Here is a 109,380-nt window from a genome sequence, read left to right as displayed (position 1 = left end):
ACGCTCCCGCCGCAACGCTGTCGTCACGACCGCGGCCCGACTCGGCGCGTCACCGGCCTCAACGACGTCATCGACGAAGCGGACGAGGTCCTCGGGCAGTCGCACGGCGATCTGCTTGCTCATCCCACGATGGTACCGATATGGGAGCAGTCGCGGACCCACAGTTATGTACTGCGAACACGGTTTCGCGCCACCGCCGGCCGTCCCGCTCGGACCTTCGCTAGGTCTCGTCGTGGTCGAACGCGGCGGCAACCTCCAAGGCACCGCACCAGGGGCAACCCGCCGCTCTTCGCCTGAACGGTCCCTACGGGCGGCGTCGCTGACGAGCTCGCTGGCCAGAGCGTCGCCTGCGGGATGCCGACCACAGGCAAGACGCGCGGCACCCGTCGCTTGCTCTGAACAGGGTCGTGAACCCGGGCGTCGTGCTCAGCGCGGCGGAACCGAGCACCGCCGCGCTCAGCGCAGTGGGTCCCGCCAGCGCAGCCCGGCGAAGCGCGAGAAGTCGGCGTCGCAGGAGATCAACTCGGCGCCGTGCTCGATCGCCAGCGCGGCGAGGTGCGCGTCGGTCACGAGGTTGCCACCGGCGCCCAGGGGCGCGAGCAGCTCACGCAGCACGGCCGCGTGCCGCTCGGTCGGATGTACCACGACGACGTTCGGCCTGGCCAACCAGCCGTCGACGATGTCCAGTGCGTCGTCCACGCTCAACGGGGAGGTCATCAGCTGTGGCTTCGTCGTCAGGCGGACGAACGCCAGCGCCACGACCCAGGAGAGAGCGACCGTCTCCGTGCCGCCGAACATGTCCTGAACCCATGGGTGCGCCCGATCGAAGTGGGGTGAGGACTCGTCGATCGCATAGAGCAGGACGTTGACGTCCGGGAGCTTCACTTGCGCAGGTCGAGCTTGCGCGCGATCTCGTCGTCTTCGAGTTCGCCTGCCAGCGCAAGCGCCTTGCGGAGATCGAACCCGGGACGCACTCCCAAGCGTCGCGAGGGCAGCGCGTACGGCGCATCCGCCGCCCGGCGACGCGAGACGCCGTTGCGCAGCGCCTCGTTGATCACGACACGCAGCGGCACACCGCGCTCGCGCGCGATGGCCCGAAGCCGAGCGTCGACATCTGGGTCGAGATCCACGGTGGTGCGCACGTCCGCATCATACGCATCAACTTGCGGCGCATCAATATGCGCCACGGCGTCGCCGCTCGTGATGGCCCTCCTGGAAACCTCGCCGGTCGCCGGTCGCCGACCTGCTCGCGGGGCTGCGGGCCAACGAGGCGCGCTACTTCAAGAACACGTACGACCACATGTTCGTCGTGCAGGCCGCGAGCGACGGTGAAGCCGTTTCACCGCGCTCGTCGAGCCCGACTGACCTTCGGTCCGTCCAGCTCAACCGCGCGTCGCAACGAACCGCTGAACCACTCGCACGCCGTGCTTCGCGGCAGGTCGCACCACTTGCGTATCCGATCGCATCGGCGTGTGTGACGCGTCGGTGACGTTGGACCGCGTGCGACGGCAACTCTGGACTGGATTGCGACAGTCGCCTTGGACTGCAGATCCCTGTCCCGCCTGGCGCTGTACGTGTCATTGCGGGAGAGCCTGAGGCGGTCTTCGAGGCCGTCGGCCTACCCGATTGTTGGCGGTACGCGCCGAGGACCTGTCGTCAGCGGTTGGAGCGTCTGTCGGCGGCGTGCCATGCCGCAACCTCTAGATCGACCGAGTAGGTGCCGTCAGCATGCTCGACCAGCGGCGTGTTCTCTTCTGCGAAGCGCTGGCGGGCCGCTGGTTCGGCGCCAGGCGCGGGGCGGCCGCTGGCGTTCACCACACGCCACCACGGTGCGTCGTGGCCGTGCGTTCTGAGCGCGTGACCGACGCTGCGTGCGCTGGACCCGTCGACCTGATCGGCGATCGAGCCGTAGGTCGTCACGCGTCCGATCGGTACTGACTCAACGATCTCAAGGATCCGCTCTGGCGTTGTCGGATTCACGGCGATGCCTTTCGCTGTGCTCTCGCTCGTGGCCGCCGCGGTCGTGCTGCGGCCAAGGCGAGCGGGAGCGTCGGGTGGTGGTCAGGCGGGCTCGATGGATACGTGGGCGATTGCGTCGTCCTGCAGCGTGAAGTCGAAGGCGAACGTCTGGGGGCCGCCGGGGAACTCCCCGTTGATGGATGCGACGAGGCGATTCCCGTCATAGGAGGTCGGCGTGACGATGAGCTTGGGCTCGATCAGGTGCGGCCCGATCCACTCGCGGATCTGGGTCTCACCGGTCCAGGTCTTGCCGTCGTCGGCCACGGTGGCGTCGGGGGCGAAGACCGCCAACAGCGCTTTCGAGTCGTTGGCGTTGATTGCCGTGACGAGCTTCTCGACGGCCTGCGGAAGGCTGACAGCAGCCATGGTGATCCTCTTTCGGTCGGTCGCCATCTTGGCGTGCAGGTCGTCCACGAACGCCGGGCCGCCGGCGACCGCCGGGCGATCCCCGCTGCGATCTGCATTTCCAGCATTGTATCAATGTACTGTCCTAGAGGACAGTAAATGCCTTGGGGTAGCGGGCCAGGATCTAGGGTTATCGCCATGCCCGGAGACGACGCCTCTAATGGCACGCGCCCGCTCGCAGCGAGTGATTTCCCCTACCGATCAGCGCTCCTGGCCAATCTGAGCGCGCTGATCCTTCTGTGGGAGTCGCCGTCCATACAGAGCGAGATCCTCGCCAGGAGCGGAGAGACGCTGGACCAGCCGTCGCATCAGACCCTGAGGCATCTGCTGGCGTGGGGGGCGATGCGGCCTAGCGCTCTCGCCGAGGCACTGGGCACTGGCGCCTCGCACGTCAGCAAGATCGTGCGCCGCCTCGAGCAGGATGGCCTGGTGCAGCGGACGGCGGATCCGTCGGATGGACGCGCGACATTGATCTCCCTCACCGCGGCGGGGGAGGAGGCCGCGCGTGGTGTGTACGAGCTCGGAGACCGGATGATCGCCGAGGTGCTCGACGGCTGGTCCGCGTCAGACATTCGCCGGTTCACCGCGTTGGCGGAACGCTTCGTGGACGACGCGATCCGCTCCAGTCAGCGCATGCGTGAGCGAGGCCTCCGTCCCGAGAACTCGTAACCGACGCCGAGGCGGCCGCCGTCAACCATCCGCGACGGCCGCTTGTCGTCGCGATCTTGCGGGTCGGTCGTTCAGACGGCGGGCACCGTTCCGCCGTCGATCACGTACTCGGCGCCGACAATCGACAAGGCGCGGTCGGACACCACGAACCCGACCAGGTCGGCGATCTCCTCCGGGCGCGCGAAGCGGCCCAGCGGCACGCCGCCGAGAGAGTCGAAGATCAGCTGCTTGGCGGCGTCTCGACTCAGGCCGTTGCCTTCGGCGATCCGATCGACGAACTCCTCGTAGGCCTCGGTCTCGATCCCACCGGGGCTGATCGCGTTCACCCGCACGCCCCGTGGCGCCAGCTCGTTGGCAAGCGCCTTGCTGTAGGTCCGCAGCGCTGCCTTCGCCGAGGCGTAGGCCAGCGAAGCGTCGAACAGGGGCATCTGGTTCTGGATGGACGTGACGTGGACCACCGCGCCTGACCCCGCCCGAAGCAGGGACGGCACGAGCGCCCGATCCAGTCGCACGGCACCCAGGAAGTTGAGCTGCAGCTCGATCATCCACTGCTCATCGGTGATGACCGCGAACCCGCCGGTGGGCGTTGACGACCCGCCGACGACATGCACGAGGATGTCCACGCCACCGGCCTCGATCAGGCGGCGGGCAACGACGTCTGAACCCTCGGCCGTCGTCGTGTCCGCCTCGATGAAGCGATCCGGGAACGCGTACCCCTCGGGCATCGATCTCGCCGTCGCATACACGTCGGCGCCAAGCTCCCTCAGGCGTTCGACGACGGCCTTGCCCGTCCCCTTGGAGCCGCCCGTGACCAACGCCCGGCGGTTGTCCAGCCGGTCGCGTGTTGAATACGTCATGTTCCTCCTTCGGAACCCTTGCGTTCTGCTGGTGATGTCCCCCCGACGCAGCCGCCGCGGGGTGCCCATCAGATGGCGGCTACGGTGCCTCCGTCGATGGCGTACTCCGCGCCCACCACGCTGGAGGCACGGTCGGAGATGAGGAACGCCACGAGCTCGGCGACCTCCGCCGGCCGGGCAAAGCGGCCCAGCGGCACCCCGCCGAGCGAGTCCATGAGCTGGGACAGGGCGGCGTCGGGCGTGATGTCCTGCGCAGCAGCGATCTGCTCCGCCAACGCGGTCATGCCGTCGGTCTGGATCCCGCCGGGCGCGATGCTGTTGACACGGATGCCCCTGGGCGCGAGCTCGTTTGCGAGTCCCTTGCTGTAGGTGGTGAGCGCGGCCTTGGCGGCAGCGTAGGCCGGCCAGGACGGGAGAGGCATGCGCCGCTGGATCGACGACACGTGGACGATCGCGCCTCGACCCCGGTCGATCATGGCCGGCACGAGCCCGCGGTCCAGACGCACGGCGCCGAGGAAGTTGAGCTGCAGCTCGGCCTCCCAGTCGACATCGGTCAGGGCCGCGGAACCACCTGCCGGCGCGTTGGACCCTCCGACCATGTGGACGATGGCGTCCACTGCCGCGCCTCCCTGGAGTTGATCGATGACGGTCTGGGTCCCAGTGACCGTCGCGGTATCGGCGGCGATGAAGTTGGCGGGGTCGGGGTGATTCGCCGGGAGTGACCTCGCGGTCGTGACCACGGTCGCGCCCGCTGTCCGCAGCCGGGCGGCGGTCGCCGCGCCCGTGCCCTTCGTCCCACCGGTGACCAGGACTCGCCGGCCGTCGAAGTCGCGCTGAACGTTCATGTGCTCCTCGTGAGTTCTCTCGGAAATACCGCACTGACGATAGCGGAAGTACTGTCCTGTAGGACAGTACTTCCGCCGAGAGAGGCCGTGGCTCGACGACAATGCCCGCACCACCGAGAGGTGCGGCACGGTCGGGCGCGAGAAGGACCATCCTGTCGGGCGCGACTCACTAACGAACCGCAGAGGTCGTCGAGACGGCCGCGTTCGTCCGCGACGACTGTCGTGACGACCAACGTCGCGGCGACACGGCGCCTGCTCAACAGATGCCATCGTGCGCGCGCCAGTCCAACGTCACCTGCGCACTAGGCCGGCCGGGCCTGCGCGTCACACCAGGCGTGCTTCCCGACACGGCAACTGACTGCTGCATGTCGCTCTGCGTTGCAGGTTTACGTAACCCTGATTAGAGGGCATTCACGTGGAGCACCGGCCTGGCGCTGTACCTGTCAGGCGACACGCCCCAGGCAACGATCCGACACGGAGATGAAACGGCGTGCGACAGCCCCGTGAAACGGTCGCGCCGCCCGGCTACGCCTCTGGAGCCGGAAGCTCGCCCCAGAAGTACCCAGCGTCCCCGTAGAAGTTCTGAACGCGTCGGTCCGCCGGTCAGCGACACCTTGGCGTTGTACGTCAGCTCGATTGAGCCGATGTCGTTGATGTAGATCGCATCGAGCGCTGTGAGGTGCCAGATGCCGTCGAGTTCGTCAGGCGTTTGAAGCTCGGTCGCATCCAGCCTGCAGTCCTCCGCCGTCAGGATCCGGTACAGCACGACTGCGGCATTTGGCGGCAGGCCGTCGCTGATCGCCGCCCGCGATGCGACGCACCGCAGTGCCATGTTGACATCGCGGTCGCGGTAGCCGCGAAGCTCATAGATCCCGTCAGGGAGTTTGAGCAAACACTCCCCCAGCGGCTCGAGAGCACGGCGGAGTTCGGCGGCCGCCGCCTCCAGCCGGTCGAGATTCCACCGAAGGCCGAACAGGATCGACCGAGTGTCCGCGAAACCGCCAGCTCCGAGCAGCACCGCGTGGAGCTGCTTGAGATCGTCGCCAGGCTGCACGCCCTTCATAAAGTGGTCGATGTGGCTTGGCGGCTCGCCGCCGTGCAGGAAGCGGCTCGTCCGCGCACTGATGTGTCCGGCGGGATGTCGACGCCAGTCCAGTGGTTCGGCTAGGTCGTGCTGTGTCGCGCCCCGTCCTTGACCGGCCGCGGCCATGGGCGAATGCGTCGTTCTGGACTCGGCGGGTCGGTCGCGCAGGTCGCGTGCTTGCAACCACGTGCCTAACACTGATCCTCACTGCCGGGCCAGACGGCCCAGCGATCACGTGTCCACGAAAGCGGGGGAACTCCAGACGATCGTACGGAGTATCTCTGGCGGCGGCACCAGACCACCCCGACTGAGTCGGTTTGTACGTTGTAGTCCGTCCCGCGCCTACCCGTGCAGCTGAAAGGCGCCGCTGGGAAAGCGTCGCACGTGGCCCGCGAGTGCGGCAAGAGCGTCGAGCGTGTCCGCCACGCTGTTCCAGACCAGGTTTGCGGGACGACCTTCGCTGACGAGGCGACACTCGTACGCCCAAGCCCGGCCCTGTTCCTCGACGACGGCGAGCAGGTGCAGCAAGCGAAGGTCGACGGCGGCGGCGGCAACGCGCGGCGCCACCGAGGACGACAAGTACACCAGCGTTGGCTCCACCCGGGTGAATGCATCAACCGCCGGCGGCACGGCAATCAGCGTTTGAGTGGGCGCAGCCGGCTGGTAGGGGAGGCGCAGAACGAAGCGGAGCCACCCATTCGCCATGTGGACGACCTGTTCCCTGGTGCTTGGGCCATCCTTGGAAGTTGTGGACTTCGTGAACTCCAACCCGGCTGCGTGCCGGGCGGCCATTGCCATACGGGTGACCACTTTCGACAGCCCGCCGTCTGGTACCAACAACGGGTCTCGCGATCCTCGGCGGGCTTCCTGCGGGAGAGCAAACCAAACCTCGACGGAGATCTCATGACAGGCTGTGGCAATCGTGCCTAGCGTTTGGTCGCTGACGGCGTTCCACTCCTGGCGGCGTCTCTGGCTGTCCAGACGTGCCAGCACGCCGAGCGCGATCGGAATCCCCAGTCCGGCGACGATCGCTTCGGCCACGAGGTTCTCGCGGAGACCTTCAAGCCGGCCCCATCCAGCGATCGCCCCCGCGACAGCAAGTAGGGCGACGGCCCACACCACTGATGCGTCTCGAGCCGAGAGCCCGAGCACACGATCGCCCCGAGGGGATTTCCGTTCGCGATGCGGAGGGACTGTGACGTAATCAAGTCCGCGAAACACGCACGGCATGCCCGGACGTGCGCCGCACTTGGGGCAGGCGCGCCGCCACCAGTCTCGTGAATCGGCAGGCATGGGAAAGACCCTTCTAACTCAGGCTGAAGGGCGGGGCCGGGGCAGCAGGCGAACTACGGGAGCCCCGCCGAGCCAACTTGATCAATCGCCGGGACACCAGCACCGCGACGCGCGATCCACCGCGAAACACAGGCCAGGATCGGCGCACCGCATATCGCCGTCATCGCTGTGGCCACGAAGCGGGGGCGCACCTCGCACAGGACTTCGAGTGCATCTCCGAAACTCACGCATCTCCCGCGACTTCTCACGGTATCCACGAGAACATTGTTGCTCATTGGGCAGCGTGTAGCGGTGCTTCCGACCGAACCATAAGGTTCTCTAGACCCGTGCCGGAGTCCGACGAAGTTCCAGGAGAGCTCTCAGGCGACGAACTGCAATTCGTGCGCGATGCGCTGACGGGGCGTCCCGATTGGTTCTCTCTTAGCCAGCGATTCCCCGGACCAGCCGAGGACTCCGGGAGCGCGAGGCTCAAGTCGCTCGGGATGGCTTTCATCTATGACCTCGTCTTGATGCAGAGCCCGGATCGACGTGAGCGATCTGGCGGGCCGTATGCGGCGATGTGGGAGAGCGGCGACGACCGCTATCCGCCCCGGCCAGATGAGGTCTCTGACGATGTCCGCCAGGTCTGGCGATGGAGCCTAGATGCGGTCGTCGACCCGATAGTGCAGGCACGGCTCGCTGACCTCCTGTACGTCGCGGGTGGTCCGTCAGGGCACGATCTCGGCCGTCGCGCCGCGGCCGCACTTCTCGAGTTGACGGACGAAGAGGCTTGGGAGCCAATCTATCGAGCCGACTGCATCGGCCGAGCTCTCGAGATTCTCGCTGAGCTGAACGACCGTGAGGCGCTAGCGGCCGCCGGAGCGCGGGCCGTTTCACTGACCGAGCTCTTCCTGACCGAAGAGCACGCCGGCCCGCCGTTCGTCGCCTTGCGCTCGGTGATCGCGCTGAAGCCCAGGAACCGACCGGAGGGCCTCCCCCGGCTGCTGGAGGCGGTCATCGCACGCTTTGCAGGCACCACACACGAGGCATCTGCGCTCGGCCTTGCTGCCGAGGCTGCCACCGATCCTCAGGAGCGCGCCGCGTTCCATCGTCGGCAGCTCGAGGCGCGTGTCGCCGAGGCCCACCGAGCGGATGGCCTCGGCAAAGTGGCACTTCTACAGCGCGCTATCGATTTCGCGCGAACTCACGACCTGCACGCAGACGCGGCGACGCTCCTACACGATTTGCAGGAGCTGCCTCAATCTGAGCTCGGCTTCGAGACGTTCGAGGTCTCGACTGAGCTGCCGACCGAGGAGATCCGAGAGGAGGTCGACCGACTTTGCGGTAGCGGGGCATCGGATGCGTCCGACGCTCTGCTGCGGCTCGCCGTCGGCATGGAGCCCCCGGGTGGCTCCAATGCAGATCTCGATGCAGTGGTCGACAAACAACGACGCGATCACCCACTGCTGGGCCTCCTCGGCGAGACAGTGATTGGCGCAGAGACCGCAGCCCCGCAGTTCATCGCCGACACGGAGGAGAACAAGCGGCGCACCGCTCGTGCCCGGCAACGTCGTCTGCATGCGGAGTTCGTCGCATTCGTGTTTCTCGGTCCGATGCTCGATGAGATCCCCGCCTACCACGGCCGGCCGAGTCGCGAGCAACTCACCCAGTACTTCACGTCGCCTCTCATCGACGAGGTGCGCGCAGGTCGCATCGCTCACGCTGTGGAGCTGTTCTGGGATGGCGAGTACGACGCGTCAGCCCACGTTCTCGTTCCCCGTTTGGAAGCCGTGCTGCGCAACCTCGCACGCGCACGCGGGCTCACCATCGTCAAGCCGGCAGCCGAGGGCAGGTTCGGCGGCGCCATCTCGCTGAACACGGTGATGAGGAAGCTGCGCGAGCTGGACCCGGACGTGCCATGGCTCGACTACCTCGAAGCGCTGCTCTGCGAGCCGCTCGAGATCAACCTGCGCAACATCATCGCCCACGGACTTGCGCCTGAGATCGACGGAACCTCAGCGGCGTTGCTGCTGCACGCCGCGTGCTGGCTCGCGCGACTCGCGAGAGAGGACCAGGTCGCGGCGACGGCATAGCGGTCCAACTGAGCCGATTCCCACGCCGACCGTTTCACAAGGTTGTCGTCCGCGTTTCAGGTGAGTGGCGCTTCGCTTCCATCTCCGTGTCGTCTGACACGAATCCCACGTGACCCTGGAAGCGAACGAACTTGACTCCGGCAACGAAGCCACTTGATCCTGGCAACGAAGCCAAGTGACCCGCGAATTGCCGAGGCCGACTGCGACGCCGGGACGACCCAGCCAGGACGGCGATCTTCCAAGCCGACGCCCGGATATGCGCGTAAGTGCATCGACCAGAAACACGGCGGCTCGCTGCAGCGCACATTCCGGTGCGACGGAGGCGATGCACCCGACGCTGACGGCTGTGGCGTCGGCGGTACGCCTCAACGAGTTCTAGGCTGCTGCGAAGTCCCACGCCGGTGTCTCGGGGCTGGTCCGCGACATACTGAGCACTCGGGCGCTTGGGAATGGCCCAACGGCCGAGACCTGCTCCCAAGGTGCTGGATCCAGGTGTTGGGGGGCTCGCGAGAAACGCTCGCATGACGACATCCGAGCTGTGCCCCCGAGACAACCGACGGCACCGGCACCGCACCCCAACGAACCATCGAGACCACCGTGAGACCGATCCACCTCCTAGCGCTGGCTGGCGCAGCCGTCGCGCTTGCATTCCCCTCCGGGGCCGTCGGCGCGGTGCGTGAAGGCGCAATCGACGATCCGCCCGCACCACGGACTCCCGCCTTCGACAACGCCAACGCCGTCTACGAACCCGACATCGCGCGCGTCGCGGTCGCCTACGACGAGGCCGGGACCGTACGCGCATCGGTGTCCTTCTACGAGCCCCCAGGTACCAGCTCGACCTCGCCGCGCTTCAACATCGCGCTCCAGCTAGCAGACTGCACCACGCGCGATAGCGAGCCGCCGACGTTGCGTATCTCGATGGACCGCGGTATCTACACCGGCAACGTCCTCGAACGCGCATTTGCCAGCCGCAGCGACGCCAGCGGCAACCTGCAGGGCACGCCGACGGTCAGCCCTGACGGGCGCACCTTCACGATCGAGTTCACCCACACGCTCCTCGCCGGCCACAACTACACCTGCGTTCAGCCAACCGGCCTCGGGGGCTTCACGGCGTTCTACTTCGACGGCTTCCAGCCGCCACCGATGCCGACCGCGCCGACGACACCCGGACCCAATCCCCCGCCCGCGAAGATGACGGCGCTCACCGCGACCGCGGCTGCTGACGCCTACCTCACCACCAGGTACGCAGAAGGCTGGACGACCGCACCGCGCAAATGGCTCAAGTGCCCCAAGCAGGAGATCTTCCCCGACGGGCTCTACGACGACGCCACTCCCGCCGCGCTATGCGAGTTCGAGATGGCCTTCGGTCAAACGTTCCGCGGTGGCTCGTTCCTGGTGACCCTCGACGACAACGAGTTCTCCGTGCCCGAGGACACCGTACACGTGGACAGCTACTCCAAGGAGCGCCTCCCCTGCACGCGTCTGAGTTCTACTCGTCGTGGCTGGGTCAACGGCGTCCGGCTGACCGGCCGCAGGCTCATCGCCAGCGGCTTCCTCGGCTGCGGCTCGCTCCCCGGCGGGGCCGGCATGGTCGGCGACATCGACTCAAGCGCCGCCAACCAGTGGCCCCACCCCTTCCGATCCACCGTCACTCTCGGGCTACACGGCACCAACCGCGCCGGCTTCGAGGACCGGGCACGCTTCACATGTCGCGTCTCAGGGCGCGGCAGCCGATCCGCGCGACGATACGTCTTCGAATGCACCAACCAGCTCGGGGACGGCTTCCGCTACTCCTTCACCGTCCGCGCTCCGAGGCCATGACGCAGCCTCGTGCCGCTCGTGCCCGCTGAGTAGCGCCAACGCCCGTAGACGTTGAGGATGATCGTTTCAGCGATCCGTCGGACTCGTTTCATCGAGGTGTCGCCCGGCGTTTCGTTTCCGTGTCGTCTGACAGTACCCCCGCGGGAGAATCCGCAGAGCCGGCGCCCGCGGCACGTGGGCGGTCGTATCGGTTCCACGCCCCTCTCAGCACGTCTGGGCGCCGCCCAAGTAGGCACTCAGGGTTTCGTCGACAGCGATGTTCAGGACACGCGTCGGAAGGCTTGGTCCCACCTGATGCTTTGCACCAGTCGCGTCGAGATGCGACTGTTTCCGCAAGAGCTGCGACGGACTAGCGGTCAGCGGGAGCCTTCCGGACGTCCGTCCGGCCGCGTGCGACCGCAGCCATCAAGCTGCTCCTTCTGATGCACGGCGCCGCGAGTTCTCCGGCGGCTTCGCGCCGGGGGTCAAGATCAGGACGCGTAGCTCCGATAGGGCCCGTAGGTTCGCCACGCCCTATCGCCCCATACGAACGGAAACGCCTGAACATGCGCAAGCTGGTTGGGGCCGCCGCGTGCGGCCTGCTGCTCCTGATCGCCGCCGGCTGCGGCGGCTCTGGAGACGCCTCCACCGAGACGAGCCCTGGCGCCGTCGCCCCCGCGACGACGTCGAGTACCTCCGCGGCGACGACAGCCGCGCCGACACCGGCAGTAGACGAGGAAGCCGACCAGGCGATCGTCGACGCCGCCCTGCTGAAGCTCAACGACTTCCCGACCGGCTGGACCGGGCACCCCGACGACGAAGACGACGATGACGACTCCGACGCGTGGACGTGCCCCGGACTGCAAGACCTCCACGGAAAGACCACCGCCAAGGGCTCCTCGCCGGACTTCGAGAACGACGGCAACGAGCAGGTCAGCGAGTCGATCGCCGTGTTCCCCGACGAGACGCTGCCCCATCAGTTCGTGTCCGCGCTGGGCAACCAGGAGTTCCTGGACTGCATGGAGGACAAGATGCTCGACGAGATCAAGTCCAACGCCAGCGACAAGGACGTCACCCTCGGCGACGTCAAGCTCTCCCAACTACGCGTCAACGACCGCGGCGACGAAAGCGCCGCGATCCGGGTCGCGATCCCCATGGAGATCCAAGGCATCCACCTGGACGCCGCCGTCGACATCATGGCCGTGCGCGTCGGCCGGTCGGTGCTGATGATGACCACCCTCGGGGTGATGAGCCCCATGAGCGACGCCGACCGGGAGAGGTTCACCGCGATGGCGGCCGACAAGCTCGCCACGGCGATGAACTGACGCGGGCGACGACGGGCCTCCGTGACGTGGCGGCCCGGTGCCTGAATCTCGTAAGACTGGGTTGTTCGACAGAGGTGCTGTGGGTGTTCAGCCTTGCCCGCACGAGGCCCCGCCGTCGTAGGCGACGAAGGCGTCGACCGGGCTTGCAAGCTCAACGCATCGCCACGCAGCACCTGGGCTTTGTGAGGCAACGAGCGCGGCGGGGCCGTGCTGCGCCACCCACGGCAGATCGTCATCGCCCAGTCTGCGTCAGTCGCCTTCGCCGCGGTACTGCCAGTCGACGCTCTGGGTGGATCCCGACCGCTTGCAGGTGATGCGGCCGTGACCGGCCTGGTGTTGAGCGTTGTACTCGCCGGGACCTGTGCTCAGGGTCCGCACCGCCTCCATCGAACGATCGAACGGAGCTCCCGCGCCCGCTGCTCCCGCATCCGCGACAGCAAGGCTGTCTCGTCGATTCGTCGCCGGGTCTCAAGTTCGCTTCGTTGAGCGTCTCAAGTTGTGTTCGTCGCACCGTTGCGGTCAGCATGAAGTAGCTCGCGCCCGAGCGGCCGCTACCACGAGGCAGTCAGGCTTCTTGGGCCCCCGTTGCGTCGCATTCGATGCTTTGTATTCGTCGCAGCGCGGTGCTTCGCGGCTGTCGCACTCACGTGCTTCCCGACACTTCGCAATACGCTTGCGCGATGCGACGGATCGCGATCGTGGCGCTGATGGTGCTCCTCGCCCCGGCTGCCGTGACCACCAGCACGGACGCGGCCGCCAAGGCCAGGCCGGGCACGTGCAAGCACGGCAACAAGCACCGGTCGTGCCCGAAGACCGCGCTCCCAAAGATGCTCATGCTGCGCACCTTCTGGCACTTCGATGAGAACTACCCGTCGCTCGACGCGTTCCACGCCGCGGTGCTGGCCTACCAGAAGGACATTCTCGGCCACGACGGCTGGCCGGACGAGGGTGTTGTGCTGCCCATTCCGAACGTCACGATCTCCTACGAACATGCGAAGGCCGACGGCGACTTGGTCGAGCGCTCCGTCGGGTTCGTCGCCGACGACCCCGCCGGTTTCACGGCCGCTGAGTTGCTGTGGAAGCTGAACGAGGACGCCGTGCCGCGCATGGCTGATCAAGACGCTGTGTTCTTCGAAGGCCTTGAACGTGTCGGCTCGTCCCCACCCAGGTACTCAGTGCTGCTTGGCAGTTGACCGCGGTCACGCCGCGGCCAGAGTTCCCTCGACTCTCAGATTCGGCCGGGATCGTGAGGAACTGAGCGAGCCTGCTCGACCCCTGCCGGCGCAGATAGTCGATCGGCGGCGAGCTCCTGCAACTCACGCACGGCGCCGCGCCGCGATCGGCGCGGTCTACGCCGTCGTGTCGGCGAACGCGTCGCGCAGCGCGTCGCACACCGCTCGCGGTCCCGAGCGCGCCGCGGACGCGACGCGCATGGCCGCGAAGATCTCGCGGTGCGGCGCGCCGGGCAGGTCGACGAGCCGCACGCCCGCCGGGGCGTCGACCCACACGAGGTCGGGCAGCAGGCCGACGGCGTGGCCGGAGGCGATGAGCCGGATGTGGCCGGTCAGGTCGGCGGCCTCGAACTGCACGTCGGGCTCGAACCCCGCGGCGCGGCACTGCTGCACCGCCCACTGGCGCGACGCGGTACCGACCGGCTCCATCACCCAGGCGCGGTCGCGCAGCTCCACCAGCCCCGCGGCCCGCTCGCCGGCCGCCACCGCGATGCGGATCTGGTCGCGGGCGATGAGCTCGCGCTCCAGCCCCTCGCGGTACTGGCGCGTATGGCCCGGGTACTGCTCGGCGATCGCCAGGTCGAAGCCGCGGGCGGCCAGTTCGAACAGCCCCTCTTCCGGTGGCACCTCGGCGGTCTCCACGCGCAGCCCGGCGTGGCGCTCGCCCAGCAGCGTCAACGCCCGCGGCAGGATCGCGTGGGCGGCCGACTGGAAGACCGCGACCCGCACGGGCCCGCGCGTCGCCCGCGCGGTCTCCAGCTCGCCCCGGACGAGGTCCTCCAGCTCGAGCACGCGCTCGGCGTGCGCGGCCAGCGTCTCCCCCTGCGAGGTGAGCCGGACCCGCCGTCCCTCGGCCACGAGCAAGGGCGCGCCGGCCTGGCGGGACAGAAGGGCGAGCTGCTGGGACACCGTCGACGTGCTGTAGGACAGCGCGCTGGCCACGGCCGTGATCGTCCCGCGCTCGCGCAGCTCGAGCAGGAGGCGCAGCCGGCGGGTCTCGAACACATCGCCAACCATTCGTCAATTCCGAAACATATCACGCATAAATACCCGCTTTTCATGAAGGGTTCGGACGAGCAAACTGCTCGGTGATGCCCACGCTGAACCCCACCCCCGCGCTCGGCGAGAATCAGCCCGCCCTGGCCGACCGCACGATCGCGCTCGTCGAGCGTTGGCTGCTGGAGGCCCGCGACCAGCCCGTCGACGCCGACGCCCGGCGCCTGGCCGGGATGCTGCGCGACCGACACGGCCTGGCCTTCACCACGGGGTTCATCGACGGGGTCATCCGCCCCGAGGACACGCACGTCGCGGCCCGCAACCTGCGCGCGCTCGAGCCGCTGGTCCCGCACTTCCTCCCCCTGCCCCTGCGCGCGATCACCCGCCTGGGCGCGCGCCTGGCACCGCTCGCTCCGGGCATCGTCGTCCCGATCGCGCGCCTCGCGCTGCGGCGCATGGTCGGCCACCTGGTCATCGACGCCACCGGCCGCAAGCTGGGCCACGCGCTCAAGTCGATCCGCGCCCAGGGCGGCACGCGCGTGAACGTCAACCTGCTGGGCGAGGCGATCCTCGGCGAGGCGGAGGCCGCACGACGCCTGGAGGGCACGCGCCGCCTGCTGGCCCGACCCGACGTCGACTACGTGTCGATCAAGGTCTCCTCGACCGTCGCCCCGCACAGCCCGTGGGGCTTTGACGGCGCCGTCGCCGAGGCGATCGAGGCGCTGCTGCCGCTGTACCACCTGGCCGCGGCGGAGAGCACGTTCATCAACCTCGACATGGAGGAGTACCGCGACCTCGACCTGACGCTCGCGGTCTTCAAGGGCCTGCTCGAGCGCGAGGAGCTGCACGGGCTCAGCGCCGGCGTCGTGCTGCAGGCCTACCTCCCCGACGCGCTGGGCGCGATGCACGATCTCCAGGCGTGGGCGGCCGAACGCGTCGCCGCCGGCGGTGCGCCGGTGCACGTGCGCGTCGTCAAGGGCGCCAACCTGCCGATGGAGCGCGTCGACGCCGAGCTGCACGACTGGCCGCTGGCGACGTGGTCCACCAAGCGCGAGTCCGACGCCTCCTACAAGGCGATCCTCGACTACGCGCTGCGCCCCGAGCACGTGGGCAACGTGCGCATCGGCGTCGCCGGCCACAACCTCTTCGACATCGCGTTGGCCTGGCTGCTGGCCCAGGATCGCGGCGTGACCGACGGGGTCGGCTTCGAGATGCTGCTGGGCATGGCCACCGCGCAGGCCGCCGTCGTCCGGCGCGAGGTCGGCTCGATCCTGCTCTACACGCCGGTGGTCCATCCCGACGAGTTCGATATCGCGATCGCCTACCTGATCCGCCGCTTGGAGGAGGGCGCCTCGGAGCAGAACTTCATGTCGGCGATGTTCGACCTCGACACGCGTCGCGACCTGTTCGAGCGCGAGCGCCAGCGGTTTCTGGACGCCGTAGCCGTCATCCCGACGCAGGCCCCGCAGCCCAACCGCACGCAGGACCGCTCCCAGCCGCAGCCGCCGGCCCCAGCACACGGCTTCGCCAACACGCCCGACACCGATCCGAGCCTCGCCGCCAACCGCGACTGGGGCACGGCGATCCTGGCCCGGATGCGCGACAGCGCGCTGGGCGCTGAGACCGTCGCGCGCCACACCCTGTCCGATGCCGACGCGCTCGACGCGCTGGTGGCCCGCGGCGTCGCCGCGGCCGCCGACTGGCGCGCGCTGGGTGCCGACGGGCGGGCGGCGATCCTGCACCGCGCCGGCGAGGTGCTCCAGGAGCGCCGCGCGGACCTGCTGGAGGTCATGGGCTCCGAGGCGGGCAAGGTGCTCGAGCAGGGTGACCCGGAGGTGAGCGAGGCGATCGACTTCGCCCACTACTACGCCGAGTCGGCACGTCGGCTGGACGCCGTCGACGGCGCCGCGTTCGCCGCGGCCGGACTGACCGTGGTGACGCCGCCGTGGAACTTCCCGGTGGCGATTCCGGCCGGCTCGACGCTCGCCGCGCTCGCCGCCGGCTCGCCGGTGATCCTCAAGCCCGCCGGCCAGGCCCGGCGCTGCGGCGCGGTCCTGGCCGAGGCGCTATGGGCGGCCGGCGTGCCGCGCGACGTCCTGCAGTACGTCCAGGTCGACGAGCGCGACCTCGGCCGCCGGCTCGTCTCCCACCCCGACGTCGATCGCGTGATCCTCACCGGCGGCTACGAGACCGCCGAGCTGTTTCGCTCCTTCCGCCCCGACCTGCCGCTGCTGGCCGAGACGAGCGGCAAGAACGCGATCATCGTCACGCCGAGCGCCGACCTCGACCTCGCCGCGCTGGACGTCGCGACCTCCGCGTTCGGCCACGCCGGCCAGAAGTGCTCGGCCGCGTCGCTGGTGATCCTCGTCGGGTCCGTCGCCGACAGCGAGCGCTTCCGCCGCCAGCTCGTCGACGCGGTGGCCTCGTTCGCGGTCGGCCTGCCCTGGGAGGGCGCCAGCCGGATGGGCCCGCTGATCGGCCCGGCCGAGGGCAAGCTGCTGCGCGCGCTGACCACGCTCGGCGAGGGCGAGTCGTGGGTGCTCGAGCCCCGGCGGCTGGACGACGCGGGCGCGCGCTGGACGCCCGGCATCCGCGAGGGCGTGCGCCGCGGCTCGGAGTACCACCTGACCGAGTACTTCGGTCCGGTCCTCGGCATCATGCGCGCCGCCACGCTCGACGAGGCGATCGACCTGGTCAACGACATCGAGTACGGGCTGACGTCGGGCCTGCACTCCCTGGACCGCGAGGAGATCGCCCGCTGGCTGGACCGCGTCGAGGCCGGCAACGCCTACGTCAACCGTGGCACCACGGGCGCGATCGTGCAGCGCCAGCCGTTCGGCGGCTGGAAGAAGTCCGCCGTCGGGCCGGGCACGAAGGCCGGCGGCCCCAACTACCTGTTCGGCCTGGGCACGTGGACGGACCGGGCTCCGGGCGCCGCTGCCGCGCTGGACCGGCGTGCCGCGCAGGCCGTCGAGGCAGCGCGGGCGGCGGACCTCGACGCGGGCGACGTCGAGTGGCTGTCCGCCGCGCTGGCCACCGACGTCGAGGCGTGGGCCAGCGAGTTCGGCGTCGCCTCCGACGTCACCGGGCTCGAGCACGAGCAGAACGTCCTGCGCTACCAGGCCGTGCCGGTCACGGTGCGCTTCGCGGGCGGCCGACTCGTCGAGCTGGTCCGGGTCGTCGCCGCGGGCGTGCGCGCGGGATCGCCGGTCGTGGTCTCCGCGCCGGAGCTCCCGGCCCCGCTGGCCCGCTACCTGACCGCCACGGGCGTGACCCACCGCGAGGAGGACGACGCCGCGTGGGCGGCGCGCGCCGCGGCGCTGGCCACCACCGGCGGCCGCGTCCGGCTCATCGGCGCAAGCACGCAGGCGCTGGCCGAGGCGACGGACGGCTCACCCGCCGTCGCCGCCTACGCCGGCCGGGTCGTCTCCGCCGGCCGCGTCGAGCTGCTGACCTTCCTGCGCGAGCAGGCCGTGTCGATCTGCGCCCACCGCTTCGGGACGCCGCGCCGCTACGACGTCCCCGCGGCCGCCGGCGCCTGACGCAGCTTCGCCAGGCCGAGCGCGCGAACGCGCCATGCCCTCGCCCAGGGCGACGTGGAGGGACGGCTATCGCGCCGGCACCAGGATCTGCGCGAGCGCGCCGGACGCGAAGCGCTCCTCGTCGACGACCTTCAGCCTCAGGTGCTCGCCCAGGTCGGCGAACGGGCTGCGGCCGGCGCCGATCGCGATCGGCACCGTCATCAGCTGGTACTCGTCGACGAGGCCCAGACGGGTCAGCGACGTGGCGAAGCCGGGACCGCCGTGCACGAGGACCGTCCCCTCGTCGTCGCGACCCTTGAGGTCGACGATCCCTTCGGTCGGGTCGGCGAAGACCTCGACCGGTCCCCAGTCCGGGCTCTCCAGCGTGTTCGAGAAGACGGCCTTCGGCTTCTCGTTCATCGCCGTGGCGATCGGCCCCTCGGACGCGGTCCAGTGCGGGCCCATCACCTCGTAGCTGCGGCGACCCATCGCGTGGACGCCGGCCTCGTCGAGCGCGCGCAGGTTCCACTCGGCCGAGTCGTCGCCGAAGTACTCGAAGATCCACTCGTGCGTGCCGTCGGGGCTGGTGGCGAATCCGTCGAGGGACACGACCATCTTGAGAACCACTTTTCGATCGCTCATGGCGGATAGGACCTCCGCGCACGATGGGACTCATCGCCGATCCTGCCCCGGTGGATCGTCCACCCCTATCCAGTGTGGGCGACGGCGGCCGATAGCCCGGCGAGATCCCCGTTGTCCCAGGAGCCCCTCGCCATGCCCAGCATCAGCATCCGCCGTTCGTGTCTCGTCGCCGCACTCGGCCTGTCCGCCGCGATCGCCATCGCCCCGGCCGCCCAGGCCGACCCGCCCCTGGTCGGGCCGAACGTCCAGTACATCGGCGGCTGGGACGGCAGCGCCGGCGGCGGGGGCGCCTTCACCGATCCGTGGGGCGTGGCCACCGCGTCGGACGGCACCGTCTTCGTCGCCGACCGCAACGGCGGGCGGATCCAGGTCTTCACCGCCGACGGCACCTACGTGCGCAGCTGGGGCGCGCCGGTCGAGCTCGGGGCCTCCTGGGTCACCGCGCGCGGCATCGCCATCGGCCCGGACGGCAACGTCTACACGACGTCGACGGTCTACAACCCGATGACCGCGGCGAGCTCGAGCAAGGTGGTCGTCTTCACCCAGAGCGGCGCCTACGTGCGCAGCTGGGACGTGACCGGCAGCAACGTGAGCGTCACCGGGATCACGGTCGCCGCCGACGGCACCGTCTACGTCACCGACGTCGGCGGCAGCCCGTACCGTGCCGTGGCCTACACGAGCACCGGCACGTTCATCCGCCAGTACACCCGCACCAGCGGCGCCGGCCGGCTGCGCAACCCCTACGGCGTGGCGATCTCGCCCGACGGCACCAAGGTGCACGTGATCGACAACGGCACCAGCAACGACGTGGCCACCTTCGACCAGGCCTCGGGCGCCTACCTGAGCCAGTGGGCGACGGCGGGCGGCGGCGCGGCCGGCGGCGTGCTCAGCGCCACGGGCATCACCACCGGGCCTGACGGCTCGATGTACACCGCCGAGATCGGCTGGCAGCGCGTCCAGCTGTTCGACGCATCCCTGAGCTACGTCTACGACATCGCCGCGGCCGGCTCGGCCGCCGGGGAGCTGAGCGACCCGACCGGCGTGGCCGTCGGCCCGGACGGCTCCATCTACGTGAGCGAGAGCGCCGTCCTGGGCGGCGTCTCCCGCGTCCAGCGCTTCGCCGACCTCAACGCCTCGGTGACGCCCGCCTCGACCGACCTGGGGACGGTCGCCGCCGGCACCACCTCCCCCGTCTCGGTGACCGTCACCAACACCGGCCGCGCGAAGCTGCCGATCGCCTCGATCGACTTCGGTGGCGCCGACGGCAGCCGTTTCGCCGTCGGCAGCACCACGTGCCCGGTCGGCGGGTCCCTGGCCGCCGGGGCCTCGTGCGCGATCCAGACGTCGGTGACCGCCGGCAGCGCCGGCGCCCTGTCGGGCACGGTGCAGGTGCACGCGGCGCTCGGCCTGTGGTCGCACACCTACACCGCGGCCGTGACCGCGACGGCCACCGCGGGCGCCAGCGGCGGCGGCGGCACGCCCGCGGCCACCACGCCGCAGCCGCCGGCCAGTCCGACCGCCACCACCCCGGTCAGCACGCCGACCCCGACCTCCCCCACTTCCCCCACGCCGACCGCCGTCACGCCGGCGCCGACGACGTACAGCCCGAAGGTCTACGGCGTGCAGCTGAGCGCGCCGGGCGACGACGCCACGCCGGAGATCAAGGTCACGACCAGCGGCGGCGACAGCGCCACCAAGTCCGTCGCCAACCTGACGCTCAAGTGCCCGAAGACGGCCAACGGCTGCAACGCCGACGGCCTTCTGACGCTCGACGCGCGCGCCCTCGGTGGCGCCCAGGCCCGCAGCGCCGCGGTCGCGCAGACCACGCTGGCCCGATTCGCCGGCGTCGAGATCGTCGCCGGCGACTCCAAGCTCGTGAAGGTCCGCCTGTCGACGGCGATGGTGCGCCGCCTGCAGGCCCGCCACGTGTTCCGCGTCCACGCGACGCTGACCATCAACAACCACCTCGACGGCGGTCCCGTGGTGCGGACCCGCAAGCGCGTCCTGCTGCTGATCCCGCGTCCGGCCCGCCGGGCGGTGCCGGTCCAGACGCCGTCGTTCACCGGCTAGACGATCCGCTCCGGTCCGGTGCTCGACGCCTCGTGTCGAGAACCGGACCGCGGCTCCGACCACCGGGTGACCACCCGATCTGAGGAGCCGCATGCCGGTACCACCGATGAGTAGCTTGCCGCCGATGTCCGACACCACCTGCCACATGTCGATCTCGCTCGACGGGTTCGTCGCCGGACCCGACCAGAGTCGCGAGCACCCGCTCGGCCGGCGCGGGATCGAGCTCCACGGCTGGCACATCGGCGACGAGCGCGCCAACGCGGCCGACGCGACGGCGAACGGGTGGCTCATGCGCCCGCGCGGTGCGTACGTGATGGGCCGCAACATGTTCGGGCCGCTCCGGGGCGCGTGGGAGGACGACTGGCGCGGCTGGTGGGGTCCCGAGCCGCCCTACCACGCACCGGTGTTCGTGCTCACCCATCACCCCCACGAGCCGATCGAGATGGAGGGCGGGACGACCTTCCACTTCGTCACCGACGGCTTCGAGGCCGCCTACGCGCAGGCGCGGGAGACAGCCGATGACGGTGGCATCGACATCGCGGGCGGGGCCGCCACCGTGCGCCAGGCGCTGGCCGCCGGGGTCATCGACGAGCTCACCCTGGACATCGCCCCCGTCCTGCTGGGGTCCGGCGAGCGGATCTTCGACGGCGCCGAGTCCTTCGGGTTCGAGCCCGTCGAGGCGTTGCATTCACCGCTGGCCACGCACATCCGCTACCGCCGGGTGCGATCGGGCGCGTAGTCCCACCACGGGCGCGACGGGCCGCCGTCGACCTCGACGATGACGGCCTGCAGCGTGTACAGCAGGCAGGGGTCCTCGGCCTGGCCGGCCTGGTCGCACAGGCGGGCGAACAGCTCGTGCGGGTCGCGGCCGCGCAGCTGCTCGGGGGTCGAGATGCCGAGCTCGACCAGGCGGCGGGCGACGGCGGGCCCGACGTTGCGCAGGGCGGTCAGCTCGTGCAGACGTTGATCGGTGGGCATCATGCAACGGTACGCCGCCCGCGCCGGCCTGGCTTGGAGAAATCGGACGCCGGGTGATGAGCTTTTCGGCCGCCGGCCGTCACACACACCATGAGCTCCATCACCGACGATCTCCAGCCGCTCGACGAGCAGGCCTTCGGCGCGCGCGTCGAGCCGCACCGCCGCGAGCTGCACGTGCACTGCTATCGCCTGCTCGGCTCGTTCGAGGAGGCCGAGGACCTCGTCCAGGAGGCGTTCCTGCGCGCCTGGCGCCGGCGGACCACGTACGCGGGCCGGGCCTCGGTGCGCGCCTGGCTGTACCGGATCGCCACAAACGCCTGTCTGGACGCCCTGGACAAGCGCCCGCGGCAGCCGAGCGCCAGCGGCGAGATCGCGTGGCTGCAGCCGTACCCCGACACGCTGCTCGAGCAGCTGCCCGACCGGCGTGAGGGACCGGAGGACGTGGCGCTGGCCAAGGAGACCATCGAGCTGGCGTTCATCGCCGCGATCCAGCACCTGGCGCCGTTGCCGCGCGCGGTGCTCGTGCTGCGCGACGTCCTCGGCTGCTCGGCCAAGCAGACCGCGCAGCTGCTGGAGACGACGGAGGCGTCGGTCAACTCCGCGCTGCAACGGGCGCGAGCCGGGTTGCGCGAGCGTCTGCCCGCGGAGCGTGAGGCGTGGCAGTACGCCGCCGAGCCCAGCGCCGCCGAACGCGACCTGCTGGCCCGCTACGTCGAGTGCAGCGAGCGCGTCGACGCCCAGGGCCTGGCCGCGCTCCTGCACGAGGACGTCCGCTTCTCGATGCCGCCGACCCCTGGCTTGTGGACGGGCCGCGGCACGGTCGTGCAGGGCTGGATCGACGGCGGCTTCGCCGCGGAGACGTTCGGCAGCGTGCGCTGCATCGTGACCCACGCCAACGGTCAGCCCGCGGTCGCCAACTACGTGCGCCGGCCGGGCGACGCCGCCTACGCGCCGATGGCGATCGACGTCCTGCGGGTGCGCGACGGCGTCGTCACCGAGATCGTCACCTTCGGCGGCCGGGTGTTCGAGCGCTTCGGCCTGCCGGCCACGCTCAGCGCGGCGGTCGGCGCGCGATGAGCTCCCCCGCCCCGATCACGGTCACGCCGATCTTCGTGGCCGACCTGCTGGCCGAGAACGAGCGCATGGCGGTCTACGTGCACGTGATCGACCACCCCGACGCGCGCGTGCTGGTCGACACCGGCCTCACCGTGCTGCACCCGGCCGTGGCCGATCTCGATCCGCGCATCCGCCCGCTCAGCGAGCAGGACTTCGATCTGGCCAGCGTCGACATCGTCGTCAACACGCACCTGCACTTCGACCACTGCGGCGGCAACCACCTGTTCGCCGGCACGCCGTTCTACGTGCAGCGCCAGGAGCTCGACGACGCGCGCAGCCAGGTCGACTACACGATCCGCGAGTGGGTCGATGCGCCCGGCGTGGAGTACGTGCCGGTCGACGGCGAGCTCGAGCTGCTCCCCGGGCTCCGCCTCGTGCCGGCGCCCGGACACACCCGCGGCATGCAGATGGTGGTGATCGAGACGGGCGGGCGTCCGACCGTCGTCGGCGGCGACGTGGCCGTGTGGTTCGGCGAGCTCGACGAACCACACAGCGACGGTCAGCGGCGGCTCCTCGCGCTCGATCCGGAGCTGGTCTGGCTCGCGCACGAGCACGAGCCCTGGCGCCCTCCGGAACGGCGGATCAGTAGCCCGGCTTGAGGACCTCGAGCGTCGAGCGGCAGTAGCCGTCGTGCGCGCCGATGTTGTCGCCGTGGAACATGCTGGCGCTGTAGGTCCCCCGGTCCAGCTGGGACGTCTCGACGTGGAAGTTGCCCACGATCCAGTGCTTGGGCTGCTCGAAGCTCCACACGGTGCTGTGCGAGGAGTTGTCGATGTAGATCTTTCCGGACCGGTACCAGTCGTGATGCACCTTGAGGACCACCCGCTGGTCGTCGTGGCTGATCGTGAACGTGGCGTGCTGCTCGTCCTGACAGGACTTGTTGTGCCAGATCACGTGCGCCACCGGGCGGCTGTCGTTGGCAGAGGCCGCGGCGGGCACCGACAGCGCGGCCACGGCGCCGAGCAGGACCGCGGCACCGGCAAGACGAGTCAAGAGCATGAGACGGGACATCGGCCGCGGCGGGCACCGACTTGAGCCGACGCATCGTGCGCGGCCCCCGCGGCTCGTTCAGATTCTGACGACTGATATCATCGCCGCCATTCGCTATCAAACCGGGAGGTCAGCGTGGCCGCCATAACGATTCGCAACCTCTCCGACGAGACGCATCGCGCGCTGAAGGCCCGCGCCGCCGCGCACAACCGCAGCACCGAGGCCGAAGTGCGCGCGATCCTCGATGCCTCGGTCCAGGGAAGCGGCCGGATGAAGCTCGGCTCGCTGCTGGCGTCGATCGGGCGCGAGGCCGGTGGCGTCGACCTGGCGATCTCGCGCAACCAGACGCCTCGAGAGCCGCTGGATCTCACGTGATCGTCCTCGATACGAACGTTCTGTCAGAGCCGCTGCGACAGCGGCCGCATGCGGGCGTCGTGGCCTGGCTGGACGCGCAAGCGGTTGAGACCCTCTACCTCACGACCATCAGCCTGGCCGAGCTGCGATACGGGGTCGCGGTACTCCCCGACGGCAAACGTCGACAGATCCTGCACGACAGCATCGAGCGCGAGGTCCTGCCCGCTTTCGCCACGCGGACTCTGAGCTTCGACGAGGACGCAACCGCGGCGTACGCCATCCTCCGTGCCGAGGCACGCGCGGCGGGCCAGGCTATCGGCGACTTCGATGCGCTCATCGCCGCGATCGCCCGGGTGCGAGGCTTCGCCGTCGCGACCCGCGACACCGAAGCCTTCCGAGCGGCTGGTGTCGCGGTGATCGATCCGTTCCGCTAACCCCGGCCCGGCAGTCACGTACCCCGACGTCTAGCGGCGCGGACGCCGGCCACGCGGTGAACTGCGAGGGCCGACGGCACACGCGAACCCCTACCGTCCCTCTGGTACGCATGACCCTGGTCGACGCGCTCCCCAGCCAGCTCAGCGCCGACGCCCTGTTCGACGCGTTCACCGCCTGGACGGCGCAACAGGGCCTGAGCCTCTACCCCCATCAGGAGGAGGCGGCGATCGAGCTGCTGGACCACAACAACGTGATCCTGTCGACGCCGACCGGCTCGGGGAAGTCGATGGTCGCCGTGGCCGCGCACTTCGGCGCGCTGGCCGAGGGCCGCACCGCGTTCTACACCGCCCCGATCAAGGCGCTGGTGTCGGAGCGGTTCTTCGCGCTGTGCGCGATCTTCGGGGCCGAGAACGTCGGCATGCTGACTGGGGACGCCTCGGTCAACGCGAACGCGCCGATCGTCTGCTGCACCGCGGAGGTGCTCGCCAACATCGCGTTGCGGGAGGGCGAGCGGGCCGATGTCGGCCAGGTCGTCATGGACGAGTTCCACTTCTACGCCGACGGCCAGCGCGGATGGGCGTGGCAGGTGCCCCTGCTCTGCCTGCCCCAGGCGCAGTTCCTGCTGATGTCGGCCACGCTGGGCGACATCAGCACCATTGCGGCCGACCTGACGCGACGCACCAGGCGCGACACCGCCGTCGTCGACGACGCTGAGCGCCCCGTGCCGCTCACCTACGCCTGGTCCGTCGACCCATTGCACGAACGGCTCGAGGAACTGGTGGCGGCCGATCAGGCCCCGGTCTACGTGGTGCACTTCACGCAGGCCGCGGCGATGGAGCGCGCGCAATCGCTGTTGTCGGCCGCGCTCTGCACGCGGGCAGAGCGCGACGCGATCGCCACGCAGCTCGGCGCCTTCCGCTTCACCGCCGGGTTCGGTCGCCCCCTGTCCAAGCTCGTGCGCAGCGGCATCGGCGTCCATCACGCCGGCATGCTGCCGCGCTATCGCCGCCTGGTCGAGCAACTGGCCCAGCAGGGCCTGCTGAAGGTCATCTGCGGGACCGACACGCTGGGCGTCGGCATCAACGTCCCGATCCGCACGGTGCTCTTCACCGGCCTGGCGAAGTTCGACGGGACGCGTCAGCGTCTGCTCAAGGCGCGCGAGTTCCACCAGATCGCCGGCCGCGCCGGCCGCGCCGGCTTCGACACGGCCGGGTACGTCGTCGTGCAGGCGCCCGAGCACGTGATCGAGCGCACACGCGCGCTGGCCAAGGCCGGAGACGACCCCAAGAAGCGTCGCAAGGTCCAAGTGCGCAAGCCGCCAGAGGGTGAGGTCAGCTGGACCGAGGAGACCTTCGCCCGGCTGCGCGACGCGCAGCCCGAGGCGCTGGTCTCGCGCATGCGCGTCGACCACGCGATGATCCTCAACGTCGTCAACCAGCCGCGCGACGCCGTCGAGGCGATGCGCGCCCTGATGGAGGACAACCACGAGGACGAGCGCGGCCGCACGCGGCTGACCGAGCAGGCCACGGCGCTCGGCGACGAGCTCATCGCCGCCGGTGTGCTGGAGTGGCTGCCCGAGCCCGACGCCCACGGACGCACGCTGCGGCTGGCCATCGACCTGCAGGACAACTTCGCGCTCAACCAGCCACTGGCCTCGTTCGCCGTCGCGGCACTGGAGTTGATCGACCCGGAGTCCGAGGACCCCACGCTCGATGTCGTCTCGGTCGTCGAGGCGATCCTGGACGACCCGTTCCCGGTGCTCAAGGCCCAGGCCAACAAGGCCCGAGGCGACGCCGTGGCCGAGATGAAGGCCGAGGGGATCGAGTACGAGGAGCGCATGGAGCTGCTGGAGGAGGTGACCTACCCCCAGCCGCTGGTGGGGCCGCTACGAGAGGCGTTCCACCGCTATCGCGAGACCCACCCGTGGGTGCGCGAGTCCGACCTCTCGCCCAAGTCGGTCGTGCGGGACATGTACGAGCAGGGGCTCACCTTCACCGAGTTCGTCGCCCACTACGGCCTGGCCCGCTCCGAGGGCCTCGTGCTGCGCTACCTGAGCGACGCCTACCGGGCGCTGCGCCAGACGGTGCCCGAGCGGCTCAAGTCCGACGATCTGGAGGCGATCGTCGACTGGCTCGGCGAGACCGTCCGCCAGACCGACTCCAGCCTGCTGGACGAGTGGGAGGCGCTGACCGATCCCGAGGCGGTCGCCGATGCCGCGGCCGCCGCGGCGGCGGGCGAGCCCCTGGCGCCGCCGCGCCCCGTGACCGCAAATGCCCGCGCGTTCACCGTGATGGTCCGCAACGCGATGTTCCAGAAGGTGCAGCTCGCGGCGCGCGATCGCTACGACGAGCTGGCCCGGCTGGAGGCCGAGGCGGCCGCGCTGACCGACCCGCCCGGACGGCCGTTGATGACGGAGGCGACCTGGGAGGCCGCGCTGGGCCACTACTGGGCCGAGTACGAGAGCATGGGCAGCGGACCACAGGCGCGCGGCCCGCAGTTCCTGACGATCGAGCGCGACGACGCCGGTGGCCGCCCACGCAGCTGGACCGTCCGCCAGAGCATCGACGACCCCGACGGCCACCACGACTTCGCGATCGTCGCCACCGTCGACCTCGACGCCTCCGACGCAGCCGGAGCGCCGGTGATCCGCACCCAGTCGTTCGCCGCGGCATAGCCCCGCATCAGGTGGTCGCGGAAGCGTCCGCCAGCTCCGCCCTGAATGCCCGGGCCATGAGCGCGTAGCCCGCGACGTTCGCGTGGATGTTCGGGCCGACCGGCGGGGCGGCGCACATCCACGTGTAGGCGCACACGTTGGCCACGGCGATCGGGACACCCTCGGCGTTGACCTGGGCCAGCGGCGTGTTGGTGCCGAAGGCCTGGTCGATCCGGGCCACGTCGATCTTGACGCCTTGGTAGGCCGGAATCACGGTGTCCTGGTTGATCCGCTGAGCCAGCGACTGCGACGCGGCGGCCAGACTCTGGCCGGACGAGCCGCTGAGCCAATTCTGCAGGAACGGGTCGTAGAGGGTGGCGCCGACGATCGGGACGCGTGGGCCGGCGGCCGCGCGCAGCCGCTTGCCGATGATCGGCAGGTTGTTTCCGATGTTGGCGGTGCCCACCGCCACGCACGCCAGGTCGATGGAGCTGGCGTCGGCGCAGGCGTCGAGGTCGTTGCTGCCGATCTCCACCGTCACGAAGGCGACGTGACCACGGTGCCGGCGCAGGAAGCGCTCGGCGTAGGCGAGCTGGGACGTCTTGGGTGACGTGCTCGCGTACGGCAACCGGCGGACCGGGCTGCACGGCGCGTTCGTCGTCGTGTCGTTGCCGCCCGAGATGAAGCTCTCGGTCGTCGCCCCACCGCAGCCCGCCACGACCAGCTTCAGGTTCGGGTACCGGCGCTTGGCCAGCTGGTAGAGCTGGTGCGTGTACCCCTGGCTCGTGTTGACGATCGCCGCCTCGTGGCCCGGGCCGTTCGCCGGACCGGGCTGGACCCCGACCGAGAGCGAATCGCCGAGCGAGAGGTAGTACTGGGTCTTCGGCCGCGCCGACGCGGTGGCCGGCACGACGAGGGCAGCCAGACCGCCGGCGACGAGCGCCAGCACCAGCAGGCGGGACGGGCTCACCGGCACAACCTACTCCGGGGCGGCTTTGCCGTGCGCGACGAAGCAGAGGGGCGCGGGCCGGTGGATCCGGGCCGTCCGCGATCGATGCGACAGGCGATCGCGCCAGCTGGTCTCAGACGAACTGCGCCGCTGCGTGGCCCGACGCCCAGGCCCACTGGAAGTTGAACCCGCCCAGATGGCCGTTGACGTCCAGGACCTCGCCGATGAAGAACAGCCCGGGGCTCTTGCGCGACTCCATCGTCTTGGACGACACCTCGCTGGTGTCGACGCCGCCCAGGGTGACCTCGGCGGTGCGGTAGCCCTCGGTGCCGGCGGGCACGACCCGCCAACCGCCGAGCGTGTCGGCGATGTCGCGCACCTCGGCGGCGGTGTGCTGCTTCATCGGCTTGGCGGCGAACCAGCGCTCGGCCAGCAGCGCGGCCATCTTCTTCGTGAAGACCTCGCCCAGCACGGTCTTCAGCTCGCTGTTGGGGCGGGCGGCCTGCTGCCGCTGCAGCCAGTCGTGCGCGTCGACGTCGGGCAGCAGGTTGATCTCGACGCCGTCGCCGGGCTGCCAGAACGAGGAGATCTGGAGGATGGCCGGTCCGCTCAGACCGCGATGGGTGAACAGGATGTTCTCGCGGAAGCTGTGCCCGTTGCAGCGGACCACGCTGTCGACCGACGTGCCGGACAGCTCGGTGCACAGCTCCTTCAGGCGTGGGTCGGTGATCGTGAACGGCACCAGCCCGGCCCGGGTGGGCAGCACGGTGTGGCCGAACTGGCGGGCCACGTCGTAGCCGAAGCCGGTGGCGCCCAGCGTCGGGATCGACAGGCCGCCGGTGGCGATCACCACCACCGGCGAGACGACGTCCCCCAGGTCGGTGCCCAGCGCGTAGCCATCGGGCGTGCGCTCGATCCGGTGCACCGTGGTGTCCAGGCGCAGGTCGACGCCGACCTCCCGGCACTCCCCCAGGAGCATCTCGAGGATGTCCTTGGATCGGTTGTCGCAGAACAGCTGGCCGAGCTTCTTCTCGTGGTAGGGCACGCCGTGCCGGTCGACCATCGCGATGAAGTCCCACGGGGAGTACCGGGCCAGCGCGGACTTGCAGAAATGCGGGTTCTGCGAGAAGAAGTTGTCCGGCTCCGCGTACATGTTGGTGAAGTTGCAGCGGCCCCCGCCCGACATGAGGATCTTCTTGCCGGCCTTGTTGGAGTGGTCGATGAGCAGCACCTGGCGGCCGCGCGCGGCGGCGGTCATGGCACACATCAGCCCGGCGGCACCTGCGCCGATGATCACAACGTCGGTGGAGCGCATCGATCCGGCGCCACACGGTACGACGGCGCCGATGATTCTCGCCCGCCGGGACAGTCCACCCACCATGACCACCACCACGCACCCCGGCCGGATGCTGTTCGTCAACCTTCCCGTGGCCGATCTGGCCCGCAGCAAGGCCTTCTTCACGGAGCTCGGGTTCACGTTCAACCCGACGTTCACCGACGAGACCGCCGCCTGCATGCTGATCGGCGAGGACGCCTCCGTGATGTTGCTCGGCCGCGAGAAGTTCGCCGAGTTCTCCAAGCTCCCCATGGCCGATCCGACCACGCACGCGCTGGCGCTGTACTGCTTCAGCGTGTCGTCCCGCGACGAGGTCGACGCGGTCAGCGCGGCGGCGCTCGCGGCCGGCGGCACCAAGGTCGATGACGCCGAGGACCACGGCTTCATGTACTCGCGCAGCTTCTTCGACCTCGACGGCCACGGTTGGCAGGTCATGTGGATGGATCCGGCGGCGACCTGAGCGGGGTACGTGCGCGGCGGCCGAGCCGCTATTGACAAATCTGTAAAGACCCTGGCAGGATCGCTCTGTCACGGCTCGCGCCACGACGCGGCCGATCGCGAACACAACTCGGAGGTTGTCGGATGCGTGCCACACGGACGGTTGTCTGCGCAGCGCTTCTGGCCGGCGCCGCGTGCGTCGGGGTCGGTCTGGCCGGATCGGCCTCAGCCCACATCGTCGAGCCACCCCGGACGCTGGGCACGCCGCTGACCGGAAGCCTGCTGAACATGCCCGACCAGGGCCGCACGTTCCTGTGCTGGGCGCCCCCGGGCGTCGGTCTGACGAACGCCAGCACGCCGTGGGTGCACGGCGACACGATCACCACCTCGGAGATCCCGCACGTCGAGGGCCGGGTCGACTGGACCACCAGCCGGTACAAGATCACCACGACCCGGACGACCCGTCACCTCCAGGGCAACGGTCTGCCCACCACCCTGACCGGCGAGTTCCCCGTCAAGGAGGGGACCGCCGCCTACCCGTACTACGCCGCGCTGCCGGCCGAGGGGTACGACAACGCCGCGGAGATCCCGATCGCGCCGTGGGATCTCGACGTCACGATCCCGCGCTACCCCAAGCCCAACCGGGTCCCGACGTGCATCTCCAAGCTCACGCTCGGCGTGGCCGACACCGGCGCCCCCTGGCACGTCGAGATCGCACCCGACTCCGACTTCAACCTGCTCAACCCCTCCGCCGGGCTGCCCATGGACAGCTGCTGGGGGCATCCCTACGCCACGCAGTACCACTACCACGGCGCGTCATGGACCTGCTTCGCCATCGAGAACGCCGCGCACAAGCACTCGCCGCGGGTCGGCTACGCGATCGACGGCTTCGGCATCTACGGCATCAACGGCGTCGACGGGAAGCCCGTCAAGAACAGCGACCTCGACGCCTGCCACGGCCACACCCACAAGATCAAGTGGGAGGGGAAGTGGGTCAACATGTACCACTACCACCTGAACGCGGAGTACCCGTACTCGATGGGCTGCTTCCGGGGGACGCCGGCGGTGCTGCCGTCACAGGTGTCCTGAGGTGGGCATCGCCCGTCGGGGAGCCCCAAGACGGCGCCCACCAGGCGTCAGGCCGTCTGCCGGTCGGCCAGGTCCTCGGCGAGCGCGAGCGTCAGCGTGATCGCGCGGTCGATCGTCTCGTAGGTGAGACGGTCGGGCGTGTCGGTCAGCTGGTGGTAGTTCGTCAGGCACTTCGTCGACGGCTCCCACGAGCAGAGCGTCGCGGTCGGGAAGCCGGCCCGGCTGGTCACGACGGAGTCCGTGCTCGAGCGCGCGCGCAGACCACGACGCAGCGGGCCGCTCGAGCGCTCGGCCGCCGCGGCGACCCGGTCGCGGAAGCGCGGATCGCAGTAGTCCTCCATCAGCACGACGCCCTCGCCCTCGAGCATGACCAGCTCGGGCGAGCCGATCGTGTCGAGGTTGAGCACCGATGTCCGCGCCGGGTCCAGCTCACGCAGTTGGCGATCACGCAGGGCGTAGACGCCGCCCTGGAGGACCTCCTCGGCACCGCAACTGGCCAGCAGCACGCGGACCGGCAGGTCCGCGCCGGCCCGCTCGGCGATCCCCACCAGCGCCGCGCAGGCCGACAGGTTGTCGTTGGCCCCGGGCACGATCCGCTCGCGGGCGATGTCGACGGCGATCGCCGTGGTCCCGAGCAAGGCGCCGATCCCGGCGCGGGTGAGCGCGCGCACGCCGGTCGCCGCCCCCAGCGCGACGACCAGCGGGGCGCCGATCACCGGCCACCACAGCGGGAAGCTCGTGTCCGCCGCCTCGACCCGCTCGGGGAACCGGCGGGCCAGCCACTGCTGCGGGCGCTGGTCGAAGATCACGCCGGTCGCCGCCGCGTCGTGGTGGGCGAGCACGACGAGCGTGTGCGGCGCGTCGGCGCGGCCCACCTCGGCCAGCACGTTCGTCGTGGTCTTGGGCCGGGTGACCAGGCGCCGCCACCAGCGGCGGCCGTTGGACGCGTCATCGGCGATCGCCAGCCCGGCCGCCGCCGCGAGCGCCGCCGCGCCGAGGCTTCGGCCCCGGCGCAGCGCGACCACGCCGGCGGCCAGCGCGAACAGGTTGAGGGGCAGGGCCATGCGCGCGTACCCGTCCCGGAACGGGACGTCCTCGACCCGGGCGTCGCGCGCGCCGGCGCGGCCCAGCCGCTCGGCCAGCCACACGGCCGCGCGCCGCTCCTCGTCCGAGCCGGCGCGCCGACGCAGCGGCGCGAGCGTCTCGGCCACCTCGCGCAGCGTTCGCAGCCGGGCGTCGCTGTCGTTCATCGACGCAGGTCTACCACGACGGCGTTCCGGCCATCCTGTTCGGATGGCCTGATCGGGCGATGGCCCGATGCGCCGGCCCGCATAGACCTTCAGCCATGGATACCTCCACCCCGATGGAACGCCTCTTCGCCGGCGTCTACGACGCCTTTCTGGCGCTGGGCGAGCGCCGGGGCATGCGCGCCAACCGCGCCGCCCTGCTGTCCGCGGCCGACGGCCGTGTGCTGGAGATCGGCGCCGGCACCGGCCTGAACCTCCCGCACTATCCGTCCACCGCGCAGCTGACGCTGACCGAGCCGGTGGCGCCGATGCGCGAGCGGCTGACCGCGCGGGTGCGCGCGGCGGGCCGCCACGCCGACGTCGTCGATGCGCCGGCCGAGTCGCTCCCGTTCGCCGACGGCTCGTTCGATGTCGTGGTCTCGACGCTGGTGCTCTGCACCGTCGACGATCCGCAGGCCGCGCTGGGCGAGATCCGCCGCGTCCTGCGCCCCGGCGGTCGGCTCGTGTTCATCGAGCACGTGCGGGCCGCCGGTGCGGGCCGGGCCTGGTGGCAGGACCGGCTGGCCCGGCCCTGGGCCGCGTTCGCCGGCGGCTGCCACTGCAACCGCCCGCTGGCGGCGATGATCGGCCAGCACTTCCCCCGCACGATGACCGGCGGCGACGCGTGGCGCGGCATGCCCGGGCTGGTGCGGCCGTTGACGATCGGACGCGCCGTGGTCTGAGGCGCGCTCCGTAGAATCGGAGCGTGCAGCAGGAGATCCGCTTCTGTGCGGTCGGGTCGGCCCGCGTCGCCCTGGCCACGTGCGGGTCGGGCCCGCCGCTGGTGTTTCCCAGTTGGTGGGCCAGCCACGTCGAGCAGGACTGGCTGTGGGACGACTTCCGGGTGTTCGTCGAGCGCCTGGCCCGCGACCGGACCGTCGTGCGCTATGACCGCCTGGGCACCGGCCTGTCGGACCGCGCACGCCCCGCCGGCGTCTCGCCCGTGGAGCTGGAGGTGCAGACGCTCACCGCCGTGCTCGACGAGCTGGCCATGCCCGCGGCCGATCTCTTCGGCATGTCCTGCGGCGGCTGCATCGCGCTGGCCTTCGCGGACGCGCTGCCCGCCCGCGCCCGCCACCTGATCCTGTACGGCTCGTACGCGGACGGCACGGAGATCGTCCCGCCGCCCGCGCGCGAGTCGATGCTAGGGCTCGTGCGCACCCATTGGGGCATGGGCTCGCGCCTGCTGGCCGAGATGTTCGCGCCCGACGCCACGCCCGAGGTGCGGCGGCAGATCGTCGACTTCCAGCGCGTGTCGGCCTCGGCCGAGATGGCCGCCGAGCTGCTCGAGCTCGTCTACGCCTTCGACGTGCGCGCCGCCGCGGACCGCGTGTCCGTGCCGACGCTGGTGCTGCATCGCCGCGACGATCGCGCGGTGCCGTTCGCGCTCGGCCGGGCGCTGGCCGCGCGCATCCCGGGCGCACGGTTCCTCCCGCTCGACGGGTCCGACCACGCGCCCTGGATGGGGCGCTCGGCCACGGTGCTCGAGCCGGCGCTGGCCTTCCTGGGCGACGCGCCGACCGCGGCGGGGGACGACACGGCGCTCCTGGACGACCTCAGCCCACGCGAGCGCGAGGTGCTGCGCTTGGTGGCCGCCGGCCTGAGCGACCGCCGGATCGCCGACGTCCTCGTGCTCAGCCCGCACACGGTGCACCGCCACGTGGCCAACATCCGCACCAAGCTGCGCCTCCCCACCCGCGCCGCCGCGGCCGCCGAGGCGGCGCGGCTGGGCCTCGTGTGAGCCCCGAGCCCCGGCCGCGCGCCGTAGCGCGCGAACGCGGCATGGGCGCGGCGCGCATCGGGTAGCGATCCCGACCATGTCCGTCGTCCGCCGTGTGGTGATCGATCATCTGACCGTCGGGGTCCGCGATCTGGTGCGCAGCCGGGACTTCTACCGGGCCGCGCTCGCGCCGTTGGGCTTCGAGGAGCTCAACGAGTGGAGCGAGGACCGCCAGGACCTGGCGTTCGGCCCGCCCGGGCTGGACGACTTCATCATCTCCGTGGTCTACGAGCCGGGCACCGTGCACGTCGCGTTCGCGGCCGAGAACCGAGAACAGGTCGACGGCTTCTACGCGGCGGCGATCGCCGCGGGTGGTCGCGACAACGGCCCGCCCGGCCCGCGCGCCGCGTACTCCCCGGGGTACTACGGCGCGTTCGTGCTGGACCCCGACGGCCACAACGTCGAAGCGGTCTTCCACGACCCCAGCGCGTCCGCCGATCGCTGACGCGCGGTCAGCCGCCGGCCGGCGGCTCCCACAGCTCGAACCGGGTGCCCTCGGGATCCACCGCCCAGCCGAAGCGCCCGTACTCCGACTCGTCCAGCGCGTCGATCACCTCGACGCCGGCCGCGCGCAGCTGGGCCAGCATCGCGTCCAGGTCGGCGACCCGGAAGTTGACCATGAACGCCTGGTCGGGACGGCCGAAGTAGTCGCTGTCGCGTTCGAAGACCGACCACGTCGTCGAGCCGCCCGGCGTCCACTCGAACGGCTTGGGGCCCCAGTCGGTGGTCTCGATGCCGAGATGCTCGACGTACCAGTCCTGCAGGTTGGGGGTCTGTCCGGCGCGTTGGAAGACCCCGCCGATCCCGGTGACTCGCTCCATGGCCGCGATGCTACGACAGCATCCGCCGCTGCGCGTCCGCCTGGATCTCCGCGAACTGCGCGCCCATCCGCTCGGCGACCGCCTGTGCGGCCGACAGCGGGCGCAGCATCACCATCAGCTCGATGATGCGGCCCTCGTCGTCGAAGCGCAGGAAGTCGCAGCCCTGGACGGCCAGGTCGCCGACGCGGGCATCGAACAGCAAGGCCAGGCCGTCGCCGTCGTCGGTGGCGTACTCGCGCACGTAGACCAGGTCCTCGAGCACCCGGCCGACGCCGACGAGGATCGCGGCCACCAGCGCACGCCCCTCGTAGGGACGGAAGGCCACGGGGCTGATGAAGACGGCGTCGGGCGCCAGCAGCGCGGGGATCGCCTCGAGATCATGGGCCTCGACGGCGGCCCGGAAGGGATGCATGCCGCTCATCGTCGCCGATCCACCTCGGCGACGACGTCGGCCGCGGCCAGACGCGCGCCGCGCTGGAGCAGGCGCAGCTCGTCGGCCCGCGGGCCGGTCTCGGTCCCGGTCGCGTCGACGAAGATCACCACGTTGCCGGTGCGGGCGACGACCCGGGCCAGCCGCAAGGTCGGCGACGTGCTCGTGCCGGATGCGGCCTGATCGCCGATGCCCGAGAGCGGCGTCAGCGGGGCGACGTTGTTCACCGTGTCGGCGCGGCTCAGCCGGGCGATGCTCTGGCGCGCGCGGGCGGAGCCGCTCAGCCCACCCTCCGGCTCCAGCGCCGCCGCGGAGACCCGCAGCTGCCGCAGCCCGCCGCCGGGCACCGGTTCGACCCACTGGCAGTTGGCGGGCGCGGCCAGCGTGGGGTCGGCGAAGCCCAGCGCCTGTTTGGTCGCCTCGGTGATCCCGGTGCACAGGCTCACCCCCTTGACCGGGGTCAGCTCCCCGGGGGCGACTCGCGACGGCCCGGACAGCTCGGCCGCCGACGGTCCGTGCGCGGGCAGCCGGTAGGCGATCAGCTTGTCGGCGCTGCGCAGGACCATCGTGCTGCCGCTCAGGGCGACGTCGAACCCGGTGCCGCGCCCGAAGGTCGCCGCGACGCCGTCGAGCGAGCTGGTCCCGAGCACCTGCTGGTCGCCCGTCTCGGGATCGGTGCTGCGCACGGTCAGGCCGGCCTTCTGGAGCGTCGGCCCGCCCGCGTCCGCCGTGATCACCATGCCGTTGCGAACGCCGAACGCGCTCTCGGTGTCGGCCAGCACCGTGTGGCTGACCTCGGCGCCCGACCGCGGGTCGTAGCTGAACAGGATCGGCGCGCGCCCGTACTGCACCACGACGCGGTCGCCGACCATCTGCGTGAACACCGGGACGAACGAGTCGTCCGCCTCGCGGCCGAACGGCGCCAGGGTGCCAGCCTGCGGATCGACCCGGAACAGGAAGCGGTGGTCGTTGACCGACGCGTCGATGACCAACGGCGAACCGGAGATCACCCGTTCGACCGTCGGCAGCGCGCCGCGTCGGTCGTTCGCGGCGCTGACCGGCACCGACCACGACCGGCGGCCGGAGACCGCGTCGTAGCCCACGATCGCTTCGGCGTCGGACCGCTGGTCGCCGTCCACCACGACGCGCCCGTCGCTGGCGAAGGAGTGCAGGCAGGAGTCGCCCTCGCGCTGGGGCAGGGCGGCCAGCGGGGCGCCGTCATCGACGGAGTAGGTGACCGCCCGGTCGCAGCCGTTGGTGACCGCGACCGCCTCGGGCCCGACCTGGACGTTGGTCAGCCCGTAGGTGGAGGCGCCGCGCAGCGACCGCGTCCACAGCAGCCGGCCGGCGTTGACGTCGACGGCGGCCACGACCCCGCACGCCTCGCCGTTGACGGCGGTCCCGCCGCTGAGCAGCACCGCGGCGATGCCTGCGTCGTTGGGCGCGTCGGCGATGGCGCACACCGTCCTGGGCAGCTGCACCGTCCACTGCTTCGCGCCGTCGGACGTCGCATACGAGGTCAGCGCCTTCGTCTGCGGCACGATCAGCGCGGTCGCCGTCGTCCAGGCCCAGGGCGACGTGTCGTTCGGCGGCGCGTTCCACAGCGCGCCCGGGCTGGCCGACCAGGCCACGCGCAGCGTGGCGGCCGTCGTCGGCGCCGTGGTCGGCGTGTCGCCGCCCCCGTCCCCTCCGCAGCCGGCCAGTCCGAGTGCCGCGGCCAGCCCGGCCGCGGCGAAGAGCCCTCTGGTCACGAGGGCCCCTTACCCGGCTACCTCACGGCCGCACCCTGAACGTCTGCGCCGCGTTCGGGTCGCCGTCGGGGTCCTCGATCAGCGCGCCGCCGATGCGCACGGCGGTGAGCCGGGCGCCGCGCGGGACCTGCGGGAGACACAGATCGTGCATGTTGTCGGCGTTGAACGCGGTCGAGTGATCGTTGAGGTCGGCGACGTCGAGCGGCGCCACGGTCCGGACCCGGCCGTTGCGCAGCCGGTAGATGGCGCGATAGGACGCGACGACGGGCGGGCCGACCTCGGTGCCGGTGCCGTTGGCCCGCAGGCCGTTGGACCACATCACGCGCACGAACGTCCGGCCGACCGTGCACGCGTTGCGATCACCGTCGTACAGCGCCGGGGTCAGCGTCCACGCGTCGACGATGTAGGGGCCGCCGGCGATCGGCTCGACCTGTGCGTCGGGCAACGACGCGATCGGCCGCCAGCGCGTCGCGCCGGGGGCGTGCCCCTCGAGCCCGGCGATGCGCACCGTGACCGGCGTCGGGCCGTTGACCGCGTCGCCGAAGTCCCCGATCAGGTTGACCGTCTGTCGTTCGTCGGCCTCGTCGGGCGGGAACTGCAGGGCGCACGTCGGGGTCGCGATGGTGCCGTCGCTGCGGACGATCTGGAACGCGGTGACCTTGATCGAGGTCGGGTTGATGAACCAGTTGAAGGTCACCGGGATGTTGTCCAGGCCCTGCTCGCCCGTGGGGCAGCCGACCGCGTTGTCCGTGCCCCAGGACGCGCTGAGGATCTTCGGCTCGGGACGCGCCAACCCGCCGGGTGCGGCCGTGGCCGAGGTGACCAGCACAGCGCCGAGCAGCAGTGCTCCGAGTGCGGCGCGCACCGCTCCAGATCGCATGGGCGGCAGCGTACTCGCGCCGGGCGCCGTAACGGGGCGGCAAGTGAGCGGTAGGCGGTGGCCTGGATGGTGGGCCCATCGTCAAACCGACTCTCGGAGCTCACCCTCATGACCGCACTGCAACGTTGGACCCTTTCCGCCGTCTGCCTCGCCACCGCGATGCTGATGCTCGACATCGCCGTCGTCACCACCGCGCTCCCCGATCTCGCGGCTGATCTGCACACCGACCTGGCCGGCCTGAAGTGGGTGGTCGACGCCTACACGCTGGCGCTCGGCGGCGCCGTGCTGACCCTCGGCTCGCTGGCTGACCGCATCGGCCGCCGGACCGTCTTCATCGCCGGGGTGCTGCTGTTCACCGCCAGCTCGCTGGCCTGCGCCGCCGCACCGACGATCGAGGCGCTGATCGCCGCCCGGGCCGCGCAAGGGCTCGGCGCCGCGGCGATGTTCGCCGTCTCGCTGGCGCTGATCGCCGACGCCTTCCCGGTCGGTCCGGCGCGGGCGGGCGCGCTGGCCGCCTACGGCGCGACGATCGGCGCCTCGTTCGCCGTCGGCCCGCTGACCGGCGGCGCCCTGACCACCGGCTTCGGCTGGCCGTCGGTGTTCCTCGTCAACCTGCCGCTCGGCGCCGTGGCGCTGGCCATCGGCGCGCTGCGGCTGCGCGACTCCCGCGACGCGGTCGCGCGTCGCATCGACGTCCCGGGCCAGATCACGCTGGTGCTGGCCCTGGTCGGCCTGGTCTTCGGCCTGCTCAACGCCGCGGAGGAAGGTTGGGGCGAGCCGCTCACGCTGGGCGCGCTGGTCGTCAGCGTCATCGCTGGCGTGGCCTTCGTGGCCATCGAGCGCCGCGTGGCCGAGCCGATGGTGCCGCTCGGGCTGTTCCGCCTGCGTCGCTTCACCGGCGCCCAGATCACGGCGCTGGCCATCTCCGGCGGCCTGTACGCGCTGCTGGCCTACCTGATGGTCTACCTCCAGCAGGTGCTCGGGATGTCCCCGATCCAAGCCGGTCTCGTCCTGGTGCCCGCGACGCTGATCAACCTCGTGGTGGCGGCCGCCTCGGCGCCGCTGGCCGCGCGCGTCGCCCCGCACGTGATCGTCGGGTCGGGCCTGGCCCTGGCCGCGCTCGGGCTGGTGCTGATGAGCGGCGTGGACGCCGGGTCGAGCTGGGTCTCCCTCCTGCCCGGGCTGTGCGTGGCCAACGCCGGTGCGGGCCTCGTCAACCCCGCGATCGGCGCGCTGTCGCTGCAGGTCCCCGCCGATCGCAGCGGGCTGGCCTCCGGCATCCACGACACCGCTCGTCAAGCCGGTCTCGCGCTCGGTGTGGCCGCGCTCGGCGCGCTGATCCCGACCGGCGACGTGACGGTCGATCCCAGCGGGTTCGTCGCCGGCCTGCACGACGCGCTGTGGGTCGGCGCCGGGGTCACCGCCGTCGGCGCGGTCGCCGCCACGGCGCTGATCCGCGGCGGCCGACGCGGCTACCGCGAGGTGGCCGCGGCCGAGGCCTGATCGCGCGGATCAGGCGCCGCCGTCGAGGCTCGCCCGAGCCTCGGCGGCGTCCGCCGGATCCATCCGCCCGCAGGCCAGCTGGATCTCGACGGTCTCCTCGAACTGCGCACGCGTGAGCGACCCAGCGCGCACCGCCTCCGCCCAGCCCTGCACGGCGAGGCGGTTGTTGGCGATCAGCTTGGCCTGCAGCTTGGGGTTGCGGGCCGTCAGCTCCGCGATCCGCGCCGTGCTGGCCTGCGCCGATGCGGCCTCCTGGCGCGCCTGGCGATCGGGCGCGGCCAGGTAGGCGTCCCAGTCGATCGTGACCATGTGGCGGTCGGCCGGGTCGACGTGGACCGGCAGCTCGATCCCAGGCTGGAGCTTGGTGCGCGTCAGCAGCCCGGTGTTCTCGACCTTGCGCGGAACCTTGAAGCGGGCCGCGACCTCGTAGGGCTCCTGGCCGGCGACGCGGACCTCGAGGACGAACCGGTAGGGACGGGTGCCGAAGTGGTTGAAGTCCAGGCCCAGGATCGGCTCGCCGCTGTCGTGCGCGTCGCTGCCGTCCGCCGGCGCGTCGGATCGGCGGATCACCGCCGTTCCCACGAGCCCATCCGCCCGCCTGCGCCGTCCCCCGAAGAGCGCCACGGGGCGATCGTACCGCTGCGTTGGCGCCGCGAGTGGGTAGCACGCGCCGTGTGACCGACTCCGCCCCACCCTCGCCTGATCCCCACGTCATCGTCCTCTTCGGCGCCACGGGGGACCTGGCCGGCCGCAAGCTGTGGCCCGGAATGCTCCATCTGGCCCGCGCCGGGTTGATGCCCGACGACTTTCGCGTGATCGGCTCCGGGCGCCACGCGCCCAAGGGCGACCTGGTCGGCGACGACTGGGGCGAGCTGCAGGAGCGCGTCTCGTTCGTCGCCTCCTCCGCCGATGACGGCGCGGACCTGGCCGCGGCGGTGCGCGCCGCGCGTGAGGAGCTCGGGCCCGACTCGCGCACGCTGCTGTACCTGTCGGTGCCGCCCCAGGCGATGAAGCCGATGGTCGGCATGCTCGCGCAGACCGGGCTGGTCGACGACCGCGCGCGGATCGTCATGGAGAAGCCGTTCGGGTACGACCTGGACAGCGCCCGCGACCTCAACGCCACGCTGCACGAGCACGTGCCGGAGGAGTCGATCTTCCGCATCGACCACTTCCTGGGCAAGGAGGCCGCGCAGGACATCCTCGCGCTGCGGTTCGCCAACGGCCTGTTCGCGCCGATCTGGAACCGCGAGCACATCGCCGCCGTGCAGATCGACATCCCCGAGCACCTGGGGCTCGAAGGTCGCGGGGCGTTCTACGAGCCGACCGGCGCCCTGCGCGACATGGTCGTCACCCACCTCAGCCAGATCCTGGGGATCGTGGCGATGGAGCCGCCGCGGGCGCTGGACGCCGAGAGCCTGCGCGACGCCAAGCTCGCCCTGTTCGAGGACCTGCAGCCGTTCGCGCCCGACGAGACGGTCTACGGGCAGTTCGACGGCTACCGCGACGAGGACGACGTCGCCGCCGACTCGACCACCGAGACGTTCGTCGCGCTGCGCGCCCACATCGACAACGACCGCTGGCGGGGCGTCCCGTTCCTGCTGCGCACGGGCAAGGCGCTGGCCGACGGGCGGCGCGTGGTCACGCTGACCCTGCGGGCCTGTTGCGACGAGGTGTTCCCGTCCGATCCGCGGCCCGACGAGGTGGTGATCGAGATGACCGAGGACCCGCAGCTGGGGATCGACCTGCGCGTCAAGCGACCGGGACCGCAGCTGGAGCTGACGCACGCCCGCTTCGGCCTCGACGTCGAGCACCAGCTGGGCGCCAACGGCCTGGAGGCCTACGAGCGGCTGATCCACGACGTGATGCTCGGCGACCACCTGCTGTTCACGCGGGCCGACGAGATCGAGCGCCTGTGGGCGTGCGCGGCGCCGCTGCTGGAGGCCCCGCCGCGGCCGATCACCTACGCGCCCGGCAGCTGGGGCCCGGCGGAGGCCGACGCGCTGGCCGCGCCGGCCGGTGGCTGGCGCCTGCCGGCCCGGGACTAGTGTCAGGGCACTAGTGGCGCAGCTGGACGAGCGCCTTCGAGCCGCGCGAGAAGTGCTTCTTGTACTGGGAGTCCAGCGCCTTGGCCTGGGCGCCCTCGTCGGTCGCCTCCTCGCAGTTCAGCGCCTGCAGCGCGGCCATCGCCTTGGCCGCGTGGAGCGACTGCGCCGAGCGCACCGCGAACGCCTGCTCCAGTTCGGATGACGCGGTGCGCAACGTCGCGCGATCGCCCGCGTCCTCGTAGGCGCTGGAGCGGTGCTTGAGCGCGATGGCGGCCTTGACCTCCTTGTCGAACTGATCGGCCACCGAGTGGGCGAGCAGGGCCTGCGTGTACACGCCCTTCTTGAAGGCAGCGGCCACCTGCGGCTCGTCCCGGGCCGCCTGGCAGGTCTCGACGAGGTCGCCGATGCCATCCAGCATCCCCTTCACGCCGATGTACGGCTTGGGGTAGTACTGGATGAACTGCTGGATCTCCGAGTTGGCCACCTTCGGCACGGAATCGGCGCTGGCCGACGCCGGCAGACCAGCGAGGGCGAAGAGGCCGAGGAGCAGCGGGAGGCGGCGCATCGCGCGACTCTAATCCGAGCGCGCGATCCCGGTCGGGGAATTGGCGCGTCCGCCTCAGCGACGGCGGCGCAGCCGGCCGATCGCCGTCGCCGCCAGGCCGACGAACCCGGCGCTGGTGGCGATGAACGAGCCCGCCACGGCCACCCGGTAGGCGCGCGTGTCGCGCGCCTGCGGCCGGACCACGAGCACCCCGAAGGCGTTGGCGTTCGTCCACGAGCCGATGGCCAGCGGCACCGCCACCTTCTTGGGCAGATCGGGCACGGCGGTCGCGGCCAGCGCGCTCAGGCCACCGAGCATGATCAGGTCCAGGTGCCACTGGCGCATGCGCGCGCCAGAGGCGATCCCCAGCCGCTTGGCCCGCTCCGGGTCGGTGATGACCAGCGAGTAGGGCCAGCCCGTCACCGCGCCGAGCGCGAGCTCGCTGAGGCCGCTGGCCAGCAGCGCCTCGTTCGTCGTGATCGCCATGGCGGGCATTGTGACCCGCCGCGCTCAGCGCGCGACGATCAGCCGGACCGCGCCGACGTGCGTCGGCTGGGTGCGCAGATGCCCGTGGCGCTCGTCCCAGCGGCCGCAGTCCAGATCGGCGGCCAGGCGGGCGATGCCGCGAGCGACCGCATCGGGGTCCGTCAGCACCCACCCTGACTGGGCGGCCCGGACGTCCTCGCGCAGGAACGCCTCGGGCCGGGCGTAGTACGCCTCGCCGAAGCCGTCGGGGCAGTCGATCGCGATCGGGACGGCGATCACCTCGACGTCGCCGCCCAACCCGGCGACGACGCGGTCGATGGACGGAAACCGCGCCCGCTCGGTGGCGATCACCTCGGGCACGTACTCGTTGAGCCAGAACCGCGACAGCGCCTCGCCGTCGAACGTGAGGATCGCCACCGGCCCCCGGCTGACCCGGCGCAGCTCGCGCAGCCCGGCGTCGACGTCGCTCCACTGGTGGATCGTCACCGTGGCCATCGCCGCGTCGAAGCTGTCGTCGTCGAACGGCAGCCGCTCGGCCGTCGCGTCGAGGGCCGGCGGCAGGTGGTCGGGACGCTGGGCACGCATCGCCGCCGACGGCTCGACCGCCACGACGTGCCGGTCCGCCGGCTCGTAGGAGCCGGCTCCGGCGCCGACGTTGAGGACCGTGCGCGCATCGCCCAGCGCGGCGTGGACGGCCGCCGCGATCCGCGGATCGGGCTGGCGGCGCACCGCATAGCCCGCCCCGTTGGCCTCGTAGTCGAAGTCGCCCGCCGGCGCGCGTCGCATGTCGCGGGCGAAGTCTAGGAACCGGCCGCCAGCGGGTATGCCGCGCCTCATGCCTCGCCGAGCCCGGATTCTCAGCGCCGCCGCGGTCGCCCTCGCGATCGTCGTCGTCGTGCTGATCGTGCGCGGCGGCGGCGACGATCCCCAGGGCCAGACGGTCAAGGGCGAGCCCACGGCCGGCTTCCCGCTGCGCGGCTCGCTGGCCGACGTCCAGGACGAGATCGACGCCGCGGTCGCCGCGTGGCGCAAGGACATCCAGCGCGACCGCGACGACGACAGCGAATCCGCGCGCGACAGCGCCGACGACGAGCCGGGCCGTCCCCCCACCCCGGACGATGACATCAGCGTGTTGTGGATCGGCCACACGGGCGACCGCGACGAGGACGTCGCGATCCTGACCGGCGGCGACTACGTCGTCGAGCTGACCCGCGGGTTCAACGACCACTGGTTCGTGCGCGACCGCTCCGTGGTCGAGCTGGACTTCGGCGGGGACACCCCCATCTCCGCCGGCGACAGCGTCCTGGTGCCCGCAGGCGCGGACTGGACCTACGCGGACGCGGGCTACTTCGCGCCGCTGGATCCGAGCCGCGACGGCCTGTTCCACACCGACGGGCCGTCGGGCCAGGGCTTCGTCCTGCCCGAGATCGAGACGGTGCCCGAGACCGAGCTGGCCGACGCCTACGTCTTCGGCGTGGGTCCGGTCAGCCTCACCGGCGATGAGCTCACGCGCATGCGCAAGACGATCGCCGACGGTCACGCCCGCGCGCTGTGGACGGCGATCTCCGACGCGCGCGAGCACCTGGCCGACGATCCGCGCATGCAGCCCGGCTGGCTGGACACGCGCCGGGCGCCGTATCTGCAGATCGTCTGGACCGGATCCGTGCCCAACCAGCCCGACGGCGTGATCGTCGCGCTCGACGCCGGCGTCGGGCGGTCGATGAGCCTCGGCTACGCCAAGGAGCCCGGCCCCGAGTCCCGCAGCGAGGACAAGAACGAGGGAGCGGTCTCGCTCGGGGTCGGCGCTGGGCAGCCCGACAGCGCCGTCGGCAGCGGCTTCCTGGTCCGCGACAGCCACCCGTACCTGGTCCTGGCCGGTGTCGACGTCACGTCGCTGCACGCGCTGATCGGCGACGAGCAGATCGATCGCGACGCCCCGGCGGCGATCGTCGACGTCGACCGGTTCTTCACCGGGCACAACACGCGCGACACCGTGGTCTTCGGCCGCGACGCCCGCGGGGACGTGGTCGCGCCGCTGCCCCCGGGCTAGTGTCCTGAGTCGGTAATTCGTGTGCAGCTGGTGGATGCCGGGGCGGGTCTGCCGGTGATCGCCATCACCTGTCGTACTGGTGGTACGGGTGGTGATGGCGAGTGCTGGCAGACACGATTCCGGCGCCGCCAGATGCGGGCGAATTAGTGACTCAGGGCACTAGCGGCGGCGCCGCTCGCGCCAGGCGCTCCACGCGCCCGTCGACCACAGCGCCCACGCGACCAGCAGCGGCTGGAACAGCAGGCGGATCGCCCGCGCGCGGTCGCTGTCGAGCCCGAACGCGTCGGTGTGCGTCACGTACTGGGAGACGTTGCCCGGAAAGACCGCGATGAAGAACGCCGCGGCGGCCCCGCCGACGACGGCCCGGCGCGACGGCCCGACGACGATCAGCGCGCTGCCCAGGGCGATCTCGACGACACCCGACGCGATGACGACGGCGTCCGGATCGAGGGGGACCCAGGTCGGCACCTGGGCCTGGAACTCCTGGCGGCTCCACGTCAGATGGCTGACGCCGGCGAAGGCCAGGAAGCCGCCGAGCGCGATCCGCCCGACGGTGCGCGGGTGGACGGTCATCGCCCGGCGAGCGCGCCGGTGGTGACGTAGCGCAGCACCTCGACGACCTGCTCGGGCTCGCGGGCCACGGCCAGTGCGGCCCGGTCGACCTCCTTGAGCGCGTGGTCGTGCTCGGGCGGGTGCAGCGTGATCAGCGGCCGGCCCAGCGCCGCCGCCATCCCCGCGTCGAAGGCGGCGTTCCACTGCTTGTACTGCTCGCCGAAGCGCACCACGACGACGTCGGCCTGTCCCAGCAGCGTGCGGGTGCGGATCGCGTTGACCCCGGCGCCGAGGTTGTCGCGCCAGAAGCGCTCGGCCGGTTCGCCCAGGATCGCCGCGCCGCAGTCGTCGCTGGCGCCGTGGTCGGTGACCGGGCCGGTGAAGGCGACGTCGAGCCCGGCGGCCGCCGACCCCTGTTCGATGCGCTCACGCCAGTCGGTGTGGATCTCTCCGGAGAGGTAGACGGTCCAGCTCATCCACCGATTGTGACGTCGCTGGCACCTGGCGGGTCCGAGACCCCCGGGCCCGGTAGACCTAGATCCCCCTCCTGGGTCGCCGCGCGCGGTTAGATTCCGCGTCCATGCGTGTCGTCGTCGGCGAGGATGAGCTGCTGCTGCGCGAGGGCCTCGTGCGCCTGCTGGAGGACGAGGGGCTCGAGGTGGCGGGCGTGGCCGGCGACGGCCCGGGCATCGTCCGCAAGGCCCGCGCCCATCGGCCCGACCTGGTCATCGCCGACATCCGGATGCCGCCGACGAACACCGACGACGGGCTGCGCGCGGCGCTGCAGATCCGCGACGAGCTCCCGGGCACGGCGGTCCTGGTGCTGTCGCAGTACGTGCACGAGCGCTACGCGCTGGAGCTGCTCGGGGACGACCCGGCCGGCGTCGGCTATCTCCTCAAGCAGCGCGTCGCCGACCTCGACCGCTTCTTCGAGTCGGTGCGCCGCGTCTGCGCGGGCGGCACGGCGGTCGATCCCGAGGTGATCTCCAGCATGCTCGGCCCGCGCCGCGACGACCCGCTGACCCGGCTGACCGACCGCCAGCGAGAGGTGCTCGCGCTGATGGCCGAGGGCCGCTCCAACGCCGGGATCGCCCAGCAGATGGTCGTCACCGAGAAGGCGGTGGCCAAGCACATCACGCGCATCTTCGACCTGCTCGATCTCGATCCCGCGATCGCCGACCACCGTCGCGTGCTCGCCGTCGTCCGCTACCTCTCCGCGGGAACCCCGGCGTGACGCTGCGCCGTCCGGCGGTCGGCACGCTGGACGTGGCGCTGGGCGGGCTGGCGCTCCTGACCGTCGTGCTGGGCCTGCTGCTCGGCGCCACCTCGATCGACGGGCTGCCCTGGTGGAACCACTGGAACGCGATCGCCATCGGCTGGTCCTTCGCCTCCGTCGGCCTGATCGCCTGGTGGCGGCGCCCCCACAACCACATGGGGCCGTTGCTGCTGGCCTGTGGCTGGAGCTTCCTCGCGCTGCAGCTGGCGGCGTCGACGTCCAGCGTCGTCGTGGCCGCCAGCCTGATCGTGTCGACCCTCCCGCTGTCGCTGAACTTCCACGTCCTGATGGCCTTCCCGTCCGGACGGGTCACGGAGCCGATCGCGCGAGCGCTGGTGGTCGTCGCCTACCTGCTGGGCACCGTGCTGGAAGCGCCGACCTACCTGCTGGCCGACGGCAGCCCGCTGCAGATCGCCTCCGCGAACGGCGTCGCCGAGGCGGTCTCCAAGGGCCAGTCGCTGATCGGCACGGTCGTCATGCTCAGCGGCGCGCTGATCCTGCTCGAGCGGCTCCGCCGGGCCGACGCCGCGCAACGGATCGTCGTCGCCCCGCTGTGCGCGGTCGGCGCCGCCACGCTCGTGCTGATCGCGGCGATCGGCTTCGTGGTGACCTTCAAGCTGCACCCGTCCTGGCTGGACTGGCTGCGCGAGTACGGCCAGCCCACGCTGCTGCTCGTGCTGCCGATCACCTTCCTGTACGGCCTCCTGCGCGGTGGCTTCGCGCGGGCCGGCGAGGTGCGAGACCTGGCCTCGCGCATCGCCGGGGCCCCGATCGCACCCGACGAGCTGCGCGAGGCGATCTCCGAGGCGCTGGGCGATCGGTCCGTGGCCCTGGCCTACTGGATCGAACGCGACGGCCGCTACGTCGACGCCGCCGGCCATCCCGTCGAGCTGCCCACGGGGGCGGGCTCCCGCGCCGCGGTCGAGGTGGCCTCCGACGGGCGCCGGGTCGGCGCGATCGTCTACGACGCGCTGCTGATCTCCGACCCCGAGCTCGTGCGCACGATCGCGCACCTGACCGCCGTGGCCCTGGACCGCGAGCGGCTGGCCACCGACCTGCGCACCGCGGCGACCGAGCTGCGCGCCTCGCGCCAGCGCCTGGCCGTCGCCTCGGACTCCGAGCGCCGCCGGATCGCCCGCGACCTGCACGACGGCGCACAGCAGCGGCTGGTGCTGCTGGCCATCGACGCCCAGCGGATGGCCCGCGTGGCCGACGACGCCGACCGCGTCCGGCGCGACGCGACGACCCTGCGCGAGGAGGTCGAGGCGGTGCTCGACGACCTGCGGGGCCTCGTCCACCATCTCGAGCCGGCGCTGCTGACCGAGCGCGGGCTGCCCGACGCGACCGCCTGGCTGGTCGCCCGCATGCCGATCCCGACGGACCTGACGGTCGCGGGGCTCGACGAGCGCCTGCCCTCGATCGTCGAGAGCACCGGGTACTTCCTGGTCTCCGAGGCACTGGCCAACGTCGTCAAGCACGCCCGCGCGCAACGGTGCAGCGTGGAGATCGTGGCCGACGGCGAGCGCATGCGGATCGTGGTGGACGACGATGGTCGCGGCGGCGCGAACCCGACCGCGCCTGGGCTGCGCGGCCTGTCGGATCGCCTGGGCGCCGTCGGCGGCACGCTCCGCGTGACCAGCGCCGAGGGCGAGGGCACGCGCCTGGACGCCGACCTGCCACTGGCCGCCCAGAGCGCCGACGAGCGCGACCCAGACCCGGACGTGACGCTGGCCTAACCCGCGACCGTCACGCGCATCGCGACGATCCGCCCATCCTGCACCGTCACATGCGTCGCGGCCGGCACGCTGGGTCGCGGGATCGTCTGGTCGTGGTGGATCAGCACCGCGGACGTGGCGTCGCCGAACGCGGCGATCAGGTCGGTGCGCTCCAGCACCCGGAAGGACGCGCTCAGGTAGTCGGCGAAGGCCAGGACGCCCTCGGCCCGGCCGGCCGGCGCATCGCAGATGACGTCATCGGACACCTGGTCCAGCGCCGCCGCGATGTCCCGGTGCGACCAGGCATCGAAGTACGCCAGGGCGGTCTGACGGGCACGGTCGTCGGTGGTGATCATGCGCGACAGCGTCGCGCGCCTTCAGGTCAGTTCCTGTCCGCAATCCACCGGGGTCAGCCACGTCGCCGGGGCGCCTCGCGGCGGGCCTTCGCCGCGCAGGTCACGCACAGCACGCTGTCGGGCATCGCCCGCAGGCGAGCCGGAGGGATCGGCGCACCGCAGTCGTCGCAGGTCCCGTAGGTGCCCTCGTCGAGCTTGGCCAGCGCGCGATCGGTGCGCAGCAGCCCGCTCTCCAGCGTGCGCCCGACGCCGATCTCGGTCAGGCGGCTGATCGCCTCGACGGTGCCGTCGCCGATGCGCTTCCCGAACCCTTGGGCGCTCCCCAGCTCGGGCCGCTCGGCCAGCCCGCTGACCCGGCCGCCGACCGCGTCGCGACGCGCCTCGAGCGTCGCGCGGATCGCGTCCAGGTCGAGCTCGGGGTCATCGGTCGGGGCGGCCATCGCCCTCCCCTACCCAGTCCGCGCAGGTTTTGGGCCGCGCCGGCGTTCTGGCTGCCCATGGGGAGAAATCGGATTGCCTTCGCCGTGGCAGTGATCCTGGCCTTCGCCTGCGCCGCGAGCGCACCGGCGGCGCAGGCCGCGCTGGACGCTCGAGGGAGCGTCGAGCAGGTCGACGTCACCGGCGCCGCGCCGGGCAGCGACGTCACGCTCGTCGACCCGGCCGGCAGCACCGTGGCCACGCGCCCGGCCAACGACCTCGGCGGCGCGCTGTTTCGCAACGTGACCCCCGGCAGCGGCTACCGCGTGCAGTCGGGCGGCAGCTCGTCGTCCGCGCTCACCGTCCTCTCCCAGAATCCCGCGCCCCCGAGCACCGACGTCTACAACCAGACGATCCCGTCCCGCGGCTACGGCTACCTGACCACGCGCGACGGCACGAAGCTGGCCGTCAACGTGCATCCGCCGCAGGACGTGGCCAACCTCGTCCCCGGCGGCTCGCAGCTCCCGACGCTGCCCACCCGCCCGACGCCCACGCTGATCGAGTACTCCGGCTACGGCTACGCCGATCCGGCCGGCCCCCAGAGCGGGATCTCCATCCTGGCCAACCTGATGGGCTTCACGGTGGTCGACGTCAACATGCGCGGCACCGGCTGCTCGGGCGGCGCCTTCGACTTCTTCGAGCCGCTCCAGGGCCTGGACGGCTACGACATCGTCGAGACGATCGCCCGCCAGTCGTGGGTGGCCAACGGCAAGGTGGGGATGATGGGCATCTCCTACGGCGGCATCAGCCAGCTGTTCACCGCCCAGCTGAACCCGCCGAGCCTGGCGGCGATCTCGCCGATGTCGGTGATCGACAACACGCAGACCACCCTGTATCCCGGCGGCATCCTCAACACCGGGTTCGCCGTGGCCTGGGCCCAGGAGCGCGTGCACGACGCCCAGCCGGCCACCGCCGACGGCGGCCAGGCGTGGGCCTACAAGCGCATCCAGGACGGCGACGCCGTCTGCCGGGACAACCAGGCGCTGCATCCCGAAGCGGTTGATCTGATGGCCAAGGTCCGCGCCAACGACCACTACGTCCCCAAGGTCGCCGACCCGCTGTCCCCCGTCACCTTCGTCGACAAGATCAAGGTGCCGGTCTACATGGCCTGCCAGTGGACCGACGAGCAGACCGGCGGGCACTGCCCGACGTTGGCCACGCACATGACGGGCACGCAGCGCAAGTGGTTCACGTTCACCAACGGCACGCACGTCGACTCGCTCGCCCCGGAGACGTTCAACCGCTGGTACGACTTCCTGCAGCTGTACGTGGCGCGCCAGGCGCCGGTGGTCAACTCGGCCGTCGTGCGCGCCGCCGCGCCGGTGATCTACCAGGAGGCGATGGGCATCACCGGCGTCACGCTGCCGCGGGACCCGATCCAGGAGCAGCCGACCTACCAGGGCGCGCTGACCGCCTTCGAGCAGCTCAAGCCGATCCGGGTGCTGTTCGAGAATGGCGCCGGCGGCACGCAGCCCGGCCAGCCGTACCCGACGTTCGAGCACTCCTTCGACGCGTTCCCGATCCCGGGCACCACCGCGCGCTCGTGGTACTTCGGCGACGGCGGCGCGCTGACCGACGCTCCGCCACCCAAGGCCGGCACCGACCGGTTCACGTGGAACGCCGGCGCGCGACCGCTGACCGACTTCACCGGTGACACCGCCGCCGGCTCCGGCGGGCTGTGGACCGCGACGCCGACCTACGACTGGCAGCAGAACCCGGCCGGCAACGGCGCCTCCTACCTGACGGCGCCGCTGACCGCGGACACCACCGTGATCGGGGCCGGCGCGGTCAACGCGTGGGTGCGCTCGTCGACCCCGAACGTCGACCTCCAGGCGACGGTCACCGAGGTGCGGCCCGACGGCAAGGAGGTCTTCGTCCAGAGCGGCTGGCTGCGGGCCAACGAGCGCGCGCTGGATGCGGCCAAGAGCACGCCGCTGGAGCCGGTGCTCAGCCTGCGCGCCTCCGACGTCGCGCCGATGCCCGCGCAGGCGTTCGCGCCGCTGACCATCCCGCTGTACTACCAGGGGCACGCGTACCGGGCGGGCTCCCGCCTGCGCGTGACGATCAGCGCGCCCAACGGCGACCAGCCGATCTGGTCCTTCGGCGAGACCGACCCGGCGGGCCCGGCCACGGTGACGATCGCGCACAACCGCCAGATGCCCTCGCACCTGCTCCTGCCGGTCGTGCCCGACCTGACCGTGCCCACCGCGCTGCCGGCGTGTGCCGGGCTGCGCGGCGAGCCGTGCCGCGACTACCAGCCGTAGGTCACCAGCCGACGTCGATGGTCAGGGCCGAGGGCGGCTGGCTGTTGGCCAGGATCGTCACCGAGCTCTGATCGTTGATGTCGTCGTAGGCGAAGCCGTACGCCTTGCGCTTCAGGTTGATCGAGTGGAAGAACCCGGAGAAGTCGTTGTCGCGGCCCTTGTCGTCGTAGTACGTCGCGGCCTTCCACCAGTCGTCGGTGTCGTCGCTCACCCCGCGGTTGAACGCCGCGCACAGCTCCGCCCCCATGACGCCGGTCTGGGGCGGCGCCCCGGGCGGCGCCAGGGCGCCGGAGCACTGGAACACGTCCTGCGAGGTCGGCTTGCGCACGCTGAAGTCGCCCGCGGTGCCGTCCTGGGTGAAGTGCAGCGCGCCGCCGCTGACCTGGCCGCGGAACGTCTGGTGCAGGCGCGTCAGGCGGAAGCCGTCCTGCCAGTCCTTCCAGGCCCGATCGATGGCCGGATCGAGGTAGTTCGCGTACGCGCCGCCGCTGTGGAAGTCGGCCGAGGAGCGTGGCGCGAGGATGCGATCGGGGCCGACCAGGCTGCGGAACGGCTTGGCCACCCGGTCCTCGAAGCGCTCGAACACCTGCCGGCGGCTGAGGGTGATCCCGCGCGTCTCGTCGTAGCCGCTGGAGGCCTGCTGCAGGCGCACGGTCATGGGCAGGCCGAACTGGTCGACCTGCGTCGTGTTGCCGCCGAAGGGGATCTGCTGGTAGGCGTAGGTCAGCTCGTACCAATCGAACGTCGTCCCGTAGTTGGGGTCGTTCCTGGAGCTGATGTCCGGCGTGGCCCAGCCGCTGTCGTCCGGCGCGACGCCGAAGTACATCGGCTCGGCGACGGAGATGTAGATGCGGGTGCCCTCCATGCGCGGCGGGATGCGCAGGCCGCCCGCCTGCGCGAGCGTCACCGACATGTTGGCGAAGTCGCGGCCGTTCTTGGTCAGGTGGCCCGGCGCGTCGGCCATCCTGTGGTCCAGCGGCGCCGCGGTGCCATCGGGTTTCAGATAGGCCCACCGGCCCGGCGACGTCTGCCCGATCCCGGTGATGTAGATCTGGCTGTCCTTCCATCGCCCGCCCGTGTCGTTGGTGAACGTGATCGGGAATGACCCGTCGGACTGCGCCATCGCCGGCGCGGCGGCGAGCCCGCACGCGATCAGCGCGATCAGCGCGGCGACCCTGCGTCTGTGCGGCATGGCGCCACGCTAACCGCGCCCGCCCAGGACGAACAATGGACCTAGGTCCCCTTCCGATCCGGGACACTGGCCCCCAAGCTCATGCCATCGACGTCCCCGCCCCCTTCCTGGTCAGCGTGCGCGGGCTGCTGACCCCGCACAGCCGGGCGATCGCGCAGCTGGTCGCGGCGATCGCCCTGCTCGCTCTCGTCGAGGTGGCACTGCTGATCGACGGGCCGGTCACGCCGACCTGGCTGGTCCTGCTGTTTCCGGCGGGCGCCATGGTCTACCTGGCCGCGGGTGCCACCGCCGCGCTGCGGCGCCCGAACAACCGCATCGGCGCGCTGCTGATCTCCGGCGCGCTGGTCTGGCTGGCGGCGGGGTTGGCCAACACCGCGCCGCCCGTCCTGGTCGTGGTCGGGCTGATCGTGGCGACGGTGCCGCTGGCCCTGGTCATCCACCTGCTGCTGGGCTTTCCCTCCGGCACGCTGCGCGACCAGGCCAGCCGCGTCACCGTCGCGGGCGGCTACGTCGTGGCGATCGTGCTGCAGGCGCCGCTGTACCTGTTCGGGCTGGGCGCCGCCGGCGCGCCCTACGACGCCCTGACGATCGCCGACCGTCCCGACATCGCCGACGCCGGGCGCTGGGTGCAGTACGCCGGGGGTGCGCTGGTGATCGGCGCCACCGCGGTGATCCTGGCCGGGCGCCTGCGCGCCGCCTCCCCGGCCCGCCGGCGCGTGCTCGGTCCGCTGGTCGCCTACGGGATCTTCGCGGTGGTCTTCGCGTTCGTCAGCGCCCAGCTGGCCAACCACTTCTTCCCCGAGCTCCAGGAAGCCCGCGTGTTCATCCAGCTGGCCCTGCTGGCCGGTGTGCCGGTGGCCTTCGTGGCCAGCGTCCTGCGCGGCGGTTTCGCCCGGATGGGCGACGTCCAGGAGCTGGGCGCCTGGCTGGGCGCGGAGACCGGCGACCGCCCGACCCTGGCCCTTGCGCTGGCCGACACGCTCGGCGATCCGTCCCTGGAGCTCCTGCTGTGGGTGCCCGAGGCCGGCGGGTACGTCGACTTCGCGGGCCTGGAGGTGGCGCTCCCCGCGGACGAGGCCGATCGCGCGCTGGTCGAGGTGCGCCGCGGCGAGCGCCGTGTGGGCGCGATCGTCTACGACGCCCACCTGATCGCCGAGCGCGACGTCGTCGAGGCCGCCGCCCGCATGACGGCGATCGCGCTCGACCACGAGCGGCTGACCGTGGAGCTGACCGCCAGCCGCGACGCGCTGCGGCGCTCGCGCGCGCGGATCGTGCGGGCGGCCGACGCCGAGCGCCGGCGCATCGCCCGCGACCTGCACGACGGGCTACAGGCCCAGCTGGTGGTGCTGGCCATCGGCGCGGACGGGCTGGCCGCCAACCGCGATCTGCCCGACGTGGCCCGCGACGAGGCCCGGATGCTGCGCACCGGATTGGAGACGGTGGTGGCCGAGCTGCGCGCGCTGGTCCAGGGCGTGATGCCCGCGGCGCTGATCGAACGCGGCCTGCCGGCGGCGGCCGAGGACCTGGCCGATCGCATGCCGCTGCCCACCACGCTGACCATCGACGAGACGCTTGCGGGCGCGGCGGGCAAGCTGCCCGCCCCGGTCGAGCTGGCCGGCTACTTCGTCGTCGCCGAGGCGCTGACCAACGCCGTCAAGCACGCGCGGGCCGGCGAGCTCTCGATCCATCTGGGTCGCGACAACGGCGACCTGCTGATCGAGATCGCCGACGACGGCGTCGGTGGCGCGGCGGCCGGAACGGGCACCGGGATGCGCGGGATGGCCGATCGCGTCGACGTGCTCGGCGGGCGGCTGACCGTGACCAGCCCCCGGGGCGGCGGGACGCGCGTGGTGGCGGAGGTGCCGTGCGCGTCGTGATCGGTGAGGACGAGGCGCTGATGCGCGGCGGCCTCACCCTGGTGCTGGAGCAGGCGGGCTTCCAGATCGTCGCCGTGGCCGAGGACGGCGAGGACGTCGTGCGCAAGGTCCGCGCCCATCAGCCCGACCTGCTGGTCACCGACATCCGCATGCCGCCCACGCACACCGACGAGGGCCTGCGTGCCGCGCTGACGCTGCGGGCCGAGCGCCCGGAGATCGCGGTCCTCGTGCTCTCCCAGCACGTGCACCGGCGTTTTGCCTCCGAGCTGCTGGAGCAGCGGTCGGCCGGCGTCGGCTACCTGCTCAAGCAGCGCATCGCCAACGTCGACGCGTTCATCGGCGACGTGCGGCGCATCTGCGCCGGCGGCACGGCGCTGGACCGCGAGGTGGTCGGCTCGCTGATGGGCCGCGCGCGGCGCGAGGACGACCCGCTCAACCGCCTGACCGACCGTCAGCGGGAGGTGCTCGGGCTGATGGCCGAGGGCCGCTCCAACGCCGCGATCGCCGAGCGCCTGGTCATCACCGACAAGGCGGTCGTCCGCCACGTCTCGCACGTCTACGAGGTGCTGGGCCTCCCCAACACCGCCGACGACCACCGGCGGGTGCTGGCCGTCATGCGCTACCTCGCGCTCTAGTAGCTCTTGCCGCGCATCCAGGCCCGAACCGCCGGCTCGCGCGAGACCTTCGGCTCGCTGTCGGACCGGCCGGAGGTCAGCGTCGCGGCCGCGGTCAGCAGGTTCGCCGTGGTGGCCTCGTCCAGGCCGATCGCGTACGGATGCGCGCACACGTCGGCGGGCAGCCGCGCGACGACCGCCGGGCCCGGGTGGGCGATCGCGTCCATCGTCAGCGCGAAGGTCACCGAGTCCAGCGCGGTGCCGATGTGCGTGACCTGGCGCCCCGGGCAGATGTCCTGGATGAGCACGTTGGTCGCGCCGCTGAGCGCCGACGTCGGATGGGCGCCGGTGGTCGGCTGCACGGTCTCGTCGGTGGCCGAGCGCACGGTGGTCCACGAGGTCGGCCCCGGCGTCTCGTCGCGGCCGCGGCGGTTGAGCGCCGTCAGGAAGTGCGAGCCGGCCGCCTGCTGGAAGCTGGCCGGGGTGCACTCCAGATGCTGGGCGGCGCACCGGGAGCTGCCGACGATCGTCCCGTGCTGGGTGCCGGCGGCGGCGATCACGTCGGAGACCTTGGCCCGCAGGCTGGGCCAGTAGGTCAGCGCGACGCGGGGCAGCAGGCCGCCCTGGCTGATGCCGAAGACCGCGATCGGGCGCCCGGCCCGGCGCGACATCTCCCGCAGGCCCGCGACGAGGTACTGGACGGAGACCTGGATGTCGGCCGTGGTGTGGTCGGGGAAGTTGACCCAGCACACCGGCGCCCCGTCGGCGTCGAACGCGGGCTTGCCGATCGCGTAGGCCTCGTCGCCGCTGGCGCCGGTCCCGGTGACCAGCATGATCGGCGTGCGCGCGGCGTGATCGATCCCGTCGGTGCACTTCAGCGCTGCCGCGAGCTCGGCGGCGGGCACGGTCAGCTTCGGCTCTCGCGCCTGCGCGGCAGAGGCGGTGGCGAGGACACAGAGCAGCGTGACGGCGAGCGTCAGGACCCGGGCGAACATGCGCGGCAATCTCGCAGGTCGCGCGCATTGTCGGCGCCAGGTCATCTAGATCGAGTAGTGAAATCCCATAGGATCGCCGACCATGTCGCGCACATGGCTGATCACGGGTGCGTCGCGCGGGCTGGGCCGCGCGTTCGCACAGGCGGCGCTCGACGCCGGTGACCGCGTCGTCGCCACCGCGCGGGATCCGGCGACGCTGGCCGACCTGGTCGACGCCCATCCCGGCCGGGCGTTCGTCCTGGCGCTCGACGTGACCGACCGCGACCGGGCGTTGGCCGTGGCCGACGAGGCGGTCGCGCTGGTCGGCGAGCTGGACGTCGTCGTCAACTGCCCCGGCTACGGGCTGCACGCGCCGATCGAGGAGACCAGCGAGGCGGCGGCGCGCGCCCAGATGGAGACGAACTTCTTCGGCGCGCTGTGGGTCACCCAGGCGGTGATGCCCCACCTCCGACGCGCCCGCCACGGGCACCTCGTCCAGATCTCCTCGGCGGCCGGTGGCGTGGCCTTCCCGCTCGTCGGCCTGTACTGCGCGAGCAAGTACGCGCTGGAGGGGCTGACCGAGGCGCTCGCGCTCGAGGCCGCGCCGTTCGGCATCCGCGTGACGATCGTCCAACCCAGCGACTTCCGCACCGGGTTCCGCGAGGCCTGCGACCGGCGGATCGACGCCGCCTCCCCTTACGCCGAGGCGTTCGCCACCGCGGCGTCGTCGCTGGCGGTGGAGACCTCCGGCGGCGAGGCCGGCGATCCGCGTCGCGCGGCCGCCGCGCTGCTGGCGCTCGTCGCCATGGACGACCCGCCCGTGCGGCTGCTGCTGGGCAACATGGCCTACGACAACGTCACCGCCGCCCACGCCCGCCAGCTGGCGGAGTGGCACGCGCACGAGGCGCTGGCGCGCTCGGCCGACGGCTGAACCGCGGGCGCGCCCAGCGAGATGCCAAGCTGGGGCCATGGCAGACAGCAAGAACCCATCCGAGTTGATCGACGAGCGGATCGCCGAGCTCGGCGACTGGCGCGGTGAGCGGCTCAGCGAGCTGCGCGGCCTGATCAAGGACGCCGACCCCGACATCGTCGAGGAGTGGAAGTGGCGCGGCGTGCCGACGTGGTACCACGACGGCATCGTCTGCACCGGCGAGAGCTACAAGAGCGCGGTCAAGGTGACCTTCGCCAAGGGCGCGTCGCTGGACGACCCCTCCGGCCTGTTCAACTCCAGCCTGGACGGCAACACCCGGCGGGCGATCGACTTCCGTGAGGGCGACGCCGTCGATGCGCCGGCGTTCCAGGCGCTCATCCGCGCGGCCATCGCGCTGAACGAGTCCAAGGCCCGCTAGCGGTCGCGGCGCGCCTGCAGCCGGCGGGCGATGGCGAACCCGCCCGTGGCGACGAGCACGCCGCCCACGGCATCGAGCCAGATGTGGTCGCCGGTGGCCACGATCTCGGCCACCACCGCGGGCGGGTAGAGCAGCGCGGCCGCGCGCACCGCGGGCGACCGCGCGAGCGCGAAGACCGTCCCCGCCGCGACCACGGAGAACGCGGTGTGCGCGCTGGGCATCGCCGCGTACGGGCTCTGCACCAGCCGGCCGATCCCCGCATCGCCCGGTCCGGGCCCGCGCACGTAGCCCAGCTCAGGGACCATCCGCGGCGGCGCCGTGGGCACGAGCATGTAGCCCATCACCGCCAGCGCCTGGGTGGCCACGAACGTGTCGCGCGCCACCGGGAACTCGTCGGGGTGCGCGTACCAGGCCCAGGCCAGCGCGCCCAGCACGCCGGGCATGTGCGCGGCGACGTAGGTCACGTTGAGCGTGCGCATCAGCGGCGGGCGGGCGGCCACCCAGCGGTGGACCGCCGGCTCGAAGAACAGCCCCAGCGACCGCTCCGCACCGATCAGCTTGCGCATGCGCGCCAGGGGCCGCTCGATGGTCGGCGCGGTGGCCGCGACGAGCGGGTACACGCCCAGCGCCGCGGCCAGCGGACGCAGTTCCCGGAGTCGTTTTCGCGAAAACACCCGGGCACCGTACAGCCCCCTTCGCCGTTCTGGACTCATTCCAGTTTGGCGTGGCATACTCCGGCCCGTGCCGACGGTCCCCGAGCTCGAGCAGCTGCTGCGCGCGCAGTCCCTGCGCGTCACCCGCCCGCGGGTCGCCGTGCTGGCCGCGGTGCACGCCGATCCGCACGCCGACACCGGTTCGATCCTGGACTCGGTGCGCGCCGACATCGGCGACGTGTCCACCCAGGCCGTCTACGACGTGCTGCGGACGCTGACCGACGCCGGCCTGGTGCGGCGGATCCACCCGGAGGGCTCCGTGGCCCGCTACGAGTCACGCGTCGGTGACAACCACCACCACGTGGTGTGCCGATCCTGTGGGGCCATCGCCGACGTCGATTGCGCCGTCGGCGCGGCCCCCTGCCTGACCGCTTCCGAGGACCATGGCTACGTGATCTTCGAGGCCGAGGTCATCCACTGGGGCCTGTGCCCCGTCTGCTCGGCCACCCCCACTGCCCCTGTACAGCACTGACACCGGAGAGGTTCCCCTTGTCTGACCAGCACCACCCGGACGCCGTCGTCGGCGAGATGAACGAGGAGCCCAGCGGCTGCCCCGTCGTCCATGAGCGCGCCGCCCATCCGACCCAGGGCGGTGACAGCCGCGGCTGGTGGCCGAACCGGCTGAACCTGAAGATCCTGGCCAAGAACCCGGCCGTGGCCAACCCCCTGGGCGAGGAGTTCGACTACGCCGAGGCGTTCCTGGGGCTCGATCTCGACGCGGTCAAGGCGGACATCGCCGAGGTGCTGACGACGTCGCAGGACTGGTGGCCGGCCGACTTCGGGCACTACGGCCCGTTCATGATCCGCATGGCCTGGCACAGCGCCGGCACCTACCGCATCAACGACGGCCGCGGGGGCGCGGGCGCCGGGCAGCAGCGCTTCGCCCCGCTCAACAGCTGGCCCGACAACGGCAACCTGGACAAGGCCCGCCGCCTCCTGTGGCCGGTCAAGAAGAAGTACGGCCAGTCGATCTCGTGGGCCGATCTGATGATCCTCACCGGCAACGTCGCGCTGGAGTCGATGGGCTTTGAGACGTTCGGCTTCGCCGGCGGCCGCCCGGACGTGTGGGAGCCCGACGAGGACGTCTACTGGGGCCCGGAGACCGAGTGGCTGACCGACGCGCGCCACACCGGCGGGCGTCAGCTCGAGCGCCCCCTGGGCGCCGCCGAGATGGGCCTGATCTACGTCAACCCGGAGGGCCCGAACGGCAACCCGGACCCGCTCGCCTCGGCCCACGACATCCGCGAGACGTTCGGCCGCATGGCCATGAACGACGAGGAGACCGTCGCGCTGATCGCCGGCGGCCACACGTTCGGCAAAACCCACGGCGCCGCCGACCCGGAGCAGTTCGTCGGTCCCGAGCCCGAAGGCGCGCCGCTGGAGGAGCAGGGCCTGGGCTGGAAGCAGACCTACCGCTCCGGCAAGCTCGAGGACGTCATCACCAGCGGCCTGGAGGTGACCTGGACCTCGACGCCGACGGCGTGGTCGGACGGCTTCTTCAAGAACCTGTTCGAGTACGAGTACGAGCTCGAGCAGAGCCCGGCGGGCGCGAGCCAGTGGGTGGCCAAGGACGGCGCCGGCGCCGGCACCATCCCGGCCCCCAACGAGGGCGGCCCGGGCCGCGCGCCGACGATGCTGACCACCGACCTCGCGCTGCGCTTCGACCCGATCTACGAGCCGATCGCGCGCCGCTTCTACGAGCATCCCGATCAGCTCGCCGACGCGTTCGCGCGCGCCTGGTTCAAGCTGACGCACCGCGACATGGGCCCGATCCAGCGCTACCTCGGCCCGGAGGTCCCGGCCGAGACGCTGCTGTGGCAGGACCCGCTGCCCGAGGTCACGCACGAGCTGGTCGACGCCGGCGACGTGGCCGACCTCAAGCGGCAGATCCTCGACTCGGGCCTGTCGGTGTCCCAGCTGGTCTCGGCGGCGTGGGCGTCGGCCTCGACGTTCCGCGGCAGCGACAAGCGCGGTGGCGCCAACGGCGCCCGCGTGCGCCTGGAGCCGCAGCGCAGCTGGGCGGTCAACGACCCCGCGCAGCTGGCCACGGTGCTCAGCACGCTGGAGGGCATCCAGCAGGCGTTCAACGCCGCGCAGTCCGGCGGCAAGCAGGTCTCGCTGGCCGACCTGATCGTGCTCGGCGGCGCGGCGGCGGTCGAGCAGGCGGCCCAGGCCGGCGGCGTCGACGTCGAGGTCCCGTTCACGGCCGGCCGGGCGGACGCGACCGAGGAGCACACCGACGCCGAGTCGTTCGAGGCGCTGGAGCCGGTCGCCGACGGGTTCCGCAACTACCTCAGCGGCCAGGAGCGGCTGACGGCGGAGTACCTGCTGATCGACCGCGCGAACCTGCTGACGCTCAGCGCCCCCGAGATGACCGTCCTGGTCGGCGGCCTGCGCGTCCTGGGCGCGAACGCGGGCCAGTCGGCCAAGGGCGTCCTGACCGACGCCCCCGGGACCCTGACCAACGACTTCTTCGTGAACCTGCTGGACCTGGGCACGACGTGGTCGCCGACGGCCGACGACGCGGGCAGCTTCGAGGCGCGCACCGAGGCCGGCGGCGCGGTCCGCTGGACGGGCAGCCGGGTGGATCTGGTCTTCGGCTCCAACTCGGAGCTGCGGGCCCTGGCCGAGGTCTACGCCAGCGACGACGCGCGCGAGAAGTTCGTCGGCGACTTCGTCGCCGCGTGGGCCAAGGTCATGGACCTGGACCGCTTCGACCTGGCCTGACCGCTCCGTTCCAGGCCGGCCGCCCGTCGGCCGGCCTGGCGCTAGGTCACCGCGTGGACGACGAGCAGCACGAGCCCGTAGATCGCCGCCAGGACGATCAGCACGCAGAGCACCGCGATGGCCAGCCCGTTGTAGGCCTTCTCGGCCGTGTCCGCCGCCCGCATCGTCGTTCGAAGGCCTTTGCGCATGTCGGCGGCCTACCCGCCGACCGACCTCACGATGCGGGCCGTGCCCCCTCGACCGGGACGTACTCGAGGCTGTCGCGGTCCCACGTCCCGTGGATCGCGGCGGCCTCGTAGGTGGTCTGCAGGAACCCGAGCAGCGTCGCGTCGGGATCGTCGGCCGTGCGCACGGCCTCGTAGGGCAGCAGGAACTGACCGTTGGGCTCGGAGTAGAAGGCCGCGGCGGGCGTGACCGGATGCTCCTTGAAGCCGTCGGGCTCGGGATAGGCGTAGGCGTAGAACGCGCCCTCCTCGCCCCCGCCCGGCCAGAACCCGCAGCTGGACAGCTCGTGCGAGTACCCCTCGACCATGACCCAGTCGCCGCAGTTGGGCGCGCCGCCGGGGTGGCGCGGCGCGAGGCGCCCGGAGAAGCGGGTCACGGCGAGATCCATCGCGCCCCAGAAGAAGTGCACCGGGCTGACCTTGCCGCCGAAGCGGCCGCGGAACACCGACAGCACGCGGTCGGCCGCGACCAGCTGACGCCAGAACAGCTGCGCGGCGTGCGGGTCGTAGGCGCCGTGCTCGACGTCCTGCGCGAACGGCACCGCCGGATCGATCTCGACCGGCACCGGCCAGATCGTGATGTCCAGCCCGAGCTCGTGCAGCGCGGCCATCACCTCGGCGTAGAAGTCCGCCACGGTCTTGGGCGCGAGCGCGACCGTGCGCTCCTGCCCGCCGTCCGCCGTCAGGCGCAGGACGTGGGCGCAGAAGTCGAACTCGATCTCCAGCACGCGCGAGCCCACCGGCATCGCGGACGTGGTCAGGCCGCGGGGTGAGACGTAGAGCGTGACCTGCCACCAGTGGTTGACCATCGGCGCCTGGGCCAGGCGGATCTTGCCGACGACCTGCGTCCAGCGGTGCAGCGTGTCACGCGTGTCGGTCCAGTCGTCCACGCGCAGTTCGGGCCAGGGCTCGCTCATCACCTCAGCGTGCCATACCGGCCGACAACAACTTGCTCACACGCGCCCGCCGCGGTCGAGCTACCGTGCCGCCGCACATGAGGACTCATCGCTCCATCGTCGCGGCGCTGCTGGCCGCCGTCGTCGCCGCCGTCGCGCTCCTGCCCGCCACCGCCGGCGCGGCCAAGACCAAGCCGCTGCGCGTGCTCGTCTCCAACGACGACGGCGTCAAGGCGCCCGGCATCGACGCGCTCGTCCAGGGACTGCGCAAGCTGACCAAGGTCACGGTCACGGTCGTCGCGCCGGCGACCAACCAGAGCGGCAGCGGCGGCAAGACGACGCCCGGCCCGTTGACCGCGCGCAAGACGACGACGGCCAGCGGCTACCCGGCGATCGCGGTCGAGGGCTACCCCGCCGACTCGATCAACTACGCGCTCAGCAAGGTCGTCAAGAAGTCGCAGGTGGACCTCGTCATCGCCGGCATCAACCAGGGCGCCAACCTGGGGCCGTTCGTCGACCTGTCGGGCACGGTCGGCGCCGCGCGCGCCGCCGCTCAGCAGGGGCTGCCGGCGTTGGCCACCAGCGAGGGCACCGCCACCGTCACGGACTTCACCGACGGCGTCAAGAGCACGCTGGGCTGGGTCACGGCCAACCGGGCCAAGCTCAAGCGCGGCACGGTGCAGAACCTCAACATCCCGCAGTGCTCGTCCGGCACCGTCCGCGGCACGGTCAAGGTGACCAGCACGGCGAGCCTGCCCACCGGCGTCAACCCGTTCGTCACCGTCGACTGCAACCAGACCGTGAGCGCCTCGACCGACGAGATCACCGCGTTCCTGCAGGGCTTCGCGACGCTGACCTCGATCCCGATCAGGCCGGCGAGCTGAGCCGCAGGCCGCGCAGCGCGGCCAGCAGGAACTCCTCGGTCACCGCGGCGGCGTCGGCCACCGCGATGCCCTGGGCGGCCATGGTCCCGGCGCCGTGGTGGGTGGCGCCGACGACCAGCGCGGCCACGAGCCGGTGGCGGTCGGACGGCTGGGCCGCCCCGTACTGGCGGGCGACCATCTCGGCGATGCGCGTGGTCAGCTCCGCGATGATCGCCGCCCCGACGGGCTCGGCCGACTCGGTGTCGCTGACGAACAGCAGCCGGAAGCCGTCCGGGTGTTCGAGGCCGAAGCGGAAGTACGCGCCCACGTACTCGTGCAGCCGCGTTGCCACCGGCGCGTCGCCGTCGGCCGCGTAGGCGGCCAGCAGGCGGCGGCGCAGCTCGCCCGCCTCGCGCTGCAGCGTCGCCGCGAACAGCTCGGCCTTGGAGCCGAAGCGCGCGTAGACCGTCGCCTTGGTCGTGCCCGCGGCGACGGCGATGCGATCGACGTTGCCCGCGTGGAAGCCCAGCGCGGCGAACTCGGCGCACGCCGCGTGCAGCATGCGGTCGTCCGGGATGCGTTTGCGGCGTGGCGTGATCTCGCGGGCGCTCATCGGTCCTTGACGCTAACTCTACTCGTGAGTATAGATAGAGGCATGCCCGGGTCAGGTCGGTCCCGGCGCCGCGTCTGCGGCGCCATCGTGCTCATGATGATGTCGCTGACGGCGTCCGCCAGCGCGGCCCCGCCGCCGTTCGTGCCCATCGAGCTCCAGCACGTGACGTTGCCGCGCGACGTCCAGCCCTGGCTCCCGACCTGGAACGCCGACGGCAGCCACATCATCTTCCGCGACCAGGTCGGCGGCGGCGTGTGGACGGCCACCCGCCGCGGACGCGCCACCTGCATCACCTGCGACTTCACCGACGGACCGGAGATCCACGGCGGCTTCACCTACGCCTTCCCCGACGACCGGCGGCTGTTCATGTCGACCAAGGAGCTGGGCGCGACCGGTGGCGGCGACGACCCCGCCGATCCCGACGCGGTCGTGCTCGAGTGCGCGCCGAGCATCTTCGACTGCGCGACGCACCGCTTCCTTCCCGTCGACATGTCGGCCGACAAGGGCGGCGCGTTCATCATCCAGCGGCGTACCTGGCACCTCGCGCCCGACGGCGTGCACCTGGGCTGGATGGACCTGCGCCTGGACGGCACGGCGATGGTCGTCGCGCGCCTGGAGCGCCGGTCCGACCGCTACGTCGCCGCCGACCCGAAGGTGGTCAACCCGAGCGGCCCCACCGGCCCCGACGACCCCGACGTCGCGCACTGGAGCAACGACCTGCAGCTCTACGAGCTCAAGAGCTTCGCCGACAACGGCCGGTCGATCCTGGCCGTGGCCGAGCCCGGCTACAACACCGACGTCCTGAAGATCGACCTGCAGACCGGGAGGACCACGCGGCTGACCGCCAACACCGACTGGGACGAGGACGGGGCGATCTCCCCGGACAACTCGCAGTACGTGGTCGCCTCCTGGCGCACGCGCGACCGGGCGGTCGCGGCGGCCGCGCTCCCCCAGTTGCGCTCCCTGCAGGCGATGCCCTTCGGCGGCGCGCTGGCGCCCTACTACGTGTCCACCTGGCAGGGCTTCCAATGCGACCTGTCCCCGTGGCTGCTGCCCGCCGGCGGGGATGCCGAGGGCACGCTGATCGGCCAGCCGCTCGACGTGTACTCGGGCAACTACACCGCGGGCAACAACCTCGCCGGGCAGCAGTTCTGGAGCCCCGACAGCACCAGCGTGCTCCTGCAGGAACGACTGCGCACGCCGCCCTCGGCCAGCGCCAACGCCGACGTGCGCCAGAAGGGCCTGGCGCCCAACCGCCTGACCATCGCCCGCCTGGGCCGCCGTCCGACCAAGCCGGGTCGCACCGGCTCCAGCGCGGTCGGCGCCTGGGCCCCCGCGGCCCGCGACTGGCACGGCGTGCTGGCCTCCAACCGCACCGTCACGCTGCGCGGCCAGGCGGGCGGCTCCGTCACCCTGCGCCTGGCCGGCGACCTGTCCACGACCGACACGACCGCCACCTACGACGGCTACACCGACGACGGCCAGACGTTCGTCGACGGCACCCTGACGATCACCGGCTCCAGCCCGTGGCACATCGTCGCGGCGATCACCGTGCGCGGCGCCCACACCGGCTCGCTGACCGCGGACCTGACCGTCGACAACGCGATCTCCTCGACGCACCCGCTGCCGACCAAGACCGGCACGTTCACCGCGACCTACGACGGCGTCACCGCGCCGCCCCTCCCGGCGCTCGGGCCGTGCTACGACGCGCTCCCGCAGCGCACACCGCTGCGGGCCGCAGCCCGCCGCAGCGGCGGCCGCCTGCGGGTGACCGTGACCGCCGACATCGCCGGCGACCAGCGACCGGTGCGCAACGCGGTGGTCCGCGTCGGCGGGCGGCGGGCCCGGACCGACGTCCACGGCCGCGTCACGCTGCGCGTCGCCGACGCTCGCGCCCGCATCGTGGTCCGGGCCGGCGACACGTTCACCCCCGTGACGATCCGCGGCTGAGGCAGGCTGCTTGACTAGGGGCCGTGCCAATTGCGAATGCCTTCGGCGGCACGTCCGCCACTGATGCTCTCTCCGCGCTGACCATCGAGCGCCGCGACGTCGGCCCGCACGACGTGCTGATCGACATCAAGTTCTCGGGGATCTGCCATTCCGACATCCACACCGTGCGCGGCGAGTGGGGACCGATCCAGTACCCGCTGGTCCCCGGGCACGAGATCGCGGGCGTCGTCGCCGAGGTCGGGACCGACGTGACCAAGCACGCGGTCGGCGATCGCGTCGGCGTCGGCTGCATGGTCAACTCCTGCCGCGAGTGCTCCAGCTGCGAGCAGGGTCACGAGCAGTACTGCCTCAACGGCAACACCCAGACCTACGGCTCGGTCGACCGCGACGAGACGATCACCCAGGGCGGCTACGCCGAGCGGATCGTCGTCGACGAGGACTTCGTGCTGCACATCCCCGACGCGCTCGCGCTCGACGTCGCCGCGCCGCTGCTCTGCGCCGGCATCACCACCTACTCGCCGCTGCGGCACTGGAACGCCGGCCCGGGCAAGCGGGTCGCGGTCGTCGGCTTCGGCGGCCTGGGGCACATGGCGGTCAAGCTCGCGCACGCGATGGGCGCCGAGGTGACCGTGCTGTCGCAGTCGCTGCGCAAGCAGGAGGACGGCCTGCGCCTGGGCGCCGATCACTACTACGCGACGAGCGACAAGGCGACGTTCAAGGAGCTGCGCCAGCGCTTCGACCTGATCATCAACACGGTCAGTGCGCCGGTGAACCTCGACGCGTTCTTCAACCTGCTGGCCGTCGACGGCGCGATGGTCAACGTCGGCGCGCCGCCGGAGGCGCTGCCCATCCACGTGTTCCCACTGCTGATGTGGCGGCGCACGTTCGCCGGCTCCTGCATCGGCGGCATCGCCGAGACGCAGGAGATGCTCGACTTCTGCGCCGAGCACGGCATCGCGCCGGAGATCGAGCTGATCGGCGCCGACCAGATCAACGAGGCGTGGGACCGCGTGCTGGCCTCCGACGTGCGCTACCGCTTCGTGATCGACACCGCGACGCTGGCCTGAGCCCCGACGTGGAGCGCGTCAGCCCCGGTCCGTTCGCCGCGCATCTGGGCTTTCGCGTGGTGCGCGCCGACGCCGACGGCTCGGTGATCGAGGCCGACCCGCAGCCCGAGCACCTCAACGGCGCCGGCATCGTGCACGGCGGCTACCTGAGCGCGCTGCTGGACAGCGCGACCGGCTGGGCCGTGCACGCGCGCGTGGAGCCGGGCGTCGCCGTCCCGCACATCCAGCTGAGCGTGCAGTACATCCGCGCGGCACTCCCCGGCGAGACGCTCGTCTGCCGGGCACGGTGCCTGAGCGTCGGCCGGCGCGTGGCCGCCGCCGACGCCGAGATCACCCAGGGCGAGCGGCTGATCGCGCGGGCGGCCTCCAGCCACACCGTCATCTGACGTTCGGTCGGGGCGATACCCCCCACCCGTATCTGGTAGCCTCGGTCCGGCCAATACCCCTACCCGGTATTCGTGCCAGGTCTCCCGCCATGCCATCCGCCGCCAACACCGCCGCCAAGCTCGTCGGCTTCGCCGCCGCCCTCGCCGTAGTGTTCGGCCTGGCCACGGTCGCGGGGGCCACGCTGGGCCCCGATCGCGACGGCCGCGCGGCCGCGGAGACGGACCACGGGTCGATGGCCGCCGGACCGATGACGCCCGGCCTCTCCGTCGCCGAGGGCGACCTGCGCCTCGACCTGCGCACGCCGGAGCTGCCGCGCGGCACGACCGGCGCACTGCGCTTCGCCGTCCTGGGGGCCGACGGCCGGCCGGTGCGCGAGTTCGACCTGCGCCACACCAAGCGCATGCACCTGATCCTGGCCCGCCGCGACCTGACCGGCTTCCAGCACCTGCACCCCGAGCAGGCGGCGGACGGCACCTGGAGCGCGCCCGCCCGCATCGACGCGGCCGGGTCCTATCGCGTGTTCGCCGACTTCGCCCACGACGGCCAGGCGACGACGCTGGCCACCGACCTGCGCGTCGACGGCCCGGCCGAGCTGCAACCGCTCCCGCCACCGGCGACCGCGGCGGTCAGCGACGGCGGCTACGACGTGACGCTGGCGGCCGACAACACCCGCGCCGGCCGGGAGGCCGAGCTGCGCTTCACCGTCCGCCGCAACGGCCGCCCCGTCGACGTCGACCCCTACCTCGGTGCCGACGGGCACCTCGTGGCGCTCCGCGACGGCGACCTCGCGTTCACGCACGTCCACCCGACCGAGGACGGGCACGGCGACGTGATCGGCTTCGGCGCGACGTTCCCCACCGCCGGGGACTACCGGCTGTTCCTGCAGTTCCAGCACGCGGGCCGCGTCCAGACGGTGGCCTTCACGCAGTCGGTGGGGCCATGAGCACCGGCCTGACCGAGCGCCTCGAGCTGCCGATCACCGGGATGACCTGCGCCTCCTGCGCGAACCGCGTCGAGCGCAAGCTCAACGAGCTCGCCAGCGTCACGGCCACCGTCAACTACGCCACCGAGAAGGCGACGGTCGACTTCGACCGCTCGGCCGTGGCCGCGGACGACCTCGTCGCCGCCGTCGCGGCCGCCGGCTACCAGGCGTCGCTGCCCGCCGACGACCCGCCCGCGCAGGCGCCGTCCGACCCGACCGCCCCGCTGCGCCAGCGCCTCGTGATCAGCGCCGTGCTCACGCTTCCGGTCCTGCTGCTGGCCATGATCCCGCCGCTGCAGTTCGACAACTGGCAGTGGATCTCGCTGGCCCTGGCCTCCCCCGTCGTCGTGTGGGGCGCGCTCCCGTTCCACCGGGCGGCCTGGGCCAACCTCAAGCACGCGACCGCGACGATGGACACGCTGATCTCCGTCGGCGTGCTCGCCGCCTACGCGTGGTCGCTGTACGCGCTGCTGTTCGGCGACGCCGGCCAGCCGGACATGCGCATGAGCTTCGATCTGATCCCCGATCAGGCCGGCGGCACCCACGAGATCTACCTCGAGGTGGCCAGCGCCGTCACCGTGTTCATCCTGGCCGGCCGCTTCTTCGAGGCCCGGGCCAAGCGCAACGCCGGCGCCGCGCTGACCGCGCTCCTGGAGCTCGGGGCCAAGGACGTCGCCGTGCTGGACCCCGCGGGCCAGGAACGGCGCGTGCCCGTCGAGCAGCTCGCCGTCGGCGACCGGTTCGTCGTGCGCCCCGGCGAGAAGATCGCCACCGACGGCGTGGTCGAGAGCGGGACCAGCGCCGTCGACCAGTCGCTGCTCACCGGCGAGTCGGTGCCCGTCGAGAAGCAGCCCGGTGACAGCGTCGCCGGCGCGAGCGTCAACGCGGGCGGACGGCTCGTCGTGAGCGCCACGCGGGTCGGCGCCGACACCGCCCTGGCCCAGATCGCCCGGCTGGTCACCGACGCGCAGACCGGCAAGGCGCCGGTGCAGCGGCTGGCCGATCGCGTCTCCGGCGTGTTCGTGCCGGTCGTCATCGCGCTATCGGTGGCCACCCTGGGCTTCTGGATCGGCACCGGCGAGAGCACGACGTTCGCCTTCACCGCCGCGGTCGCGGTGCTGATCATCGCCTGCCCGTGTGCGCTGGGCCTGGCCACGCCGACGGCGCTGCTGGTCGGGACCGGGCGTGGCGCGCAGCTCGGCCTGCTGATCAAGGGGCCCGAGATCCTCGAGTCCACCCGCACGGTCGACACGATCGTGCTGGACAAGACGGGCACGGTGACGACGGGCCGGATGAGCCTGGTCGACGTCGCGCTGGCCCCCGGCGCGTCGCGTGACGAGGTGCTGCGGATCGTGGGCGCGTTGGAGGATGCCTCCGAGCATCCGATCGCCCAGGCGATCACCCGCGCGGCCCGCGAGGCGGTCGGCCAGCTGCCCGCGGTCGCCTCGTTCGTCAACCGCGAAGGCCTCGGCGTGGAGGGCGTGATCGACGGTCACGGCGTGCAGGTCGGCCGACCGGGCCTGCTGGCCGACTGGGGGCTGCGCCTGAGCCCGGCCCTGGACGACGCCCGGCGTGCGGCCGAGGCCGACGGTCAGACGGCGGTCGTCGCCGCGTGGGACGGCGCGGTCCGGGCCGTGCTGGTCGTGGCCGACACGGTCAAGCCGTCGTCCGCCGAGGCGGTGCGACGCCTGCGCGCCCTGGGGTTGCGACCGGTGCTGCTGACCGGCGACAACCCGGCCACGGCGCGGGCCGTCGCCGCCCAGGTGGGCATCGAGGAGGTCATCGCCGAGGTGCTGCCGGCCGAGAAGGCCGCGGTCATCCAACGGCTGCAGGCCGACGGGCGCGTGGTGGCGATGGTCGGCGACGGCGTCAACGACGCCCCGGCCCTGGCCCAGGCCGACCTGGGCCTGGCCATCGGCACCGGGACCGACGTGGCCATCGAGGCCTCCGACCTGACGCTCGTCAGCGGCGACCTGCGCGCGGCCGCCGACGCGATCCGCCTGTCGCGCGCGACGCTGCGCACGATCCAGGAGAACCTCGTGTGGGCCTTCGGCTACAACGTCGCCGCGATCCCCTTGGCCGCCGCCGGGCTGCTGAACCCGCTGCTCGCCGGGCTGGCGATGGCGGTGTCCAGCATCTCGGTGGTGCTCAACGCGCTGCGGCTCCGGCGCTTCCGCGCCGGAGCCCGCGAAACCTAGTGCCCTGACACTAGGAGTTGACCGTCTCCTGCCGCTTGGGCAGGACCCAGCCGGGCCGCACGAAATGGCACGTGTAGCCGTGGGGGATCCGCTCCAGGTAGTCCTGGTGCTCGGGCTCGGCCTCCCAGAACGGGCCGGCCGGCTCGACCTCGGTGACGACCTTGCCGGGCCACAGGCCCGACGCGTCCACGTCGGCGATCGTGTCCAGCGCGGTCTGGTGCTGCTCCTCGCTGGTGTAGTAGATCGCCGAGCGGTAGCTGGCGCCGCGATCGTTGCCCTGGCGGTCCTTCGTCGACGGATCGTGGATCTGGAAGAAGAACTCCAGCAGCTCGCGGTAGCTGATCACGGCCGGGTCGAAGACGATCTCGATCGCCTCGGCGTGGCTGCCGTGGTTTCGGTACGTGGCATTCGGGACGTCGCCGCCCGAGTAGCCGACGCGGGTGGTGATCACGCCTGGGCGCTTGCGGATCAAGTCCTGCACGCCCCAGAAGCAACCGCCCGCCAGAATCGCTGTCTCGCTCATCGCTTCCTTCCTGTGTGAATCGTGCCCTAGACGGTACTCCTCACACCTGAAGCCCAGCTCAGCTACTGACCGTCGATCGTCGCCCGCTTGCGACGGCCCTCGCGGCGCACGAGATCGACGACGAGCAGGACGATCGGGGTGATCACCATTGCGGCGATGATGACGGTGGCGGCCATGAGGAGGAGTCCTTTCCGTGAGCGGTTGCTGCCCTGTTGTCGGCCGCCGTTCCCGGGTGACCCCCCACGAATTCGCGCTTTCACCATTTCTGGCGCGCCCGCGCGTTGTTGTCCTACATGCGTCTGTCCCAGCTGCTCGCCCCTACGGTCACCGTCGCCGTGCTCGCCATCACGCCGGCCGCCGCCCAGGCGGCCTTCAGCGTCTCCTCGGTCGCCGCCACGCCGAGCTCCACCCAGGCCGGCGCCCACGCCGACTTCGCCATCAACATCGGCTTCGGCGCCGACGACAACGTGCGCAACCTCGTGTTGCATCTGCCGCGCGGCTTCGTCGGCAACCCGCAGGCCGCCGGCCTGTGCACGCAGGCCCAGTTCGCCACCGACGCGTGCCCGGCGGCCTCGCAGGTCGGCACCACCACGGTGACCGCGACGGTCGTGGTCAACTCGCTGCTGTCGGCGGTGCCGCAGACGCAGGACGTCTCGGGGCAGGTCTTCAACCTGCAGCCGCCGACCGGTGAGCCGGCCCGCCTGGGCGTGCTGCTGCCCGCCACGGCGGCGGCGGGCGGCGTGATCGTCACCCGGCCCGTGCGCATGCAGTCCGTGGTCTCGGTGCGCTCCAACAGCGACTACGGCCTGGACTCCACGCTGAAGGACCTGCCGCGCACGATCGACACGAACGTCGGCACGCTCAACAGCCACATCGACCGCATCCAGCTGAACCTGCGCGGGCGGGTGCCCGGCGCGCCGGGCCCGTTCCTGACCAACCCGACCACCTGCGTGCCCGCGACCACGACGGTCGACGCGACCGCCTACAACGGCGCGGCCTCGTCCAAGGCGTCGTCCTACACGCCGACCGCGTGCGACGCGCTGACCTACGACCCGAAGATCACCGCCGCGCTGGACGGCGCCGGCACCAACCAGCACCCGCAGCTGACCACGGTGGTCAGCCAGACCGCCGAGGAGGCGACGAGCAAGAAGGTCGTCGTGACGCTGCCGCTCGGGGTCGGACCGGACCTGGCCGCGCTGAACGTCTCCTGCCCCTCGCCCGACTTCGACGCCGGCGGCTGTGCCGACAACACGAAGGTCGGCTCGGCGATCGTCGAGACGCCGCTGCTGGCCGACCCGCTGGCCGGGACGGTCTACCTCGTCAACCCGCCCGGCGGCGGGCTGCCGCAGCTGGGCATCGACCTGCGCGGGCTGCTGCCGGTCAAGCTGCGCGGCACCGTGACCATCGGCGCGGGCGCCCGGCTCGTCTCCACGCTCGACGGCCTGCCCGACGTGCCCCTGTCGCGCTTCACGCTGACCCTCAACGGCGGCGCCGGAGGCCTGCTGATCTCGTCGACCGACCTGTGCGCCAAGCCCCCGACGATCGACGCGGCGTTCACCGCCCAGGCCGGGATCGAGCGCACGGCCAGCGCCACCGTGACCACCACCAACTGCGTGAACCCGACCACGCCGTCGGCACCCAGCGCGTCGCCGGCGAAGGCGCGCAAGCCGTCGGTCAAGGCCAAGCTGTCCAAGGCCGGGTCGCTGTCGGTCAAGGCCACGGTGCCGGCCAAGGCGTCCAAGCTGCGCGGCATCCGCGTGTCGCTGCCCAAGGGCGTGACCGGGTACGCGGGCAAGCGCCTGACGGCGACCAAGCGCAGCGGCGCCCGCTCGATCACCGTCCGGGTGCCCGCCCGGCTGCTGAAGGTCCAGCGGGCCAAGCTGTCGGGCAAGACCCGCGTGACGGTCGTCGCGACGACCGCCGCCGGGCGGACCTACCGCGTCAAGGTCAAGCTCCGCCGCTGACTCAGCCCACCGCGATCCGCGTGCTGATCGTGCGCGTGCTGCCGTCCTCGTCGACGACCGTGTAGCGCACGATCAGGTCGCGCCGGCCCACCTTGGCCAGCTGCTTCCTGGACAGCTTCAGCTTGACCGAGCCGTCGCCGGCCTGGTTGGCGGTCGCCTTGAACGCCTTGAGCACCTTGCCGCCCACGCGGATCTCGATGGCGATCCGCGATCCGGGACGGAGGTCCTCGAGCTTGGTGGTCACGCCCTTGGTCAGCGCACCCGGCTTCACCGAGTCGGGTGCGTCGACCGACGGCGTCGGCGCGCTGGGCTCGGCCGGCGTCGCGCTGCCACCGCCGCTGGAGGCCGGCGGCGTCGAGACCGACGGGCCCGAGCTGCTGGGCGCGGGCGGCGTCGGCGTCGGCGTCGCGGGCGGCGGCGTCGACCCCGAACCGGCGGCGGGCAGCGCGACCACCACGACGTTCGCCGTGGCGGTGCCGACGTTGCCGGCCCGGTCCGTCGCGGTCGCGGTCAGCTGGTGCGTCCCGAGGCCGAGCGAGGCGCTCGGCAGCTCGATTTCGGCGCACGCGTCCTCGGCCACACCGGAGCCGAAGCGCTCGTCGACGGCCGCGCACGTGATGCGGATCAGCTGGCCGGCCACGTAGACGCCCTGGTTGCCGCTGAGGGTCAGCACCGGCTTGGTCGTGTCCGGGGTGATGGTTCCGGGCGAGCCGACCTCGTCGGCGTCCGACGTGCGGGCCCCGTCGATCCCCACCGTGCTCAGCGTGGTGACCACCGGCAGCGGCAACGTGCTGCTGCCCGCGCCGGCGGCGTTGTCGAACGTCCGGCCGCTGGTCGCGCCGCCGAACGCGATGCCGGTGACCCGGCGCCCGGTGGCCGTGAACACGTTGATCGCGTCTCCGCCGGTGCTCAGGCCCACGCCCGAGCCGCCGTAGAAGCCGACCTGCAGCCCGGCCGGCGGATCGGCGCCGAACCACGACTCGATCAGGTCGGCCGGGGTGTCGGCGGTGCCCTCGGTGAAGATCGCCGACGCACCCGGCGCCAGGCTGCTGACCCCGTTGAGCGCGACCGCGCTGGCGAACGCGTTGGAGCTGTCGTCGACCTTCCAGCCGGTCAGGTCGACCGTGGTGTCGCCGGTGTTGGTCAGCTCGAACCAGTCGGCCGCGTAGGACGAGTCGCCGCTGCTCCAGGGCGACACCTCCGTGACCTTGACCAGCGGGAGCGCCGGCGGCGTGGCGGTCAGGCCGGGCGAGCCGACCTCGCCGCCCGTGGCCGACGTGAACGCGCCGTTGGTGCCGACGGCGCTGAGCGCGGTCACCGCCGCGTCGCCCGCGGCGTTGTCGAAGGACACCTTGCTCGTCGAGGCGCCGAACGTCACGCCGGTGACCCGGCGGCCGAGCGCGTCGAACACGTTGACGCCGTCGCCGCTGGTGCTCAGGCCGACGCCCGAGCCGCCGTAGTAGCCGACCTGCAGGCCGAACGGGACATCGCTGCCGAACCAGCCGGACCTGAACAGCGGCGGCGTCGCCGACGTGCCCTCCAGGAAGATCGCCGACTCACCCGGGGCCAGCGACGACACGCCGGTCAGCGCGACCGCGGTGCCGATCGCGTTGGAGCTGTCGTCCATCTTCCAGCCGGTCAGATCGATCGTCGTCGCGCCCGTGTTGGTCAGCTCGAACCAGTCGGCCAGGTAGGACCCGTCGCCGCTGCCCCACGGGGCCACCTCGGTGACCTTGGCCTGCGCGAGCGGCGGCGGGCTGACGATCGTCCCGGGTGAGCCGACCTCGCCGCCCGTGGCCGACGTGAACGCGCCGTTGGTGCCGACGGCGCTGAGCGTCGTGACGGCCGCGTCGCCCGGCGCGTTGTCGAACGAGACCTTGCTCGTCGACGCACCGAACGTGACACCGGTGACCTTCGTGCCCGCGCCGTTGAAGACGTTGACCGCGTCGCCGCTGGTGCTCAGGCCGACGCCCGAGCCGCCGTAGTACCCGACCTGCAGCCCGGCGGGGACGCTGCTGCCGAACCAGCCGGTCTTGAACGCGGCCGGGGTGGCCGACGTGCCCTCCAGGAAGATCGCCGACTCGCCCGGGGCCAGCGACGGCACGCCGGTCAGCGCCACGGCCGTGCCGCTCGCGTCGGAGCTGTCGTCCATCTTGTAGCCGGTCAGGTCGACGGTGGTCGCGCCCTTGTTGGTCAGCTCGAACCAGTCGGCCGCGTAGGACCCGTCGCCGCTGCCCCACGGGGCCACCTCGGTCACCTTCAGGTTGGGCGGCGGCGCCGGTGCGGCGATCCGGCCGGGCGAGCCGACCTCGTTGTCGGGCGAGGTGAAGGCCCCGTTGACGCCGGCGGTGGCCAGCGTCGTGACCGTCGCATCGCCGGCGGCGTTGTCGAAGGTGCGGCCGGTGGTCGAGGCGCCGAACGCGACGCCGGTCTGGTGGTTGCCCAGGTTGTCGAACAGGTTGACCTGGTCGCCGCCGCTGCTCAGGCCGAGTCCCGCGTCGAACGTTCCCACCTGCAGCCCTGCGGGGCTGCTGGCCCCGAACCAGGACGACCGGAACTCGATCGGCGTGTCGGCGTCGCCGCCGACGAAGATCGCCGACTCGCCCGCGGCCAGGCTGCCGACGCCCTGCAGCAGCACGGCGCTGCCGTACACGTTGGAGTCGTCGTCGATGCGCCAGCCGGTCAGGTCCAGCGCGCTGGTGCCGGTGTTCGTCACCTCGAACCAGTCGGCCGCGTAGGGCGAGTTCCCGCTGCTCCACGGCGAGACCTCGGTCACCTTGATCGTCGCGGTGCCCGGTCCGCCGGACGCGGCGGTGATGGTCAGCGTGAAGTCGGCGCTGGAGGCATCGGGCGTGGAGCCCACGCCGGGGTCGTCGACCGCCACCTGCACGGTGTAGCTCGGCTTCGTCGTGTGGTTGAGCGTCACCCCGGCCTTCAGGTACAGGCCGGTGGCGTCGACCTCGAAGCTGTCGGCGTCGGCACCGGTGACGGTCAGGTTGTTCGTGCCCAGGCCGTCGTCGGCGATGTTCACGTTGGCCAGCTTCGTGCGCGTCGCGGTGCTGGCGTTCTCGGGCAGCGAGCTGAGCAGCGTGGTGAAGCTCACGCCGGTGGGCGCCGCGTTGGTCCCCGTCGACGGCGCGTACACCCACACCTGCGGGTGGTCGCCGTCGCCTCCGCCCTGCTCGCTGACGATGTACAGGTAGCCCGCGGCGTCCATCGTGACGCCCTCATGGGTCTGGTCGGGAATCGACAGCGCGTTGTCGGCGTCGCCGACGAGGGTCAGCGTGCTCGAGACGACCCCGGTGCGGCTGATGTTGATGACCTTGCCCGAGGCCTGGCTGATCATCAGCAGGTGGCTCTCGTCCGCCGTGCCGGCCAGCGCCGCGACGTTGGCCAGGGCGTAGACGTCGGAGTGGTCGGCCAGACCGGTCAACGCCGGGTCGAACAGGTCCGTCGAGTTCTCCGTGGTCGGCGAGCCGTTCGTCGCGGTGCCGGCCGCCCAGTCGACGCCCGTGGAGAAGATGCCCTTGGGGTCGCTCTCCTTGACCAGGAGCAGGCCGCCGGTCTGGGGGTCGTTGCTGACGCCCTCCAGGCCGATGTTCCCGATCGTCGTACCCAGCTTGACCGCCTGCGCGCTGCCGTGGGCCAGCGTGGTGCCGGGCGCGTAGGTGAAGCGGACGACCTGGCGCAGGCGCTCCTCGGTGACGACGAACTGGCCGCCGCCGACGTAGGTGATGCCCTCCGTGTCGTCGAAGCCGCTCAGCGTCATCGAGTCGATCAACGCGCCGGTCTTGGAGACGTGCGCCACCGACGTGCCCTCGTCCCCGACGACGTACAGCGAGTCGTTGTCCCAGTTGTAGGCGACGCCCGAGGCCTCCCGCGCCAGCTGGCTGCCCGCCGGGGCCGGCGCGACGGGCAGGTCGTAGCGCCCGACCCGCACGTAGGTCGACAGATCGACGCCGCTCAGCGCTGCCGAGGCCGATTCGATCGGCTGGGCGACGAGCATCGCGGCGAAGACGGCGAGGGCCAGGGCAAGACGGTTTCGGGAGGCACGGACGCGCATGCAGACCTTCTAAGCCGCCACTCGATCCGCCGTGTGAAGAAGATGCGACTGACTTGTGTCAGATATGTGTCGCGGCGGCGATGACCGCGGCCGCGTGGCGGCGCACGGACGCCGCGGGCAACGCGCCGCCGGGCAGCTCGACGACGAACGCCGTCGAACGCGGGAGCGTCGCGTTCTGCCAGCCGGTGAGGATGCCCGGCAGGTTGCCCGGGTACGGCCGGAACGGCAGCCCGACCCGGCGCGCGTAGCGGCGCGGGATGTCGCGGTGGCGCCCCGGGTCGTCGACCAGCGTGGCCGCCTGGTGGTACCAGATCGTCACGCCCGGCCGGACCCGGCTGATGAAGGCCAGCACCGCGCGCGTCTCGGGTTCCGAGCGGGGCCGCGGACCGGCGTAGAAGACGCTGCCGGGCGGGCCCGTCGGGCGCCAGTGCCACGGCGCGTTGCGATTGAGATCCACGCCGTGCGCGTTCTGGCGCGTGCCGGCCCGGCAGCCGTCGGGGTTGGCCTGGTCGATCAGCCACACGGCGGTGTCGGCCGGCAGCACGGCGGTGCGCAGCCGGCGCGTGATCGCCTCCCCCGCGCGCTCGCTGCCGTGGATGCAGCCGACAGCCAGCGCGGTGCGCGGCGCGTCGGGCTCGCCCACGCGGACGGCCCGGATCGGCGCGCCCTCGACCGATGTGCCGATGCGCTCGCGGTGCAGGGACGCCGCGGTCGCGGGTGGTGCGACGCCGGCCAGCAACGCGCCGGCCCCGGCCAGGAACGCCAGCCGCCGCCACGCTCGCCCCATGGCCGACGAGGCTACTGCGGCTTGGCCGCGACCTGCCCGGTGACGTCGCCGTTGGCGTTCAGCAGGAAGATCGGCAGCGGCTTGCCCCGGCGCGGCGACGTGCCGTACTCGAAGGCGGCCTTCTCCTCCTTGGCGCCGTCGAGCGTCAGCCCGGCGTTCTGCCACAGGGCGGGCTTGCCGTCCGCGCCCACCTTGACGAGCTGCAGGATGAAGGTCGCGTCGCCGCCGTCGGCGTCCTCGCTGCCGGTGCTGTCGAGGATCACCACCTTCTCCTCCTGCTCGACCAGCAGCGAGACGGTCGAGCCCTTCTTCACGCCGACCGCGCTGGCGGCGAAGTTGTAGGCGGCACCATCCTCGACCAGCCCGGCGTAGAAGTTCGGGGCGATCCCGTCCTCCGCGTTGGTCAGGTAGGTGATCCCGTAGCCACCCGGCAGCGCCATCTGGTCCTTCTGGCCCGGCGCGATCTTGATCTCCTCGACGTCGACCACGAGGCCGTTGCCGACCAGGTTGATCGTCGGCTTGGCCGTCTTGGTCAGGTCGCTGCCGTCGACGGTGATCGTGTAGTCGGCGCCCTCGGGCAACCGGAAGCGCGGTTCGGGCGCGCTGCTGGAGTTGTCCACGGCGTAGGTCTTGATCACCTCGACGTCGGGGATCTCGCGCAGCATCGTGCCGTCGACGATCCCGGTGCGCCGGCCGTCGTCGTCCTCGAAGATCAGGTGCGGGTGGTTGGCCGGGTCGCCCTGCAGCGTGATCTCGGTGTAGCGCTGATCGGCGGGCAGGAGCTCGCCCTTGCCGCCGCCGCCGGAGGCCGACGAGCCGCTCTTGCAGAAGGGGCACGGCTGGACGCCCTCACCGGGCGTCGTCGGGTCGAGCTCGAGCGTCTCGGTCGACGCGTTGCCCTTGTAGACCTGACCGAGGTCGCTGGGGTTCGTGCCGCTGACGTAGCTCCAGGTGTCCTTGTTCGTGTCGACCTGGACGGCGCGCAGGGCGCCGGGGAAGTTGTTGTCGTAGACCAGGATCGCGTACTTGCCCCGGCCCCGGTCCTCGACGGCGAACGGCGTGATCGCGTGCCCGCCGCTGTAGTCGGACTTGTAGATGCCCAGCGTGTACAGCTCGTTGCCCTCGTTGAGCGCGTCGGCCAGCGTGGCCAGCACGTCGGTGGGCGACCCGCTGACCCGCTTCCCGGTCACCGACGGGAGGAACTGGTAGACGAAGTTCTCGGCGATCGTCGACTGCAGCGGCAGGTTGCCGACGATCGGCAGGTCGATGGGCCGGTCGGCCCCGAAGTCGGCGGGCGCCAGCGTCTCCTCCCACATGCGCAGCGCGGTGATCGAGAAGCCCTCGCAGTGCCCGCCGGCCATGCCCGCGTTCTGGTTCTCCACCCACTTGTCGGCGGCGGGGATGAGCCGGCAGCTGCGTCCACGGCCCGACAGGCACACCTGCGGGCCGAACAGGTGCTGCATCTCCAGGACACCGAGGTTCTCGGGCTCGACGTCGTTGCCGTAGTTCTCGAACGCGAAACCGTCGATCCAGGGCCGGAAGCCGCTGTCGGCGATGATCTCGCCCTTGGGCACGTAGTCGGTCGCCTCGCCCCCGGCCGCCGCGCTGTCGGCGCTCTTCAGCAGGCTCTGCTTGGCCTGGAACGTCGCCGGCGCCGCGGCCACCGTGCTCGTCGTCCCGTCCGTCGGCGTGGTCGGGCCGCCCGAGGACGAGTCGCCGCCGCACCCGGCCAGCGTCCCGGCGAGCAGGACGGGGAGGGCGACGGGCGCGAGACGGCGGAGAAGACCCATGTGCGCCGGTTATCGGCGGCGCAGGGCCAAAGCTTCAACCGCGCACGTCGTCCAGCGTCCGGCCGCTCTTGACCGAGCGCGGCGACTCGGCGACCACGTCGGATCCCGGGCGCGCCTCGTCGTCGCGGCGCTTGATCAGCAGCCACTGGGGCTTCGCTCCGCCGCCCGTGCGTTGCAGCGCGAACCCGCCGCGCAGCTTCTCGCCGTGCAGGACGAACACGGCGTGGCCACGCTCGATCGCCTCCGGCCAGGCGACGCGGCCACCCTGCTCGTACGGGCCGCGGTCCCAGACGATCACGCCGCCCTTGCCGGTCGGCCCCTCGAAGTCGTTGTGCGACAGCTGGTGGTCCTCGACCTGCACGGCCAGGCGCTTGGCCGCCGGGTCCATCGACGGCCCCTTGGGCACGGCCCACGATCGCATCACCCCGTCGACCTCCAGGCGGAAGTCCCAATGGTGGGCCGTCGCCGCGTGCTCCTGGACGACGAACACCCCCGCGCTGACCCCGCGGATGGCGAACTGCTCGTGGCCCTCGACCTTCGCCGGCTCGCGGTCCACGAAGTCGACCTTCGCGCCGGTCGGTCCGCTGTTGAGGAAGTCGACGAGCGCCTCGACCGCGTCGGGATCGCCCTCCGCGTGCACCCGCACCACGCCGTCGTCCTCGTTGCGCACCCAGCCCAGGACGCCCAGGCGGCGGGCCTGGCGCACCGTCGCGTCACGGAACCCGACGCCCTGGACGCGTCCGTGCACGCTCGCGCGAATCGCCTGCCCCTTGGCCATCCCCCCAGGCTAAGCCAACCGCGCCCGCGCCTCGCGGCGGCCGCGCAGCCAGCCGCCGAGCGTCCCGAACACCGCACCCAGCAGCGCGTAGATCGCGGCCATCACGCCCAGCGAGGCGGGCGCGTCGTAGGCGGCCTCGACGCCGCGCGCCTCGTGGACGATCACGATGGCCAGCGCGAAGAGCACGCCGCCGAGGATCCCGCGCAGCAACCCCTCCCGGGCGCCCTCGTGCTCGTAGCCCGCGCTGATGCCGCCGACGATCCCCAGCGCGACGACGATCTGGTACAGCGCGTCGGACTCACCCAACAGCCAACCGCACAGGGCGCCGAAGGCGATCGGCAGCACGAGGCAGCCGATCACCTGGGCGATCCATGGGCGCTCACGCGACAGCGGCGGAGGCCACATGCGCGGTTCAGCAGCCCGCGTCGTCGGTGGCCGTCGCCGTCTGACCGGCTTCGGAGACGAACGTCACGGTGATCGGTCGCTTGCTGCCCTGGCACCCCGTCGACTCGTAGTAGCCGTGGGTCACCCCGTTCTTGCGGGCCGTCAGCTTCTTCACCGTCGAGGTGACCTGCGTGACCGCGTTGTCCAGGCCGCCGATCGGATGCAGCAGGTTGGCCGGAACGTCGAACTGCAGCGCGACGCCCTTCCCGCCGAACGCGCTGACGTACTTGGCGTCGATGGCCTGGCTGATGGCGATCACGCAGGGCGAGCCCTGGACGATCGTCGACGGGCCGCCCTTGAGCCACAGCGCCGCCTTGTCCTGGCCGCTGTTGTAGAGCGTCAGGTTGAGGTTGCAGGCGATCGACTTGTCGGCGGCATCCGCCGTGGCGCCGGCGGCGTTGATGATCACGCCCGTGCCCACGGCCGAGCCCTTGGGGCAGCCGCTGTCGGACTGCGCGGCGTTCAGCTGCGCCGCGGTGCACTTCGGGAACAGCGCACCGTTGGTGCGCCCGCCGTAGAAGGCGATCGAGTACGTCTTGACGGGGCTGGGTCGCTGGCCCGTCTGCTCCCCGACGGTGTAGTCGAACTTCAGCTCGATCGGGACGGGCTTCTTCGCCGTCCCCGGCTTCGTCGGCGAGACCGACCCGTTGACCGTGTACGTGTTGACCTGCGCGCCGTAGGCGACCGCGGCGACGACCAGCGCCGCGACGGCCACGGCGCCCAACGCGATGAGCTTCCGCATCTTCCCTCTCCTCCAAGAGACCCGACCGGTAAGGACGGGTGCACTCTATTCCGGTAGGAGGCCTTCGCGATAGGGCACTGGCTCCAGCGGCGACGCGACGGTCGTCAGCGTTCGAGCAGGCGGTCCAGCAGCAGGTCGGGGTGGTCGAGCTCGACGCGCTGCAGCCGGTAGTCGCTGGAGAACAGCCCCAGCAGCATCCCGTCGCTGCGGTGGACGACCTCGACGCCGGAGATGCGGCGCAGGACGTCCGCGCCGGCCTCGTCGGTGCGTCGCGCGTGCTCCCAGTTGGTCGGATCCAGCCGCACCGGCACGCTGAACTCGCGCTGGAGGCGGTCGACGGCGACCTCGAACTGCAGCGGCCCGACCCCGGCCAGCAGCGGCGTCGGGTCGGCGATCGGATCGCGGCGCAGCAGGTGGATCACGCCCTCCTCGGCCAGCTGGTCCAGGCCCCGCTGGAACTGCTTGCGGCGGGTCACGTCGAGGTTGGTGACCGTGACGAAGTGCTCGGGCGCGAGGCTGGGGATCGCGCCGAACCGCACGGGTTCGTCGACGTACAGCGTGTCGCCCACGCGCAGCTCGGCCGCGTTGACCACGCCGACGACGTCGCCCGGGAACGCCTCGTCGATCGACGAGCGCTCATCGCCGAAGACCTCGTGCGCGTAGGCCAGCGTGAACGGCTTCCCGGTTCGCGCGTTGGTGGCCTTCATGCCGCGCTCGAAGCGCCCGGAGCACACGCGCAGGAACGCGACGCGGTCGCGGTGGCGCGGGTCCATGTTGGCCTGCACCTTGAACACCAGCGCGGAGAACGGGGCGTCCAGCGGGCGCGTGCCGCCGTCGACGGTGGCCCGCGGCTGGGCCGAGGGGGCCATCTCGCGCAGCGCGTCGAGCAGCAGCTCGACGCCGAAGTTCGAGACGGCGGAGCCGAAGAACACCGGCGTGGCCTGGCCGGTGGCGAAGGCAACGGGATCGAGGCCGTCGCTGATCGCGTCCAGCAGCTCGAGCTCCTCGGCCGCGGCCGGCCAGGCGTCGGGCTCCAGCGTCGCCGCCTGCGCGGCGTCGACGATCTCCTCGCCGGCGCGCGTCGCGCCGCCCGCGGTCCGGGTGAACTTGTGGAACAGCTGGGTGCGGCGGTCGACCACCCCGCGGAAGTCGCCCGGGATGCCCACGGGCCAGGTCATCGGATGCGGCGTGATCTCCAGGACGCGCTCGATGTGGTCGAGCATCTCCAGCGGCTCCATGCCCGGCTTGTCGTACTTGTTGACGAACGTGATCAGCGGGATCGAGCGGGCGCGCGCGACCTCGAACAGCCGCAGCGTCTGGCGCTCGACGCCCTTGGCCGCATCGAGCAGCATCACCGCGCAGTCGGCCGCCGCGAGCACCCGCAGCGTGTCCTCGGAGAAGTCGCGGTGGCCCGGGGTGTCGAGCAGGTTGAAGACCGTGCCGTCGTGCTCGAAGCGCAGCACCGTGGAGGTCACGGAGATCCCGCGCTGGCGCTCGATCGCCATCCAGTCCGAGGTCGCCGCGCGCCGGCCCTGGCCGGCCTGCACGATCCCCGCCTGCCCGACCGCGCCGCCGTACAGCAGCAGCTTCTCGGTCAGCGTCGTCTTGCCGGCGTCCGGGTGGGAGATGATCGCGAACGTCCGCCGGCGGGCGGCCTGAGCGGCGACAGGCGTGAGTGGGGCGGCGGTGGCGGTCATGACGATCTCCCCCTTCACGGTAGCTTTCCCCACCAATGCCCTGGGAATGGCCAGTGGGCGCGGCGTGCGCCTTCGTCGTCGCGTTGCTGACCACCCCGGCCGGCGTGTCGGGCGCCGTCCTGCTGCTGCCCGTCCAGCTGACGCTGCTCGGCGTGCCCTCCCCCGCCGTCACCCCGACCAACCTGCTCTACAACGTCGCGGCGGTGCCGGGCGGCCTGCTGCGCTTCGGCCGCGAGGGCCGGCTGCTGGGCCCGTTGACGCTGCTGCTGGTGGCCGGGAGCCTGCCCGGCGTGATCGCCGGATCGATCATCCGCGTCGAGTGGCTGGCCGGCGATCGGGCCTTCCTGTTCGTCGCCGCGGGGGTCCTGCTGCCCATGGGGCTGTGGCTCCTGCTCGGCGCCCAGCGGATCGCGCCTCGGCCGCGCACCCCGACGCGGGCGGCGCGCGTGGGCCTGTGCGTCGTCGCGCTGCTGGTCGGGACACTGGGCGGCATCTACGGCATCGGCGGCGGCTCGCTGCTGGCCCCGATCCTGTTGATCGTCGGCTTCTCGGCCTACGAGGTCGCGCCGGCCACGCTGGCCTCGACGTTCCTGACCTCGATCGTCGGCATCGCCACCTACCAGGTGCTGCAGGTCACGCACGGCGGGTCGATCGCGCCCGAGTGGATCCTCGGGCTGTGGCTGGGCGTCGGGGGCTTCGCGGGCAGCTACCTGGGCGCGCGGCTGCAGCGCCACGTGCCGGAGTCCGCGCTGCGGCGCCTGCTCGGGCTGATCGCCTGCACGATCGCCGCGCGCTACCTGGAGTCGGCGACGCACGCGACGCAGCAGCCCTCGCCGCGCCAGGACTCGCGCCCCTCCTTGACCGCCAGGCCGGCGATCAGCAGCCCGATCACCGGGTCCAGCCACCACGCGCCGACCGCGGCGTTGCCCAGCAGGCCGATCAGCAGCGCGCCGGCCAGGTATGCGCACAGCAGGTTCTGGCGCCCTTCGCCCTTGGTCGCGGCCGAGCCGAGCTGATCGGCCAGCCGCTGCTTGGCGATGCCCAGGTAGGGCATCACGGCCAGGCTCGTCGCGCTCAGCGCGATGCCCAGCCAGCTGACGTCGGCATGGTGACCGTCGATCAGGGTGCGGATCGACTCGACGCCGACGTACGGCGCCAGCACGAAGAACTGGATGGCGACGAGCTTCTGCGCGCGCGTCTCGGCGGCGTCGCTGAAGATCCGATGCCCGGTGAAGCGCCAGACGATGATCGCGCTGGCGAAGCCCTCGATCGCCGAGTCCAGGCCGAAGCCGACGAGCGCGACCGAGCCGGCCAGCACCCCCGCGAGAATCGCCACCGTCCCCTCGACCGTCATGTAGGCGAGGCTGACCCACGACAGCAGCCGCACCCGCGCGGCCAGTCGGCGGCGCTCCGCCGCGGCCGGGCCCGCGACGACCTGCACGATCGGCAGCGCGGGCGTGCTCAGCGGTGCATCCATCATCGGAATGATGGCGCGTGCGTCATCCTGTGCACATGCGCGGGTTGGCGGTGGTCGGGTTGGTGCTGGCGACGACGCTCGGCGCCTGCGGCGGCGAGAACGCGCCTCAGCCGACGATGACGCTCGATCCGCATCCCCCGCGCGCGGTCGCGCCGGGAACGACGATCCGCATCACCGAGCAGGGATCGGCCCGGGAGGCCGGCGACGGGATGCCGCCCCTCCGCACAGCGGACGCGGCGCGGGAGGAGTGCGCGGCCGCGCCCGCCGTGTACGTCGCGTGGACGTATGGAGTGGGCAGTCGCGATCTGGACGAGATCGCCAAGGTGGTGGCCCAGCGCCGAGCGGCGCCGGGACTGGTGGCGGTCGTCCGCGAAGGCTGCCGCAGCGGCCTGCGGCGCCAGGGCGACCGCGGTCTGGGCTAGCGGGTCGTGCGGCCGGGCGCGGCGGCGGGCTGGGTCAGACGGTTCTTGCCGACGAGCAGGTCGGCGAGCAGCAGGATCATCGGCACGAGCACGATTCCGACGACGACGAAGGTGGCGGCCATCTGTGGCTCCTCAAAGCATCCGGGGTTGGACTTCTTGCTCTTCCAGACGGCAGGACGCAGGGAAATCTTCCCGGCGCGCAGGAGTGCCGACGCGCCCAAAGATGACGCCCCCGCCACGGAACCGAACACCGGCTGGTAGCGTCGCCTCAGTGGCACGGAAGCCCTCGCTCGCGCTGGTTGCAGTCAGCGCGCTGCTCTTAGGTGCCGCACTCGCTGGGTCGGCGCCCGCGGCGGTCTCGCCGGGCGCCGACCATGTCGCGACGCGATCCGCCTCCCCCACGCCGTGGGTGCTGGTCAGCGACGTCCACTTCACCCCGTTCCTGGGCGCCGACGCGGCGCTCGTCGCCCGGCTGCAGACCGCGCCGGTGCGCCAGTGGGCGTCGATCCTGACGGCGCAGGGAACGGCGCCCAGCCCGCCTGACGACGACACCAACGCGGCGCTGCTGGAGACCTCGCTGCGGGCCATGCGCGCGGTCCAGCCGCGCCCGCCCGTCGTCGTGCTGACCGGCGACCTGCTGGCCCACGACTTCCAGAAGTCCTACGTCGCGCTCGCGCCCGCGGCCAGCGCGCAGGACTACGCGACGTTCGTGGACAAGACGATCGCCTTCCTGGCCCTGCGCTTCGGCGCGACGTACCCCCAGGCCCAGTTCGTGCTGACGCTGGGCAACAACGACTCGATCTGCGGCGACTACGAGGCCACCCCGGACAGCCCGTTCCTGCTGCACACCGCGCAGGCCTGGGAGCCGCTGGTCAACCGCCACGGCCGCGCACCCGGGTTCGTGGCCAGCTTCCGTCACCTGGGCTCCTACACGGCGCGGCTGCCCCGCCGCGGCCTGCACGCGGTGTCGGTGGACGACGTCTTCTGGTCGGCCGACTACAGCAACGCCTGCGGGTCGCCGACCGCTGACCCCGCGCTCGACCAGGCCAACTGGCTGACGCGCGCGATGCAGCGCCTGCCCCGCGGGCACCGCGCCTGGCTGACCACCCACGTCCCACCCGGGATCGACGTCTTCGCCAGCATCGGCGCGGCGCCCACCATGCTGCTCAGCCCGGGAGGCCAGGCCGCCATCGTCAGCGCGCTGGACACCGGCCGCGTGCGCGAGCTGCTCTTCGGCCACCTGCACATGAGCACCTACCGCCTGGGCCACGGCACGCCGATGCTCGGCGTTCCGTCGGTCTCGCCGTACTTCGGCAACAACCCCGCCTTCCTGACCGCGACCGTCGGCGCCCGCGGGATCATCCGCGACTACACCGCCTACGCCCTGGATCTGGCCGAGCCGGGCGCGGCGTACGTCCGCGAGTACGGCTTCGGCGACACCTACGGGCTGCCCGCGTTCGACCTGCCCTCGCTACAGAAGCTCGGCCCGCTGCTGGCCGCCGACGCGGGGCTGCGCAGCGCCTACGAGCACTACTACGTCTCCGGCGGCCAGGACCCGATCACCGAGGCGCAGTACCCCGCCTACGCGTGCGGCGCGACGGCGCTCGACGTCGCGGCCTACACCGCCTGCCTGGCCGCGCCCTGACGTCCGGCGTGGCCGTGCTTCTTGGCCGGCTTCGTCTTCTTCTTCTTGGCCGTCTGCTTGGCCACCGCGGGCGCTGCGGCGGTGAAGTCCGACGAGCCGGTGCACACGGTCACGCGGGTGGTCATCGTCAGCACGTCGAAGTCCGTCGTCGAGTAGCTCAGGGCGATCCGGCCGGTGGCCTGGGTCCCGGTCAGCGTCGCGGTGACGGCGTAGTTGTGGGTCGCGTCGCGGTTGAGCACCGCGCTGGGGCGGAGCTCGCTGAGCTTGCTCTCGGCGCCGTTGGCGGTGAACGCCCCCGCGGGCTGGAACGGCTCGATGCCCGAGCGGCCCGTGCAGACCATGGTCAGAGAGCTGACGACGTTGGTGAGCTGGTCGCCGTTGTCGTCGAAGCGGATCGGCGTGCCCTGGGCGGTGGTGCCGGCGAACGGCGCGGCGCACGCGCCGGCCACCGGGATCAGCAGGGCCGCGGCCGCGAGCGCGAGGATGCGAGACAGAGGAGCCATGCCGCCAGCCTGGCCCGAGGCTCGGGGCCCCGCATCGGGGAACTCCCTCAGGTGTCCCAGGGCAGCCCGTGGCGCTCCTCGAACTCGGCGGCCACGCGATTGGGCACCACCATCCGCCAGGCGTCGTAGATCAGCTCGCGCGCCTCGGCCAGGTCGAGCGCGGCGAGCCGCACGTCGACCCAGTTGTAGCGCAGGTCAGACGCGCGCGGGTAGGCGAACTTGTCGGGCTCGGAGGCGACCAGCGCGTCGCGCTCGGTCTTCGGGAACGCGAAGCCCATCAGCGTCTCATCGCGGGAGAAGTCGACGTAGACGATCCGCCCGATGCGCAGCTTCAGCCGGCCGTGGACGACGCCCTCGGTCGTGCGCGGCAGGCCGAGGCCGAAGGCGCGCGCCTCGTCGAGCGTGACGGCCACGAGCGGGTCAGCCGCGCAGGCTGCCGATCCCCAGCGAGCCGCTGGGCGGGGCCGGTCCCGGTGCGGGCTCCGGCGGCGCCACGGCGACGGGCTCGGCGTCTGGGATGTCGTCGAGGAAGTCGGCGTCGGGCACGAAGAAGAGCGCCCCGGTCAGCGCGGTCGAGACGTCGAGCACTCGGTCGTGGGCGGCCTCGTCGGTGCCCAGGAACATGTTGCGCAGCATCTGCTCGATCACGTCCGCGGTGCGCGCGTAGCCGATGAAGTACGTCCCGAACTCCTCGGCCCCGACCCGGCCGAAGGGCATGTTGTAGCGGACGATCCGCCGCTCCTCCCCATCGGGCCCGGTGACCGTCGTCAGCGCGACGTGCGAGTCGGGCGGCTTGACGCCGTCGGGGATCTCGATGTCCGACAGCTTCGTGCGCCCGATCGTGCGCTCCTGGTCCTCGACCGTCATCGCCTCCCACGTGGTCAGGTCGTGCACGTACTTCTGCACGATCACGTAGCTGCCGCCGGCGAACGCGGCGTCCTCGTCGCCGATGATCACGTCGTGGGGCCGCGCGCCGGCCAGGCTCTCCGTCCCATCCACGAAGCCGAGCAGGTCGCGCTCGTCGAACGAGCGGAAGCCGTGGACCTCGTCGACCACCGTGGCGATCCCGCGCAGGCGGTCCATCAGCCGCTGGGCCAGCTCGAAGCACAGGTCCAGGCGGTTGGCCCGCAGGTGCAGCAGCAGGTCGCCGGGCGTCGACGGCGCCTGGTGCACCGGACCGTCGAGCGCAACGAACGGATGCAGCTCGGCGGGGCGCGGCGCGCCCGCACCGAACAGCCGGTCCCACAGTGCCGATCCGATCCCGGCCACGCAGGTCAGCTGCCCCTCGGGCAGGCGGAAGCCGACCGACCGCTGCAGCGCGCTGACATCGCCCAGCACGTCGCGCAGCGCGTCCTCGGCGCCCGGCTGCACCGTGAGCACGAGGAAGATCGCGGCCTCGCTGATCGGGGTGAGGACCGGCTGGGGCTCGGACATGGCCCGGAAGCCTACGACTCCAGGAACTTCGCCTGGATCTCGATGAAGAACGCGTCGGCCAGGCGCACGAAGTCCGCGCGGGTGAGCGCGATCGCGTCGCCTTCGGCCAGGCCCAGCACCGAGGCGTCGGGCTTGAGCTTGAGCGACTTCTCGAAGGTCAGCGCGCCGTCGTGCTCGACCAGCGAGGCGGCCATCAGGCGCACCTCGTTGAGCGCGTTGCCGTCCTTGCCCTCGAACTTGCGCAGCCGATGAACGAACTGCAGCTCGAGCACGAGCAGCAGGTCGTTGAAGAAGATCGGCTCGAACGCGGCGGTGTCGCCGTCCAGCGCGTCGTAGGCCGCGACGCTCGCGTCGATCTGCGCGCGGCACCGGGCCACGTACTCGCTCGGGTACTTCGCCATCGCCAACATCTGCTCTCCGATCCCTGTGTGCGCCGGCGCCGTCTCGCCGATCCACGTCCTAGACGAACGAGGATCGGCGAAATCGACATCCGGCTTCAGGCCAGCGAGACGGCGACCTGCTCGAGCGCGTCGTAGGACTCCTGCAGCCCGCCCTCCATGCCGGTCTCGATGATCATGTCGCGCAGCTCCCTGGAGGACAGCTCCATCGTCTGCTCCAGGCGCGTGCGCCCATCGACCTCGGTGAAGGTGGTCGTGACGAGCGCGGCCTCGGAGTCCGGCCCCGCCCCCTCGAACACCTCGGTGGTGACCAGCCGCTCCTCGGGCACGATCTCGCGGTACTCGCCGTGGAAGGCGACCTCGAACTCGCCGTGGGCGATCATCACGTAGCGCCACGTGCCGCCGACGCGCAGGTCGATCTCGGCCAGCGTCATCTCGCCGCGCTGGCCGGCCCACCAACGCTTGACCAGCTCAGGCGTCGTGTAGGCCTTCCAGACCAACGCGCGGGGCGCGTCGAACTCCCGCACGATCAGGATCTGCTCGTCGGTCGGAAGCGTCACCTTCGCCGTTCCGCTACTCACCACTGCCACCAGCCCCTTCGTCTCGTTTGAGGTCTTCCAGCACGTCGTCCAGCGCGTCGAACCGCTCGGCCCACAGCGACTCGTAGCCCGCGACCCAGTCGTGGATCGGCTTGAGCGCCTGGCCGTTGACCCGGTACAGCCGCCGGCGTCCTTCGTCGCGCACGTCCACCGCCCCCACGTCTCGCAGGACCCGCAGGTGCTTGGACACCTGCGGCTGGGTCAGCCCGAGCGCCGCGACCAGGTCGTTGACCGGCCGCTCACCGCCGGCCAGGACATCCAGGATCTGGCGCCGCCGCGGCTCGGCCACGGCGTTGAACGCGTCCAGGGTGGTTGCCGCTCGAGCCATGCCGAAACTATATATGCCCATATCGACATACGTCAAGCTGCTTCACTGAAATCCATGCTTGCCGCGCGCTATCCCACCTCCGGACCCCAAGCCGGAGTCCTCGAGATCGCCGACGTTCCGACGCCCGTCCCGGGCCCCGGCGAAGTGCTCGTGCGCGTCGCCGTATCCGGCGTCAACCCGACCGACGTGAAGGCCCGCCAGCGCCTGGACGGCACCTCCCCCTGGCCCGACGTCACCCCCGACCAGGACGGCGCGGGCACCATCGAGGGCCTGGGCGCCGGCGTGTCCGAGGAACGCGCCGGCCAGCGCGTGTGGCTCTACCACGCGCAGTGGCAGCGCCAGCGCGGGACGGCGGCGCAGTACATCACGCTGCCAGCGGCGCAGGCGGTCGCGCTGCCCGACGGCGTGTCGCTCGAGCTCGGCGCCTGCCTGGGCATCCCGTACATCACCGCCTACCACGCGCTGCACGCCGACGGACCGATCGCCGACGCGCAGGTGCTCGTGCACGGGGGCGCGGGCTCCGTCGGTCACGCGGCGATCGAGCTGGCCCGCTTCGCCGGCGCCCGCGTGGCCGCGACGGTCTCCAGCGACGCGAAGGCCCAGATCGCCCGGGCCGCCGGCGCCGAGCTGGTCGTCAACTACCGCGAGCAGGACGTGGCGGAGACCGTCGGCGCGTGGGCGCCCGACGGCGTGCGCCGGATCGTCGACGTCGACCTCCTGCACAACCTCGAGGCCGACGCCCAGGTGATCGCCTCACACGGGACGATCGTCGGCTACGTCGAGAGCCCGGGCGCGCGGCTGCCGGCCGGGGCGCTGATGGCCCGCAACGCGTCGGTGCGGATGATGCTCGTCTACACGACGACGGCGGCCGAGCAGGCGGCGGCGACCGCTGGGATCACCGCCGCGCTGGGCGCCGGCGCGATCCGCCTCACGGAGCTGCATCGCTTCCCGCTCGACCAGATCGCCCAGGCCCACGAGGCCGTCAACGCGGGCCTGACCGGCCGCGCGCTCGTCGAACTGACCTAGTGTCCTGATTCGGAAATTCGTGTGCAGCTGGTGGATGCCGGGGCGGGTCTGCCGGTGATCGCCATCCACTGTCGTACTGGTGGTACGGCTGTGGATGGCGGGTGCCGGCAGACACGATTCCGGCGCCACCAGATGCGGGCGAATTTTTGAATCAGGGCACTAGCCTGCCGGCGCGTAGCGCGCGTGCAGCATGAGGTCGTTGCCGTCGGGATCGGTGAACAGCGCCATCTTGCAGACGCCGGTGTCGAACACGTCCCCCATGAACGACACGCCCTTGCCTTCCAGCTCGGCCTTGGCCGCGTCGATGTCCTCGACGTGCAGCGCGAGGTGGGCGTTCTTCTGGGGCTGGAACGGCATGCCCTGCTTCTCGGGCTCCCAGATGCCCACGCAGGTCTCGCCGATCCAGAACTCGTACTCGGACTTGTCGTCCCGGCGCAGCCCGAGGGTCTCGCCGTAGAACGTCCGGGCGCGATCTGGATCCTGGGTGGGGATCCCGACGAAGTCCAGCTTGGTGATGAGCGACACGTCCTGCCTCCTCGAATCGGTGAACGTGGTCATCGTGGCGTCGAATGCGGCCAGATGTCGACCGCATTCGACGCGCCGCCACGATCACGCCGCCGCCAGCTCCGGCGTGTAGCGGGCGTGATGGCCCCGCGCGCGGGCCAGAGCGGCCAGCGGCGCCATCAGCGCGCGCACCATCCAGGCGGGCGGGAACGGGGCGCGCACCTCGCGCCGGAACCGGCGGACGAACAGCGCCAGGTGCAGCGGCTTGGGCATCCCCGAGCGCAGCACGTGGCCCTCGTGGGCCAGCTCGGCCGTCGTGCACAGCAGGTCCTCCATGTCCAGCGCGGGGACGACCTCGACGCGCACCCGCGCGGTCGTGTCACCGCCGTTGGCGAACTTGTGCATGCGCCCGGCCGGCACCACGACCTTGTCGCCGGCCTGCGCCGTGATGCGGCGGAAGCCGAGACGGAAGCGCATGGTGCCCTCGAGCACCTCGAAGCGCTCCTCCTGCTCGGGGTGCACATGGGCGCCGGGCACGCGCCCATCGGCGGTCAGGGTCAGCTCGAACTCGAGACGGCGGCCGCCGGTGTCGGCGGCGGTGCGGACGAACTCGATGGTCTCGCCGCTGACGGGGTTGCGGATGATCTGTCCTGCGAAGGCCATGATTGGCTCCTTGGTCGGTGTTGACCAGGAGCCTCTGCGCCACGGCGTCGGGCGTCGTCGGCCGCAATGGCGATCTGCGGTCCTCCCCGCGGACGATCCCGCGTCCTGCCTGCGGAGGACTCAGCCCAGGAAGCGGTCCACCGCACGGGTGAACGCGACGCGCTCCCCGAACAGGAACGCATGCGCGCCGGCGAACACCCGCAGCCGCGCGCCGGGGATCTGCGCAGCGATCCAGCGCGCGTTGGCCGGCGGGGTCACGCGGTCGACCCGCCCGGCCGTCACCAGCGCGGGCATCGTCAGGCGGGCCAGCGCCTCGCCGTTGGCGTTGGAGCGCAGCCACGGGTCCTCGGCCGCGACCTGCGCCCGGACCGTCGCGTCGGGCACGTCGAAGTCGTCGGGGATCTCGCCGCGCTCGCTGGCCGTGTCCAGCCGGTGGTAGAACGCGCGGCCCTCGGCCCGACCCGCCGGCGTGCGTGGGTACAGCAGCCCGATCACCGACGCCTCGGAGGGATCGGGATCGCTGTCGGCGGCCTGGTCCTCCTCGGGACCGAGCACCGCGTGGTCGCCACCGGGGTTCGTGCCGGCCAGGATCAGGCGCCGGACGCGCTCGGGATGGCGGATGGCCAGCTGCTGCAGGACGAACCCGCCCATCGACCAGCCCAGCACGTCGGCCCGCGGGACGCCGATCGCCGCCATGAACGCCGCGGTCGTGTCGGCCAGACCGGCGAACGAGGTCCGGCGGCCGGGGAGGCGCGAGGAACGGCCGACGCCGGGGTAGTCGAACAGGATCAGCCGATGGCGCTGGGCCAGGAGGCGCAGGAGCGCCGGGTCCCACTCGGCCATCGTCGAGCCCGTGCCGATGGCCATCACCAGCGGCGGCCCGCTCCCGCGCTCATACCAGGCGATCCGCTCGCCGCCCACCTGGGCCACGCGCACCTGGGCCTGGAACGCGTCGGCCTGCGCGGGGGCCGCCAGCGCCAGGGCCAGGAGCACCGCGGCCAGGACGATCCGACTCATGCCTGCGTCGGTCGGGCCGCCGGCTGCTCGCTTGAGCCGCCGCGCTCGAGCAGCCTGCGCCCGAGGACCGCGCCGGCCGCCGCGACGAGCCCGAGCGGCAGCGTCTTGGCCGGCAGCAGGGCCAGCAGCATGACGACGCCCAGCGCGGGCGACGTCATCTCGACCAGCAGCCCGCCGATGCTGCCCACCAGCACTCCGGGTCCCGCCAGGTCGGGGATCGCCGCGGCCACGCACAGGCTGACCGCGACGCCGACGAACACCGACGGGAACACGAGCCCGCCGCGATAGCCCGCCGACAGCGACCAGCTGGTGACCAGCAGCTTGACCAGCGCGATGCCGGCCAGCGCCCAGGCGCTGTAGTGGTCGGGATCGCTGAGCAGGATGCCCGCGCCCTCCTGTCCGCTGAACTGGACCGACGGGCCGCCGATCAGGTACAGCAGGCCGAGCACCGCGCCGAAGACCACGGCGGCCAGCCACCAGCTCGTGCGCTCCGCGATGAGCTTGGTGACCACGGCCAACCGCGTCACGTAGCGCTTCAGCAGCCAGCCGACGCCGACGGCGACGACGCCCAGCACGAACGCGGCGACGTAGTCGCGCGGGTTGATCGCCGTCGACGGGACCTGGCCGAACCCGTCGTCGCTGCCCTGGACCAGCCACAGCACGCCCCAGGCCGCGGCGCCGGAGACGACGATCGCCAGCAGCGCCGGCAGCGGGAGGCGCCGGGTGCGTTGGTAGAGCACCAGGACCGGGATCAGCAGCGGGATCAGCGAGCCGAAGAAGGCGACGAGCAGCGCCCCGATGCTGGCCAGCACGAGCACCTGACCGGCCGGCCCCATCTGCGTGCGCCCGGCCAACCAGGCGCCCATGCCCATGGCCATCGCGACCAGCGGCGCCTCCGGTCCCAGCGCCGCGCCACCGACCAGGCTGGCGATGCCGACGATCGGGATCACGGCCACCGCCCACAACGTCGGCGGCGGCCCCGGTCCCGCGTCGGCCGCGGCGAGCGGGTTCAGGTGCGGCGGGACCCACCGCGGCTCGCGCACGAACCTCAGCACCAGGCTGAAGACGAGGCTCAGCACGATGGCCAGCGGGACGACCCGCCAGCGGACCTGATCGCTGTTGACCAGGTCGTTCCAGATCCAGTCGGTGCCGTGCTTGACCACCCACTCGAAGCCCAGGAAGACGAACCCGTTGGCGACGCCGAGGATCAGGGCCAGCAGCGCCAGACCGACCAGCGCCCGCGGTCCGGGCCTGACCGCAGCGGCGGGCGCGTTCACGCCCCACCGCGCAGCGCATCGATCTGGGCACCGGTGGCCAGGCTGGGCACGACCCCGAGCTTCGTGCAGGCCAGGGCACCGGCCACCACCGCGCGCTGCACGCCGTCGAGCAGCGAGCCGCCGCCGGCCAGCGTCGCGGCCAGCGTGCCCGCGAAGGCGTCGCCCGCCCCCGTGCTGTCGACGACGTCCACGGTCGGTGCGGGCACGCGCACCGGTTCGCCGGAGCCGGCGATCAGCGCGCCGCGCTCGCCCAGCGTCATCACCACGGTCCCGACGCCGCGGGCGCGCAGCTCGGCGCACAGCTCCAGCTCCTCGACGTCCGCGCCGGGCTCGCGTCCGGTCAGCACGCGGGCCTCGGTCTCGTTGGGCGTGAGGATGTCGGTGTCGGCCAGCACCGCGTCGGGCAGCGGGCGCACCGGCGCCGGGTTGAGGATCGTCGTCAACCCCGCCACCCGGCCCACGCGCATCGCCGCGCCCGCCGGTTCCCCGGGGATCTCCAGCTGCGTGAGCATCACGCTGGCGTCGTCCAGCGCGAGCGCCTGCACCGCACCGGCGTCCAGCCGTTCGTTGGCTCCGGGGAACACGATGATGCGGTTCTCGCCGCTGGCTTCGAGCAGGATCATGGCGGCACCGGTCGGGCGCGGGCCGCCGCGCAGGACCGGCCCGGCGTCGACGCCCTCAGCCTCCCACAACGCGAGCGCGTCACGCCCGAACGCGTCGTCGCCCACCGCCGTCAGCAGCCGCACCTCGGCGCCCGCCCGCGCGACCTGGATGGCCTGGTTGGAGCCCTTGCCGCCCGGGCCGTGATCGAACTCGTCCGCCAGCACGGTCTCGCCGCCCACCGGCAGCCGCTGCGTGCGCATCGTGAAGCCGGTCACGTAGCTGCCGACGACCATCACTGTCCCCATGGCCGTGCATCATGCCGCGCGATGAGCCAATACGTGCACGGCTACGACCCGCGCGAGGGCGAGCGCCTGGCCGACCAGGCGGGCGCGCTGGTCGACCTGCTGCACCACGACACCGCGTACCCCGCCGGGTCCCGCGTGCTGGAGGCCGGCTGCGGCGTCGGCGCGCAGACGGTCACGCTGGCCCGCAACAGCCCTGACGCGCAGATCACCTCGATCGACATCTCGGCGGAGTCCGTGCGGGCGGCGCGCGAGCGGGTCGCGGCCGCGGGCCTGACCAACGTCACCGTCCGCCAGGGCGACCTGTTCGCGCTCGACCTCGCGCCCGGCTCCTTCGACCACGTCTTCGTCTGCTTCGTGCTCGAGCACCTGCCCGACCCCGCGGCGATGCTGGCCATCCTGCGCACCCTCCTGCGTCCCGGCGGCACGATCACCGTGATCGAGGGCGACCACGGATCGGCCTACTTCCACCCGCGCAGCGAGGCCGCCGACGCGGCGATCGGCGCGCTGGTCGAGCTGCAGGCCCGCGCCGGCGGCGATGCGCTGATCGGACGCCGCGTGTACCCGCTGCTGGCCGAGGCCGGGTTCGCCGACGTCCACGTGTCACCGCGGCTGGTCTACGTCGACGGCTCGCGTCCGGACCTGATCGAGAGCTTCACCCGCCGCACCTTCACCGCGATGATCGCCGGGGTGCGCGACGCGGCGATCGCCGCCGGCCTGCTGGACGCCGAGCGCTTCGATCGGGGCATCGCCGACCTCGAGCGCACCGCCGCGCCCGACGGGGCCTTCGACTACACGTTCTTCAAGGGCGTGGGCGTGCAGGCCAGCGACATTCGCCCGACGGTCGATAACCGCGCGGACGTGGAGCCGGTATGAACGTCCCCGGACGCGCATGGACCTCGATCTCCTCGTCATCGGCTCGGGTCCGGGCGGCCAGCGCGCCGCGATCCAGGCGGCCAAGCTGGGCAAGCGCGTCGGCGTCGTAGAGCGCCGCGAGCGCGTCGGCGGCGTCTCGATCCACACGGGGACCGTCCCCTCCAAGACGCTGCGCCAGGCGATCCTCGAGGACGTCGCCGGACGCGGAGCCGACGTGCCCGACCCGCTGCACCCCGACCGCCACGAGGCGGCCGCGGCGCAGTACCTGCGCGACCGCACCAACCGGGTGGTGGCCGACGAGACCGCCGTGGTGCGCGAGCAGTTCCGGCGCAACGGCGTCGGACTGCTCGTCGGCAGCGCCTCGTTCGAGGACCCCCACACGATCCGCATCCACGACCCGACGACCGACATCGCCGACGCGACGGTCAGCGCCGACCACGTCGTGATCGCCGTGGGCACCCGCCCGGCCCGTCCGGCCGGCGTCGACTTCGACGAGGCGCGCGTGATCGACTCCGACGGGATCCTCCTGCTCGAGGATCACATGCCGCGGACGATGACCGTCGTCGGCGCCGGCGTGATCGGCGTGGAGTACGCGTCGATGTTCGCCGCGATGGGCACGCGGGTGACGCTGGTCGACGCCCGCGACCGGCTGCTGCCCTACGTCGACCGCGAGATCACCGTCGCGCTGCAGTACCTGCTGCGCAAGCGCAACGTGACGTTCCGCTTCGGCGAGGAGGTCACGTCCGTCGAGCGCGAGGACGATCGCGTGATCACCTACCTGCGCTCGGGCAAGCAGATCGCCTCGCATACGCTGCTCTACGCGACGGGGCGCCAGGGCGCGACCGACGGCCTGGCGCTCGAGCAGGCGGGTCTGGACGCCGACAAGCGCGGGCGGATCGGCGTCGACCACGAGTACCGCACCGCGGTTCCCCACATCTTCGCCGTCGGGGACGTGGCCGGGCCGCCGGGGCTGGCCGCCACGAGCATGGAGCAGGGTCGGATCGCCGCGCTGACCGCGTTCGGCGAGCCGGTGACCCAGCTGCCCGAGCTCGTGCCCATCGGCATCTACGCGATCCCGGAGATCTCCTACGTCGGGCGCACCGAGGAGGAGCTGACCGAGGCGGCGATCCCCTACGTCGTGGGCATCGCCTGGTTTCGCGAGCTGGCCAAGGCGCTGATGATGCGCGAGGAGGACGGGCTGCTGAAGATCCTCGTCTCGCCCGACGATCGCAGCCTGCTCGGCGTGCACGTCATCGGCGCGCAGGCCACGGACCTCGTCCACATCGGCCAGGCGCTGATGGATCGCGAAGGCGCGTTGGACTTCCTCGTCTCCGCCGTCTTCAACTACCCGACGCTGGCCGAGGCCTACAAGGTGGCGGGGCTGGACGCGATGAACCGCATGCGCGATCTGCGCTAGAGCGGGCGGTCCCAGGGTTCTCCGAGCAGGCCGGTGAGCGCTTCCAGCGGCGCGCTGGCGAACCGCTCCCGCAGCGGGTCGCCGGGCGGCGCGGCCCGCAGCGCCCGCTCCCAGGTGTGCGCGCGGGCGATCTTCGCCAGCGGCATGAGCAGGCAGGCGAACGGGTGCGCGATCACCGCGTCGCCCCAGTCGTAGAAGCGCCGGCCGCCGTCGAGCATGTTCCACGGGTGCAGGTCGTTGTGGTCGAGCGTGGCCAGGCCGGGCGCCTGGGCCAGCGTCGCGCACCAGTCGACCACCTGCGGTCGGATGTCGCTCAAGGCGGGCGGCGGGTCGGAGAACGCGGCCAGCGCCTCGTCGAACCGCGCGACGAGCGTGCCCGGGCGCATGTCGGCCACGTCGGCGGCCAGCAGCACGTCGACGCGTCCGGCGACCTGCCGCTGCAGCTCGCCGTAGGCGGCCAGCGCGCCGGCCATCGCCTCCACCAGCGCGTCGCCCTCGGCCTCCTGCCCCAGCGGCGGGCCGCCGTCGGGCAGCAGCATCCACCCGCGCTGCGGCGCCAGCGCGACGGGCGCCAGGACGTGCGCGGGCGCCGCCGCGGCCAGCTCGGCGTAGATCGCCGCCTCGAACGCGGTCGCCGGCGCCGCCGCCTTCAGCCAGAGCGGGCCGCCGCTGGTGGGCACGCGCACGACGCTGCCCCACGGGCGTTCGCGGCGCTCGTCCAGCGCGCCGGTCACCTGCCGGCCCGCCGCCGCGAGCTCGGCCCGCATCCACCGCTCGGCCGCCGCATCCATCGCTGCGATCCTATGTCCGATGGACGAGCACGACTGGGAGGCGCGCGTGGCCGCGCTGTGGACGGCCCTGGACGACTACGAGCCCGACGCGTTCGTGGCCGCGGTCACCGCGCTGGCCGACGAGCTGCCCGAGGACGACGCGCGCGCGCTGTTCGAGCGGGCCTGCGCGAACGACTCGACCGGCCATGAGGCCGAGGCCGAGCGCCTGTACCGGGCGGCGATGGCCGCGGGGCTGACCGGGATCCGCCGCCGACGCGCGGCGATCCAGTACGCCAGCACGCTGCGCAACCTGGGCCGCGCGCCGGAGAGCGTCGAGATCCTGACCACCGAGCGGGTCGCCGCGTCCGACGAGCTCGACGATGCGGTCATCGCGGTCCTGGCCCTGGCGCTGGCCGATCTCGGCCGCGAGCGCGAGGCGGCGGCGCTGGCCATCGAGGCCCTGGCCGCCCACCTGCCCCGCTATCAGCGCTCGATGCGCAACTACGCGAGGGCCTTGGCCACGCAGGGGATGTCGTAGACCTCGTTGGGGCCCTCGACGTAGGTCCGGCAGCGCTTGGGCAGCTTCAGCGAGGCCGGCGTGTGCCCGTCGGCCAGCAGGTGGTTGACGTACTGCCCGTAGGGCTTCTGCCAGCGCCGCCAGCGCGGGATGTCGTGGTTCTTCTGGCGCTGGATCGAGCCCCGGCGGATCCACAGGTCGGTCGCTCCGTAGTCCTTGTTCAGCGCCACGATCGCCTGCGGGTCGGCCCCGTAGATGGCGTCCAGCGTGCGGAACATGCGCTGGCGCCCCTGCAGGAAGTAGTCGCGCTCGTAGGCCGGCGCCAGCTGGGTGGAGATCACCACGGCCCGCTTGGTCGTCGCGGGCAGGCACTTCATGTCGATCGGGTCGCCGGCGATGATCGCGTCCTTGGGCAGCTTGGACAGGTACTGCACCGTGGCACCGGTCGGGCAATCGGTGCCCCGCTCGTAGCGGACCGGGACGAACACGATCAGGCCGGTGAGGATCACGCCGGTCAGGCCCGCGGCCAGCGCGGCGCGACCCGTCGCCGGCGTGGAGCGCAGGATCAGGACCGCGGCGCCGGCGACGACTACCGTGCCCGCCGCGACCAGCAGCGTCGTCGTGGAGGTGAGGTTCTCCCACGGCTCGTCCGGCCCGAGCGGGAACACCCAGATCGCCACGGCGGTGACGACCGTGGGCGCGCACAGCAGCGCGAACGCGCCCCAGCCGGCGTGGCGCTTGGCCCACACGGCGTCCCAGGTCGGCTTCAGCGCGACCCCGACGGCGATCGCCGCGAAGGAGACGATCGGGTACGTGTAGCGGTGCGGCAGGTAGAGCTTGAACAGCACGAGCTGCGCCGCGGTGAAGGCGATCAGCGAGACGACCAGCATCGTCCACACCGGCCAGCGCAGCATCCGCGCGTTGGCCGGGCGGAAGATGAGCAGGGCCGCGGCGGCCAGCACGAGGATCGAGCCCGCACCGCGCAGGTCGAACCCGCTGCGGTTCTGGCGCAGGTAGTCGATCACGTTGGGCTCGAAGAAGTGCAGGGTCCCGTAGCGCTGGAACTCCGGGAAGTGGCGCGCGGCGTCGGCGCTCAGCTCGGCGGGCGCGCCGCCGCGGATCGCCTCGGGCACCAGCACGGCGAGCAGCGCGAGCACGCCGGCCAGCACCGCGAAGATCAGGCCACGGCGGTCGAGGTGCGGCCGGCGGCCCTCCCAGCGGATCGCGCAGAACACCACGATCCCGACGGCCAGCAGCCCGGCCGGTGGGTAGAACAGCGCGCCGCCGGCGGCCACCAGCGCCGCGGGCAGCGGCCGGCGCTTGAGCAGCAGCAGGACGGTCAGCAGCACCACCGGCTGCACGAACGCGCGCGGGAACCCGCCGTAGAAGCGATGGATGTCGATCAGCGCCAGGAACAGCGCGCCGCCGATCCAGCCCGCCGGGCGCCAGTCGCTGTGCTCGCGGACGATCAGGAAGACCAGCCAGGCGCTGACCGCCATCAGCCCGACGCCGATCCACTCGCCGAAGCTGATCGGGTTGACGACCTGCGTGGCCAGCCAGAACAGGCCCTGGTAGCCGTCCGGATAGCGCGCCGACTCGCGCAGCGCGTGGGTCAGCGGGTCGTTGAACAACCCGCTGTCGCGCCAGTGCCACATCCAGTACTGATGGACGAACGCGTCGTCGGAGTAGACGTTGGCCGCCAGCAGCCGCCAGCTGATGACGACCGTGGCCACGAGCCCCGCGACGAAGGCCAGCGCGCTCTCCAGGTCGCGCCAGCTCCGCGGGGTCGGCGACTCGGTCATGTCGGCTCCGGTGGCCGGAGCTGCGACCAGGGCAGCGCCTGCTCCAGCTGCGCGGCGACGCGCAGCAGCACGACCTCGTCGGGCGCCATCAGCTGCACGCCGACGGGCAGCCCGTCGACCTCGCCCAGCGGCAGCGAGATCGCCGCCCACCCGGTCACGTTGGCCAGCGCGGTCCAGCCCGTGGCGGCGAACTCGACGTCGAAGAACGCGTCGACCGTGCCCCGCGACGCCGACAGCTCGCCGGGCATCGGCACCGGCCCGTTGAGCGTCGGCGCCAGCAGGACGTCGCCGCCCGTCGTGAACGCCTCGGCCGCGCGGCGCGTCTGCGCGTGCAGCACGTCGACCGCGTCCGCGTGGTCGGCGCCGGTCAGCCGTTGGCCTTCGCGCAGCATGTCCCAGGTCACGGGGTCGAGCTCGTCCTCCCGCGGCGCGCGCCCCAGGTGCTCGCGGACGAACGCGTAGCTGCGCGCGTTGTCGACGGCGTGCACGACCGACACGGCGCGGCGGACCGCCGCTGCGTCGAAGCGCGGCGCGTCGTCGACCAACGCGTGACCCAGGCCTTCCAGCGTCTGGGCCGCGGCGTCGGCGACGGCCTGGATCCGCGGATCGACCTGACCGGGAAACGGGGGCCCGGGCGCGACGAGGACGCGCAGCCGGCCAGGGTCCGCGCCGACCTCCTGGGCGAACGGCCGGACCGGCGCGGGCGCCCCGTACGGATCGCCGGGCGCGTTGGCGGCCAGCACGTCCAGCAGCACGGCGGTGTCGCCCACGGTGCGGGTGAGCACGTGCTTGTTGACCAGCCCGTCGAGCACGTGCCCCGCCTCGGGCGCGAACGATCCGCGACCGCGGCGCGGCTTCAGGCCGACCAGGCCGCAGCACGATGCGGGCATGCGGATCGACCCCGTCCCGTCGCCCCCGGACGCCGCCGCGACGACGCCGGCCGCCACGGCCGCCGCCGACCCGCCGCTGGATCCGCCGGGCGAGCGCTCCGGGGCCCACGGGTTGCGCGTGCGCCCGAACAGCGCCGGCTCGGTCGCGCAGTGGTTGCCGAACTCCGGCGTGTTCGTGCGCTCCACGACGATCAGTCCGGCGTCGCGATAGCGCTGCACCGTCCAGGCGTCCGCGGTCGGAACGTGGTCGGCCAGCGCGACGCAGCCCATCCGCTCGGGCGTGCCCGCCTGCGGCTCGCCCAGGTCCTTGAGCAGAAAGGGCACACCGGCCAGCGGTCCCGACAGCGGGCCCCGGGCGCGCTCGCGCGCGGCCTCGAACTGGTCGTCGACGATCGCGTTGAGCGGGCGCGTGGCCTCGATCCGCTCGATCGCGGCATCGACGAGCTCCAGCGCCGTCACCTGCCGGTCGCGCACCAACGCCGCCTGCTCGGCGGCCGACCGCCACATGAGCTCGTTCACCGCCGCTGAATCTAGTGGTCGCGGGGTGCGCCGCTAGCTTCTTCGCGGTGATCGTGTGCACCCTCGGCGACCTCGTGCTCGACGTGATCGTGCGCCTGGAGCAGCCGCTGGAAGCGGGCGACGACGTGCCCGCGCGGACCGAGCTGCGGGCCGGTGGCCAGGCCGCCAACGTGGCCGCGTGGGTCGCCGCGCTGGGTGGTCGCGCGCGCTGGGTCGGGCGTCGCGGCGGCGACGGCACGGCCGCCCTGGCCGAGACCCAGCTGGCTGCCCGCGGCGTCGAGATGCTCGGCCCCCGGGCCGGGCGCAGCGGCGTCGTCGTGTCGATCGTCGGCCCCGACCACGACCGTTCGATGGCCTCCGACCGCGGGGCGGGCGCCCAGCTCGACGTCGACGACCTGCGCGAGCCGTGGTTTCGCGGCTGCGGGTGGCTGCACGTCTCGGGCTACGCGCTGTCGCGACCGGGCGGCGCGGCGGCCGCGGCGGCCGCGGCCGCGATCGCGCGCCGCGGCGGGGCGCAGGTCAGCGTCGACGCGGCCTCGGCCACGCTGATCGGCGCCACCGGCGGCGACCTGTTCCGCGAGCGCGTGGGCGCGCTGCACCCCGATGTGGTGTTCGCCACGGTGGCCGAGCTGACCGCGCTGGGCGGGCCGTGGCGCGGCGCGACGACGGTCGTCAAGCGCGGCGCCGGCGGCTGCACGATCGTCTCGGGCGAGCATCGCGAGGAGCTGCCCGCCGTGCCCGCCGACGCGGTCGATGCGACCGGCGCCGGCGACGCCTTCGCCGCCGGGTTCCTGCTCGGCGGCCCGGCGCTGGCCCTCCAGGCCGGCGCCCGCTGTGTCTCGATCGTGGGAGCGATGCCGTGAGCGATGTCCTGGTCCTGTCCGACGAGGTGACCGCGGCGCTGGCCGACGGCCGGCCGATCGTCGCCCTGGAGACGACGCTCGTCTCGCACGGCTTCCCGCATCCCGAGGGGGCCGACGTGGCCCGCACGTCCGAGGCCAACGTGCGCGCCGAGGGCGCGGTGCCGGCCACCATCGGCGTGGTCGACGGCGTGATCCGCGTGGGCCTGGGCGACGAGGAGCTGGAGCGCTTCAGCGTCGCCGGTGCCCAGGCGCGCAAGCTCGGCCCGCGCGACATCGCCGCGTGCGTGGCTCAGGGCGCGCTCGGCGCGACCACCGTCGGGTCGACGCTGGCCATCGCGGCGCTGGCCGGGATCCGCTTCATGGCCACCGGCGGCCTGGGCGGCGTGCATCGCGGCTACGCCTTCCAGCCCGACATCTCCGCCGACCTGGCCGAGCTGACGCGCGCGCCGGTGCTGATCGTCTCCAGCGGCGTGAAGTCGCTGCTCGACGTGCCCGCGACGGCGGAGGTGCTCGAGTCGCTGTCGATCCCGGTCCTGGGCTGGCGCACCGACACGCTGCCGCTGTTCTACGTGGCCGACGGCGGCCCGCCGGTGGCCACGCGCGTGGAGACCGTCGACGAGGCCGCGGCCATCGCCCGCCACCACTGGGGCACGCTGCACCGCGGCAGCGCGCTGATCCTCGGCCGCCCGCCCGTGCAGTCGCTGGACGACATCGAGTCGCTGATCGACGAGGCGCTGGCCGCCGCGGCCCGCGACCAGGTCAGCGGGCAGGGCGTCACGCCGTACGTGCTCGGCTACCTGCACGACAACAGCGACGGGCGCACGGCGGCGGCCAACAAGGAGCTGATCGTCGACAACGCGACGCTGGCCGCGCAGGTGGCCGTGGCCTACGCGTCCGCGTAGGCGCCGGTTGCGGACATCCGGCGCCGATGCGAACATGTGTTCGTGTCGTCTGCCTCCATCCTCCACGCCGATCTGGACGCGTTCTTCGCGTCGGTGGAGCAGCGCGACGATGTGCGGCTGCGCGGGAAGCCGGTGATCGTCGGCGGGGGCGTCGTCCTGGCCGCCTCCTACGAGGCGCGCGCGTGCGGCGTGCGTTCGGCCATGGGCGGCGGGACGGCGCGGCGGCTGTGTCCCGGGGCGATCGTCGTGCGCCCCCGGTTCAGCGCGTACGTCGAGGCGTCCAAGGCGGTGTTCGCGATCCTGGACGAGGCGGCGCCGGCCGTCGAGCAGCTGTCGATCGACGAGGCGTTCCTGGACGTCAGCGGGCTGGAGCGCATCTGCGGCACGCCGGTGGAGATCGCCGCACGGCTGCGGCGCGACGTGCGCGAGCAGGTCGGGCTGCCGATCAGCATCGGCGTCGCGTCCAGCAAGCACCTGGCCAAGATCGCCAGCGCCTCGGCCAAACCCGACGGGCTGCTGGTGGTGGAGGCCGGCGGCGAGCTGGAGTTCCTGCATCCGCTCCCGGTGGAGCGGATGTGGGGCGTCGGGCCGGCCACGCAGCAGCGACTCAACGAGGCCGGGATCCGCACGGTCGCGCAGCTGGCCCGCCACAGCGAGCGCGCGCTGGCCGACGTGGTCGGCCGGGCGGTCGGGCGGCAGCTGCACGCGCTGGCGCACAACCGCGACCCGCGACCGGTCCGGCGCGGCCGCGGCCGGCGGTCGATCGGCTCGCAGCGCGCGCTCGGTCGCGGCGCGCGGACCTGGGCCGAGCTGGACGCCGTGGTCATCGGCCTGGTCGACCGCGTCACACGCCGGATGCGCGCGGCGGGCCGGGTGGGTCGCACGGTCGTCCTGCGGTTGCGCTTCGGCGACTACACCCGCGTCACGCGCTCGCGCACGATGGGCCGCCCGACGGCGTCCGCGCGGCCGATCCTGGCCACGTTGCGGCGGCTGATGAGCGGCGCGCGACCAGCGATCGAGCAGCGCGGGATCACGCTGCTCGGCATCACGCTGACCAACCTGGAGCACGTCACGGGCGGCGTCCAGCTCGAGCTGCCCGTCGACGGCGCCGACCGCATCGAGCTGGAGGCCGCGATGGACGCGGTGCGCGACACGTTCGGCACGGCCTCTCTGACGCGGGCGACGCTCCTGGATGCCGGCGAGGAGATGGCCGCGTGGCTGGAGCCCAACGACCCGGAGCGCGGATGACGGGCCAGGCGAGATGTCGACTCGGTCGCTCGGCCGCTCGGCGGGGTGGAACTCGCTCCCCTGTTGGCGTAGCTTGGCTTCCCCATGCCGCCCGTCACCCGAGGCTTCCACGGTCGCCGCCAAGGCGCCGAGCAGGCCGCCCGCATCCCTCCTGGCCAGTACCTCACGACCGACTTCCCGGTCCTGTCGGCCGGGCCGACGCCGCACACGCCGCTGAACCAGTGGACGTTCACCATCGACGGCGCGGTCGGGCAGTCGCGATCCTGGACGTGGGACGAGCTGCAGGCCTTGCCGCAGGAGACGTTCACCGTCGACATCCACTGCGTGACACGGTGGTCCAAGCTCGACACGACCTGGACCGGCGTGGCCCTCGACACCCTGCTGGCCGACGTGCAGAGCGATGCCCAGTACGTCTCGGCCTGGTGCGACGGCGGCTACACCACGAACGTGCCGCTGGCCGATCTGCGCGACGGCAAGGCCTGGGTCGCCCACACCTTCGGGGGCGAGCCGCTGGCGCCGGAGCACGGCGGCCCGGCCCGCCTGCTCGTGCCGCACCTGTACTTCTGGAAGTCGGCCAAGTGGGTCCGCGGCATCTCGCTGACCGTCGACAACCAGCCCGGGTTCTGGGAGGGCTACGGCTACAACAACTACGGAGACCCGTGGCGCGAGCAACGCTATTGGAGCGACTGACCGGTCGCGGGCCGAGCGCCTGGCGGACGGCCACCGTCCGCGAGGTCGTCACCGAGACCAGCCACGCCCGCACGCTCGTGCTCGACGTCCCCGGCTGGCCCGGCCAGCGCGCGGGCCAGCACCTGGACGTGCGCCTGACCGCCGAGGACGGCTATCAGGCCTCGCGCTCGTACTCGATTGGCTCCGCCCCGGAGCTCGACGCGCTGGAGATCACCGTCGAGGAGGTCCCCGACGGCGAGATCTCGCCGTGGTTCGTCGACGACGCCCAGCCGGGCGACCAGTTCGAGGTGCGCGGCCCGATCGGCGGTCACTTCACCTGGTCGGTCGACGAGCGCGGACCGCTGCTCCTCGTCGCCGGCGGCTCGGGGCTGGTGCCGCTGATGGCCATGCTGCGCCACCGGGCCGCGCGCGCCTCGACCGTCGAGGCGCGCCTGCTCGTCTCGGCCCGCAGCGCCGACGACCTGCTGTTCGCCGACGAGCTGCCGACGCTGCAACCCGCCCAGGGGCTGGTGGTCGACGTCACCTACACGCGCACGCCGCCGGACGGGTGGGACGGGTTCACCGGCCGTGTCGACGCCGCGATGCTGGCCCGCGTCGCGCCGCCACCGGCGGCGATGCCGCGCTGCTTCGTCTGCGGGCCCACGCCGTTCGTCGAGCACGTCACCGAGTTGCTCGTCGCCGCCGGCTATCCGGCCGGCGACATCCATGCCGAGCGCTTCGGCCCGACCGGAGGATGACCGTATGAGCGAGGAACGCCACATCGACGGAAACGGCGTGGGCGGGCTGCTCGCCGAGATCCTGGGCGTCGATCCGACCACCGTGCGCCGACGCTGCTCCAGCTGCGGCGACGTGCGCGCGCTGGCCGAGCACCGCGCCTATCAGGGCGCCGCGATGGTCCTGCGCTGCCCGAGCTGCGAGGACGTCGGCGTGCGCATCGGCATCACCGGCAGCGAGATCGCCGTCGACTGGCGCGGCACGTTCTTCGTGCAGCGCGCGGTGGTCTAGGCGCTGCGGGCGGACAGCGCGTCGCGCACGGTCAGCGCCAGCGCGGCGCCCGCCGCGTCGGCGTCGATCCGTCCCGCGCGCACGTCGTCGACCGCGGTGTGGATCAGCGCGTAGAACACCGACGCCGCCCAGGCGGCGGGAACGTCGGCGCGGATGCTGCCGTCGCTGCGGCCGCGCTGCACCACGCGATCCACGAGATCGAGGACCTCGCGGTGGGCGTCGCGCCGGGCCTCGGCACTGAGCAGGGAGCCCGAGGCACGCGCCACGCCGTGCAGCTCCCCCAGGGCCTGCCAGCCGACGTCGACCATGCGACCCAGCGCGTCCAGGCCGTCGACGCCGTCCAGGTCCACGGTGGCGAACGCCGCGGCCACGCGGCCGACGGACCGACGGACGACGACGTCCAGGAGCGCCTCGGCGTTGGCGAAGTGGGCGTAGACGGTCACGCGCGACAGCCCGGACGCCCCGGCCACGGCGGCGATCGTCAGGGCATCGCCACGGCCCAGGAGCGCCTCGGCGGCATCGAGGATCGCCTCGACGTTGCGCTCGGCGGTGGCGCGCCGGTGGTCGGCGGTGGCGGGCTCGGCCATGCCCGCCACCGTAGTGCCCGTCCCGGTCAATGCATGGCCATGCGCGCCCCGGCGGGCGGGTGCACGGCGGGCACCAGCGTGGCCGCGACGGCGACCATCGCGACCGCCAGCCCGACGACGACGGCGTAGCCGGAGCGGTAGCCTCCGGCCAGGGCGACGAGGTCGCCCGGCGCCACGCCGGCGGTGGCCACCGTCGAGAGGACGGCGACGCCGATCGCGGCGCCGACCTCGTGGCCGGTGGTCAGCAGGCCCGACGCCCCGCCGGCCTCGTCGTGGGCGACGTCGGCCATCGCCCCGACGGAGACGCCGACGAAGGTCAGCCCGGCGCCCAGGCCGAGCAGCAGGTAGGCGGGCAGCAGATCGGTCAGGTACGTGCCGTGGTCGGGGACGAAGGCCAGCACGAGCGCGCCGGCGGCCATCACGGCCAGGCCGGCGATCAGCACCGCCCGCGAGCCGAAGTGACCGATCAGGCGCGCGCCGGCGTGGGCGGCGGCGAGGATCGCCAGGGCCAGCGGCAGGAAGGCCAGGCCGGTCTCCAGCGGGTCGTAGCCGAGCACCGCCTGCAGATACAGCGTGTTCAGGAAGAACGAGCCGACGACGACCGCGGTCGCGCCCAGCGTCACGCCGGCGCCCGAGACGAGCGACCGGCGCCGCCACAGCGCCAGCGGCACCAGCGGGTGGGCCGACGCGCGTTCGGACAGCGCGAAGCCGCCGAGCAGCAACGCGCCGACGGCCAGGCCGCCCATCGTCTGCGGCGAGCCCCAACCCTCGGCGTCCGCGCGCGACACCGCGTACAGCGCCACCACCAGGCCGGCGACCAGCGTGAGCCCACCGCGTGCGTCGAGCCGGCGCAGTGCGGCGCGCCGGTCACGCACCGGGTCGGGCGGGATCCGCTTCAGCGCACCGACGAGCACGGCCGCACCGAGCGGCACGTTGACCAGGAAGATCGCCTCCCATCCGAGCAGCTGGGTCAGCAGGCCGCCGACGAGCATGCCCAGCGCGGCACCGGCGCTGGCGATCGCGCCCCAGGCGGCGAGCGCCCGGGTGCGCTGCTCGCCGGTGTAGGTCGTGGTCAGGATCGACATGGCCGACGGCAGCAGCAACGCGGCGCCGGCGCCCTGGACCGCGCGGGACGCGATCAGCGTCCCGGGCGACCCGGCCAGCCCGCTGGCCAGCGACGCGAGCGTGAACAGCACCAGGCCGGCCACGAAGACCGGCCGCCGGCCGAGCAGGTCGGCGCAGCGACCGCCGAGCAGCATCAGCCCGCCGGTGAGCAGGACATACGGCGTGATCACCCACTGCAGGTCACCAACCGCGAATCCGAGGTCGGCGCCGATCGACGGCAGCGCGACGTTGGCGACGGTCACATCGAGGGTGACCATGAACTGGGCGCTGCAGACCAGCAGCAGGACGAGCCATGGGCGGCGCATCGCAAACCTCCGGGTTGACATTATTGTCAACCCGGACACTAGGCCAGCATTTACAGTGCTGTCAAGTCATTGCCGGATGGGTACCCACCCTCCATGGGTCCTCTCCGCGCAGCACTCCCCGTCGCGTTCGCCGTCGCCCTCGCCATACCGACCGCAGCCGACGCAGCGCGCGCCGCGCGCTGCGACGGCATCGGCACCACGATCACCAACCTGCGGGCCAAGGGCCTGCCCTGCGACGCCGCGCGGACCCTGTCGGCCAAGTGGATCGAGACGGCCGCCACGGGCGGCGGCCGCGTCACCCGGATCGACGAGTTCCGCTGCACCCGGCGCAGCGCCGGCGGCTCGGCGCGTGCCGTGCGCTGCACCGGCGCCGGAGCGGTCGTCAGCTTCCGCGCCCGCCTGCCGTAAGGGCCTCGGTGGCCCGGCGGTCGGCGCTGGCGACGATCGCGTCGGCCAGCGCCTGCGGCTCGTCCAGCGGCACGAACGTGCGGCCGCCCTCCAACTCGACGAGCGTCGCATCGGAGAACGCGTCGCGCAGTCGGCGGCCGGACTCGATCGTGAAGAACCGGTCACCCGTGCCCCAGACCAGCGAGACCGGCCCGGCGAACGCGCGCAGCCGGGTGGAGACGTCCAGCAGCTCCTCGGGATCGACCGCGTTGGCGAAGCGGGCGACGTCCTCGCGCACACCGGCGTCGGTCAGGCACGGCTCGACCCAGGCCCGCGTCTGCGCCGCATCCAGGTGGCGGGCGAGCATCCCGAACCCGGCCGGCGAGTGGCGGGCCGGGGTCGCCCGCATCGGCGTCATCAGCGGCTTGATCGCGCCCGGCTTGCGGAACGCCTTGAACAGGACGTCGAACGGCGAGGGCGG

At 72.1% G+C, this 109,380-nt stretch carries 111 protein-coding genes and 2 pseudogenes (2 of these 113 running past the window's edge); 52 read left to right on the top strand and 61 right to left on the bottom strand.

Features of this window, described 5'->3' with window-relative positions; translation table 11 throughout:
* The 3 genes from ACZ5UI_RS07120 to ACZ5UI_RS07110 all read right to left on the bottom strand — a co-directional run.
* Positions 1–123, bottom strand: the 5' portion of a protein-coding gene (locus tag ACZ5UI_RS07120; RefSeq protein ID WP_464195668.1) for a ribbon-helix-helix domain-containing protein. 108 nt of this gene lie to the left of the window's left edge; 123 of the gene's 231 nt are visible here — the first part of the coding sequence; its start codon is at positions 121–123; the stop codon falls past the left edge of the window.
* A 333-nt stretch (positions 124–456) separates the two neighbouring features.
* Positions 457–885, bottom strand: coding sequence for a TA system VapC family ribonuclease toxin (locus ACZ5UI_RS07115; protein WP_464195666.1), 429 nt, complete (start codon positions 883–885; stop codon positions 457–459).
* Entirely contained in the window at positions 882–1,142 is a 261-nt protein-coding gene (locus tag ACZ5UI_RS07110) for an antitoxin (protein WP_464195664.1), read from the bottom strand. The genes ACZ5UI_RS07115 and ACZ5UI_RS07110 overlap by 4 nt, the downstream gene beginning before the upstream one ends.
* Before the next feature lie 86 nt (positions 1,143–1,228).
* On the opposite strand from ACZ5UI_RS07110, the pseudogene ACZ5UI_RS07105 reads away from it, so the two are divergent.
* Positions 1,229–1,327 (top strand): annotated as a pseudogene (locus ACZ5UI_RS07105) (phage tail protein); the annotation flags it as partial.
* Between the two features lie 329 nt (positions 1,328–1,656).
* Here the strand turns inward: ACZ5UI_RS07105 and ACZ5UI_RS07100 are convergent.
* Together ACZ5UI_RS07100 and ACZ5UI_RS07095 are read right to left on the bottom strand one after the other, a co-directional pair.
* Positions 1,657–1,920 (bottom strand): MGMT family protein, encoded by a 264-nt coding sequence (locus ACZ5UI_RS07100; RefSeq protein WP_464195662.1) that lies wholly within the window; start codon positions 1,918–1,920, stop codon positions 1,657–1,659.
* A gap of 141 nt (positions 1,921–2,061) precedes the next feature.
* Entirely contained in the window at positions 2,062–2,433 is a 372-nt protein-coding gene (locus tag ACZ5UI_RS07095) for a nuclear transport factor 2 family protein (RefSeq protein WP_464195660.1), read from the bottom strand.
* A 129-nt stretch (positions 2,434–2,562) separates the two neighbouring features.
* Here ACZ5UI_RS07095 and ACZ5UI_RS07090 point away from each other — a divergent pair, with 129 nt between their 5' ends.
* A complete protein-coding gene (locus ACZ5UI_RS07090; protein ID WP_464195658.1) occupies positions 2,563–3,093 on the top strand; it encodes a MarR family winged helix-turn-helix transcriptional regulator in 531 nt (176 codons plus the stop codon).
* Positions 3,094–3,164: 71 nt separating this feature from the next.
* Here ACZ5UI_RS07090 and ACZ5UI_RS07085 read toward each other — a convergent pair whose 3' ends face one another.
* From ACZ5UI_RS07085 to ACZ5UI_RS07070, 4 genes are all read right to left on the bottom strand, one after another.
* Positions 3,165–3,950, bottom strand: a complete 786-nt coding sequence (locus ACZ5UI_RS07085) for an SDR family oxidoreductase (protein WP_464197774.1) — start codon at positions 3,948–3,950, stop codon at positions 3,165–3,167.
* Between the two features lie 68 nt (positions 3,951–4,018).
* On the bottom strand, positions 4,019–4,795 hold the full coding sequence (locus ACZ5UI_RS07080) for an SDR family oxidoreductase (protein WP_464195656.1): 777 nt from the start codon (positions 4,793–4,795) through the stop codon (positions 4,019–4,021).
* A 400-nt stretch (positions 4,796–5,195) separates the two neighbouring features.
* Positions 5,196–6,005, bottom strand: coding sequence for a hypothetical protein (locus tag ACZ5UI_RS07075; protein ID WP_464195654.1), 810 nt, complete (start codon positions 6,003–6,005; stop codon positions 5,196–5,198).
* Positions 6,006–6,221: 216 nt separating this feature from the next.
* Positions 6,222–6,920, bottom strand: coding sequence for a hypothetical protein (locus ACZ5UI_RS07070; protein ID WP_464197906.1), 699 nt, complete (start codon positions 6,918–6,920; stop codon positions 6,222–6,224).
* A 578-nt stretch (positions 6,921–7,498) separates the two neighbouring features.
* Here ACZ5UI_RS07070 and ACZ5UI_RS07065 point away from each other — a divergent pair.
* From ACZ5UI_RS07065 to ACZ5UI_RS07050, 4 genes are all read left to right on the top strand, one after another.
* A complete protein-coding gene (locus ACZ5UI_RS07065; RefSeq protein WP_464195652.1) occupies positions 7,499–9,244 on the top strand; it encodes a DUF7380 domain-containing protein in 1,746 nt (581 codons plus the stop codon).
* 597 nt (positions 9,245–9,841) lie between these two features.
* Positions 9,842–11,065: a hypothetical protein gene (locus ACZ5UI_RS07060; protein WP_464195650.1), complete on the top strand. Its 1,224-nt coding sequence runs from the start codon at positions 9,842–9,844 to the stop codon at positions 11,063–11,065.
* Between the two features lie 545 nt (positions 11,066–11,610).
* Positions 11,611–12,369: a hypothetical protein gene (locus ACZ5UI_RS07055; RefSeq protein ID WP_464195648.1), complete on the top strand. Its 759-nt coding sequence runs from the start codon at positions 11,611–11,613 to the stop codon at positions 12,367–12,369.
* A 680-nt stretch (positions 12,370–13,049) separates the two neighbouring features.
* A complete protein-coding gene (locus ACZ5UI_RS07050; RefSeq protein WP_464195646.1) occupies positions 13,050–13,562 on the top strand; it encodes a hypothetical protein in 513 nt (170 codons plus the stop codon).
* 156 nt (positions 13,563–13,718) lie between these two features.
* Here ACZ5UI_RS07050 and ACZ5UI_RS07045 read toward each other — a convergent pair whose 3' ends face one another.
* Positions 13,719–14,606, bottom strand: coding sequence for a LysR substrate-binding domain-containing protein (locus ACZ5UI_RS07045; protein ID WP_464195644.1), 888 nt, complete (start codon positions 14,604–14,606; stop codon positions 13,719–13,721).
* 86 nt (positions 14,607–14,692) lie between these two features.
* Here ACZ5UI_RS07045 and ACZ5UI_RS07040 point away from each other — a divergent pair, with 86 nt between their 5' ends.
* On the top strand, positions 14,693–18,139 hold the full coding sequence (locus tag ACZ5UI_RS07040) for a bifunctional proline dehydrogenase/L-glutamate gamma-semialdehyde dehydrogenase (protein WP_464195642.1): 3,447 nt from the start codon (positions 14,693–14,695) through the stop codon (positions 18,137–18,139).
* 66 nt (positions 18,140–18,205) lie between these two features.
* On the opposite strand, the gene ACZ5UI_RS07035 is transcribed toward ACZ5UI_RS07040, so the two are convergent.
* A complete protein-coding gene (locus ACZ5UI_RS07035; RefSeq protein WP_464195640.1) occupies positions 18,206–18,760 on the bottom strand; it encodes a dihydrofolate reductase family protein in 555 nt (184 codons plus the stop codon).
* A gap of 132 nt (positions 18,761–18,892) precedes the next feature.
* Here ACZ5UI_RS07035 and ACZ5UI_RS07030 point away from each other — a divergent pair, with 132 nt between their 5' ends.
* Positions 18,893–20,830 carry a choice-of-anchor D domain-containing protein gene (locus ACZ5UI_RS07030; RefSeq protein WP_464195638.1) on the top strand — a complete coding sequence of 646 codons (1,938 nt, stop codon included), beginning with the start codon at positions 18,893–18,895 and terminating at the stop codon, positions 20,828–20,830.
* A 124-nt stretch (positions 20,831–20,954) separates the two neighbouring features.
* On the top strand, positions 20,955–21,569 hold the full coding sequence (locus ACZ5UI_RS07025) for a dihydrofolate reductase family protein (RefSeq protein WP_464195636.1): 615 nt from the start codon (positions 20,955–20,957) through the stop codon (positions 21,567–21,569).
* On the opposite strand, the gene ACZ5UI_RS07020 is transcribed toward ACZ5UI_RS07025, so the two are convergent.
* Positions 21,542–21,808 carry a helix-hairpin-helix domain-containing protein gene (locus tag ACZ5UI_RS07020; RefSeq protein WP_464195634.1) on the bottom strand — a complete coding sequence of 89 codons (267 nt, stop codon included), beginning with the start codon at positions 21,806–21,808 and terminating at the stop codon, positions 21,542–21,544. The two genes, ACZ5UI_RS07025 and ACZ5UI_RS07020, sit on opposite strands and share 28 nt — an antisense overlap.
* A 90-nt stretch (positions 21,809–21,898) precedes the next feature.
* Between ACZ5UI_RS07020 and ACZ5UI_RS07015 the strand changes: the two genes are divergently transcribed.
* Together ACZ5UI_RS07015 and ACZ5UI_RS07010 are read left to right on the top strand one after the other, a co-directional pair.
* Entirely contained in the window at positions 21,899–22,885 is a 987-nt protein-coding gene (locus ACZ5UI_RS07015) for an RNA polymerase subunit sigma-70 (RefSeq protein WP_464195632.1), read from the top strand.
* Positions 22,882–23,523, top strand: a complete 642-nt coding sequence (locus tag ACZ5UI_RS07010; protein WP_464195630.1) for an MBL fold metallo-hydrolase — start codon at positions 22,882–22,884, stop codon at positions 23,521–23,523. The genes ACZ5UI_RS07015 and ACZ5UI_RS07010 overlap by 4 nt, the downstream gene beginning before the upstream one ends.
* Here ACZ5UI_RS07010 and ACZ5UI_RS07005 read toward each other — a convergent pair.
* The gene (locus tag ACZ5UI_RS07005; RefSeq protein WP_464195628.1) at positions 23,507–23,923 is read right to left on the bottom strand and encodes a hypothetical protein; all 417 of its coding nucleotides are present in this window, start codon (positions 23,921–23,923) and stop codon (positions 23,507–23,509) included. The two genes, ACZ5UI_RS07010 and ACZ5UI_RS07005, sit on opposite strands and share 17 nt — an antisense overlap.
* 126 nt (positions 23,924–24,049) lie before the next feature.
* Between ACZ5UI_RS07005 and ACZ5UI_RS07000 the strand changes: the two genes are divergently transcribed.
* From ACZ5UI_RS07000 to ACZ5UI_RS06990, 3 genes are all read left to right on the top strand, one after another.
* Positions 24,050–24,289, top strand: coding sequence for a FitA-like ribbon-helix-helix domain-containing protein (locus ACZ5UI_RS07000; RefSeq protein WP_464195626.1), 240 nt, complete (start codon positions 24,050–24,052; stop codon positions 24,287–24,289).
* The gene (locus ACZ5UI_RS06995) at positions 24,286–24,702 is read left to right on the top strand and encodes a PIN domain-containing protein (protein ID WP_464195624.1); all 417 of its coding nucleotides are present in this window, start codon (positions 24,286–24,288) and stop codon (positions 24,700–24,702) included. The genes ACZ5UI_RS07000 and ACZ5UI_RS06995 overlap by 4 nt, the downstream gene beginning before the upstream one ends.
* Before the next feature lie 110 nt (positions 24,703–24,812).
* The gene (locus ACZ5UI_RS06990; RefSeq protein ID WP_464195622.1) at positions 24,813–27,377 is read left to right on the top strand and encodes a DEAD/DEAH box helicase; all 2,565 of its coding nucleotides are present in this window, start codon (positions 24,813–24,815) and stop codon (positions 27,375–27,377) included.
* Positions 27,378–27,384: 7 nt separating this feature from the next.
* Here ACZ5UI_RS06990 and ACZ5UI_RS06985 read toward each other — a convergent pair whose 3' ends face one another.
* Positions 27,385–28,326, bottom strand: coding sequence for an SGNH/GDSL hydrolase family protein (locus ACZ5UI_RS06985; protein WP_464195620.1), 942 nt, complete (start codon positions 28,324–28,326; stop codon positions 27,385–27,387).
* A gap of 112 nt (positions 28,327–28,438) precedes the next feature.
* Positions 28,439–29,620 carry a BaiN/RdsA family NAD(P)/FAD-dependent oxidoreductase gene (locus ACZ5UI_RS06980; RefSeq protein WP_464195618.1) on the bottom strand — a complete coding sequence of 394 codons (1,182 nt, stop codon included), beginning with the start codon at positions 29,618–29,620 and terminating at the stop codon, positions 28,439–28,441.
* Positions 29,621–29,684: 64 nt separating this feature from the next.
* Here ACZ5UI_RS06980 and ACZ5UI_RS06975 point away from each other — a divergent pair, with 64 nt between their 5' ends.
* Both ACZ5UI_RS06975 and ACZ5UI_RS06970 read left to right on the top strand, forming a co-directional pair.
* Positions 29,685–30,101 (top strand): VOC family protein, encoded by a 417-nt coding sequence (locus ACZ5UI_RS06975; protein WP_464195616.1) that lies wholly within the window; start codon positions 29,685–29,687, stop codon positions 30,099–30,101.
* 122 nt (positions 30,102–30,223) lie between these two features.
* A complete protein-coding gene (locus ACZ5UI_RS06970) occupies positions 30,224–31,168 on the top strand; it encodes a YHYH protein (RefSeq protein WP_464195614.1) in 945 nt (314 codons plus the stop codon).
* A gap of 47 nt (positions 31,169–31,215) precedes the next feature.
* On the opposite strand, the gene ACZ5UI_RS06965 is transcribed toward ACZ5UI_RS06970, so the two are convergent.
* On the bottom strand, positions 31,216–32,418 hold the full coding sequence (locus ACZ5UI_RS06965) for a M28 family peptidase (protein WP_464195613.1): 1,203 nt from the start codon (positions 32,416–32,418) through the stop codon (positions 31,216–31,218).
* Between the two features lie 113 nt (positions 32,419–32,531).
* Between ACZ5UI_RS06965 and ACZ5UI_RS06960 the strand changes: the two genes are divergently transcribed.
* The 3 genes from ACZ5UI_RS06960 to ACZ5UI_RS06950 all read left to right on the top strand — a co-directional run bounded on the left by ACZ5UI_RS06960 (position 32,532) and on the right by ACZ5UI_RS06950 (position 34,679).
* Positions 32,532–33,137: a class I SAM-dependent methyltransferase gene (locus tag ACZ5UI_RS06960; protein ID WP_464195611.1), complete on the top strand. Its 606-nt coding sequence runs from the start codon at positions 32,532–32,534 to the stop codon at positions 33,135–33,137.
* A gap of 23 nt (positions 33,138–33,160) precedes the next feature.
* A complete protein-coding gene (locus tag ACZ5UI_RS06955) occupies positions 33,161–34,195 on the top strand; it encodes an alpha/beta fold hydrolase (RefSeq protein WP_464195609.1) in 1,035 nt (344 codons plus the stop codon).
* A 76-nt stretch (positions 34,196–34,271) separates the two neighbouring features.
* Entirely contained in the window at positions 34,272–34,679 is a 408-nt protein-coding gene (locus ACZ5UI_RS06950; RefSeq protein WP_464195607.1) for a VOC family protein, read from the top strand.
* A 7-nt stretch (positions 34,680–34,686) separates the two neighbouring features.
* Here the strand turns inward: ACZ5UI_RS06950 and ACZ5UI_RS06945 are convergent, their stop codons facing one another.
* From ACZ5UI_RS06945 to ACZ5UI_RS06930, 4 genes are read right to left on the bottom strand one after another with little or no spacing between them, the layout of a single operon-like run.
* Positions 34,687–35,055, bottom strand: coding sequence for a VOC family protein (locus tag ACZ5UI_RS06945; protein ID WP_464195605.1), 369 nt, complete (start codon positions 35,053–35,055; stop codon positions 34,687–34,689).
* Positions 35,056–35,065: 10 nt separating this feature from the next.
* Positions 35,066–35,467 carry a nuclear transport factor 2 family protein gene (locus tag ACZ5UI_RS06940; RefSeq protein WP_464195603.1) on the bottom strand — a complete coding sequence of 134 codons (402 nt, stop codon included), beginning with the start codon at positions 35,465–35,467 and terminating at the stop codon, positions 35,066–35,068.
* Positions 35,468–35,472: 5 nt separating this feature from the next.
* Positions 35,473–37,236, bottom strand: coding sequence for an outer membrane protein assembly factor BamB family protein (locus tag ACZ5UI_RS06935; protein WP_464195601.1), 1,764 nt, complete (start codon positions 37,234–37,236; stop codon positions 35,473–35,475).
* A gap of 22 nt (positions 37,237–37,258) precedes the next feature.
* Entirely contained in the window at positions 37,259–38,116 is an 858-nt protein-coding gene (locus tag ACZ5UI_RS06930; RefSeq protein ID WP_464195599.1) for a hypothetical protein, read from the bottom strand.
* Between the two features lie 108 nt (positions 38,117–38,224).
* On the opposite strand from ACZ5UI_RS06930, the gene ACZ5UI_RS06925 reads away from it, so the two are divergent.
* Positions 38,225–39,619 (top strand): MFS transporter, encoded by a 1,395-nt coding sequence (locus ACZ5UI_RS06925; protein WP_464195597.1) that lies wholly within the window; start codon positions 38,225–38,227, stop codon positions 39,617–39,619.
* A 9-nt stretch (positions 39,620–39,628) separates the two neighbouring features.
* On the opposite strand, the gene ACZ5UI_RS06920 is transcribed toward ACZ5UI_RS06925, so the two are convergent.
* Positions 39,629–40,189, bottom strand: a complete 561-nt coding sequence (locus ACZ5UI_RS06920; RefSeq protein WP_464195594.1) for a hypothetical protein — start codon at positions 40,187–40,189, stop codon at positions 39,629–39,631.
* Between the two features lie 104 nt (positions 40,190–40,293).
* Here ACZ5UI_RS06920 and ACZ5UI_RS06915 point away from each other — a divergent pair, with 104 nt between their 5' ends.
* Entirely contained in the window at positions 40,294–41,664 is a 1,371-nt protein-coding gene (locus tag ACZ5UI_RS06915; protein ID WP_464195592.1) for a glucose-6-phosphate dehydrogenase, read from the top strand.
* 10 nt (positions 41,665–41,674) lie between these two features.
* Here ACZ5UI_RS06915 and ACZ5UI_RS06910 read toward each other — a convergent pair whose 3' ends face one another.
* The 3 genes from ACZ5UI_RS06910 to ACZ5UI_RS06900 are packed head-to-tail and all read right to left on the bottom strand — an operon-like array spanning position 41,675 to position 43,480.
* The gene (locus ACZ5UI_RS06910; protein ID WP_464195590.1) at positions 41,675–42,229 is read right to left on the bottom strand and encodes a hypothetical protein; all 555 of its coding nucleotides are present in this window, start codon (positions 42,227–42,229) and stop codon (positions 41,675–41,677) included.
* Positions 42,230–42,283: 54 nt separating this feature from the next.
* Positions 42,284–42,694 (bottom strand): hypothetical protein, encoded by a 411-nt coding sequence (locus ACZ5UI_RS06905; protein WP_464195588.1) that lies wholly within the window; start codon positions 42,692–42,694, stop codon positions 42,284–42,286.
* A 24-nt stretch (positions 42,695–42,718) separates the two neighbouring features.
* Positions 42,719–43,480: a class I SAM-dependent methyltransferase gene (locus ACZ5UI_RS06900; RefSeq protein WP_464195586.1), complete on the bottom strand. Its 762-nt coding sequence runs from the start codon at positions 43,478–43,480 to the stop codon at positions 42,719–42,721.
* A gap of 49 nt (positions 43,481–43,529) precedes the next feature.
* On the opposite strand from ACZ5UI_RS06900, the gene ACZ5UI_RS06895 reads away from it, so the two are divergent.
* Positions 43,530–44,744 carry a hypothetical protein gene (locus ACZ5UI_RS06895; RefSeq protein ID WP_464195584.1) on the top strand — a complete coding sequence of 405 codons (1,215 nt, stop codon included), beginning with the start codon at positions 43,530–43,532 and terminating at the stop codon, positions 44,742–44,744.
* Between the two features lie 159 nt (positions 44,745–44,903).
* On the opposite strand, the gene ACZ5UI_RS06890 is transcribed toward ACZ5UI_RS06895, so the two are convergent.
* Positions 44,904–45,317 (bottom strand): DoxX family protein, encoded by a 414-nt coding sequence (locus ACZ5UI_RS06890; RefSeq protein ID WP_464195582.1) that lies wholly within the window; start codon positions 45,315–45,317, stop codon positions 44,904–44,906.
* The gene (locus tag ACZ5UI_RS06885) at positions 45,314–45,772 is read right to left on the bottom strand and encodes a YtoQ family protein (RefSeq protein WP_464195580.1); all 459 of its coding nucleotides are present in this window, start codon (positions 45,770–45,772) and stop codon (positions 45,314–45,316) included. Before ACZ5UI_RS06885 ends, ACZ5UI_RS06890 begins: the two co-directional genes overlap by 4 nt.
* 104 nt (positions 45,773–45,876) lie before the next feature.
* Between ACZ5UI_RS06885 and ACZ5UI_RS06880 the strand changes: the two genes are divergently transcribed.
* Both ACZ5UI_RS06880 and ACZ5UI_RS06875 read left to right on the top strand, forming a co-directional pair.
* Positions 45,877–46,530 (top strand): response regulator transcription factor, encoded by a 654-nt coding sequence (locus tag ACZ5UI_RS06880; RefSeq protein ID WP_464195578.1) that lies wholly within the window; start codon positions 45,877–45,879, stop codon positions 46,528–46,530.
* Complete coding sequence (locus ACZ5UI_RS06875; RefSeq protein ID WP_464195576.1) at positions 46,527–48,308, top strand: sensor histidine kinase; 1,782 nt, start codon at positions 46,527–46,529, stop codon at positions 48,306–48,308. Before ACZ5UI_RS06880 ends, ACZ5UI_RS06875 begins: the two co-directional genes overlap by 4 nt.
* Here the strand turns inward: ACZ5UI_RS06875 and ACZ5UI_RS06870 are convergent.
* Together ACZ5UI_RS06870 and ACZ5UI_RS06865 are read right to left on the bottom strand one after the other, a co-directional pair.
* Positions 48,305–48,643, bottom strand: a complete 339-nt coding sequence (locus ACZ5UI_RS06870; RefSeq protein WP_464195574.1) for a nuclear transport factor 2 family protein — start codon at positions 48,641–48,643, stop codon at positions 48,305–48,307. The two genes, ACZ5UI_RS06875 and ACZ5UI_RS06870, sit on opposite strands and share 4 nt — an antisense overlap.
* Positions 48,644–48,696: 53 nt before the next feature.
* Entirely contained in the window at positions 48,697–49,083 is a 387-nt protein-coding gene (locus ACZ5UI_RS06865; RefSeq protein WP_464195571.1) for a TraR/DksA family transcriptional regulator, read from the bottom strand.
* 84 nt (positions 49,084–49,167) lie between these two features.
* Here ACZ5UI_RS06865 and ACZ5UI_RS06860 point away from each other — a divergent pair, with 84 nt between their 5' ends.
* The gene (locus tag ACZ5UI_RS06860; protein ID WP_464195569.1) at positions 49,168–51,384 is read left to right on the top strand and encodes a CocE/NonD family hydrolase; all 2,217 of its coding nucleotides are present in this window, start codon (positions 49,168–49,170) and stop codon (positions 51,382–51,384) included.
* 1 nt (position 51,385) lies between these two features.
* Here the strand turns inward: ACZ5UI_RS06860 and ACZ5UI_RS06855 are convergent, their stop codons facing one another.
* A complete protein-coding gene (locus tag ACZ5UI_RS06855; RefSeq protein WP_464195567.1) occupies positions 51,386–52,576 on the bottom strand; it encodes a glycoside hydrolase family 64 protein in 1,191 nt (396 codons plus the stop codon).
* 116 nt (positions 52,577–52,692) lie between these two features.
* Here ACZ5UI_RS06855 and ACZ5UI_RS06850 point away from each other — a divergent pair, with 116 nt between their 5' ends.
* Together ACZ5UI_RS06850 and ACZ5UI_RS06845 are read left to right on the top strand one after the other, a co-directional pair.
* The gene (locus ACZ5UI_RS06850) at positions 52,693–54,453 is read left to right on the top strand and encodes a histidine kinase (RefSeq protein WP_464195565.1); all 1,761 of its coding nucleotides are present in this window, start codon (positions 52,693–52,695) and stop codon (positions 54,451–54,453) included.
* The gene (locus tag ACZ5UI_RS06845; protein ID WP_464195563.1) at positions 54,441–55,088 is read left to right on the top strand and encodes a response regulator transcription factor; all 648 of its coding nucleotides are present in this window, start codon (positions 54,441–54,443) and stop codon (positions 55,086–55,088) included. Before ACZ5UI_RS06850 ends, ACZ5UI_RS06845 begins: the two co-directional genes overlap by 13 nt.
* Here the strand turns inward: ACZ5UI_RS06845 and ACZ5UI_RS06840 are convergent.
* Positions 55,085–56,062, bottom strand: a complete 978-nt coding sequence (locus tag ACZ5UI_RS06840; protein ID WP_464195561.1) for an esterase/lipase family protein — start codon at positions 56,060–56,062, stop codon at positions 55,085–55,087. The two genes, ACZ5UI_RS06845 and ACZ5UI_RS06840, sit on opposite strands and share 4 nt — an antisense overlap.
* A gap of 82 nt (positions 56,063–56,144) precedes the next feature.
* Between ACZ5UI_RS06840 and ACZ5UI_RS06835 the strand changes: the two genes are divergently transcribed.
* Together ACZ5UI_RS06835 and ACZ5UI_RS06830 are read left to right on the top strand one after the other, a co-directional pair.
* Positions 56,145–56,972 (top strand): SDR family NAD(P)-dependent oxidoreductase, encoded by an 828-nt coding sequence (locus tag ACZ5UI_RS06835; RefSeq protein WP_464195559.1) that lies wholly within the window; start codon positions 56,145–56,147, stop codon positions 56,970–56,972.
* 37 nt (positions 56,973–57,009) lie between these two features.
* A complete protein-coding gene (locus ACZ5UI_RS06830; protein ID WP_464195557.1) occupies positions 57,010–57,390 on the top strand; it encodes a DUF1801 domain-containing protein in 381 nt (126 codons plus the stop codon).
* Here the strand turns inward: ACZ5UI_RS06830 and ACZ5UI_RS06825 are convergent.
* On the bottom strand, positions 57,387–58,064 hold the full coding sequence (locus ACZ5UI_RS06825) for a phosphatase PAP2 family protein (protein WP_464195555.1): 678 nt from the start codon (positions 58,062–58,064) through the stop codon (positions 57,387–57,389). The genes ACZ5UI_RS06830 and ACZ5UI_RS06825 overlap by 4 nt on opposite strands.
* A 67-nt stretch (positions 58,065–58,131) precedes the next feature.
* Here ACZ5UI_RS06825 and ACZ5UI_RS06820 point away from each other — a divergent pair, with 67 nt between their 5' ends.
* Together ACZ5UI_RS06820 and katG are read left to right on the top strand one after the other, a co-directional pair.
* Positions 58,132–58,575, top strand: coding sequence for a Fur family transcriptional regulator (locus ACZ5UI_RS06820; protein WP_464195553.1), 444 nt, complete (start codon positions 58,132–58,134; stop codon positions 58,573–58,575).
* A gap of 56 nt (positions 58,576–58,631) precedes the next feature.
* On the top strand, positions 58,632–60,830 hold the full coding sequence (gene katG, locus ACZ5UI_RS06815; protein WP_464197772.1) for a catalase/peroxidase HPI: 2,199 nt from the start codon (positions 58,632–58,634) through the stop codon (positions 60,828–60,830).
* 41 nt (positions 60,831–60,871) lie between these two features.
* Here katG and ACZ5UI_RS06810 read toward each other — a convergent pair whose 3' ends face one another.
* Both ACZ5UI_RS06810 and ACZ5UI_RS06805 read right to left on the bottom strand, forming a co-directional pair.
* The gene (locus tag ACZ5UI_RS06810) at positions 60,872–61,018 is read right to left on the bottom strand and encodes a hypothetical protein (RefSeq protein ID WP_464195551.1); all 147 of its coding nucleotides are present in this window, start codon (positions 61,016–61,018) and stop codon (positions 60,872–60,874) included.
* A gap of 26 nt (positions 61,019–61,044) precedes the next feature.
* A complete protein-coding gene (locus ACZ5UI_RS06805) occupies positions 61,045–61,971 on the bottom strand; it encodes a DUF5996 family protein (protein ID WP_464195549.1) in 927 nt (308 codons plus the stop codon).
* A 77-nt stretch (positions 61,972–62,048) separates the two neighbouring features.
* Here ACZ5UI_RS06805 and surE point away from each other — a divergent pair, with 77 nt between their 5' ends.
* The gene (gene surE, locus ACZ5UI_RS06800) at positions 62,049–62,834 is read left to right on the top strand and encodes a 5'/3'-nucleotidase SurE (protein WP_464195547.1); all 786 of its coding nucleotides are present in this window, start codon (positions 62,049–62,051) and stop codon (positions 62,832–62,834) included.
* Here surE and ACZ5UI_RS06795 read toward each other — a convergent pair.
* Entirely contained in the window at positions 62,818–63,426 is a 609-nt protein-coding gene (locus ACZ5UI_RS06795; protein WP_464195545.1) for a TetR/AcrR family transcriptional regulator, read from the bottom strand. The genes surE and ACZ5UI_RS06795 overlap by 17 nt on opposite strands.
* Before the next feature lie 96 nt (positions 63,427–63,522).
* Between ACZ5UI_RS06795 and ACZ5UI_RS06790 the strand changes: the two genes are divergently transcribed.
* The 5 genes from ACZ5UI_RS06790 to ACZ5UI_RS06770 all read left to right on the top strand — a co-directional run bounded on the left by ACZ5UI_RS06790 (position 63,523) and on the right by ACZ5UI_RS06770 (position 70,010).
* Positions 63,523–65,376, top strand: a complete 1,854-nt coding sequence (locus tag ACZ5UI_RS06790) for a hypothetical protein (RefSeq protein WP_464195543.1) — start codon at positions 63,523–63,525, stop codon at positions 65,374–65,376.
* A gap of 23 nt (positions 65,377–65,399) precedes the next feature.
* Complete coding sequence (locus tag ACZ5UI_RS06785) at positions 65,400–66,443, top strand: NAD(P)-dependent alcohol dehydrogenase (protein ID WP_464195541.1); 1,044 nt, start codon at positions 65,400–65,402, stop codon at positions 66,441–66,443.
* 8 nt (positions 66,444–66,451) lie between these two features.
* The gene (locus ACZ5UI_RS06780) at positions 66,452–66,829 is read left to right on the top strand and encodes a PaaI family thioesterase (RefSeq protein WP_464195539.1); all 378 of its coding nucleotides are present in this window, start codon (positions 66,452–66,454) and stop codon (positions 66,827–66,829) included.
* A gap of 89 nt (positions 66,830–66,918) precedes the next feature.
* Positions 66,919–67,773 (top strand): hypothetical protein, encoded by an 855-nt coding sequence (locus ACZ5UI_RS06775; protein WP_464195537.1) that lies wholly within the window; start codon positions 66,919–66,921, stop codon positions 67,771–67,773.
* A complete protein-coding gene (locus ACZ5UI_RS06770) occupies positions 67,770–70,010 on the top strand; it encodes a heavy metal translocating P-type ATPase (protein ID WP_464195535.1) in 2,241 nt (746 codons plus the stop codon). The genes ACZ5UI_RS06775 and ACZ5UI_RS06770 overlap by 4 nt, the downstream gene beginning before the upstream one ends.
* A gap of 10 nt (positions 70,011–70,020) precedes the next feature.
* Here ACZ5UI_RS06770 and msrA read toward each other — a convergent pair whose 3' ends face one another.
* Positions 70,021–70,533 (bottom strand): peptide-methionine (S)-S-oxide reductase MsrA, encoded by a 513-nt coding sequence (gene msrA / locus ACZ5UI_RS06765; RefSeq protein ID WP_464195533.1) that lies wholly within the window; start codon positions 70,531–70,533, stop codon positions 70,021–70,023.
* A 293-nt stretch (positions 70,534–70,826) separates the two neighbouring features.
* On the opposite strand from msrA, the gene ACZ5UI_RS06760 reads away from it, so the two are divergent.
* Entirely contained in the window at positions 70,827–72,497 is a 1,671-nt protein-coding gene (locus ACZ5UI_RS06760) for a hypothetical protein (protein ID WP_464195531.1), read from the top strand.
* Position 72,498: 1 nt separating this feature from the next.
* Here ACZ5UI_RS06760 and ACZ5UI_RS06755 read toward each other — a convergent pair whose 3' ends face one another.
* The 7 genes from ACZ5UI_RS06755 to ACZ5UI_RS06725 all read right to left on the bottom strand — a co-directional run bounded on the left by ACZ5UI_RS06755 (position 72,499) and on the right by ACZ5UI_RS06725 (position 82,798).
* Positions 72,499–76,560 carry a lamin tail domain-containing protein gene (locus ACZ5UI_RS06755; RefSeq protein WP_464195529.1) on the bottom strand — a complete coding sequence of 1,354 codons (4,062 nt, stop codon included), beginning with the start codon at positions 76,558–76,560 and terminating at the stop codon, positions 72,499–72,501.
* A 58-nt stretch (positions 76,561–76,618) separates the two neighbouring features.
* Positions 76,619–77,347: a M14 family zinc carboxypeptidase gene (locus ACZ5UI_RS06750; protein ID WP_464195527.1), complete on the bottom strand. Its 729-nt coding sequence runs from the start codon at positions 77,345–77,347 to the stop codon at positions 76,619–76,621.
* 11 nt (positions 77,348–77,358) lie between these two features.
* Positions 77,359–79,137 carry a hypothetical protein gene (locus tag ACZ5UI_RS06745; protein ID WP_464195525.1) on the bottom strand — a complete coding sequence of 593 codons (1,779 nt, stop codon included), beginning with the start codon at positions 79,135–79,137 and terminating at the stop codon, positions 77,359–77,361.
* Positions 79,138–79,171: 34 nt separating this feature from the next.
* Entirely contained in the window at positions 79,172–79,915 is a 744-nt protein-coding gene (locus ACZ5UI_RS06740) for an acylphosphatase (protein WP_464195523.1), read from the bottom strand.
* A 9-nt stretch (positions 79,916–79,924) separates the two neighbouring features.
* Positions 79,925–80,320: a hypothetical protein gene (locus tag ACZ5UI_RS06735; RefSeq protein WP_464195521.1), complete on the bottom strand. Its 396-nt coding sequence runs from the start codon at positions 80,318–80,320 to the stop codon at positions 79,925–79,927.
* A 7-nt stretch (positions 80,321–80,327) separates the two neighbouring features.
* A complete protein-coding gene (locus ACZ5UI_RS06730) occupies positions 80,328–81,101 on the bottom strand; it encodes a hypothetical protein (RefSeq protein WP_464195519.1) in 774 nt (257 codons plus the stop codon).
* A 104-nt stretch (positions 81,102–81,205) separates the two neighbouring features.
* Entirely contained in the window at positions 81,206–82,798 is a 1,593-nt protein-coding gene (locus tag ACZ5UI_RS06725) for a peptide chain release factor 3 (protein ID WP_464195517.1), read from the bottom strand.
* A 35-nt stretch (positions 82,799–82,833) separates the two neighbouring features.
* On the opposite strand from ACZ5UI_RS06725, the pseudogene ACZ5UI_RS06720 reads away from it, so the two are divergent.
* Positions 82,834–83,532 (top strand): annotated as a pseudogene (locus tag ACZ5UI_RS06720) (TSUP family transporter); the annotation flags it as partial.
* A 59-nt stretch (positions 83,533–83,591) separates the two neighbouring features.
* Here the strand turns inward: ACZ5UI_RS06720 and ACZ5UI_RS06715 are convergent.
* Complete coding sequence (locus ACZ5UI_RS06715; protein WP_464195515.1) at positions 83,592–84,275, bottom strand: cation efflux transmembrane domain-containing protein; 684 nt, start codon at positions 84,273–84,275, stop codon at positions 83,592–83,594.
* 17 nt (positions 84,276–84,292) lie between these two features.
* Here ACZ5UI_RS06715 and ACZ5UI_RS06710 point away from each other — a divergent pair, with 17 nt between their 5' ends.
* A complete protein-coding gene (locus tag ACZ5UI_RS06710) occupies positions 84,293–84,697 on the top strand; it encodes a hypothetical protein (RefSeq protein WP_464195513.1) in 405 nt (134 codons plus the stop codon).
* Here the strand turns inward: ACZ5UI_RS06710 and ACZ5UI_RS06705 are convergent.
* Positions 84,694–84,819 (bottom strand): hypothetical protein, encoded by a 126-nt coding sequence (locus tag ACZ5UI_RS06705; RefSeq protein WP_464195511.1) that lies wholly within the window; start codon positions 84,817–84,819, stop codon positions 84,694–84,696. The genes ACZ5UI_RS06710 and ACZ5UI_RS06705 overlap by 4 nt on opposite strands.
* Positions 84,820–84,968: 149 nt before the next feature.
* Here ACZ5UI_RS06705 and ACZ5UI_RS06700 point away from each other — a divergent pair, with 149 nt between their 5' ends.
* On the top strand, positions 84,969–86,342 hold the full coding sequence (locus ACZ5UI_RS06700; protein ID WP_464195509.1) for a metallophosphoesterase family protein: 1,374 nt from the start codon (positions 84,969–84,971) through the stop codon (positions 86,340–86,342).
* Here ACZ5UI_RS06700 and ACZ5UI_RS06695 read toward each other — a convergent pair.
* From ACZ5UI_RS06695 to ACZ5UI_RS06670, 6 genes are all read right to left on the bottom strand, one after another.
* Positions 86,315–86,845: a hypothetical protein gene (locus ACZ5UI_RS06695; protein WP_464195507.1), complete on the bottom strand. Its 531-nt coding sequence runs from the start codon at positions 86,843–86,845 to the stop codon at positions 86,315–86,317. The two genes, ACZ5UI_RS06700 and ACZ5UI_RS06695, sit on opposite strands and share 28 nt — an antisense overlap.
* Before the next feature lie 47 nt (positions 86,846–86,892).
* The gene (locus ACZ5UI_RS06690) at positions 86,893–87,258 is read right to left on the bottom strand and encodes an MmcQ/YjbR family DNA-binding protein (protein ID WP_464195505.1); all 366 of its coding nucleotides are present in this window, start codon (positions 87,256–87,258) and stop codon (positions 86,893–86,895) included.
* Between the two features lie 7 nt (positions 87,259–87,265).
* On the bottom strand, positions 87,266–88,279 hold the full coding sequence (locus tag ACZ5UI_RS06685; protein WP_464195503.1) for a Dyp-type peroxidase: 1,014 nt from the start codon (positions 88,277–88,279) through the stop codon (positions 87,266–87,268).
* Positions 88,280–88,290: 11 nt separating this feature from the next.
* Positions 88,291–88,680 carry a hypothetical protein gene (locus tag ACZ5UI_RS06680; protein WP_464195501.1) on the bottom strand — a complete coding sequence of 130 codons (390 nt, stop codon included), beginning with the start codon at positions 88,678–88,680 and terminating at the stop codon, positions 88,291–88,293.
* A 95-nt stretch (positions 88,681–88,775) separates the two neighbouring features.
* Positions 88,776–89,237, bottom strand: a complete 462-nt coding sequence (locus ACZ5UI_RS06675) for an SRPBCC family protein (protein ID WP_464195499.1) — start codon at positions 89,235–89,237, stop codon at positions 88,776–88,778.
* 13 nt (positions 89,238–89,250) lie between these two features.
* Entirely contained in the window at positions 89,251–89,604 is a 354-nt protein-coding gene (locus ACZ5UI_RS06670) for an ArsR/SmtB family transcription factor (protein WP_464195497.1), read from the bottom strand.
* Positions 89,605–89,658: 54 nt separating this feature from the next.
* Between ACZ5UI_RS06670 and ACZ5UI_RS06665 the strand changes: the two genes are divergently transcribed.
* A complete protein-coding gene (locus ACZ5UI_RS06665; protein WP_464195495.1) occupies positions 89,659–90,630 on the top strand; it encodes an NADPH:quinone reductase in 972 nt (323 codons plus the stop codon).
* Between the two features lie 159 nt (positions 90,631–90,789).
* On the opposite strand, the gene ACZ5UI_RS06660 is transcribed toward ACZ5UI_RS06665, so the two are convergent.
* The 5 genes from ACZ5UI_RS06660 to ACZ5UI_RS06640 all read right to left on the bottom strand — a co-directional run bounded on the left by ACZ5UI_RS06660 (position 90,790) and on the right by ACZ5UI_RS06640 (position 94,999).
* Positions 90,790–91,155, bottom strand: a complete 366-nt coding sequence (locus ACZ5UI_RS06660; RefSeq protein WP_464195493.1) for a VOC family protein — start codon at positions 91,153–91,155, stop codon at positions 90,790–90,792.
* Positions 91,156–91,239: 84 nt separating this feature from the next.
* Entirely contained in the window at positions 91,240–91,797 is a 558-nt protein-coding gene (locus ACZ5UI_RS06655; RefSeq protein ID WP_464195491.1) for a cupin domain-containing protein, read from the bottom strand.
* A gap of 120 nt (positions 91,798–91,917) precedes the next feature.
* Positions 91,918–92,814 carry an alpha/beta fold hydrolase gene (locus tag ACZ5UI_RS06650; protein ID WP_464195489.1) on the bottom strand — a complete coding sequence of 299 codons (897 nt, stop codon included), beginning with the start codon at positions 92,812–92,814 and terminating at the stop codon, positions 91,918–91,920.
* Positions 92,811–94,091, bottom strand: a complete 1,281-nt coding sequence (locus ACZ5UI_RS06645) for a chloride channel protein (protein ID WP_464195487.1) — start codon at positions 94,089–94,091, stop codon at positions 92,811–92,813. The genes ACZ5UI_RS06650 and ACZ5UI_RS06645 overlap by 4 nt, the downstream gene beginning before the upstream one ends.
* Entirely contained in the window at positions 94,088–94,999 is a 912-nt protein-coding gene (locus ACZ5UI_RS06640) for a ribokinase (protein ID WP_464195485.1), read from the bottom strand. The genes ACZ5UI_RS06645 and ACZ5UI_RS06640 overlap by 4 nt, the downstream gene beginning before the upstream one ends.
* A 21-nt stretch (positions 95,000–95,020) precedes the next feature.
* Here ACZ5UI_RS06640 and ACZ5UI_RS06635 point away from each other — a divergent pair, with 21 nt between their 5' ends.
* Both ACZ5UI_RS06635 and sthA read left to right on the top strand, forming a co-directional pair.
* Entirely contained in the window at positions 95,021–95,872 is an 852-nt protein-coding gene (locus tag ACZ5UI_RS06635; protein ID WP_464195483.1) for a methyltransferase domain-containing protein, read from the top strand.
* Between the two features lie 16 nt (positions 95,873–95,888).
* Entirely contained in the window at positions 95,889–97,289 is a 1,401-nt protein-coding gene (gene sthA, locus ACZ5UI_RS06630) for a Si-specific NAD(P)(+) transhydrogenase (protein ID WP_464195481.1), read from the top strand.
* Here the strand turns inward: sthA and ACZ5UI_RS06625 are convergent.
* Positions 97,286–98,080 carry a phosphotransferase gene (locus ACZ5UI_RS06625; protein ID WP_464195479.1) on the bottom strand — a complete coding sequence of 265 codons (795 nt, stop codon included), beginning with the start codon at positions 98,078–98,080 and terminating at the stop codon, positions 97,286–97,288. The two genes, sthA and ACZ5UI_RS06625, sit on opposite strands and share 4 nt — an antisense overlap.
* Before the next feature lie 19 nt (positions 98,081–98,099).
* Here ACZ5UI_RS06625 and ACZ5UI_RS06620 point away from each other — a divergent pair, with 19 nt between their 5' ends.
* Positions 98,100–98,597 carry a tetratricopeptide repeat protein gene (locus ACZ5UI_RS06620; RefSeq protein WP_464195477.1) on the top strand — a complete coding sequence of 166 codons (498 nt, stop codon included), beginning with the start codon at positions 98,100–98,102 and terminating at the stop codon, positions 98,595–98,597.
* On the opposite strand, the gene ACZ5UI_RS06615 is transcribed toward ACZ5UI_RS06620, so the two are convergent.
* Together ACZ5UI_RS06615 and ACZ5UI_RS06610 are read right to left on the bottom strand one after the other, a co-directional pair.
* On the bottom strand, positions 98,561–100,378 hold the full coding sequence (locus ACZ5UI_RS06615; protein ID WP_464195475.1) for a hypothetical protein: 1,818 nt from the start codon (positions 100,376–100,378) through the stop codon (positions 98,561–98,563). The genes ACZ5UI_RS06620 and ACZ5UI_RS06615 overlap by 37 nt on opposite strands.
* The gene (locus ACZ5UI_RS06610) at positions 100,375–101,775 is read right to left on the bottom strand and encodes an amidase (RefSeq protein WP_464197770.1); all 1,401 of its coding nucleotides are present in this window, start codon (positions 101,773–101,775) and stop codon (positions 100,375–100,377) included. Before ACZ5UI_RS06610 ends, ACZ5UI_RS06615 begins: the two co-directional genes overlap by 4 nt.
* A 59-nt stretch (positions 101,776–101,834) precedes the next feature.
* On the opposite strand from ACZ5UI_RS06610, the gene ACZ5UI_RS06605 reads away from it, so the two are divergent.
* The 6 genes from ACZ5UI_RS06605 (at position 101,835) to ACZ5UI_RS06580 (ending at position 106,495) form a co-directional block, all read left to right on the top strand.
* The gene (locus tag ACZ5UI_RS06605; protein WP_464195473.1) at positions 101,835–102,650 is read left to right on the top strand and encodes a carbohydrate kinase family protein; all 816 of its coding nucleotides are present in this window, start codon (positions 101,835–101,837) and stop codon (positions 102,648–102,650) included.
* The gene (locus tag ACZ5UI_RS06600; RefSeq protein ID WP_464195471.1) at positions 102,647–103,552 is read left to right on the top strand and encodes a pseudouridine-5'-phosphate glycosidase; all 906 of its coding nucleotides are present in this window, start codon (positions 102,647–102,649) and stop codon (positions 103,550–103,552) included. The genes ACZ5UI_RS06605 and ACZ5UI_RS06600 overlap by 4 nt, the downstream gene beginning before the upstream one ends.
* Positions 103,553–103,588: 36 nt before the next feature.
* A complete protein-coding gene (gene dinB / locus ACZ5UI_RS06595) occupies positions 103,589–104,800 on the top strand; it encodes a DNA polymerase IV (protein ID WP_464195469.1) in 1,212 nt (403 codons plus the stop codon).
* Positions 104,801–104,884: 84 nt separating this feature from the next.
* Positions 104,885–105,490 carry a sulfite oxidase-like oxidoreductase gene (locus tag ACZ5UI_RS06590; RefSeq protein ID WP_464195467.1) on the top strand — a complete coding sequence of 202 codons (606 nt, stop codon included), beginning with the start codon at positions 104,885–104,887 and terminating at the stop codon, positions 105,488–105,490.
* Entirely contained in the window at positions 105,478–106,227 is a 750-nt protein-coding gene (locus ACZ5UI_RS06585) for a ferredoxin reductase (RefSeq protein WP_464195465.1), read from the top strand. The genes ACZ5UI_RS06590 and ACZ5UI_RS06585 overlap by 13 nt, the downstream gene beginning before the upstream one ends.
* Positions 106,228–106,231: 4 nt before the next feature.
* Positions 106,232–106,495, top strand: coding sequence for a DUF6510 family protein (locus ACZ5UI_RS06580; protein WP_464195463.1), 264 nt, complete (start codon positions 106,232–106,234; stop codon positions 106,493–106,495).
* Here the strand turns inward: ACZ5UI_RS06580 and ACZ5UI_RS06575 are convergent.
* A complete protein-coding gene (locus tag ACZ5UI_RS06575; RefSeq protein ID WP_464195461.1) occupies positions 106,492–107,082 on the bottom strand; it encodes a TetR/AcrR family transcriptional regulator in 591 nt (196 codons plus the stop codon). The genes ACZ5UI_RS06580 and ACZ5UI_RS06575 overlap by 4 nt on opposite strands.
* Before the next feature lie 26 nt (positions 107,083–107,108).
* Positions 107,109–108,512, bottom strand: coding sequence for an MFS transporter (locus ACZ5UI_RS06570; RefSeq protein ID WP_464195459.1), 1,404 nt, complete (start codon positions 108,510–108,512; stop codon positions 107,109–107,111).
* A gap of 93 nt (positions 108,513–108,605) precedes the next feature.
* Here ACZ5UI_RS06570 and ACZ5UI_RS06565 point away from each other — a divergent pair, with 93 nt between their 5' ends.
* Entirely contained in the window at positions 108,606–108,920 is a 315-nt protein-coding gene (locus ACZ5UI_RS06565) for a hypothetical protein (RefSeq protein WP_464195457.1), read from the top strand.
* Here ACZ5UI_RS06565 and ACZ5UI_RS06560 read toward each other — a convergent pair.
* Positions 108,895–109,380: the 3' portion of an alpha/beta fold hydrolase gene (locus tag ACZ5UI_RS06560; protein ID WP_464195455.1), read on the bottom strand. 393 nt of this gene lie beyond the right edge of the window; 486 of the gene's 879 nt are visible here — the last part of the coding sequence; its start codon lies off the right edge, out of view; its stop codon occupies positions 108,895–108,897. The two genes, ACZ5UI_RS06565 and ACZ5UI_RS06560, sit on opposite strands and share 26 nt — an antisense overlap.

The organism is Conexibacter sp. JCM 18997, assembly GCF_055391915.1.
Note: the sequence above shows the minus strand (reverse complement) of the source record. Positions and strands in the feature narration are given on the sequence as shown.

Bases quoted from the DNA above. Each gene is read 5' to 3' on its own strand.
- ACZ5UI_RS06930 (WP_464195599.1), bottom strand. From the start codon at position 38,116: ATGCGATCTGGAGCGGTGCGCGCCGCACTCGGAGCACTGCTGCTCGGC.
- ACZ5UI_RS06945 (WP_464195605.1), bottom strand. From the start codon at position 35,055: ATGGAGCGAGTCACCGGGATCGGCGGGGTCTTCCAACGCGCCGGACAG.
- ACZ5UI_RS06980 (WP_464195618.1), bottom strand. From the start codon at position 29,620: ATGCGCTCCACCGACGTTGTGATCATCGGCGCAGGTGCCGCCGGGCTG.
- ACZ5UI_RS06740 (WP_464195523.1), bottom strand. From the start codon at position 79,915: ATGGCCAAGGGGCAGGCGATTCGCGCGAGCGTGCACGGACGCGTCCAG.
- ACZ5UI_RS06900 (WP_464195586.1), bottom strand. From the start codon at position 43,480: ATGCGACGCGCGCCGGCGGGCGACTTCGACTACGAGGCCAACGGGGCG.
- ACZ5UI_RS06905 (WP_464195588.1), bottom strand. From the start codon at position 42,694: ATGGCGATCACGACGAACGAGGCGCTGCTGGCCAGCGGCCTCAGCGAG.
- ACZ5UI_RS06650 (WP_464195489.1), bottom strand. From the start codon at position 92,814: ATGAGTCGGATCGTCCTGGCCGCGGTGCTCCTGGCCCTGGCGCTGGCG.
- msrA (WP_464195533.1), bottom strand. From the start codon at position 70,533: ATGAGCGAGACAGCGATTCTGGCGGGCGGTTGCTTCTGGGGCGTGCAG.
- ACZ5UI_RS06970 (WP_464195614.1), top strand. From the start codon at position 30,224: ATGCGTGCCACACGGACGGTTGTCTGCGCAGCGCTTCTGGCCGGCGCC.
- ACZ5UI_RS07025 (WP_464195636.1), top strand. From the start codon at position 20,955: ATGTCCGACACCACCTGCCACATGTCGATCTCGCTCGACGGGTTCGTC.
- ACZ5UI_RS06655 (WP_464195491.1), bottom strand. From the start codon at position 91,797: ATGGCCTTCGCAGGACAGATCATCCGCAACCCCGTCAGCGGCGAGACC.
- ACZ5UI_RS06990 (WP_464195622.1), top strand. From the start codon at position 24,813: ATGACCCTGGTCGACGCGCTCCCCAGCCAGCTCAGCGCCGACGCCCTG.
- ACZ5UI_RS06975 (WP_464195616.1), top strand. From the start codon at position 29,685: ATGACCACCACCACGCACCCCGGCCGGATGCTGTTCGTCAACCTTCCC.
- ACZ5UI_RS06665 (WP_464195495.1), top strand. From the start codon at position 89,659: ATGCTTGCCGCGCGCTATCCCACCTCCGGACCCCAAGCCGGAGTCCTC.
- ACZ5UI_RS07080 (WP_464195656.1), bottom strand. From the start codon at position 4,795: ATGAACGTTCAGCGCGACTTCGACGGCCGGCGAGTCCTGGTCACCGGT.
- ACZ5UI_RS07055 (WP_464195648.1), top strand. From the start codon at position 11,611: ATGCGCAAGCTGGTTGGGGCCGCCGCGTGCGGCCTGCTGCTCCTGATC.
- ACZ5UI_RS06680 (WP_464195501.1), bottom strand. From the start codon at position 88,680: ATGGCGAAGTACCCGAGCGAGTACGTGGCCCGGTGCCGCGCGCAGATC.
- ACZ5UI_RS06940 (WP_464195603.1), bottom strand. From the start codon at position 35,467: ATGCATCCCTTCCGGGCCGCCGTCGAGGCCCATGATCTCGAGGCGATC.
- surE (WP_464195547.1), top strand. From the start codon at position 62,049: ATGAGGACTCATCGCTCCATCGTCGCGGCGCTGCTGGCCGCCGTCGTC.
- ACZ5UI_RS06640 (WP_464195485.1), bottom strand. From the start codon at position 94,999: ATGGGGACAGTGATGGTCGTCGGCAGCTACGTGACCGGCTTCACGATG.
- ACZ5UI_RS06615 (WP_464195475.1), bottom strand. From the start codon at position 100,378: ATGACCGAGTCGCCGACCCCGCGGAGCTGGCGCGACCTGGAGAGCGCG.
- ACZ5UI_RS06735 (WP_464195521.1), bottom strand. From the start codon at position 80,320: ATGTGGCCTCCGCCGCTGTCGCGTGAGCGCCCATGGATCGCCCAGGTG.
- ACZ5UI_RS06635 (WP_464195483.1), top strand. From the start codon at position 95,021: ATGAGCCAATACGTGCACGGCTACGACCCGCGCGAGGGCGAGCGCCTG.
- ACZ5UI_RS06750 (WP_464195527.1), bottom strand. From the start codon at position 77,347: ATGGGGCGAGCGTGGCGGCGGCTGGCGTTCCTGGCCGGGGCCGGCGCG.
- ACZ5UI_RS06880 (WP_464195578.1), top strand. From the start codon at position 45,877: ATGCGTGTCGTCGTCGGCGAGGATGAGCTGCTGCTGCGCGAGGGCCTC.
- ACZ5UI_RS06775 (WP_464195537.1), top strand. From the start codon at position 66,919: ATGCCATCCGCCGCCAACACCGCCGCCAAGCTCGTCGGCTTCGCCGCC.
- ACZ5UI_RS07090 (WP_464195658.1), top strand. From the start codon at position 2,563: ATGCCCGGAGACGACGCCTCTAATGGCACGCGCCCGCTCGCAGCGAGT.
- ACZ5UI_RS07085 (WP_464197774.1), bottom strand. From the start codon at position 3,950: ATGACGTATTCAACACGCGACCGGCTGGACAACCGCCGGGCGTTGGTC.
- ACZ5UI_RS06725 (WP_464195517.1), bottom strand. From the start codon at position 82,798: ATGACCGCCACCGCCGCCCCACTCACGCCTGTCGCCGCTCAGGCCGCC.
- ACZ5UI_RS06835 (WP_464195559.1), top strand. From the start codon at position 56,145: ATGTCGCGCACATGGCTGATCACGGGTGCGTCGCGCGGGCTGGGCCGC.
- ACZ5UI_RS06705 (WP_464195511.1), bottom strand. From the start codon at position 84,819: ATGGCCGCCACCTTCGTCGTCGTCGGAATCGTGCTCGTGCCGATGATC.
- ACZ5UI_RS06830 (WP_464195557.1), top strand. From the start codon at position 57,010: ATGGCAGACAGCAAGAACCCATCCGAGTTGATCGACGAGCGGATCGCC.
- ACZ5UI_RS06965 (WP_464195613.1), bottom strand. From the start codon at position 32,418: ATGAACGACAGCGACGCCCGGCTGCGAACGCTGCGCGAGGTGGCCGAG.
- ACZ5UI_RS07015 (WP_464195632.1), top strand. From the start codon at position 21,899: ATGAGCTCCATCACCGACGATCTCCAGCCGCTCGACGAGCAGGCCTTC.
- ACZ5UI_RS06745 (WP_464195525.1), bottom strand. From the start codon at position 79,137: ATGGGTCTTCTCCGCCGTCTCGCGCCCGTCGCCCTCCCCGTCCTGCTC.
- katG (WP_464197772.1), top strand. From the start codon at position 58,632: ATGAACGAGGAGCCCAGCGGCTGCCCCGTCGTCCATGAGCGCGCCGCC.
- sthA (WP_464195481.1), top strand. From the start codon at position 95,889: ATGGACCTCGATCTCCTCGTCATCGGCTCGGGTCCGGGCGGCCAGCGC.
- ACZ5UI_RS07030 (WP_464195638.1), top strand. From the start codon at position 18,893: ATGCCCAGCATCAGCATCCGCCGTTCGTGTCTCGTCGCCGCACTCGGC.
- ACZ5UI_RS07020 (WP_464195634.1), bottom strand. From the start codon at position 21,808: ATGCCCACCGATCAACGTCTGCACGAGCTGACCGCCCTGCGCAACGTC.
- ACZ5UI_RS07010 (WP_464195630.1), top strand. From the start codon at position 22,882: ATGAGCTCCCCCGCCCCGATCACGGTCACGCCGATCTTCGTGGCCGAC.
- ACZ5UI_RS06620 (WP_464195477.1), top strand. From the start codon at position 98,100: ATGGACGAGCACGACTGGGAGGCGCGCGTGGCCGCGCTGTGGACGGCC.
- ACZ5UI_RS06810 (WP_464195551.1), bottom strand. From the start codon at position 61,018: ATGCGCAAAGGCCTTCGAACGACGATGCGGGCGGCGGACACGGCCGAG.
- ACZ5UI_RS06565 (WP_464195457.1), top strand. From the start codon at position 108,606: ATGGGTCCTCTCCGCGCAGCACTCCCCGTCGCGTTCGCCGTCGCCCTC.
- ACZ5UI_RS06885 (WP_464195580.1), bottom strand. From the start codon at position 45,772: ATGAGCTGGACCGTCTACCTCTCCGGAGAGATCCACACCGACTGGCGT.
- ACZ5UI_RS06960 (WP_464195611.1), top strand. From the start codon at position 32,532: ATGGAACGCCTCTTCGCCGGCGTCTACGACGCCTTTCTGGCGCTGGGC.
- ACZ5UI_RS06590 (WP_464195467.1), top strand. From the start codon at position 104,885: ATGCCGCCCGTCACCCGAGGCTTCCACGGTCGCCGCCAAGGCGCCGAG.
- ACZ5UI_RS06840 (WP_464195561.1), bottom strand. From the start codon at position 56,062: ATGTTCGCCCGGGTCCTGACGCTCGCCGTCACGCTGCTCTGTGTCCTC.
- ACZ5UI_RS06575 (WP_464195461.1), bottom strand. From the start codon at position 107,082: ATGGCCGAGCCCGCCACCGCCGACCACCGGCGCGCCACCGCCGAGCGC.
- ACZ5UI_RS06865 (WP_464195571.1), bottom strand. From the start codon at position 49,083: ATGGCCGCCCCGACCGATGACCCCGAGCTCGACCTGGACGCGATCCGC.
- ACZ5UI_RS06580 (WP_464195463.1), top strand. From the start codon at position 106,232: ATGAGCGAGGAACGCCACATCGACGGAAACGGCGTGGGCGGGCTGCTC.
- ACZ5UI_RS06950 (WP_464195607.1), top strand. From the start codon at position 34,272: ATGTCCGTCGTCCGCCGTGTGGTGATCGATCATCTGACCGTCGGGGTC.
- ACZ5UI_RS06895 (WP_464195584.1), top strand. From the start codon at position 43,530: ATGCCTCGCCGAGCCCGGATTCTCAGCGCCGCCGCGGTCGCCCTCGCG.
- ACZ5UI_RS06755 (WP_464195529.1), bottom strand. From the start codon at position 76,560: ATGCGCGTCCGTGCCTCCCGAAACCGTCTTGCCCTGGCCCTCGCCGTC.
- ACZ5UI_RS07050 (WP_464195646.1), top strand. From the start codon at position 13,050: ATGCGACGGATCGCGATCGTGGCGCTGATGGTGCTCCTCGCCCCGGCT.
- ACZ5UI_RS06795 (WP_464195545.1), bottom strand. From the start codon at position 63,426: ATGAGCGCCCGCGAGATCACGCCACGCCGCAAACGCATCCCGGACGAC.
- ACZ5UI_RS06695 (WP_464195507.1), bottom strand. From the start codon at position 86,845: ATGGCTCCTCTGTCTCGCATCCTCGCGCTCGCGGCCGCGGCCCTGCTG.
- ACZ5UI_RS06870 (WP_464195574.1), bottom strand. From the start codon at position 48,643: ATGATCACCACCGACGACCGTGCCCGTCAGACCGCCCTGGCGTACTTC.
- ACZ5UI_RS07005 (WP_464195628.1), bottom strand. From the start codon at position 23,923: ATGCTCTTGACTCGTCTTGCCGGTGCCGCGGTCCTGCTCGGCGCCGTG.
- ACZ5UI_RS06670 (WP_464195497.1), bottom strand. From the start codon at position 89,604: ATGGCTCGAGCGGCAACCACCCTGGACGCGTTCAACGCCGTGGCCGAG.
- ACZ5UI_RS06890 (WP_464195582.1), bottom strand. From the start codon at position 45,317: ATGACCGTCCACCCGCGCACCGTCGGGCGGATCGCGCTCGGCGGCTTC.
- ACZ5UI_RS06790 (WP_464195543.1), top strand. From the start codon at position 63,523: ATGATGTCGCTGACGGCGTCCGCCAGCGCGGCCCCGCCGCCGTTCGTG.
- ACZ5UI_RS07040 (WP_464195642.1), top strand. From the start codon at position 14,693: ATGCCCACGCTGAACCCCACCCCCGCGCTCGGCGAGAATCAGCCCGCC.
- ACZ5UI_RS06715 (WP_464195515.1), bottom strand. From the start codon at position 84,275: ATGGATGCACCGCTGAGCACGCCCGCGCTGCCGATCGTGCAGGTCGTC.
- ACZ5UI_RS06805 (WP_464195549.1), bottom strand. From the start codon at position 61,971: ATGAGCGAGCCCTGGCCCGAACTGCGCGTGGACGACTGGACCGACACG.
- ACZ5UI_RS06570 (WP_464195459.1), bottom strand. From the start codon at position 108,512: ATGCGCCGCCCATGGCTCGTCCTGCTGCTGGTCTGCAGCGCCCAGTTC.
- ACZ5UI_RS06855 (WP_464195567.1), bottom strand. From the start codon at position 52,576: ATGCCGCACAGACGCAGGGTCGCCGCGCTGATCGCGCTGATCGCGTGC.
- ACZ5UI_RS07075 (WP_464195654.1), bottom strand. From the start codon at position 6,005: ATGGCCGCGGCCGGTCAAGGACGGGGCGCGACACAGCACGACCTAGCC.
- ACZ5UI_RS06610 (WP_464197770.1), bottom strand. From the start codon at position 101,775: ATGTGGCGGTCGGCCGCCGAGCAGGCGGCGTTGGTGCGCGACCGGCAG.
- ACZ5UI_RS06685 (WP_464195503.1), bottom strand. From the start codon at position 88,279: ATGTCCGAGCCCCAGCCGGTCCTCACCCCGATCAGCGAGGCCGCGATC.
- ACZ5UI_RS06625 (WP_464195479.1), bottom strand. From the start codon at position 98,080: ATGGATGCGGCGGCCGAGCGGTGGATGCGGGCCGAGCTCGCGGCGGCG.
- ACZ5UI_RS06760 (WP_464195531.1), top strand. From the start codon at position 70,827: ATGCGTCTGTCCCAGCTGCTCGCCCCTACGGTCACCGTCGCCGTGCTC.
- ACZ5UI_RS07035 (WP_464195640.1), bottom strand. From the start codon at position 18,760: ATGAGCGATCGAAAAGTGGTTCTCAAGATGGTCGTGTCCCTCGACGGA.
- ACZ5UI_RS06730 (WP_464195519.1), bottom strand. From the start codon at position 81,101: ATGCGGAAGCTCATCGCGTTGGGCGCCGTGGCCGTCGCGGCGCTGGTC.
- ACZ5UI_RS06925 (WP_464195597.1), top strand. From the start codon at position 38,225: ATGACCGCACTGCAACGTTGGACCCTTTCCGCCGTCTGCCTCGCCACC.
- ACZ5UI_RS06770 (WP_464195535.1), top strand. From the start codon at position 67,770: ATGAGCACCGGCCTGACCGAGCGCCTCGAGCTGCCGATCACCGGGATG.
- ACZ5UI_RS06910 (WP_464195590.1), bottom strand. From the start codon at position 42,229: ATGCGCCGCCTCCCGCTGCTCCTCGGCCTCTTCGCCCTCGCTGGTCTG.